The sequence below is a fragment of the Bradyrhizobium sp. AUGA SZCCT0222 genome, from assembly GCF_018130205.1.
In the GTDB taxonomy this organism is placed as follows: Bacteria; Pseudomonadota; Alphaproteobacteria; order Rhizobiales; family Xanthobacteraceae; genus Bradyrhizobium.
Genome location: NZ_JAFCLX010000016.1, coordinates 1 through 113,748 on the forward strand (window position 1 = coordinate 1; position 113,748 = coordinate 113,748).

At 63.1% G+C, this 113,748-nt stretch carries 108 protein-coding genes and 1 pseudogene (1 of these 109 only partly in view); 51 read left to right on the top strand and 58 right to left on the bottom strand.

All coding sequences use genetic code 11. The features are described from left to right. Positions 1–156: 156 nt before the first annotated feature. Positions 157–666, bottom strand: coding sequence for a cytidine/deoxycytidylate deaminase family protein (locus JQ629_RS16090; RefSeq protein WP_212413509.1), 510 nt, complete (start codon positions 664–666; stop codon positions 157–159). Positions 667–1,279: 613 nt separating this feature from the next. Beyond that, positions 1,280–2,638 (bottom strand): caspase family protein, encoded by a 1,359-nt coding sequence (locus tag JQ629_RS16095; RefSeq protein ID WP_212413510.1) that lies wholly within the window; start codon positions 2,636–2,638, stop codon positions 1,280–1,282. 210 nt (positions 2,639–2,848) lie between these two features. On the opposite strand from JQ629_RS16095, the gene JQ629_RS16100 reads away from it, so the two are divergent. Next, the gene (locus JQ629_RS16100) at positions 2,849–4,525 is read left to right on the top strand and encodes a tannase/feruloyl esterase family alpha/beta hydrolase (RefSeq protein ID WP_212413511.1); all 1,677 of its coding nucleotides are present in this window, start codon (positions 2,849–2,851) and stop codon (positions 4,523–4,525) included. A gap of 66 nt (positions 4,526–4,591) precedes the next feature. Here the strand turns inward: JQ629_RS16100 and JQ629_RS16105 are convergent, their stop codons facing one another. Next, positions 4,592–5,131, bottom strand: a complete 540-nt coding sequence (locus tag JQ629_RS16105; protein ID WP_212413610.1) for an RBBP9/YdeN family alpha/beta hydrolase — start codon at positions 5,129–5,131, stop codon at positions 4,592–4,594. Between the two features lie 112 nt (positions 5,132–5,243). On the opposite strand from JQ629_RS16105, the gene JQ629_RS16110 reads away from it, so the two are divergent. Then, entirely contained in the window at positions 5,244–5,726 is a 483-nt protein-coding gene (locus JQ629_RS16110) for an Lrp/AsnC family transcriptional regulator (RefSeq protein WP_212413611.1), read from the top strand. 53 nt (positions 5,727–5,779) lie between these two features. On the opposite strand, the pseudogene JQ629_RS16115 reads toward JQ629_RS16110, so the two are convergent. From JQ629_RS16115 to lptF, 9 genes and pseudogenes are all read right to left on the bottom strand, one after another. Next, positions 5,780–5,899, bottom strand: a pseudogene (locus JQ629_RS16115) (alcohol dehydrogenase); the annotation flags it as partial. An 89-nt stretch (positions 5,900–5,988) separates the two neighbouring features. Next, complete coding sequence (locus JQ629_RS16120; RefSeq protein ID WP_249135088.1) at positions 5,989–6,243, bottom strand: hypothetical protein; 255 nt, start codon at positions 6,241–6,243, stop codon at positions 5,989–5,991. Between the two features lie 427 nt (positions 6,244–6,670). After that, positions 6,671–7,729: an alcohol dehydrogenase gene (locus JQ629_RS16125; RefSeq protein ID WP_212413512.1), complete on the bottom strand. Its 1,059-nt coding sequence runs from the start codon at positions 7,727–7,729 to the stop codon at positions 6,671–6,673. A gap of 12 nt (positions 7,730–7,741) precedes the next feature. Further along, a complete protein-coding gene (gene rsmA, locus JQ629_RS16130) occupies positions 7,742–8,608 on the bottom strand; it encodes a 16S rRNA (adenine(1518)-N(6)/adenine(1519)-N(6))-dimethyltransferase RsmA (protein ID WP_212413513.1) in 867 nt (288 codons plus the stop codon). Next, the gene (gene pdxA, locus JQ629_RS16135; protein WP_212413514.1) at positions 8,605–9,609 is read right to left on the bottom strand and encodes a 4-hydroxythreonine-4-phosphate dehydrogenase PdxA; all 1,005 of its coding nucleotides are present in this window, start codon (positions 9,607–9,609) and stop codon (positions 8,605–8,607) included. The genes rsmA and pdxA overlap by 4 nt, the downstream gene beginning before the upstream one ends. A 3-nt stretch (positions 9,610–9,612) precedes the next feature. Further along, on the bottom strand, positions 9,613–10,554 hold the full coding sequence (locus JQ629_RS16140; RefSeq protein WP_212413612.1) for a SurA N-terminal domain-containing protein: 942 nt from the start codon (positions 10,552–10,554) through the stop codon (positions 9,613–9,615). A gap of 87 nt (positions 10,555–10,641) precedes the next feature. Beyond that, complete coding sequence (locus tag JQ629_RS16145; RefSeq protein WP_212413515.1) at positions 10,642–13,041, bottom strand: LPS-assembly protein LptD; 2,400 nt, start codon at positions 13,039–13,041, stop codon at positions 10,642–10,644. A 98-nt stretch (positions 13,042–13,139) separates the two neighbouring features. Then, positions 13,140–14,237: an LPS export ABC transporter permease LptG gene (gene lptG, locus JQ629_RS16150; RefSeq protein WP_212413516.1), complete on the bottom strand. Its 1,098-nt coding sequence runs from the start codon at positions 14,235–14,237 to the stop codon at positions 13,140–13,142. Then, positions 14,234–15,400 carry an LPS export ABC transporter permease LptF gene (gene lptF, locus JQ629_RS16155; protein ID WP_212413517.1) on the bottom strand — a complete coding sequence of 389 codons (1,167 nt, stop codon included), beginning with the start codon at positions 15,398–15,400 and terminating at the stop codon, positions 14,234–14,236. Before lptF ends, lptG begins: the two co-directional genes overlap by 4 nt. A gap of 362 nt (positions 15,401–15,762) precedes the next feature. Between lptF and JQ629_RS16160 the strand changes: the two genes are divergently transcribed. From JQ629_RS16160 to JQ629_RS16170, 3 genes are all read left to right on the top strand, one after another. After that, the gene (locus JQ629_RS16160; RefSeq protein ID WP_212413518.1) at positions 15,763–17,262 is read left to right on the top strand and encodes a leucyl aminopeptidase; all 1,500 of its coding nucleotides are present in this window, start codon (positions 15,763–15,765) and stop codon (positions 17,260–17,262) included. A gap of 33 nt (positions 17,263–17,295) precedes the next feature. Beyond that, entirely contained in the window at positions 17,296–17,748 is a 453-nt protein-coding gene (locus tag JQ629_RS16165) for a DNA polymerase III subunit chi (protein WP_211994614.1), read from the top strand. 161 nt (positions 17,749–17,909) lie between these two features. After that, the gene (locus JQ629_RS16170) at positions 17,910–18,407 is read left to right on the top strand and encodes a hypothetical protein (protein ID WP_212413613.1); all 498 of its coding nucleotides are present in this window, start codon (positions 17,910–17,912) and stop codon (positions 18,405–18,407) included. A 150-nt stretch (positions 18,408–18,557) separates the two neighbouring features. Here the strand turns inward: JQ629_RS16170 and JQ629_RS16175 are convergent, their stop codons facing one another. Further along, on the bottom strand, positions 18,558–20,432 hold the full coding sequence (locus tag JQ629_RS16175; protein WP_212413519.1) for an ABC-F family ATP-binding cassette domain-containing protein: 1,875 nt from the start codon (positions 20,430–20,432) through the stop codon (positions 18,558–18,560). Positions 20,433–20,511: 79 nt separating this feature from the next. Further along, the gene (locus JQ629_RS16180) at positions 20,512–20,739 is read right to left on the bottom strand and encodes a hypothetical protein (RefSeq protein ID WP_212413617.1); all 228 of its coding nucleotides are present in this window, start codon (positions 20,737–20,739) and stop codon (positions 20,512–20,514) included. A gap of 516 nt (positions 20,740–21,255) precedes the next feature. Between JQ629_RS16180 and ndk the strand changes: the two genes are divergently transcribed. Further along, positions 21,256–21,678: a nucleoside-diphosphate kinase gene (gene ndk / locus JQ629_RS16185; protein ID WP_192740707.1), complete on the top strand. Its 423-nt coding sequence runs from the start codon at positions 21,256–21,258 to the stop codon at positions 21,676–21,678. Between the two features lie 60 nt (positions 21,679–21,738). Continuing rightward, complete coding sequence (locus tag JQ629_RS16190) at positions 21,739–22,578, top strand: TerC family protein (protein WP_212413520.1); 840 nt, start codon at positions 21,739–21,741, stop codon at positions 22,576–22,578. 156 nt (positions 22,579–22,734) lie between these two features. On the opposite strand, the gene ppx is transcribed toward JQ629_RS16190, so the two are convergent. The 4 genes from ppx to JQ629_RS16210 all read right to left on the bottom strand — a co-directional run bounded on the left by ppx (position 22,735) and on the right by JQ629_RS16210 (position 27,933). Further along, the gene (gene ppx, locus JQ629_RS16195; protein WP_212413521.1) at positions 22,735–24,237 is read right to left on the bottom strand and encodes an exopolyphosphatase; all 1,503 of its coding nucleotides are present in this window, start codon (positions 24,235–24,237) and stop codon (positions 22,735–22,737) included. A 27-nt stretch (positions 24,238–24,264) separates the two neighbouring features. Continuing rightward, a complete protein-coding gene (locus tag JQ629_RS16200; protein WP_212413522.1) occupies positions 24,265–26,463 on the bottom strand; it encodes an RNA degradosome polyphosphate kinase in 2,199 nt (732 codons plus the stop codon). A 161-nt stretch (positions 26,464–26,624) separates the two neighbouring features. After that, a complete protein-coding gene (locus tag JQ629_RS16205; RefSeq protein WP_212388542.1) occupies positions 26,625–27,302 on the bottom strand; it encodes a P-loop NTPase family protein in 678 nt (225 codons plus the stop codon). An 88-nt stretch (positions 27,303–27,390) separates the two neighbouring features. After that, positions 27,391–27,933 (bottom strand): CDP-alcohol phosphatidyltransferase family protein, encoded by a 543-nt coding sequence (locus JQ629_RS16210; protein ID WP_192740702.1) that lies wholly within the window; start codon positions 27,931–27,933, stop codon positions 27,391–27,393. Between the two features lie 159 nt (positions 27,934–28,092). On the opposite strand from JQ629_RS16210, the gene purM reads away from it, so the two are divergent. Beyond that, positions 28,093–29,166, top strand: coding sequence for a phosphoribosylformylglycinamidine cyclo-ligase (gene purM, locus JQ629_RS16215; RefSeq protein ID WP_212413523.1), 1,074 nt, complete (start codon positions 28,093–28,095; stop codon positions 29,164–29,166). Between the two features lie 4 nt (positions 29,167–29,170). Next, positions 29,171–29,821 carry a phosphoribosylglycinamide formyltransferase gene (gene purN, locus JQ629_RS16220; RefSeq protein WP_212413524.1) on the top strand — a complete coding sequence of 217 codons (651 nt, stop codon included), beginning with the start codon at positions 29,171–29,173 and terminating at the stop codon, positions 29,819–29,821. Between the two features lie 70 nt (positions 29,822–29,891). Here purN and JQ629_RS16225 read toward each other — a convergent pair whose 3' ends face one another. Further along, on the bottom strand, positions 29,892–30,320 hold the full coding sequence (locus JQ629_RS16225; protein WP_212413525.1) for a hypothetical protein: 429 nt from the start codon (positions 30,318–30,320) through the stop codon (positions 29,892–29,894). Positions 30,321–30,354: 34 nt separating this feature from the next. Next, positions 30,355–31,491, bottom strand: coding sequence for a YadA family autotransporter adhesin (locus JQ629_RS16230; protein WP_212413526.1), 1,137 nt, complete (start codon positions 31,489–31,491; stop codon positions 30,355–30,357). A 332-nt stretch (positions 31,492–31,823) separates the two neighbouring features. Between JQ629_RS16230 and JQ629_RS16235 the strand changes: the two genes are divergently transcribed. The 3 genes from JQ629_RS16235 (at position 31,824) to JQ629_RS16245 (ending at position 34,458) form a co-directional block, all read left to right on the top strand. Next, positions 31,824–32,807 carry a helix-turn-helix transcriptional regulator gene (locus tag JQ629_RS16235; protein ID WP_212413527.1) on the top strand — a complete coding sequence of 328 codons (984 nt, stop codon included), beginning with the start codon at positions 31,824–31,826 and terminating at the stop codon, positions 32,805–32,807. A gap of 201 nt (positions 32,808–33,008) precedes the next feature. Beyond that, entirely contained in the window at positions 33,009–34,142 is a 1,134-nt protein-coding gene (locus tag JQ629_RS16240) for an autotransporter outer membrane beta-barrel domain-containing protein (RefSeq protein WP_212413528.1), read from the top strand. Between the two features lie 139 nt (positions 34,143–34,281). Continuing rightward, complete coding sequence (locus JQ629_RS16245; RefSeq protein ID WP_212264770.1) at positions 34,282–34,458, top strand: hypothetical protein; 177 nt, start codon at positions 34,282–34,284, stop codon at positions 34,456–34,458. 9 nt (positions 34,459–34,467) lie between these two features. Here JQ629_RS16245 and rnd read toward each other — a convergent pair whose 3' ends face one another. From rnd to JQ629_RS16255, 3 genes are all read right to left on the bottom strand, one after another. Beyond that, complete coding sequence (gene rnd / locus JQ629_RS16250) at positions 34,468–35,625, bottom strand: ribonuclease D (RefSeq protein ID WP_212264769.1); 1,158 nt, start codon at positions 35,623–35,625, stop codon at positions 34,468–34,470. 232 nt (positions 35,626–35,857) lie between these two features. Beyond that, positions 35,858–35,983 (bottom strand): hypothetical protein, encoded by a 126-nt coding sequence (locus JQ629_RS37520; protein WP_283815936.1) that lies wholly within the window; start codon positions 35,981–35,983, stop codon positions 35,858–35,860. A gap of 220 nt (positions 35,984–36,203) precedes the next feature. Next, positions 36,204–38,405: a PAS domain S-box protein gene (locus JQ629_RS16255; protein WP_212413529.1), complete on the bottom strand. Its 2,202-nt coding sequence runs from the start codon at positions 38,403–38,405 to the stop codon at positions 36,204–36,206. Between the two features lie 338 nt (positions 38,406–38,743). On the opposite strand from JQ629_RS16255, the gene JQ629_RS16260 reads away from it, so the two are divergent. Beyond that, entirely contained in the window at positions 38,744–40,033 is a 1,290-nt protein-coding gene (locus tag JQ629_RS16260) for an extracellular solute-binding protein (protein ID WP_249135089.1), read from the top strand. A 503-nt stretch (positions 40,034–40,536) separates the two neighbouring features. Beyond that, positions 40,537–40,695 (top strand): hypothetical protein, encoded by a 159-nt coding sequence (locus JQ629_RS16265; RefSeq protein WP_212264765.1) that lies wholly within the window; start codon positions 40,537–40,539, stop codon positions 40,693–40,695. A 185-nt stretch (positions 40,696–40,880) separates the two neighbouring features. Here JQ629_RS16265 and JQ629_RS16270 read toward each other — a convergent pair whose 3' ends face one another. Further along, positions 40,881–43,658, bottom strand: a complete 2,778-nt coding sequence (locus JQ629_RS16270) for a VCBS domain-containing protein (protein WP_212413531.1) — start codon at positions 43,656–43,658, stop codon at positions 40,881–40,883. A 480-nt stretch (positions 43,659–44,138) separates the two neighbouring features. Between JQ629_RS16270 and JQ629_RS16275 the strand changes: the two genes are divergently transcribed. The 6 genes from JQ629_RS16275 to JQ629_RS16300 all read left to right on the top strand — a co-directional run bounded on the left by JQ629_RS16275 (position 44,139) and on the right by JQ629_RS16300 (position 51,315). Continuing rightward, positions 44,139–44,792, top strand: coding sequence for a FecR family protein (locus JQ629_RS16275; RefSeq protein ID WP_212413532.1), 654 nt, complete (start codon positions 44,139–44,141; stop codon positions 44,790–44,792). 98 nt (positions 44,793–44,890) lie between these two features. Next, positions 44,891–45,697: a tetratricopeptide repeat protein gene (locus tag JQ629_RS16280; RefSeq protein ID WP_249135090.1), complete on the top strand. Its 807-nt coding sequence runs from the start codon at positions 44,891–44,893 to the stop codon at positions 45,695–45,697. A gap of 142 nt (positions 45,698–45,839) precedes the next feature. Beyond that, positions 45,840–46,811 carry an ABC transporter substrate-binding protein gene (locus tag JQ629_RS16285; protein ID WP_212413534.1) on the top strand — a complete coding sequence of 324 codons (972 nt, stop codon included), beginning with the start codon at positions 45,840–45,842 and terminating at the stop codon, positions 46,809–46,811. A gap of 34 nt (positions 46,812–46,845) precedes the next feature. Beyond that, a complete protein-coding gene (locus JQ629_RS16290; protein WP_249135091.1) occupies positions 46,846–48,681 on the top strand; it encodes a cache domain-containing protein in 1,836 nt (611 codons plus the stop codon). Between the two features lie 394 nt (positions 48,682–49,075). Continuing rightward, on the top strand, positions 49,076–50,962 hold the full coding sequence (locus tag JQ629_RS16295; RefSeq protein WP_212413535.1) for an adenylate/guanylate cyclase domain-containing protein: 1,887 nt from the start codon (positions 49,076–49,078) through the stop codon (positions 50,960–50,962). Between the two features lie 170 nt (positions 50,963–51,132). After that, positions 51,133–51,315: a hypothetical protein gene (locus tag JQ629_RS16300; RefSeq protein ID WP_212269666.1), complete on the top strand. Its 183-nt coding sequence runs from the start codon at positions 51,133–51,135 to the stop codon at positions 51,313–51,315. A 15-nt stretch (positions 51,316–51,330) separates the two neighbouring features. Here JQ629_RS16300 and JQ629_RS16305 read toward each other — a convergent pair whose 3' ends face one another. After that, positions 51,331–51,534, bottom strand: a complete 204-nt coding sequence (locus tag JQ629_RS16305) for a cold-shock protein (RefSeq protein WP_212269665.1) — start codon at positions 51,532–51,534, stop codon at positions 51,331–51,333. A gap of 485 nt (positions 51,535–52,019) precedes the next feature. Here JQ629_RS16305 and JQ629_RS16310 point away from each other — a divergent pair, with 485 nt between their 5' ends. Continuing rightward, entirely contained in the window at positions 52,020–52,262 is a 243-nt protein-coding gene (locus JQ629_RS16310) for a hypothetical protein (protein ID WP_212388503.1), read from the top strand. A gap of 833 nt (positions 52,263–53,095) precedes the next feature. Here the strand turns inward: JQ629_RS16310 and JQ629_RS16315 are convergent. Beyond that, a complete protein-coding gene (locus tag JQ629_RS16315; protein WP_212413536.1) occupies positions 53,096–53,338 on the bottom strand; it encodes a hypothetical protein in 243 nt (80 codons plus the stop codon). Positions 53,339–54,499: 1,161 nt separating this feature from the next. Between JQ629_RS16315 and JQ629_RS16320 the strand changes: the two genes are divergently transcribed. The 3 genes from JQ629_RS16320 to JQ629_RS16330 all read left to right on the top strand — a co-directional run bounded on the left by JQ629_RS16320 (position 54,500) and on the right by JQ629_RS16330 (position 56,681). Continuing rightward, a complete protein-coding gene (locus tag JQ629_RS16320; RefSeq protein WP_212267574.1) occupies positions 54,500–55,054 on the top strand; it encodes a fasciclin domain-containing protein in 555 nt (184 codons plus the stop codon). 179 nt (positions 55,055–55,233) lie between these two features. Next, positions 55,234–55,884 carry a cytochrome b/b6 domain-containing protein gene (locus JQ629_RS16325; protein ID WP_212413537.1) on the top strand — a complete coding sequence of 217 codons (651 nt, stop codon included), beginning with the start codon at positions 55,234–55,236 and terminating at the stop codon, positions 55,882–55,884. Positions 55,885–55,895: 11 nt separating this feature from the next. Beyond that, positions 55,896–56,681, top strand: a complete 786-nt coding sequence (locus tag JQ629_RS16330; protein ID WP_212413538.1) for a molybdopterin-dependent oxidoreductase — start codon at positions 55,896–55,898, stop codon at positions 56,679–56,681. Between the two features lie 109 nt (positions 56,682–56,790). Here the strand turns inward: JQ629_RS16330 and JQ629_RS16335 are convergent, their stop codons facing one another. Beyond that, a complete protein-coding gene (locus tag JQ629_RS16335; protein ID WP_212413539.1) occupies positions 56,791–57,978 on the bottom strand; it encodes a YbfB/YjiJ family MFS transporter in 1,188 nt (395 codons plus the stop codon). 89 nt (positions 57,979–58,067) lie between these two features. Continuing rightward, positions 58,068–58,931 (bottom strand): DMT family transporter, encoded by an 864-nt coding sequence (locus tag JQ629_RS16340; RefSeq protein ID WP_212413540.1) that lies wholly within the window; start codon positions 58,929–58,931, stop codon positions 58,068–58,070. A gap of 208 nt (positions 58,932–59,139) precedes the next feature. Between JQ629_RS16340 and leuB the strand changes: the two genes are divergently transcribed. Next, the gene (gene leuB / locus JQ629_RS16345) at positions 59,140–60,252 is read left to right on the top strand and encodes a 3-isopropylmalate dehydrogenase (RefSeq protein WP_212413541.1); all 1,113 of its coding nucleotides are present in this window, start codon (positions 59,140–59,142) and stop codon (positions 60,250–60,252) included. Between the two features lie 159 nt (positions 60,253–60,411). On the opposite strand, the gene JQ629_RS16350 is transcribed toward leuB, so the two are convergent. Together JQ629_RS16350 and JQ629_RS16355 are read right to left on the bottom strand one after the other, a co-directional pair. Next, a complete protein-coding gene (locus tag JQ629_RS16350) occupies positions 60,412–60,792 on the bottom strand; it encodes a hypothetical protein (protein WP_212413542.1) in 381 nt (126 codons plus the stop codon). A 172-nt stretch (positions 60,793–60,964) separates the two neighbouring features. Then, on the bottom strand, positions 60,965–61,813 hold the full coding sequence (locus JQ629_RS16355) for a hypothetical protein (RefSeq protein ID WP_212413543.1): 849 nt from the start codon (positions 61,811–61,813) through the stop codon (positions 60,965–60,967). A 129-nt stretch (positions 61,814–61,942) separates the two neighbouring features. On the opposite strand from JQ629_RS16355, the gene JQ629_RS16360 reads away from it, so the two are divergent. Next, positions 61,943–62,977: an aspartate-semialdehyde dehydrogenase gene (locus JQ629_RS16360; protein ID WP_192739342.1), complete on the top strand. Its 1,035-nt coding sequence runs from the start codon at positions 61,943–61,945 to the stop codon at positions 62,975–62,977. A 14-nt stretch (positions 62,978–62,991) separates the two neighbouring features. On the opposite strand, the gene JQ629_RS16365 is transcribed toward JQ629_RS16360, so the two are convergent. Beyond that, positions 62,992–63,645, bottom strand: coding sequence for a carbonic anhydrase (locus JQ629_RS16365; protein ID WP_212413544.1), 654 nt, complete (start codon positions 63,643–63,645; stop codon positions 62,992–62,994). Positions 63,646–63,747: 102 nt separating this feature from the next. Between JQ629_RS16365 and JQ629_RS16370 the strand changes: the two genes are divergently transcribed. Then, positions 63,748–64,626 carry an HpcH/HpaI aldolase/citrate lyase family protein gene (locus JQ629_RS16370; protein WP_212413545.1) on the top strand — a complete coding sequence of 293 codons (879 nt, stop codon included), beginning with the start codon at positions 63,748–63,750 and terminating at the stop codon, positions 64,624–64,626. A 169-nt stretch (positions 64,627–64,795) separates the two neighbouring features. On the opposite strand, the gene JQ629_RS16375 is transcribed toward JQ629_RS16370, so the two are convergent. The 3 genes from JQ629_RS16375 to JQ629_RS16385 form a co-directional block, all read right to left on the bottom strand. After that, positions 64,796–65,581, bottom strand: coding sequence for a glycosyltransferase family 32 protein (locus tag JQ629_RS16375; RefSeq protein WP_212413546.1), 786 nt, complete (start codon positions 65,579–65,581; stop codon positions 64,796–64,798). Between the two features lie 43 nt (positions 65,582–65,624). Next, positions 65,625–66,230 (bottom strand): 3-isopropylmalate dehydratase small subunit, encoded by a 606-nt coding sequence (gene leuD, locus JQ629_RS16380; RefSeq protein ID WP_212267600.1) that lies wholly within the window; start codon positions 66,228–66,230, stop codon positions 65,625–65,627. 86 nt (positions 66,231–66,316) lie between these two features. Then, entirely contained in the window at positions 66,317–66,715 is a 399-nt protein-coding gene (locus tag JQ629_RS16385) for a metallopeptidase family protein (protein ID WP_212413547.1), read from the bottom strand. A 121-nt stretch (positions 66,716–66,836) separates the two neighbouring features. Between JQ629_RS16385 and JQ629_RS16390 the strand changes: the two genes are divergently transcribed. The 3 genes from JQ629_RS16390 (at position 66,837) to JQ629_RS16395 (ending at position 68,194) form a co-directional block, all read left to right on the top strand. After that, positions 66,837–67,163 carry a hypothetical protein gene (locus JQ629_RS16390; protein WP_212413548.1) on the top strand — a complete coding sequence of 109 codons (327 nt, stop codon included), beginning with the start codon at positions 66,837–66,839 and terminating at the stop codon, positions 67,161–67,163. A 479-nt stretch (positions 67,164–67,642) separates the two neighbouring features. Continuing rightward, positions 67,643–67,774 carry a hypothetical protein gene (locus JQ629_RS37745; protein ID WP_349631274.1) on the top strand — a complete coding sequence of 44 codons (132 nt, stop codon included), beginning with the start codon at positions 67,643–67,645 and terminating at the stop codon, positions 67,772–67,774. A gap of 108 nt (positions 67,775–67,882) precedes the next feature. After that, positions 67,883–68,194, top strand: a complete 312-nt coding sequence (locus tag JQ629_RS16395) for a hypothetical protein (RefSeq protein WP_249135095.1) — start codon at positions 67,883–67,885, stop codon at positions 68,192–68,194. 149 nt (positions 68,195–68,343) lie between these two features. Here the strand turns inward: JQ629_RS16395 and JQ629_RS16400 are convergent, their stop codons facing one another. From JQ629_RS16400 to ffh, 9 genes are all read right to left on the bottom strand, one after another. Beyond that, entirely contained in the window at positions 68,344–70,041 is a 1,698-nt protein-coding gene (locus tag JQ629_RS16400; protein ID WP_212413549.1) for a methyl-accepting chemotaxis protein, read from the bottom strand. 314 nt (positions 70,042–70,355) lie between these two features. Next, a complete protein-coding gene (locus tag JQ629_RS16405) occupies positions 70,356–70,565 on the bottom strand; it encodes a hypothetical protein (protein WP_192739332.1) in 210 nt (69 codons plus the stop codon). Positions 70,566–70,664: 99 nt separating this feature from the next. After that, positions 70,665–72,071, bottom strand: a complete 1,407-nt coding sequence (gene leuC, locus JQ629_RS16410; RefSeq protein WP_212413550.1) for a 3-isopropylmalate dehydratase large subunit — start codon at positions 72,069–72,071, stop codon at positions 70,665–70,667. A 78-nt stretch (positions 72,072–72,149) separates the two neighbouring features. Further along, on the bottom strand, positions 72,150–72,284 hold the full coding sequence (locus JQ629_RS37525) for a hypothetical protein (protein ID WP_283815934.1): 135 nt from the start codon (positions 72,282–72,284) through the stop codon (positions 72,150–72,152). 152 nt (positions 72,285–72,436) lie between these two features. After that, the gene (gene rplS, locus JQ629_RS16415; protein ID WP_212389413.1) at positions 72,437–72,817 is read right to left on the bottom strand and encodes a 50S ribosomal protein L19; all 381 of its coding nucleotides are present in this window, start codon (positions 72,815–72,817) and stop codon (positions 72,437–72,439) included. Between the two features lie 114 nt (positions 72,818–72,931). Next, on the bottom strand, positions 72,932–73,678 hold the full coding sequence (trmD, locus tag JQ629_RS16420) for a tRNA (guanosine(37)-N1)-methyltransferase TrmD (RefSeq protein ID WP_212413551.1): 747 nt from the start codon (positions 73,676–73,678) through the stop codon (positions 72,932–72,934). 10 nt (positions 73,679–73,688) lie between these two features. Beyond that, entirely contained in the window at positions 73,689–74,213 is a 525-nt protein-coding gene (gene rimM, locus JQ629_RS16425) for a ribosome maturation factor RimM (protein WP_212413552.1), read from the bottom strand. A gap of 19 nt (positions 74,214–74,232) precedes the next feature. Further along, positions 74,233–74,565 carry a 30S ribosomal protein S16 gene (gene rpsP / locus JQ629_RS16430; protein ID WP_192739327.1) on the bottom strand — a complete coding sequence of 111 codons (333 nt, stop codon included), beginning with the start codon at positions 74,563–74,565 and terminating at the stop codon, positions 74,233–74,235. Between the two features lie 50 nt (positions 74,566–74,615). Then, entirely contained in the window at positions 74,616–76,163 is a 1,548-nt protein-coding gene (gene ffh / locus JQ629_RS16435; protein WP_212267623.1) for a signal recognition particle protein, read from the bottom strand. 347 nt (positions 76,164–76,510) lie between these two features. Here ffh and JQ629_RS16440 point away from each other — a divergent pair, with 347 nt between their 5' ends. Next, positions 76,511–77,575 carry an MBL fold metallo-hydrolase gene (locus JQ629_RS16440; RefSeq protein WP_212413553.1) on the top strand — a complete coding sequence of 355 codons (1,065 nt, stop codon included), beginning with the start codon at positions 76,511–76,513 and terminating at the stop codon, positions 77,573–77,575. Between the two features lie 154 nt (positions 77,576–77,729). Here the strand turns inward: JQ629_RS16440 and JQ629_RS16445 are convergent, their stop codons facing one another. Then, a complete protein-coding gene (locus tag JQ629_RS16445) occupies positions 77,730–78,431 on the bottom strand; it encodes an SIMPL domain-containing protein (RefSeq protein WP_212413554.1) in 702 nt (233 codons plus the stop codon). A gap of 5 nt (positions 78,432–78,436) precedes the next feature. Beyond that, on the bottom strand, positions 78,437–79,207 hold the full coding sequence (locus JQ629_RS16450) for a GyrI-like domain-containing protein (RefSeq protein ID WP_212413555.1): 771 nt from the start codon (positions 79,205–79,207) through the stop codon (positions 78,437–78,439). Between the two features lie 182 nt (positions 79,208–79,389). On the opposite strand from JQ629_RS16450, the gene dapF reads away from it, so the two are divergent. The 3 genes from dapF (at position 79,390) to JQ629_RS37905 (ending at position 82,238) form a co-directional block, all read left to right on the top strand. Next, positions 79,390–80,262 (top strand): diaminopimelate epimerase, encoded by an 873-nt coding sequence (gene dapF / locus JQ629_RS16455; RefSeq protein ID WP_212413556.1) that lies wholly within the window; start codon positions 79,390–79,392, stop codon positions 80,260–80,262. 92 nt (positions 80,263–80,354) lie between these two features. Continuing rightward, entirely contained in the window at positions 80,355–81,623 is a 1,269-nt protein-coding gene (gene mtaB / locus JQ629_RS16460) for a tRNA (N(6)-L-threonylcarbamoyladenosine(37)-C(2))-methylthiotransferase MtaB (protein WP_212413557.1), read from the top strand. Between the two features lie 6 nt (positions 81,624–81,629). After that, positions 81,630–82,238 carry a 2'-5' RNA ligase family protein gene (locus JQ629_RS37905; RefSeq protein ID WP_212413558.1) on the top strand — a complete coding sequence of 203 codons (609 nt, stop codon included), beginning with the start codon at positions 81,630–81,632 and terminating at the stop codon, positions 82,236–82,238. On the opposite strand, the gene JQ629_RS16470 is transcribed toward JQ629_RS37905, so the two are convergent. Beyond that, entirely contained in the window at positions 82,149–82,892 is a 744-nt protein-coding gene (locus tag JQ629_RS16470; RefSeq protein WP_212413559.1) for an RluA family pseudouridine synthase, read from the bottom strand. The genes JQ629_RS37905 and JQ629_RS16470 overlap by 90 nt on opposite strands. A gap of 28 nt (positions 82,893–82,920) precedes the next feature. Between JQ629_RS16470 and ftsY the strand changes: the two genes are divergently transcribed. Both ftsY and JQ629_RS16480 read left to right on the top strand, forming a co-directional pair. Beyond that, positions 82,921–83,868: a signal recognition particle-docking protein FtsY gene (ftsY, locus tag JQ629_RS16475; RefSeq protein WP_212413560.1), complete on the top strand. Its 948-nt coding sequence runs from the start codon at positions 82,921–82,923 to the stop codon at positions 83,866–83,868. Between the two features lies 1 nt (position 83,869). Next, positions 83,870–84,472 (top strand): septation protein A, encoded by a 603-nt coding sequence (locus tag JQ629_RS16480; RefSeq protein WP_212413561.1) that lies wholly within the window; start codon positions 83,870–83,872, stop codon positions 84,470–84,472. A 158-nt stretch (positions 84,473–84,630) separates the two neighbouring features. On the opposite strand, the gene JQ629_RS16485 is transcribed toward JQ629_RS16480, so the two are convergent. The 6 genes from JQ629_RS16485 to ccmA all read right to left on the bottom strand — a co-directional run bounded on the left by JQ629_RS16485 (position 84,631) and on the right by ccmA (position 88,090). Then, complete coding sequence (locus JQ629_RS16485) at positions 84,631–84,990, bottom strand: ComEA family DNA-binding protein (protein ID WP_212413562.1); 360 nt, start codon at positions 84,988–84,990, stop codon at positions 84,631–84,633. Positions 84,991–85,235: 245 nt separating this feature from the next. Next, positions 85,236–85,829: a DsbE family thiol:disulfide interchange protein gene (locus JQ629_RS16490; RefSeq protein ID WP_212413563.1), complete on the bottom strand. Its 594-nt coding sequence runs from the start codon at positions 85,827–85,829 to the stop codon at positions 85,236–85,238. Continuing rightward, the gene (gene ccmD, locus JQ629_RS16495; RefSeq protein WP_212413564.1) at positions 85,826–86,005 is read right to left on the bottom strand and encodes a heme exporter protein CcmD; all 180 of its coding nucleotides are present in this window, start codon (positions 86,003–86,005) and stop codon (positions 85,826–85,828) included. The genes JQ629_RS16490 and ccmD overlap by 4 nt, the downstream gene beginning before the upstream one ends. A 4-nt stretch (positions 86,006–86,009) precedes the next feature. Further along, a complete protein-coding gene (locus JQ629_RS16500; RefSeq protein WP_212413565.1) occupies positions 86,010–86,741 on the bottom strand; it encodes a heme ABC transporter permease in 732 nt (243 codons plus the stop codon). A gap of 81 nt (positions 86,742–86,822) precedes the next feature. Then, positions 86,823–87,491 carry a heme exporter protein CcmB gene (gene ccmB / locus JQ629_RS16505; protein ID WP_212413566.1) on the bottom strand — a complete coding sequence of 223 codons (669 nt, stop codon included), beginning with the start codon at positions 87,489–87,491 and terminating at the stop codon, positions 86,823–86,825. Continuing rightward, positions 87,488–88,090 carry a heme ABC exporter ATP-binding protein CcmA gene (gene ccmA, locus JQ629_RS16510; RefSeq protein ID WP_212413567.1) on the bottom strand — a complete coding sequence of 201 codons (603 nt, stop codon included), beginning with the start codon at positions 88,088–88,090 and terminating at the stop codon, positions 87,488–87,490. The genes ccmB and ccmA overlap by 4 nt, the downstream gene beginning before the upstream one ends. A 226-nt stretch (positions 88,091–88,316) precedes the next feature. Here ccmA and acnA point away from each other — a divergent pair, with 226 nt between their 5' ends. The 3 genes from acnA (at position 88,317) to JQ629_RS16525 (ending at position 92,987) form a co-directional block, all read left to right on the top strand. Continuing rightward, positions 88,317–91,037 carry an aconitate hydratase AcnA gene (gene acnA, locus JQ629_RS16515; RefSeq protein WP_212413568.1) on the top strand — a complete coding sequence of 907 codons (2,721 nt, stop codon included), beginning with the start codon at positions 88,317–88,319 and terminating at the stop codon, positions 91,035–91,037. Positions 91,038–91,324: 287 nt separating this feature from the next. Next, positions 91,325–92,086, top strand: a complete 762-nt coding sequence (locus JQ629_RS16520; RefSeq protein WP_192739310.1) for a DUF1223 domain-containing protein — start codon at positions 91,325–91,327, stop codon at positions 92,084–92,086. Between the two features lie 529 nt (positions 92,087–92,615). Continuing rightward, positions 92,616–92,987 (top strand): DUF2794 domain-containing protein, encoded by a 372-nt coding sequence (locus JQ629_RS16525; RefSeq protein ID WP_211999183.1) that lies wholly within the window; start codon positions 92,616–92,618, stop codon positions 92,985–92,987. Positions 92,988–93,108: 121 nt separating this feature from the next. Here JQ629_RS16525 and JQ629_RS16530 read toward each other — a convergent pair whose 3' ends face one another. From JQ629_RS16530 to JQ629_RS16545, 4 genes are all read right to left on the bottom strand, one after another. Continuing rightward, entirely contained in the window at positions 93,109–93,651 is a 543-nt protein-coding gene (locus JQ629_RS16530; RefSeq protein ID WP_212413569.1) for a GNAT family N-acetyltransferase, read from the bottom strand. An 83-nt stretch (positions 93,652–93,734) separates the two neighbouring features. Continuing rightward, on the bottom strand, positions 93,735–94,526 hold the full coding sequence (locus JQ629_RS16535; protein ID WP_212267666.1) for a Bax inhibitor-1/YccA family protein: 792 nt from the start codon (positions 94,524–94,526) through the stop codon (positions 93,735–93,737). A 245-nt stretch (positions 94,527–94,771) separates the two neighbouring features. Next, a complete protein-coding gene (locus JQ629_RS16540) occupies positions 94,772–97,342 on the bottom strand; it encodes an ABC transporter permease (protein ID WP_212413570.1) in 2,571 nt (856 codons plus the stop codon). Further along, complete coding sequence (locus JQ629_RS16545; RefSeq protein ID WP_212413571.1) at positions 97,339–98,058, bottom strand: ABC transporter ATP-binding protein; 720 nt, start codon at positions 98,056–98,058, stop codon at positions 97,339–97,341. The genes JQ629_RS16540 and JQ629_RS16545 overlap by 4 nt, the downstream gene beginning before the upstream one ends. A 55-nt stretch (positions 98,059–98,113) precedes the next feature. Between JQ629_RS16545 and JQ629_RS16550 the strand changes: the two genes are divergently transcribed. The 12 genes from JQ629_RS16550 to JQ629_RS16605 all read left to right on the top strand — a co-directional run bounded on the left by JQ629_RS16550 (position 98,114) and on the right by JQ629_RS16605 (position 112,093). Then, entirely contained in the window at positions 98,114–98,761 is a 648-nt protein-coding gene (locus tag JQ629_RS16550; RefSeq protein ID WP_502753070.1) for an arylesterase, read from the top strand. A gap of 146 nt (positions 98,762–98,907) precedes the next feature. Beyond that, positions 98,908–99,444, top strand: coding sequence for an RNA 2',3'-cyclic phosphodiesterase (gene thpR, locus JQ629_RS16555; protein ID WP_212413573.1), 537 nt, complete (start codon positions 98,908–98,910; stop codon positions 99,442–99,444). Between the two features lie 227 nt (positions 99,445–99,671). Then, positions 99,672–100,856 carry a cell division protein ZapE gene (gene zapE, locus JQ629_RS16560; protein ID WP_212413574.1) on the top strand — a complete coding sequence of 395 codons (1,185 nt, stop codon included), beginning with the start codon at positions 99,672–99,674 and terminating at the stop codon, positions 100,854–100,856. Between the two features lie 236 nt (positions 100,857–101,092). Beyond that, complete coding sequence (mdh, locus tag JQ629_RS16565) at positions 101,093–102,061, top strand: malate dehydrogenase (RefSeq protein ID WP_192739019.1); 969 nt, start codon at positions 101,093–101,095, stop codon at positions 102,059–102,061. Positions 102,062–102,193: 132 nt separating this feature from the next. Beyond that, a complete protein-coding gene (gene sucC / locus JQ629_RS16570; protein ID WP_212413575.1) occupies positions 102,194–103,390 on the top strand; it encodes an ADP-forming succinate--CoA ligase subunit beta in 1,197 nt (398 codons plus the stop codon). Positions 103,391–103,392: 2 nt separating this feature from the next. Then, positions 103,393–103,869: a DUF1579 family protein gene (locus JQ629_RS16575; RefSeq protein ID WP_212413576.1), complete on the top strand. Its 477-nt coding sequence runs from the start codon at positions 103,393–103,395 to the stop codon at positions 103,867–103,869. A gap of 36 nt (positions 103,870–103,905) precedes the next feature. Next, complete coding sequence (gene sucD / locus JQ629_RS16580; RefSeq protein ID WP_212413577.1) at positions 103,906–104,790, top strand: succinate--CoA ligase subunit alpha; 885 nt, start codon at positions 103,906–103,908, stop codon at positions 104,788–104,790. Between the two features lie 136 nt (positions 104,791–104,926). Then, positions 104,927–107,896, top strand: a complete 2,970-nt coding sequence (locus JQ629_RS16585; protein ID WP_212413578.1) for a 2-oxoglutarate dehydrogenase E1 component — start codon at positions 104,927–104,929, stop codon at positions 107,894–107,896. A 118-nt stretch (positions 107,897–108,014) separates the two neighbouring features. After that, positions 108,015–109,271, top strand: coding sequence for a 2-oxoglutarate dehydrogenase complex dihydrolipoyllysine-residue succinyltransferase (gene odhB, locus JQ629_RS16590; protein ID WP_212413579.1), 1,257 nt, complete (start codon positions 108,015–108,017; stop codon positions 109,269–109,271). Positions 109,272–109,337: 66 nt separating this feature from the next. Next, positions 109,338–110,087, top strand: coding sequence for an SDR family oxidoreductase (locus tag JQ629_RS16595; protein ID WP_212413580.1), 750 nt, complete (start codon positions 109,338–109,340; stop codon positions 110,085–110,087). Positions 110,088–110,123: 36 nt separating this feature from the next. Continuing rightward, complete coding sequence (gene lpdA, locus JQ629_RS16600) at positions 110,124–111,527, top strand: dihydrolipoyl dehydrogenase (RefSeq protein ID WP_212413581.1); 1,404 nt, start codon at positions 110,124–110,126, stop codon at positions 111,525–111,527. A 35-nt stretch (positions 111,528–111,562) separates the two neighbouring features. Further along, positions 111,563–112,093: a hypothetical protein gene (locus tag JQ629_RS16605; RefSeq protein WP_212413582.1), complete on the top strand. Its 531-nt coding sequence runs from the start codon at positions 111,563–111,565 to the stop codon at positions 112,091–112,093. 58 nt (positions 112,094–112,151) lie between these two features. On the opposite strand, the gene JQ629_RS16610 is transcribed toward JQ629_RS16605, so the two are convergent. Together JQ629_RS16610 and JQ629_RS16615 are read right to left on the bottom strand one after the other, a co-directional pair. Then, positions 112,152–112,742: a DUF4337 domain-containing protein gene (locus JQ629_RS16610; protein WP_212413583.1), complete on the bottom strand. Its 591-nt coding sequence runs from the start codon at positions 112,740–112,742 to the stop codon at positions 112,152–112,154. A gap of 116 nt (positions 112,743–112,858) precedes the next feature. Next, on the bottom strand, positions 112,859–113,748 hold the 3' portion of the coding sequence (locus JQ629_RS16615) for a tyrosine recombinase XerC (protein ID WP_212413584.1). The gene runs 82 nt beyond the window's last position; the window shows 890 of its 972 coding nt (coding positions 83–972); its start codon lies beyond the right edge, outside the window — the gene reads right to left on this strand; it ends in the stop codon at positions 112,859–112,861.

Sequence of the window (113,748 nt, forward strand, 5' to 3'; positions counted from 1 at the left end):
CTCAATCGAACGCTTCTGCGCTTACAACTCGCCTGCGAAGGTCTAAAATGCCCCGAACTTTTGGTTCAGGACACTAGCTTCTTGATTTGACGTGTTTTCTTAACGCGAACCGGTAGCCACTTCGCTGGAAAACGCTCTAGAAAACGGGCACGAAAGCTACTGTTTGCTGGCCGTCCAGGTTCCACCACAACCGGTCGATTGCCGGAACGTTCCGGAGCCGCTGCGGCCGGAGAGACGGCCGGAACTGGTGACCGTGATGCCGTTGAAATTGCCGACCGTGCGGGCGGAACCGTTGCCGCTGACGCTGCCACTGACGCCCTGGGCGATGATCCTGCCGCTGGTCACGACCACCGCGCCAGTCGTGGTGCTGCCGCAGCCGACCGATGTAACCATCCACGCGCCGTCGAAATTGCCGCCGCCACCACCGCCACCACTGCGCGAGGTGCGGCGTGGACTCTCGGCTTCGGGCTTGCTGCGCCGTGCGGGCTTTTCGGTCTCAATTGCGCGCGGCGTGGCGCGAGAGCCCGACAGTGATTTCTCGTCATTGCCGATACTGCCGCCGGCGCTGCCGGATTGCGCCAGGCTGGCGCTTACGCCGAATGCGGCTGACATCAACAGGGAGAACAGAGCAATCCTGACCGAGCGTTGACCAGCGGCGTTTTGCATGAACAGGTGCCTTCAATTTCTCGAATGTAATGCCGGCCTTAACTGAGACGAGCGGGAGCCAAGTGCGATGCTATTGTTTCGACGCCGTCCACGTTCCGGAACAGCCGTCCGATCGCCTGAACGTTCCGGAGCCGCTGCGGCCCGAGAAACGGCCGGAGCTATTCCAACTCAAACCCGAGACGGATCCGCCTGACGTCGTAGAGCCACTTGAACTGACCTGACCGGAACTCAATTCACCCGAGATCCTGCCGCCGCTGATCACGAACCGCTCCGTGCTGCTGCCGCAGCCCTGGGATTGGGCAACCCACGTGCCATCGAAATTGCCGCCACCGCCACCGCCACCGCTCTTCCGCGCAGCGCGACGCGGTTCGTCGGGCTCGGGCCTTGGCTTGCTGCGTCGTGCGGGCTTTTCGGTCTCAACCGCCCGCGGCGTCGTGCGCGACCCCGACAGCGATTTCTCGTCATTGCCGATGCTGCCGCCGGCGCTGCCGGATTGCGCGAAGCCGGTCGTTCCGAACCCAGCTGACATCAAAAGGCAGAGCAGACCAACCTTGATCGAACGTTGAACAGCGTTTTGCATAAACCGATGCTTTCAATGACTCGAATCTAAAATCTAGCGGCCGGATCCGTCGGCGCAGACCGCACCGATGACGCGGCAAGACTTGCCAGCCTTGTTGCACTCGTCAAGCGCGGCCTCCTTGGCGCGCTGGATCGTGTCGCGCTGCACCAACGAGTAAGAATTCCCCGAGATTGCAAACGCGCCGCAGCGCGATCCATAGAAGCTGAGCTCGAGCGGACATTTGCTCGATCCGCAATTCTTGAGCGCATCGTCGACCGCCGCGCGCCGCGACGCGTGATTCCAGGAGATGCCCCATTTGTTGCTGTCGGGGCCGTAGACGATCGATCCCCAGGGTTTGAGATCGTCCATCTTGCGCAGCCGCGTCAGCACGCCCTCGGTGGCCTCGCCGGTCGGCGTCATGCTGCTCTTGGCCTGGAACTGGCTGATCGCCAGCCGCATGCCGTTCTTGCTGTCGAGCGGCTCCGGATCGAAATTGTGCTCGTAGAGCCGGTCGCTCAATTCCCTGAGCAGTGCGACGTCCTTGATCGCGATCCGGTCGGGATCGGGGCGTAGCGTGCTGGAGAGCTGCGGCGCCGGTTGCGGTGCGACCGCGACCTGCGGCGAGGCGGGCGAGCTGGGCGCGACAAAGTAGAACGTGCCGTCGATCGGCGAAGACGACACCCAGGGCTGCTGCGTGCCGCCGGTCTCACGCTTCACCGCGAGGCCGACCTGGTTGAAGGTCTGGAAAATATCGAGGCCCGATTGCTTGATCGTCGCCGCCAGCGCCTTGGTGTAGGGGCTGTTGCCGCCGGTGCCGTCCTGCGCGACGTTGCCGGGCTGCGTCGCGTAGGAAATCAGCGTGCCTTCCGGCGCGCGCATCTGGGCGAGGCCGCCGTCGGAGGCGCGCAGGCTGCGCGCGCCGAACGGATTATTACGGCAGGCATCGAGGATCACCATGTTGAGCCGCGTGCCCGAGCCCTGCATCTGGCGCAGTACGAGGTTGACGTCCACCATCTGGAAATCGACATCGGCCTCGCGCGTCGGATTGGCGCCGACCGGAACCAGATAGTTCGAACCCGATACCTGAACGCCGTGGCCTGCGTAGTAGAACAGTGCGACATCGGCGCCCTGGACCTGGCGGCCGAAATTCTGCACGGCGGTGTCCATGGCCGATTTGTCGAGATCGAGCTGGGCGCGGCCGCCGACCAGGGTAAAACCGAGACCGGCGAGCGTGTTGGCCATCAGCGCCGCGTCGTTGCGGGGATTGTCGAGCCGGGGAACGTTCTGGTAGGCGGAGTTGCCCACCACCAGCGCGATACGTTTCTCGGCGGCGGCGGGCGCGGTCGACACCAGCGACAGCAGAAACGCCCACGCTGCAAACGTCCAGACCTTGCCGCTGAAAGCCCCGCGCATTTCCAATAATTCCCCGCAATATGGCGGCAGGATACCAGCCTGCGCAGCCCGCGAAAAGCGGGCCGGATGTCCGATCGGTGCGGCCAAATGCTTCGACAGGTCGCTGCGCGGTGCGGTGCGTCGCTGGAAGGCCGAGGCGTGACGCCGGTCGGGCTTTGTGGCAGTTTTCGCCTGACAGGACCCAAAAAGAGCGGTCCGCGGGAGGATCGCATGAGCACGAAGTTTGCCGTATCGCGGGCAATCACGACGACGGTATTTCTATGCGGCCTGTTCGCGCTGCCGGCCCTGGCCGTTGCGGCCGAGCGGCCTCTCGGTGCAGACCCGGTCGCGGCATGCGCCGCATTGTCCGGTGCAGGCAGCGGTGCGATCAAGGTCGATACGGCCGCGCTGACCGAGCCGAAGCCGCTAACCGTCGCGCCGGGCGGACCAACCCCAGCCGCCCGCATCAGTCCCGCGACCCCGCAATTCTGCCGGGTGCTGGGTCATATCGATCCGATCGATCCGAAGGCGCCGCCGATCCGCTTTCAGCTCAATCTGCCGCTGCAGTGGAATGGCCGCTCGGTGCAGTATGGCGGCGGCGGATTCAACGGCGTGTTGATCACAGGGCTCAGTCTGCCGCCGGCCGCACCCTTCGACAGCGCCTCGCCGCTGGCGCGGGGGTTTGCGACCTACGGCACCGACTCCGGTCACGAGACCAAGCCGGGCGAACCGCCTCAGCTGTTTGCCGCGAACGACGAGGCCTTCGTCAATTTTGCCCATGCCTCCTACAAGAAAGTGCGCGACGCTGCCGCCATGCTGATGGAGCGCGCTTACGGCGCGAAGCCCGAGCGGATGTATTTCGTCGGCAGTTCGGAAGGCGGGCGCGAGGGCCTGACCATGGCGCAGCGTTACCCTGCCGATTTCGATGGCATCTTCGCCCGCGTCCCCGTGATCAACTGGGTCGGTCTGCAGCACGCCGGCACCCGTGCGGGCCTCGCGACCTGGGGGGAGGGGTGGATTCGCCCGGCGCAGGTCAAGCTCGTGCACGATGCGGTGCTCGCCGCCTGCGATGCGCAGGACGGCGTCGCCGACGCCCTGGTGGAAGATGCAGTCGGCTGCAAGGCGCGCTTCGATCCGGCGAAACTGCTCTGCGCCAGCGGCACGAGCGGCGACGCGTGCCTCAGCGAAGCGCAGGTCAACGCCATTCGCACGCTGCTTTCACCCTATAAATTCCCATTCGCGCTCGCCAACGGCGTCACCGAATATCCGGGTTGGGGCGTTTCCGGCGAGGGGACGAAATCCTATGGCCCGACCGGCGGATGGAGTGCGTGGTGGCTGGGCTCCGCGCCTCCGGCGCTGCCGCCAGTGCCCGCCAACGGCATCGCCTGGGTCTACGGTGCGGGCGGCATCGCGCATATCTTCGCGCGCGATCCGAATTTCGATGTCCGCAAATACCGGGTGGAGGATTTTGCCGAGCGGGTGCGCGAGGTTTCCGCGCTGATGGATTCGACCAATCCTGACCTCAGCGCGTTCAAGGCCCGTGGCGGCAAGCTCATCATGCTTGAATACATGGCCGACTACGCGCAGAGCCCCTATGCGGGGATCGGCTATTTCGAACAGGTGCAGAAGCGGATGGGTGAGGCGGCGACCGCCGAATTTGCCCGTCTCTATGCCGCGCCCGGCGTCGACCACGTCGGCAGCGGCGCACCGTCGAGCGTCGACATGCTGTCGGTTCTCGTCGACTGGGTCGAAAAAGGCCGCGCACCTGACGATCTTACCGTCGTCGAGCAGCAGCCAATACTCCCCATCACGGTTGACCGCTCATTGCCGCTTTGCCGGTGGCCCGCCTGGCCGCAATACAAGGCGGGCGATTCCAAGAGCGCAGCCAGCTTCGTCTGCGCGCGGTGATGTGGGCGGGAAATCTCGATCCGATCTGAAGGCGAGGCGCTGGAGTTAGCCGGGACAGCCTCGCCGTCAGCTCGCTGTTCCCGCGGCGAAAGCCGCGAACAATGCCTTTCCCTGCGGCCAGTTCTCAAGCTTGCTGGTCTCGTTGATGTGTCCGAGTTCTCCAACCTCGACGATACCGCCTCCCCACTGGCTCGCTCTGCCTCGGGCATATTCGACCGTGCCATAGGGATCGTCCGCGCTCGCGACGATGAGCGAGGGAAACCTGAATTGCGTCCGGGGCGGATTGGCAAAACTGGCGGCCTCGACGGGGAAGGCCTGAGCTTCCGGGTTCGGAACCGCCACTAGGAATGCGCCAGCCACCGGCGTCGTTGAAACTTGCTGCCAATGCGCCACCAGAAGGCACCCCAGGCTGTGAGCGACGAGGAGCGGCGGGTGCCGGGCTGCACCCACCGCGTGATCAAGCGCCGCGATCCAGTCATCGAGTTCAGGCTGATTCCAGTCCGTCGGCCGAAGCCGCTGCCATTTCGGATTTGCATCTTCCCAGCGGGTTTGCCAGTGCAACTCGCCCGATCCTCCGTTCCCCGGCACAATGATTATCTCAGCCATGTTCGCTCCGTTATCTCTGGTAACGGGACAAAGTTGACGTCTTCCGTTGCGATCGGGAATGGGAAATGATCGGAAAAGAAGCGTGCGCACCGATGGATTTAAGGTTCACCTCATGTCATCCCGAGAAAACAACGTTGTAGCCCTGGATCCCACAGACATCGCGATCATCGAAGCCATGCAGGAGGATGGACGCATCGCGATGTCAGAGCTTGGCCGGAGGATCGGACTGTCTCAGCCCGCGACGTCGGAACGGGTCAAGCGACTGGAGGAGCGGGGCGTCATTACCGGCTATGGCGCTCGAATCAACCCTGCCGCGCTGGGCCTCCGAATGATGGCCGTGATCCGCGTGCGTACGACCCACGAACATATTCAATCCTGCCTGAAGCAGTTCTCCGAAATGCCTCACGTCCTGGAGGTGCTGCGACTGACCGGAGAGGATTGTTTCATCCTCAAGGTTTTCGTGCCGTCCCCGCAACAACTGGAAACGATCGTGGACGCTGTGGCCAGGCACGGCGCTGTGACGACGTCGCTGGTCTTGCGCAGCGAGCAGCCCAAACCGATCGGTCGCAAGTTGATTCAGCTCGCCGGTGCGTGACGACTTCTCTTTCAGTCGTCATCTCGCACCGTATTTTGTTGAGCAGACTCGCTTCAGTTCTTCAGCACGATACGCCCGACGACCTTGCCGGCGCGCAGTTCGTCGATCCATTTCTGGACGTCGGCCATCGGTTCTTCCTTCATCGGCGTCGGTTTGATCTTGCCGGCGCGCGCAGCACCGGGGAATTACGGTGACATGCACTCAATGGACGCATCGCAGCAATTCGCAAGATCATGCGCTCATTGTGCACGACCGGACGATTTCATCCGCGGCCGATAGTCTCGAGCGGAGTGCGGTAGAGCTCGTTGCTGTCCCCGTCAGTAACGCGCACGGCACATCCTGTCGAACACAGCTCGGGACGAACGATGCAAAGCTCGTTCGCGAGGCTATCAGCTTTATCGATCGCGTAATCTGTGTTCTCGAGGATCATGCCGCCCTGGTTTTTAAACTCAGCGCCGACGACGAGATCAAAATTGAAGTATGGCATTAGAGCCCCCTGCCAATATTCCAACTGCATGGAATCTAACCTGAGTCTGTTTGGTTCCTTCATTACAATTCCGCGCGCGACATCTGATTGCGGTCGTCTGTTGCGTTTCGGTATCGCGACCGCATCATCGCGTGCACATCGACTAGGCACCTGCGGGTCGCTCGACTGCAGCATGCTGCCTATGAAGATCGATCTCGATTCGAAAAACGCGCAGCACCTTCAAGCGATGGCAAGCGCAAGCGGCCTGGGATACCCTGCTTGACCCCAAGCCTGTTATTCAACGACCGGACAAGATTCGCTTTGGCTGGTTGAAGAGAGGAAGAAAGATCAGAGCAGCACCGCCAGCGATTCCGTGGAACTACGGTGACGGTGCATCTAACTTACCGGTAATGTCTCGGAAGACGCGACAGCGTCGCTGTTGCCGCAATTCATGGCAACGCTGCGCGCCTGCATCGCCTCAGTTCTTCAGCACGATGCGCCCGACAACCTTGCCGGCGCGCAGCTCGTCGATCCATTTCTGGACGTCGGCCATCGGCTCTTCCTTCATCGGCGTTGGCTTGATCTTGCCGGCGCGCGCCAGCGCCATCAGTTCCTTGGCCTCGGCCAGCGTGCCCACCATGAAGCCTTCGATGGTCATGCGCTTGTAGACCCATTGCACCATCGGCAGGCTGAAATTACCGCCCATCAGGCCGGAGACCACGATCTTGCCGCCGCGCGCCACCACCGAGACCGCGAAGGCCATCGATTTTTCGTTGCCGGCAAAGTCGACGATCTCGTCGAAGCCGCCCTCGGTCTCCTTGATCATGCGCTTGACCACGTCGGGCTCTGCCGGGTCGTAGGCCACAGCGGCGCCGTTCTGCAGGGCGCTCTCGCGCGCGGCCGGGCTTAGGTCCGCCACCGCGATCTTCTGCGTGAACATCGCCTGCGCGAATGACAATCCCATCATGCCGACGCCGCCGAGCCCGATCAGCAGCAGATTGCGCTGCCGCGGACGATCGACCAGGCGCTTGAGCGCACCATAGGCGGTGACGCCGGAACACATCAGCGTCGCGGCCTGGTTGACCGGCAGCGGATCGTAATCCAGCAGATATTTTGCGTCGGGCACCAGCACGTGGCTGGCAAAGCCGCCGTCGATGGAGACGCCGAGGAAGCGCTGCTTGACGCAGAGATTCTCATCGCCGTTCGCGCAGTCGCGGCACTGCCCGCAACCGATCCAGGGGAACACCGCCTGCTTTTTTCCGATCAGGTCCTTCGGCGCATCGGGGCCGACTTCCTCGACCACGCCGGCGATCTCATGACCGAGCGTGAACGGCAGCGTCATGCCGCGCGTGGTATCGAGTTTCTTGCCGCCGCCGAGATCGGCGTAGCCGTCCTGGATGTGCAGGTCGGAGTGGCACAGTCCGCAACGTTCGATGCGGACCAGGACTTCGTTGCCTTGAGGTTTGGGCGTGTCGACGATGGTTTCGCACAGGGGCGCATCGAATTTGACCAGCGATTGGCGTCGCATCAGCGCCATGGCATTTTCTCCTCAGGGAACGTTTGATTTTGTGGTTCGTATATTGGTCAATTCACGGGCCATGGCAACAAAGCCGGAAACCGGGATCGTCTCGGCGCGCCGGGTCGCATCGACGCCGGCGGCGGCGGACAGCCGGGCCGGATCGACCGACAGCGACTTGAGGCTCTGGCGCAGCATCTTCCGGCGCTGGCCGAAGGCTGCAGCCGCCACCTGCTCGAGCGCGCGGCGGTCGCACGGCTCGGGTGCTTGCCGCGGCACCAGCCGCACCACCGAAGAAGTGACCTTGGGCTGCGGCACGAAGGCGGCCGGCGATATGTCGAACAGGATCTTGGTCTCGGCGCGCCAGTTGGCGAGCACGGCGAGGCGGCCGTAGGCCTCGTCATCTTCCTGGGCGACGATCCGTTCGGCGACCTCGCGCTGAAACATCAGCACCATCATGTCGTACCAGGGCGGCCAGGGCTCGATCGAGAGCCAGTCCACCAATAATGGCGTGGCGATGTTGTAGGGCAGGTTGGCGACGATCTTGGCAGGCTCGCCGCCGAGCAGAGGGCGGGGATCGAAATGCTGCGCGTCGGCATGCACGATCTCCAGCCGTCCCGGATAGCGCTTGGCGATATAATCGAGCGGCGCCAGTGCGCGTTCGTCGCGCTCGACCGCGATGACGCGCCGCGCGCCCAGCGCCAGCAATGCGCGCGTCAGCCCGCCGGGGCCGGGGCCGATCTCGATGATGGTGGCGCCCTCGAGCGGACCTGCGGCGCGCGCGATCCGTGCCGTGAGGTTGAGGTCGAGCAGAAAATTCTGGCCGAGCGATTTGCGGGCCGACAGGGAATGTTCGCGGATGACGTCGCGCAGCGGCGGCAGATCGTCGATCGCGCTCATTCAGGAGTGGCCGCCGCCATGCGCGCGGCGAGCCGCAACGCCGCGACGAGGCTCGACGGGTTGGCGCGGCCGGTGCCGGCGATGTCGAACGCGGTGCCGTGATCGGGCGAGGTGCGGATGAACGGCAATCCCAGCGTGACGTTGACGGCGTCCTCGAACGCGATGGTCTTGATCGGGATCAGCGCCTGATCGTGATACATGCAGATCGCGCAGTCGTAGGTTTTTCGCGCGGCTTCGTGGAACATGGTGTCGGCGGGCAACGGCCCCCGGACCTCGATGCCGTCGCGCCGCAGGATGTCGACGGCCGGCGCCACCACCTCGATATCTTCCATGCCGAGCGAGCCGTCTTCGCCGGCATGTGGATTGAGGCCTGATACGGCCAGACGCGGGCTGGCGAGGCCAAAGCGGGCTTTCAGGTCGGCCACCGCGATGCGGGCCGTCGTCACGATCAGATCGGTCGAAAGCTGCGCGAGCGCATCGCGCACCGACAGATGGATCGTCACCGGCACCACCGCGAGCGCCGGCGACCACAGCATCATCACCGGCTGCGGTGCCGCCCCGCCATTGGCGGCAAGCTCGGCGAGAAATTCGGTATGACCGGGATGACGGAAGCCGGCGCGGTACAGCACGCTCTTGGCGATCGGGTTGGTGACCACAGCGCTGGCCCGTCCGGCTCGGACATGGTCGACGGCCTGACGGATGGAAGCGAGTGCGGCGCTTGCGCTGGTGGTGTCCGGCTGGCCCGGCGGCGCGGTCGCCGCTTCGCCCGTTGCCACGACAGGCAATGCGCTGGCAAAAACGGCGGCCGCATCCTCCGGACTGCTGTCCGCGAGTTCGATTTTCAATCCGAGAATCTTTGCCCGCCCGGCGAAGCAGTTGCGATCGCCGAGCAGATAGAACGGCGGGAGGCCCAGTTCGTTACGCCGGAGCCACGCCGCGATGGCGATGTCGGGACCGATGCCCGCAGGCTCGCCGGATGTCAGCGCGAGGGGCTTTGCCATGCATCAACGACATTCGATCATTGCGGCTTTGCGGATCTCGGCCAGATAGGCTTTCTGCTTCGCCTCGTACTTCTCGGTATACATCTTTTCGCGGATTTCCCGCTTCTTCGGCGAATCGACGGTGGTGGGCTTCCTGCTGCACAGGGCGACCATTTCCACGCCCTGCTTGGTGATCTCGGGCGGGGTCAGGTGGCCGATCGGAGTCTTGTCGAGCATCTCGCGCAACGGGGGAGCAAGCTCAGCCGATGTTTTCGTGACGGAGTCGCGGATCGTGCCGTTCTGCATCGACTTGAAGTAGGAGTTGGCCGCCTCGCAGCTCTGGACGCGCTCGCGCAGGACTTCGGCTTCCTTTTTCCGCGCTTCGATCGCGGCCGGCAGGGCACCCCGCGGCACGAGCAGAACGATCGGCTGCATCTTGTATTCGAAGGCTTCGACCTTCGTCGCCTCGCCACCTTCCTGGGCGGCGGCGTTGACTTCCTTTTCGCCGACCTGGAGGCTCTCCTTGTAGCGGCCGCGCACCAGGCTGGTCCAAACCATTTCGGCCTTGAGGCGGGCCTTCAGGGTCTCCGGCCGGATGCCCTGGCTTTCAAGTGATTTTGTCAGCTGCTCGGTCGAGAGCCGCATCCGCGAACCCATCTGGGCGAAGGATTGATCGACATCGCTGGCCGTGGGGTCGACGCCGAATTTTCTGGCTTCCCGGATCTTCACCTTTTCGTCGATCAGCTGGTCGATCACTTCCTGGCGGGGCATCTGCTTGCGGGTCGTCAGGAAGTTCAGCTTGGTGCGCTGCTCGATATCGAGATTGGTGATGGGTTCGCCGGTGACCATGCAGGCGATCGATTGCGCGTGCAGGTGAGTGCCGCTGCTGGTGAGCATGGCCAGCGCAACCGAACAGCCTGCGATCCGGGACCGAAGGCGATGATGTCGAGGCTTGATGGTCGTCATGCTCATGTCAGGCGCATCAACCAATTCGATCCGCAATACGCCGGGAACTGTTTGGTAAGGCTTCCCACGTTCAAGGCTTCGCCCACGCTACTGAATGCCGCCGGCGCCGGAGGCCGACGTGGACGAATTGGCAATGGTCCGCAGGCCGATCTGAAGCATGAACCCGTGACTGAGGACCGGCGGCGTGGTGCCGGCGGAATAGGTGTAGGACGTCACATAATTGGCAGCGAGCACGAAGCAGTCGTCCACATAGCCTGCGCCGATGATGTACTGATTGAGCTTGTTGGCTTCAAGATCCCACCGCGCGGAACCCGACACCACCCAGTTCGTCGCCAGCTTGACCGATGCGCTGCCGAGCAGGCCCTCGCGCCGGGTCAGGTATCCAAGGGCTGGCTGCGCCGCATAATTGCCGTACAGCAGGCTGACCGACCAGCGGTCGAATGCCGCGCGGCCCTCGGCCTCGAAACGGTTGAGGTTGAGCGTTGCTTCGTCCATGCGCGAGCGCACGCTGAACGTATAGGTCCGGTTGGGCGAATAGTTGACGCGGGCGACATAGTCGGAGCGCGTGTTCTGCAGGCCGGAATCGACACCGGTATTGGTCAGGTCGGCGACCGCGAACGAGTTCATGCCGAACAGCTGATAGGATTGTCCGAACAGCACATTGACGCTGCCGCCGCGGTCGAATTGCGTAGTCGCCTGCACGCCGACATTGGCGCGGCCGCCGCCTTCGATGCGGTCGTAGCCCGAGAATTTGTCGATCGCGAACAAATTGCTGGCGTCGAACACCATGCTCTGCGCGTCTTCGTTGGGCAGCCTGCCGGCATAGGTCTCGTTGGGGCGGATGATGACCTGCGCGATCGGCTCGATCGTGGTGGTGCCCCAGGGCTGAACGTTGATGAAGGGATAGCGATATTCGAGGCCGACGGTCGGCATCACGCGCAGCGCGGTGGTATCGCCGACGGGCAGGAAATTCGAGACGCCCGGCTGATTCGAAATCGAGGCATCGACGGCGTCGACGCGGGCGATCGCGAACGGCGTCCAGATCTGGCCGTAGGGGTCGGTGTACGACCGTCGCCATTGCGCTTCCGCGGTGAACCTTGTGTAGGTGCCGGGGATGCCGCGCAGCAGACACTGCGAGGGTATCCGCGCGAGCGGATCGGCGGACGCGGTGGTGCAGAGCCCGTTGGTGTTCGCCATCGTCGTGATCGGATCGAACGCCGCGGTCGAGCGCGACAGGCTGGTGAAGTTGGTCTTGTAGCTGACCTCGCCGCCGAAGATCGGACTGTTGAGCACGTTGGAATAGTCGACCACCGGATGGATGACCGGAACCTTCTCCTGGCTGCCGGAGAAGCTGAGGTAGTAGATCGTGCGCGCGTCGAAGAAGCTGCGATTGCCGACGCCGGTCAGATAGAGCTGCGAGATCGCCTCGGTCGGCAGGCTCAGGAACGACCCCAGCGTATCCCTGTACTGGGCCAGCCGGTAGTCGGACATGAAGAAGTAGTCGGACAGCAGCACGCCGTCCCAACCCCAGGTCCATTTGTCGTTGAGGGCAAACTGGCCCTTGGTTTCGACGCCGCCGCGGAAGTCGCGGTCGCCGGGCTGGCCGGCGAAGGCGCTGGGCTCAAGCTGGTTGATGCCATAGGCGCGGATCGCGTACGAACCGTTGATCAGCCGCTGGCGGAATTCGCCCTGAAACAGCACGCCTTGCCGGGTCGTGATGCGCGGATTGAAGGTCGCGTCGTAGTCCGGCGCAATCGCCCAATAGAACGGCGTTTCCACGCCGTAGCCGTAAGGCGTGTACGAGCTGAGGAACGGCATCAGGAAGCCGGTCTTGCGCTTCACGGTGGGATCGGGCGTCGAAAAATACGGCAGATACGCCATCGGCACGCCGAAGAATTCGAGCTGGGCGTTCTCGAAATACAGCATCTTCTCGGTCTGGTCGTGGATGATGCGCGCACCCTTGACCTGCCACAAAGGCGGCTTCTTCGGATCGTCCTTGCAGGGCGCGCAGGCGGTATACACGCCGTTTTCGAACACGGTGTAATTGCCGCTGGTCCGGTCGGCACGGGTTGCCGCCATCCGCGTCGCATCCTCGGTGTCGACGCGCAGCGAATCGACGAAACCGTCACGGTAGTCGTCGCTCAGATCCATGATGTTGGCGTAGGTGACTTTGCCTTCGGCATCCGTCAGGCGGATGTTGCCCTCGGCGTGAAGGCGCTTGGTCTTCTGGTCGTAGATGACCTTGTCGGCCTCGACGCTGGTGCCGTTGTAGAACATCTGCACGTTGCCGACCGCCGACACACGCTGGTTGTTGTAGTCGTAGTCGACCTCGACGGCCTGTACGAGCATTTGCCCGTTGTTGTTGACGGGCCGGGGCGGCGCTTTGGGCGGCCGCGGATTGTAGGTGAAGCCTTGCGCCGAGGCGGGTGCCGTCCAGGCAAGCCCGATCACGCCTGCGAGGGCAAAGCCGGCGAGCAGGGCGATCATGGGGACGCTAACGGTGGCCAAGCGGCTCCGATGGCGGCGCAGCGGGCTGCACCGCCTGAACGCAGGCGACCTCAACTGGCGGGCGGCGACAACGGCCACTACCCGTCCTCCTGGTACAGCAAGGCCAAAAAACCGGTGAGGCCGCCCACGCATACGGGCAACCACGCCGCAGCGATGGGATGCATCAACTCAGCCTTGCTCAAATCCTCAGTTACTTTCGACAGAACGTAGAGCAGAAAGCCCGCACCCACGCCACTCAAAACCATCTTTTGCACGCCGCCCATCCGGAAGAAGCGAAGGCTGACCGACGCCGCCAACATCACCATTGCAGCCAGCAAAAACGGCTGTGCGATGAGCTTGTGATACTGCAAACGGTAGCCGGCGGTCGCAAATCCCGAGCTCTCCGAAGATCGGATATAGCCGGGGAGTTGCCAAAAAGACACAGTTTCCGGGGTCGAGAAACTGTTGCGAATCTGGGCCGGCGTCAGGGTTGTTGTGATGTACAGGTTTTCCTGTTCGATCGGCGGCTTGTCGAGGGAGTATCGGCGCACCGATTTGAACGCCCAGCGGCCTTCTTCCAGCGACGCCTCGCGGGCCTCGATTCGTTCCTTGAACTGCAGGTTTGTATCAAACCGGAACACCGTGAGACCGGTCAGCCGCACGCCCTGGCGCTCGCTGCGGGCGGCGTTGATGATGGTCTGGCCCTCGCTGTTGATCTGGTTCAGCCAGAATCCGGCAGCGTCCTGGATGCCGCCGCCGGGTGCCGAGCCGAACAGCTCCGCTTCCATCCGTTTGGAGAGTTCGCGCAGGTTCGCCGACATTGGATTGTAGGCGACTGTCGCCGCGGTGCCGAGGATGATCGCGCTGGCGAGCGCGGGTGCGATGAACTGCCAGGCGGAGACGCCGGCGGCGCGCGCCACCACGAGTTCGAGCCGCCGCGACAGCGCGAGGTAGCAGGTCATCGCGCCGATCAGGACGCAGAACGGCATCAGCTTTTCGAGCAGCTGCGGAACGCGGTACAGCGACGTCTGCGCGACCGTGATCGCCGACGCCGACGCCAGCCCCGAGGTCTTGCGCACCATTTCGATGTAGTCGACCAGCACCAGCAGCACGAAGATGCTCGCAAACACGCCCACCGCCGCGACCAGGAAGCGGCCGGCGAAGTATCGCCCGAGCGTATTGGTCAACATGCTCATGCTGTGGCCGGCCGTCCAAAGAGCCGCGCGAGGCGCGCATTCGATTTGTTGATAGCCTCGATCAGTGCGGCCGGCGGTTCCACCACCACGCCGCCGACAATCATCCACAAGCCGACGCCGATCGATGCGAACAGCATCGCGTACTGGACCAGCGCGGCGGCGGGATTTTTCACCGCCATGACGGAGCAGGCGAATCCGGCCATGCGCAGGCCGAACACCGCGATAATCGAACCGCCGATCGAAAAGTTGCGGCTCTGCCGCGTGGTGCGAGGCGTGCCCAGAAACGCGAACGTCAGGACCGCGAACGCGAACGGATACACCGGCGCCATCAAGCGGTCGTGCAATTCGGCGTAAAATTGCCCGCCCAATTTCTTGAACACCGGATCGTTTTCATCGGGCGAAACCAGTTCCCAGATGTAGCGTTCGCGAATCCCCAGCACCGCGTCGCGCTGATTGGAGAATTTCGACATGTCGAATGCGTAGCGGCCGAACGCCACCAGCGCGGGGTCGCGTTTTCCCGCCTCGAAACGTTCGAGATTGCCGTCTTCCAGCACCAGGTACGAGCCGTTCTCGTTCTTCAGCACCGTGCCGTGGTCGGCGATGATGGTGACGCGTTCTTTCGGATCGCGGCGATCGTCGACGAAGATGCCGGCGAGCACGCCGCCCGGCAGGCGTTCGCGGATGCGAATCGTCAGGTTCTGGTCGAGCTGGGCGAAGCGACCGGGCTGCAGGATGTTGGTCAGCACGTCGGCGGTGATCTCGGCGTCCCATTGCTTGATCCGGCGCATGCCGTCGGGGGCGAGATAGGCGCCGATGAAGGCGACCATCAGTGCCACCACGCAGGTGGCGTAGAAGAAGGGACGGAACAGCCGGAACGGCGAGAAGCCGGCGGCGTTCATCACGATGATCTCGGAATCGGTGGCGAGCTTGTTGAGCGTGTGCGAGACCGCGATCATCAGCGCGATCGGCGCGATGATCAGAACCAGCGCGGGAATCACCAGGCTGGTGATGCCGAGGAAGGTGATGATGGTCTGACCCTGGCTCGTCATCAGGTCGATGCCGCGCAACGCCTGCGTAATCCAGATCACGCCCGTCAGGCTGACCAGGACCAGCGCAAACGACGCAAGCGTCGTGCGGAAGATATACTTGTCGATCGACCCCATCGTTTATCGCACGATCCCACCTAGCGTGCCAAAAGAGCGGCTTGCGACCAATCCCGAAACCGGGATCCCCAAGGTCGCGCCGCCAGCCTTTCAGCCGTCTACACTCTCACTACCATCCCTTTGATCCGTCAACAAAATGGCCGGGCCGTGGCACCCTTAGGATATGGTTAATTATTCGGCCCCTGTGGCCTTGCGGCCACGCAGGCGCTTGGCAGCGCCGCGGCTGACAGGCCATAGTGCGGCAAATCAAGGTCCCGGCCGATCGGGACCGCCACCGACGAGACCATTCTGAATACCACTCCCATATCCTTGGGACCGCTTCCGGTCCCGAAATCAGCCCCTGAATTCTGGAGGAATTGCCTATGTCCGACGCCGTCAAGGTCGGCTTTGTCCCGTTTTCCGCGGCGTCCCGCGGCATTCTGGTGGTGTTTTGCGACGATGCGCTGAAGTTCGGCGCGGCGACCCGCAAGGCGCTGGGATCAGCGGCCGACACTGTCAAGCGGGCAGCGGCGGCCAACCAGTTCAAGGGCAAAAGCGGCGCGGCGCTGGACATCCTGGCGCCGGGGGGAATCAAGGCGCCGCGGCTGATCGTCGTCGGTCTCGGCAAACCGTCGGCGCTGAAGGAGAAGGATTTTCTCAAATTCGGCGGCGTTACCGCCGGCAAGCTCAATGCCGCCAGCGACGCCGTCACCATCATCGCCGAACTGCCCGATGGCGCGATGCAGCCTGATCAGGCCGCAGCCGTCGCGGCGGGCGTCCGGCTGCGCGCCTATAAATTCGACCGCTACAAGACCAAGAAAAAGGACGAAAACGGCGCCTTGCGATCAGATGTTTCGATTGCGGTGGCTGACGTTGCCGCCGCTCGCAAAGCCTTCGCGCCGGAATCGCACGTCGTCGATGGCGTGATCATCGCGCGCGAGCTCGTCAACGAGCCGCCGAACGTGCTTTTCCCGATCGAGTTCGCTCGCCGCGCCAGTCAGCTCAAGAAGGTCGGCGTCAATGTCGAGGTGCTCGACGTCAAGGCGATGACCAAGCTCGGCATGGGTGCGCTGCTCGGCGTCGGCCAGGGCTCGACCCAGCCCAGCCGCACCGTGATCATGCGCTGGAACGGCGGCAAGAAGGGCGAGCAGCCGGTTGCCTTCATCGGCAAGGGCGTCTGCTTCGACACCGGCGGCATTTCCATCAAGGGCGCCGCCAGCATGGAAGACATGAAAGGCGACATGGGGGGAGCTGCCTGCGTCGTCGGCCTGATGCATGCGCTGGCGGCGCGCAAGGCCAAGGTCAACGTCGTCGGCGCCATCGGCCTCGTCGAGAACATGCCTGACGGCAATGCCCAGCGTCCCGGCGACATCGTGACCTCGATGTCGGGGCAGACCATCGAAATCATCAACACCGATGCCGAAGGCCGGCTCGTGCTGGCCGACGTGCTCTGGCACGTCAACAAGAAGTTCAAGCCGAAATTCATGGTCGATCTGGCCACGCTGACCGGCGCGATCATGGTCGCGCTCGGCACTGAACATGCGGGCTTGTTCTCCAACAATGACGAGTTGTCGGAACGGCTGAGCAAGGTCGGCCTTGAGACTGGCGAGAAAGTCTGGCGTCTGCCGCTCGGTCCGGAATACGACAAGCTGATGGATTCGCAATTTGCCGACATGAAGAATGCCGGTGCACGGTACGGCGGCTCGATCACGGCCGCCCAGTTCCTGCAGCGTTTCGTCGACGATACGCCGTGGGCGCATCTCGACATCGCGGGAACCGCGATGGGCGCGCCGAAAACCGAGATCAATCACAGCTGGGGTTCAGGCTACGGCGTCCGTCTGCTCGACCGGCTGATCTCGGAATATTACGAAGCCAAAAAATAGCAGCGCAATAGCAGCGGAAGAGCAGAAACCTGCATGACGGAAGTCCTGTTCTATCATCTGCAGAACATGTCGCTCGAAAGCGTCCTGCCGCCGCTCCTGGAGAAGTCGCTGGAGCGGGGCTGGCGCGTGGTCGTGCAATCCACCTCGCAGGAACGCACCGATGCGCTCGATGCGCATTTGTGGACCTACAGCGACGATTCGTTCCTGCCGCACGCCACCTGGCGCGCCGCAGACGCGCCGGATCAGCCCATCATCCTCTCGACCGAGGAGGGCAATCCGAATCGCGCCAATGTCAGGTTCCTGATCGACAATGCCGCGCTGCCCGCGGATTCCGACAGCTACGAGCGCCTGGTGCTGGTTTTCAACGGCGACGATTCCGACGCGCTGACCGCGGCGCGTGGCGTTTGGACCGATTGCAAGGCCCGCGGCTTCGAGGTGACCTATTGGCAGGCCGACGAGCGGGGCCGCTGGCAGCGCCGACAATAGCGACATAAGACAATTAATGATAATTTGAAGTTTCTTCCGGCGGGCTTGTGGGTAGCCATGGTCGTGCCGCAAAGTGATGTTGGGACAAGTAGTTACATTAGGGGTGGGAGCCTGGGTCCAGCGTGCGAGACGGAACGTTCAATCGAAAGCCATTGCTGGCGTTGCTTCTGCTCGGTCCCGTGATCGCGGGCTGCAGCGGCGCGCCCGACCTGCTTTCGAAGGATGCAGATTGGTTTTCGCGTCCCAGCCGCATCTTCATCAAAAACATTTCGATCGAGACGCCGCCGCTCACGCCAGACAAGCCGGTCACGGCGGAAGATCTCGTCTCCGCCGACGGCGCCTGTCCGGGAATGGCGCCGCCGCCCGGTGCGGCCGACGCCAATGCGCAGGCGGGTAGCAGTCCGCCGCCCTCGACGACCGGTACCGTCGCACTTGGCCATACCGAATGCGACGTGGTGCGCGGCATCGGCGCGCCCGACAACGTCAACTTCTCCAATAACGGCCGCGGCGATCGCGTTGCTATCGTTACCTATTCGCGCGGCCAGCGCGCCGGCATCTACACCTTCACCGCCGGACGTCTGTCGTCGATCGAGCGCGGGCCCGAGCCGGTGCAACAGCCGAGGGGCGCCAAGCCGAAGCGAAAGCCGGCAGCGACGTAAGCCGCTTTCCATTTTTGCAGAGTCGTAGGGTGGGCAAAGCGCAGCGTGCCCACCAAATTCTTGCGGTGACCGCAATGGTGGGCACGGCGCAAGCGCGCCTTTGCCCACCCTACGATTCTTCACGCGTATCGGCGCCTTTCGCTAGGAAGGCTAACCCGTCGCCTCGTCATATTGCGAACTAGCCTCCAGCCAGTCTTCCTCAGCGCGCTGTAGTGCGCTTGCGGCACCGGCGCGGGCCTTGCTGAGCTGGGCGGCCTGCTTCGGATCGCGCGTGAACAGGTCCGGCAGCGCGAGCGCGGTGTCGATCTTGGCGATGATGCCGTTGATGCGCGCGATCTCGGCCTCGGCCTCGGCGATTTTCTGCCGCAGCGGCGTGCGCTTTTCGCTTTTGCCGCGCTCGGGTTTTGCGTTTTCCTTTGCGCGCTCATTGCCACGGTCGCGCGAAGCGGGTCTGACGTCGCGGATCGACAGCACCATCCGCCGATAATCGTCGAGATCGCCGTCATAGGTCGTCACTGTCTGGTTGGCGACCACCCACAATTGATCGGCGCAGGCTTCGATCAGATAGCGGTCATGCGAGACCATGATGACGGCGCCGGGAAATTCATTGATGGCTTCGGCCAGGGCGGCGCGGCTGTCGATGTCCAGATGGTTGGTCGGCTCGTCCAGGATGATCATGTTGGGGCCGTAGAACGTCGCGAGGCCGAGCAGCAGCCGCGCCTTCTCGCCGCCCGACAGGCTCTTCACCAGGGTGTCGCCGGCCTTGCCGGAAAATCCGATGGCGCCGACCCGCGCGCGCACCTTGCTCTCGGGCGTCTCGGGCATCAGCTTGCGGACATGGTCGTAGGGCGAGCCATCGAGGTTGAGTTCGTCGACCTGATGCTGCGCGAAATAGCCGACCGACAGTTTTTCCGCGCGCGTGATCCGTCCCGAGAACGGCGGCAGCTTGTTCGCGAGCAGTTTTACAAGTGTCGATTTGCCGTTGCCGTTCGATCCCAAGAGTGCGATGCGATCCTCGGTGTCGATCCGCAGCGTGACGCGGTTGAGCACGGGCTTTTTGGGATCGTAGCCGACAGAGACGTCATCGACCGCGATGATCGGCGGCGACAGCATCTTTTCAGGCGTCGGGAATGAAATCTCGCGCACGTCCTGTGTCACCAGCGCCGTGACCGGTTTCATCCGCTCCAGCATTTTCACGCGCGACTGGGCCTGGCGCGCCTTGGACGCTTTCGCCTTGAAACGGTCGACGAAGGCCTGCAGCCGCTTGCGCTCGTCCATCTGCCGCTTGGCGTGCTTGGCGTCGAGCATCTCGCGCGTGGCGCGCTGCTCCTCGAACGACGAATAGGTGCCCTTGTAGAGGGTCAGCTTGCCGCGATCGAGATGCAGGATCTGGTCGACCGACGTGTCGAGCAGATCGCGATCATGGCTGATCACGATCACCGTGCGCGGATAATTCGCCAGATGGTCTTCCAGCCAGAGCGTGCCTTCAAGGTCGAGATAGTTGGTGGGCTCGTCGAGCAGCAGCAAATCGGGCGCTGCGAACAGCGTCGCGGCGAGTGCGACGCGCATGCGCCAGCCGCCGGAGAATTCCGAACAGGGGCGGGCCTGATCCGCGGTCGAGAAGCCGAGGCCCGAGAGGATCGCCGCGGCGCGGGCAGGCGCCGAATGCGCATCGATATCGACCAGCCTGGTCTGGATCTCGGCGATCCGGTGCGGATCGTCGGCGGTCTCGGCTTCCTGCAACAACGCGTCGCGTTCCAGGTCGGCCTTCAGCACGACGTTGATGAGGCTTTCCGGCCCGTCGGGCGCTTCCTGCGCAAGGCTGCCGATGCGCCAGCGCGGAGGTATCGAGATGCTGCCGGATTCGGTCGGCAAATCACCGCGAATCGCGTGAAACAGCGTCGATTTCCCGACGCCGTTGCGGCCGACAAAGCCGACGCGCGCGCCGGGCACGATCTGTACCGAGCTGTCCTCGATCAAAAGCCGTCCGGCAATCCGGATCGAGATATCTGTGATTGAAAGCATGCGGCCTTGTCACCGGACCCGCCGCCAAACGCAACCGATTTATCTGACGAATAGGCGCTCCCAAGGCTCCCGATACAGGTTAACGCCGCTCCTTCTCGCGCCGGCGGAGCTCATCGATCAATTGCTGCAAGTGGGGCGAGAGTTCGGTTTCCGGACGCATATACTGCTGCAAGCGTTCGCCGACGGCATCGCAAATCGATTGCGAAGTCCGGTGATCGATCTGCTTGAAAACGGGATTGATTCGGCTATCCATGGCGAGTTCCAGCATCGCTTTTGAGTAAATCTGAGTAAGTTTCTGCAGGATCAAGTCACGAGGCTGCGATTTGTTTCCGGTTGCAGAACTCCCATGCATGCATCTGAAGCGAGCCGGAAAAGCACAGTCCCACGGGGTTCCCTGAATGGCCGGGGGCAATAGTGCGCCCGCCGAAGCGGACGCGGCCCACTCCCAGCGAAGCCCCGGCAATGCAAGGCGATCGATCGCGAAACGCGATCGTCCTATCGCGAAGCGTGATCGTCTCCGCGAGGTCTCGGCGCCGATAGCGCGCCATCCGTGAGCTCGCTTCGGATCGGCCCGCAAGACGCCCGATTGCCTGAAACCCTAACGTGCTGAACGCCCTCGGGCCGGCGTGAAATGGCTGCAATCAAGGGCTCGAAGCGTTTTCGGCCGAAAGCCCGGCCTGGACGTGATCCGGGGGCGGGCAGGGGTCTGGCCAGCGAAAACGCGTCAAAACTGCGCGACAGCGCGGCATTGGGTCGCTTGCCGTCGCAGGACTGCGCCGATATAAGCCCCCAACTCCCAATCAGTGTTTGTAAGGACGTAACTATGGCGATGGAACGCACTTTCTCGATCATCAAACCCGACGCGACCGAGCGCAATCTGACTGGCGCCGTCAACGCGTTGATCGAGAAGGCGGGTCTTCGGATCGTGGCCCAGAAGCGCATTCGCATGACGCGCGACCAGGCTGAAACCTTTTACGCGGTCCACAAGGCGCGTCCGTTCTTCGGCGAACTGGTCGATTTCATGACGTCGGGCCCGGTCGTGGTGCAGGTGTTGCAGGGCGAGGGTGCGGTGCTGAAATATCGCGACGTGATGGGCGCCACCGATCCGTCGAAGGCGGCCGAGGGCACGATCCGCAAGGTTCACGCCAAGTCGATCGGCGAGAATTCGGTGCATGGTTCGGACGCGACGGAGACGGCCGCGATTGAAATCGCGCAGTTCTTCTCCGGCAACGAAATCGTCGGTTAATTCAAAACGAGCGGCGCGCAAGCGCCGCCCAGGACGGCCAAGCGCCGGGGGGAGCATGCTGTGAACTGGGTGCTGCAAATTTTCGATCCGGCGACGATCTCGAGCTTCTTCACGCAGTTCCAGGCCGAGATGCAGCAGCCCGCCTTCTGGGTCGCGCTCGGCAAGATCATGTGGATCAACATCCTGCTGTCGGGCGACAATGCGCTCGTCATCGCGATGGCGTGCCGCGGGCTGCCGCCGCGCCAGCGGTTCTGGGGCATGATCCTCGGCGCCGGCGTCGCCGTTGGGCTGCGCATCATCTTCACCGGCATCGTCGTGTCGCTGATGGCGCTACCGTTCCTCAAGCTGGTCGGCGGACTGGCGCTGCTCTACATCGCGGCCAAGCTGTTGGTGCCCGAAGATGAAGGTGAGGGCGACGTGCACGCGGCGGCGCATCTGTGGGCTGCCGTGCGCATCGTGGCGATCGCCGACATCGTGATGAGCCTCGACAACGTGATCGCGGTTGCGGCGGCCGCCAATGGCAGCATTCCCCTGCTGGTGATCGGCCTTGCGATCAGCGTTCCCCTGATCGTTGCCGGTGCGGCGCTGATCATGGCGCTGCTGACGCGCATGCCGGCTCTGGTGTGGGCCGGTGCAGGCCTGCTCGGCTGGGTCGCGGGCGAGGTGATGGCCACCGATCCTGCCGTCGTTCCGCATTTGCGTGCGCTTTCCGATGGGCCGATCGGCGTTTCGCTCGACAAGCTATTCGGCTGGACCGGCTTGCACTTCGCCAATGGCGGTCATGGTGCCGAAGTGGTGTGCGGCCTGATCGGCATCGCGATCGTGCTGGTGGTGGGATCGATGTGGCGCAAAAGCGCGCAGCAAAAACACGCCGCCGAGCACGCCGCCAAGGCGGCGTAGGTGTTCAGACGGCGGATTGCGTAGCGAACTGCTCGCATCGCGACACGGTAACGCCCGGGAATCTCCCGGGCGTTTTTATGTGAGCTTGGAGGTCTCGGCGATCCGTCGCATCCATGCTTGGGGCCGTTGCGCAATGAGACAGGGATTAGTTCTGTCTTACCGCCGCACGATCGAGCCGGAGCGTCCGACCAGCCGCGCCAGTTGCTTGAAGCGGCTGCCGACACGGTCGGCGACCAGATCGACCATCCGGTGCTCGAACACCAGCATCAGCTTGCGGCCCTGGCTGCGGAAATGCGTCGCGGGCAGCACGCCGGTCCGCGCCGCCGAGATCAGATGCGCAACGCGGAACGCCGCGCCCAGCATTCTGGCGCGTTCGTCCATCGCCGGAGGCACCAGCTCGCGGATCCGCGCCGGCGGTTCGTTTTCCTCGCTGAGACCGGCGTAGCGATAAAACACCGACAGCGCGACAAAGGCGCGGCCCTGGTGGCTGATCGAGCCGAAATTGCCGTTGGTGATCAGGCTCAGCGTCTCCTCGCCGCGATGGTCCGGATGCACCCGCCAGCCGATGTCGGACAGCAGGCATGCGGCGTGGCGCAGCCGCCGTTCCTCGACGGTTTCGCGCAGCTTGACGACCCTGACCAGACGATCGGTCCACGAGACCAGTTCTTCGGCATGGCGGGCGGACCGCGACAACAGCTGGTTCAGCGTTTGCGCGGCGCAGATAAATCCATCGAGGGCGCGCTCGGATGGCGGCAGCTTCTCGTAGAGCAGCCCCTCGCGCACGCCGAAGGTCGAGAACACGATGGTCTTGGGCCTGGCAACGCGAATGATGTGTTCGAGCACCAGCGCCGCGTAGGTCAGCAGCGGCCGCCGCGCGTCGGAGATCATCTCGATATTGGCCAGCATGTTGGCCGCGGCCAGCCGCCTCAGCCGCTGCGCGAAGTCGAGCGCTTCCGCCGCCGGGATCGAATAGCCGTGCATCACCCGCAGCGGGTAGTCGCTCTGGATGATGTGGATACGCGCCAGCGCGCGCCAGGTGCCGCCGACCGCATAGAAGGTGCGGCCGCGGCCGGCCTTGAGCTGGGCGACGTCGGACAGTTCGTCCCGGACTATTCGGTCGGCGCGTTTCAGCGATTTGTCCGACAGATCCTGCAGCGCCAGGCTGCCGAGCGGCAGCGTGACGCCGCTGCGGACGCGGTTGCGGTGCACGTCGATCAGTTCGAGCGAACCGCCGCCGAGATCGCCGACGATGCCGTCGGGATTGTGCACGCCGGACACGACTCCGAGCGCCGACAATTTGGCCTCGCGCGGTCCCGACAGGATTTGAATGGGGGCGCCGCAGATGCGCTCGGCCTTGGCGATGAAATCGGGGCCGTTGGAGGCGTCGCGGCAGGCCGCCGTGGCGATCGCATAGACGCGGCCGACCTTCTGGATCTTGCACAACGCGCGAAACCGCCGCAGCGCGGTCAATGCCTTGGCGACGGCGTCGGTCGCCAGCAGCCCGGTGGTCTGGACCTCGCGGCCGAGCCCGCACAGCGCCTTCTCGTTGAAGATCGTGACGAGGCTGCGCGCCATCGTTTCATAGACGACGAGACGAACCGAGTTCGAGCCGATATCGATGACGGCGACGCTGGTAGCGCGCTTGCGCGGCCGCTTCAACGCCAATCCCCCATGTGACGCAACCCGCTAGGACGAATGCTGACGCTCATTACGGCGCGTGAGGCGGCGCGGCGAAGATTCCTTGAGAGACTTTCCACGGCCTGACAGACTCGGATTCGTCATGAAGTAGTTGTGCAGATTGAACGGCTCTTCGCCTTTCGCGGCCTTCATACGCGTTGAAGACCCGTCCGGCAACAATTGCCAGCTTTGCTCGGTATCCTTCAGGTTCGCGACCATGATCTGTTCGAGAACCTGCTGATGCACCGTAGGATTTTGCAGCGGACAGAGCACCTCGACGCGGCGGTCCAGGTTGCGCGGCATCATGTCGGCGGACGAGATATACACAGCAGCTTTTGTGCTCGGCAGGCCTTGACCCATGCCAAAGCAGTAGATTCGGCCGTGTTCGAGGAAGCGGCCGATGATGGACTTGACGCGGATGTTTTCGGAAAGTCCGGGCAGCCCGGGCCGCAGGCAGCAGATGCCGCGTACCACGAGATCAATCGAAACGCCGGCCTGCGACGCCTCATACAGCGCATCAATGATGTCGGGATCGACCAGCGAGTTCATCTTCATCCAGATCGCGCCGGGCTTGCCATGGCGGATGTAACTGGTCTCGCCCTTGATGTGCTCGATGATGCGCTTGCGCAGCGTCAGCGGCGACACCGCCATGCGCTCGATGTCGCTGGGTTCGGCATAGCCGGTGATGTAGTTGAACACCCGCGCCGCATCGCGCCCGATGATCGGATCCGAGGTGAAGTAGGACAGGTCGGTATAGATGCGCGCGGTGACCGGATGGTAGTTGCCGGTGCCGGTGTGCACATAGGTGGTGAGGTTGCCGCCCTCGCGGCGCACCACCATCGACAATTTGGCGTGGGTCTTCAGTTCGATGAACCCGTACACCACCTGCACGCCGGCGCGTTCGAGGTCGCGCGCCCAGCGGATATTGGCTTCCTCGTCGAACCGGGCCTTCAGTTCGATCAATGCGGTCACCGACTTGCCGGCTTCGGCGGCTTCGGCCAGCGCGCGCACGATCGGCGAGTTGTTCGAGGTGCGGTACAGCGTCTGCTTGATGGCGACCACGTCGGGGTCGCGGGCGGCCTGTTGCAGGAATTGCACGACGACGTCGAAGGATTCGTAGGGGTGATGGACCACCAGATCCTTCTGCCGGATCGCAGCGAAGATATCGCCGCCATGGTCGCGCACGCGCTCGGGATGGCGCGGCACATAGGGCACGAATTCGAGGTCGGGCCGGTCGAGTCGCGTCAGCTGCGACAGCTCGTTCATCGCCAGCACGCCGTCGACCAGGAAAATCTCGTCGTCGGCGGTGGACAGCGCCTGCTGCACGAAGGCGCGAAGCTCCTCCGGCATCTTGGCTTCGATCTCGAGCCGGATCACCGATCCGCGCCGCCGCCGCTTCAGCGCGGTCTCGAACAGGCGGACCAGATCCTCGGCCTCTTCCTCGATTTCCAGTTCGGAGTCGCGGATGATGCGGAAGGCGCCCTGGCCCTTGACGGTGTAGCCGGGGAACAGCCGGCCGATGAACAGGCCGGTGGCCTGTTCCAGGGTGATCAGGCGTACCGCGCCGTCCTTGCCCGCGGGCATGCGGATAAAGCGGTCGATCTTGCCGGGCATGCGGATCAGCGCGTTCATCGGCTTGCCGTCGGCGACCCGCGCCAAATGCAGCGCGATCGTGAAGCCGAGGCTCGGGATGAACGGGAAGGGGTGCGCCGGATCGATGGCGAGCGGCGTCAGCAGCGGGAAGATGTTGTGGAGGAAGTGATCCTCGATCCAGCTCCGCTCGGCCTTGGTGACGTCATGGCCATCGACCAGAATGATCCCGGTCTTGGACAGAATGGTGCGCAGGTCGCTCCAGATGGCCTGCTGGTCGGAGGCGAGTTCCGAAACCGTCTTGTTGATGGCGACGAGTTGCTCGGACGGGGTCAGGCCGTCGGGGCTGCGTTCGGCGATGCCTTCACGGACCTGCGCCTTGATACCGGCGACACGGACCATGAAGAATTCATCAAGGTTATTGGCTGAAATCGACAGGAACCGGACCCGCTCCAGCGTGGGGTGGCCGGGATTGACCGCTTCCTCGAGCACGCGGCGATTGAAGTGCAGCCAGGACTGCTCACGATTGATGAACCGCTCCGGGCTGGCGGCGATGGCCAGTGGCGCTTCGGCAATTGCGTCTTTTTCTGTTATTTCAATAGCTTGTGCCGAGTCCATGAAGTTTCGGTCCATCTCAGTTGGAGCGCAGCGCCAGTTTAGGCGGATGCCGTGCGCACCATGTGATAGTTGGATGACGTTTCGATGACATTGATGTTCCGCCCGCCGCCGCCGTCAAGGCGGCAGGGGCGTGACATGTCGCGCAGCGGCAGCAGCGCCCGTCAGGCGTTGCGCAGCAATTCGGCTGCCAGCGCCCGGGTCACCGGCCGGCCGAGCCGCAGCGCCTCGCTATCCAGCAGGTCGATGGCCTGGCGCGCAGCCGCATAGGACCGCTCGATCCGGCTGGCGAGATAGCTCACGACAGTCTCGTCGATGCTGAGCTGCCGGTCGGCGCAGAATTTGACGATCAGGCTGCGGAACAACAGATCGTCGGGCGGCAATAGCGGAACCGTCGGCACCGCGCGCAGCCGCGAGCGCAGATCGCGCAGCTCGACCTCGAACGCCGATGGCGCCATCCGCGCCGTCATCAGAATGAAGGCTTCGTCTTCCCGCCCCAGATTCATCAGGTGGAACATCGCACGCTCGTCGAAATCCCCCGGTTTCAGGTCCTCGACCACCAGCGCCCCCGTCGCAAGCGCGCCGGGTACGGCGGTGGGCGTCAAAGCGTGTGCGGATATCGAGCGGGCGCCGGCTTGCTCGGCCCAGATCGCGGCGAGATGGCTCTTGCCGGAGCCTTCCGGGCCTACCAGCAGCATGATGCGGTTGGGCCAGTCGGGCCAGCTTTCGATCAGCGCCAGGCCCGCCTCATTGGCCGGCCCTTCCAGAAAATTGTCGCGGGTCAGGCTTTCTGCATGCGGCAGCGCAAAGGCAAGCTGACGGGGTTGAACGCGAACTGCCACGCAAGTCTCCGGAACCATGGCGTTTTCAAGCGAAGTGGGTACCGGTTCGCGTGAGGACGCGTCAAACAAAACGCTTCAGACAAAACGCCTATTTGGCCTCGATCGTACTCATGTGCCGCACCCACTCCACGAGATAGAGGGAGACGGAAACCAAAGTAAAGACCGTAACAAAGCCCATCAGGATCAGGTCGTATGGGGTCGGCTTGAAGTTGAAGCCGAGCGACGCTAGCACCAGGGCGGCGAACGCCACCTGCGCCACCGTGTTGAGCTTCGAGACCATCAAGGGTTTCATCGGGATAGGCTTGTCGAACAACCATGACACAATCACGGCGGTGACGATCATGATGTCGCGCGACACCACCAGGATCACGATCCACAGCGGCACCGCGCCCCAGATTCCGAGCGAGACGTAGATCGAGACCAAAAGCGCCTTGTCGGCGAGGGGATCGAGCAGGGCGCCGAGCTCGCTGGTCATATTGAAGCGCTTGGCGAGGAAACCGTCGACGGCGTCGCTGACGCCGGCAATAACGAAGATAGCGAACGCGATCTCCATCTGCCTCGAGGCGATCGCCCAGACGATAATGGGCACCAGGATGATGCGACCCAGTGTAATGATATTCGGAATATTCAACTCGGTCGCTTCCCGGCTACCGGCCTAATTGCGTAACAGATCCGGCCCTTTGCGGGGCGGGCCGGTTGTTATCTACATAGTATATCGACCCCGTGCTTGCGAGCCATTGCAGGATCGCCGAAATCCTCGTAACCAGCCGTCTTCTGACGGGAATTGAGCATGATCGACCGCAAAAACGGGCTCACTTACGCCGATTCGGGCGTCGATATCGATGCGGGCAATCGCCTCGTCGATCTCATCAAGCCGATGGTGCGTGCCACCGCCCGCGCCGGCGCCGACGCCGAGATCGGCGGCTTTGGCGGGCTGTTCGACCTCAAGGCAGCCGGCTTCACGGACCCGGTGCTGGTGGCCGCGACCGACGGCGTCGGCACCAAGGTCAAGATCGCGATCGAGACCGGCCTGCATGGCGGAATCGGCATCGACCTGGTGGCGATGTCGGTCAATGACCTCGTGGTGCAGGGCGCCGAACCGCTGTTCTTCCTCGACTATTTCGCCTGCGGCAAGCTCGATCCGGAAGCTGCGGCTGCCATCGTGGCCGGCATTGCCGAGGGCTGCCGGGAGTCCGGCTGCGCCCTGATCGGCGGCGAGACCGCGGAAATGCCTGGCCTCTACAAGGACGGCGATTACGACCTCGCGGGCTTTGCTGTGGGGGCTGCCGAGCGCGGCACGCTGCTGCCGAGTTCAGACATTGCGATCGGCGACGCCGTGATCGGTCTTGCCTCCTCGGGCGTGCATTCCAATGGCTTCTCGCTGGTTCGAAAAATCGTTGAAAACACCGGCCTCGGCTTTGACGCCCCGGCACCGTTCTCGCCCGTGATGACGCTCGGCGGCGCGCTGCTGGCGCCGACGCGGCTCTATGTGAAATCGTGCCTGCGCGCGATCCGCGAAACCGGCGCCATCAAAGGCCTCGCCCACATCACCGGCGGCGGCTTCACCGACAACATTCCGCGCGTGCTGCCGAAGCATCTCGGGGTCGGCATCGATCTGGCGCGGCTGCCGGTATTGCCTGTCTTCAAATGGCTGGCCGAGCAGGGCGGCATCGCCGAGCTCGAATTGTTGCGCACCTTCAACTGCGGCATCGGCATGATCGCGATCGTCAAGCCGGATGCGATCGACAGGGTCACCGAAATCCTCACCGAGGGCGGCGAGACCGTCGCCCTGCTCGGTGAAGTGATCGCGGCGGAAGGCGAGCATCGCGTGGTCTATAACGGTCATCTGGACCTGTCGCGGTGACGCCGTGAAGCGCCGCGTCGCCATTCTGATCTCCGGGCGTGGATCGAACATGGCCGCGCTGATCGACGCGGCCAAAGCACCGGATTTCCCGGCGGAAATCGTCACCGTGATTTCCAACCGCGCCGATGCCGGTGGCCTGGAAAAGGCTGCTGCGAGCGGCATTCCCACGACCGTGATCGAGAGCAAGCCGTTCGGCAAGGACCGCGCAGCCTTCGAGGCGGTGCTGCAGCGGGCGCTCGATGAAAAGAATGTCGAGCTGATTTGCCTTGGCGGATTCATGCGGCTGTTTACCGCCGAATTCGTCAAACGCTGGTACGGCAAAATGCTCAACATCCATCCATCGCTGCTGCCGTCCTTTCCGGGCCTCGATCCGCACGGCCAGGCGCTGACGACCGGCGTGAAGATTTCAGGCGCCACCGTGCATTTCGTGATCCCGGAAACCGACGCGGGGCCGATTGTGATGCAGGGCGCGGTCGCGGTGGCCGATGGCGACACCGCCGAGACGCTGGCTCAGCGCATCCTCGGCATCGAGCACCGCATCTATCCCGAAGCGCTGCGGCTGCTCGCCAGCGGCAAGGTCCGCCTCGAAGGCGACATCTGCAGGATTTCGGGACAGGCCGCGCCGGACGGAACCCTGATTTGGCCCGCGGTGTGATGCGGCGCTTGTGGCCCGCTGCGGGATACCGCATCGAGCCACGACGATTCAGCGCGGCGCGGGCGGCTGGCTAACGGGCAGGCGCTGCGGCGGGCGGCCAGCGCTGGTCAAGCGGCGCCGGGGGCTCTGGCGGGGGCGCGCTGGCGCGCTGTGCCGGCGCTGGTTTGGGCCGGGCGGCGGCTAGGGGCGGCGCAGGTGCGGGGCCTGCAAAACAACTGATCGAGCCGATCGTGGTCGAACCATATTGCACGTAGCCGCTGGTCTGCTGCGGCGAATGTGGCGCATTGATCGGCAGATAGACCATGCAGATCGTGCCGTCGACTGGATCGCGCAATCGCTGGATGACGGTATCTTTCAACGGCCCTCCGAATTGCCGCTCGATCTGCATGGTCGGCATCTTGCTCCAATCCACCGGCTGGGCGTGCGCAAGCGGCGGCGACAGCGCAAGGCTTGCCGCACACACGCGCCATGTGGACAGGGCGCGCCGCCGGCCCTGCATTCGTCGACTTCGCCGCATCGCTGAATATCGCTGCTCAGAATTCAGCGGCCATGCCGACACGGCCGATATGTTCGGTGCCGCCGCCGTTCGAATAGCTGCCGAACAGCACGGTCGGCGCCGGGGTGTTGAGGCGATACGCAAGCCCGAGGCCCGCGCCATAGGCGCCCCGATAGGCGCCGCCGGTCGCCGATACCGTGAGCTTGCCTGCGGCGGAGGGCATGATGACGGGGGCGAGTGCTGCGCTGGCTGCGATGCCGCGGCGCGCTTCGGTGCGGTTGGCATCGACCTGGCTTTGCACGCCGTTGAGCTGGGTTTGCAGCCCGGTGACCTGACTTTGCAGGCCGGTAACCTGGCTCTGCAGCCCGGTGGCCTGGGTCTGCAGCCCCGCGGCCTGCGACTGGAAATTCGCCGTCGCGCTGTTGAGCTGGCTGATATTCGCAGCGTCCGTCGCACTGACGCCGGCGGCGACATTGGTGACGCGCCGCTCATTGCCGGCGGAGCCGACAGAGACCGTATTGGCGGCGGTGGCGGTCGAATTGGCGCCTAATGCGACGGAGTTGGTGGCGGTGGCGGAGGCATTGACGCCGACCGCAACGGCGCCGGTCGCCGTCGCGTTGGCGCTGGTGCCAAATGCCGCGCTGTTGACCCCCGATGCAGCGCTGTTGGCGCCGGCGGCCACGCTGTTGCTCCCGGAAGCGGTGCTGTTGTACCCAAACGACGCGCTTTCCTGACCGCCGGCACTGGCGCCGCGGCCGACCGCCGTCGCGCTGGCGGCTCCTGCCGTCGCGTTGGTGCCGAAAGTCGAGGCACTGTTGAAGTTTGCGGTTGCCCCGCTGCCAAAGGCCGCCGCGCTGGTGGCGGTCGCACTGGCACCGTTACCGACCGCCACGCTATCGCCGGCAGCGGTATTGGCGTTCGCGCTCGACCCGATCGCGATCGAGCCGGTGGTGCTCGATGCGTTGACGCCGATGGCGATCGAACCGGCGCCGGTCGCGTGCGCTGCGAGGCTGCCGGTGCCGCTCGCTGCAATCGCGCCAACGCCGGTGGCGAACGCGTTGTTGACCTCCGCGCCGCTGTAGCTGACGCCGTCCTCGGCGGCCAGCGCGCTCGAGATCGGCAATGCCATAGCGCCAATCAATGCGAGGATCGCAGGCGTTGCAAACTTGATCATAAATACCTCTGAAATTTCCTGTCTCCGCAGGGCTTATTCGACTGAGAGCAAACCGTCGTATCCCCGGTGGCATTCGGTGTGAACGGCATGGCACAGGCCGGGCAATTTCGCCTGATGTTGCGGATGCGTCACAGGAAAGCGGCGGTGGCGACGGGAAAATATGGACTGCGTGGCACTAATGGTGACGTCAGGGGAGCGCCACGTTGCGCAGCGATCGCACGGTATCGATGTTCACACGATGTTTGTGTGTTGAACTTTATATTCTGGCCGCTGACCTATGATGAAGCCAGCCGCGCGGGACCCAAGCACATCATGAATGACGCAATAGAACTATGAAGAAGGTCATTTTCTCTAGCGATGATTTGTCCGCCGAACTCGACGACAACGAACGGTTCAAACGCTTTAGGGAGCTTCATAGCGACCTTTATTGCGCGTTCGACTATTCCAGAATGAACGGCGAAGTATTTTCGGCGCGCTATCAATTCTCCCAATTCAGAACCGCGAGGACCAGCCAATTCAGCGGCACGGTCAACGGGTTCTCGCGAACGTTGCGGCACATTACCAAGGATCCGTTCGAACTTTTTGGAATCTCGTTCCACCGTGGCAGCGAAGCGATACGATGCGAGCAGATAGGCCGTGAAAGCATCATCGCGCCGGGCGAGGCGTCATTCTTTTCCGTGGCAGAGGCCATCAGATTTGAAGGAGAGGCACGTTTTGATTTCACGGCCGTCTCGGTATCTCGCCAAAATCTCATCGAACTGGTTGCCCATCCGGACGATCTCATTCTCGATCCATTCGACCCGAACGATCCGACGCTTCGGCATCTCGCGCGTTATCTCGACATCATCCAGGAGTCCAACGACGGCAGCGACGATCCGTCGCTGGACGCGCATATCGAGACGACGTTGGTGGATCTTATTGCGCTCGCGCTCGGCGCGCGCCGCGACGCATCCGAAGTGGCCCACAAACGCGGATTGCGCGCCGCCCGGCTCCAGGAAATCCTCCTGGCGATCCGAAAGGCGTTCACGGACCCGGGATTTTCATCAGAGCAGGCGGCGCGGATCGCCGGCGTGTCGCGCCGCTATGTCAACGACCTGCTTTCCGAGACCGGCAGCAGCTTCGCCGAGCGCGTCCTGGAGCTGCGCCTGCAAAAGGCGCGCATGATGCTGGCCGACCACCGCAACGATCGGCTCAAGATCGACGAGGTCGCGTTCGCCTGCGGCTTCAACGAGGTGTCGTATTTCCACCGTTGTTTCCGCCGCCGCTTCGGCGCGTCGCCGGCGCAATATCGTGGCAGCGGGGGCGGGGACGCCTAGTTCCGTTTCGCCCGTCTTGGACCAGGCCAGTGCCACCCAGTGCAAGGTACTGTGGCCGCCGAACAACAGCGGCTTCTATTCGGTCTCTGGTGAGGCCCGTAAGCGATTGACGCTGTGCACGAACTGGGCGCAAATCCGGGCTTGCCGACCGGCATGTCGTGCACTGTTTTCGAGCGGGCGCTTTCTTCGGGAATGAAATTGATGCGCGGCGCATCGCGAGCGGAGAGGATCGGGGGCGGTCGCGCGTTGGCGCGACTGGCGGCGATCGCGTTCGTGCTCGCGTTCGGCGTGTCTTCGGCGCAGGCACAGCTGACGCCGACACCGACGCCAACACCGACGGCCTCGCCGACGCCGACGCCCACGCCGTCCCCGACGCCGCAGATGATCAACTCAGCGGTGTCGTCGACCGCGACCATCACCAACCTCGGCAGCAATTTCCTGGAACGGTTCAGCACCACCAGCGGATTCAGCCGCATGATGCGGACCAATCCCGGCGGCGGCGGCGCCTCCGAGGCTGCGGAAACACCGCGCTACCGGACCTGGTTCGAGGGCTATGGCATTTCGGCCAACAACGGACCGCTCGGGTTTTTCGTCGGCGACACCCGCAAGACCTGGGGCGGCGTCGCCGGCATCGGCGCGCGCATCGCAACGGGCGTCAATGTCGGCTTCTCCGTCGACCAGAGCCGCACCGACATCGACGTGCCGCTGGCGTTGCAGTCGGCCAGGATCGACCTGACCCAGTTCGGCTTCAATGCCTCCGTGGATGCCGGGCCGTGGACCTGGGCCAGCGTGATCGTGCACGGTTTTGGCAACGTCAATTCGCGCCGCGATACCGGTTTGGGTTTCGCGACCGCCGGCTACAACGCCATGCTCGACGGCGTGCTGAGCGAAATCAGCTACTACTGGTCCAAGGACCAGTACCGCATCGTGCCCAAGGGCGCGGTCGAATATGTCCACGCCCAGACCGGAGCGTTCCAGGAGTTCGGCGGCCTCGATCCGGTGACGGCAACGGGCGCGACGGTGCAGCGCTTCCGCGTGCTTGTTGGTGCCGAGGTCGGGCATTACTGGATCTTCGATCAGAAGATTTTGGACCTGTCGGCCTATGGCAAGTTCGTCAACAACGTCGTGCAGAATTTCTCCGACACGACGGTGAGCCTCGGCGCCCAGAGCGTGACCTTCCAGGGCATCGGCGAAAGCCAGTACGGCGCGGATGCCGGCGCCTCGGCCTCGCTCAGCCTGACCAACACCGCGCGCCTCTACATCAACTACGACGCCAAATTCCGCGCCGCGATGCAGTCGCACCAGGGCACGTTCGGCCTTGAGCTGAAGTGGTGATTTTTCCTTCTCCCTCGCAAGCGGGGTCGAGACGAGCGAAGCTCGCTCGTAGAGGTCAGGGAAGCCGTGGAGCGGCTGGCGTCATTGAAACAACGCGCCTTCGCGCGTACAATTTCTCGCTCACCGTGGAGAAATCGAAATGGCGAACAAAGACGGCCATGGGCAAGCCAGCGACCCGCGTGAATTGACGCTCGATGAGCTCGACAACATCTCGGCCGGGCACGGCGTTGTCATCCCGCCTCAGGGCTTCGACAAACTCGAAACCCAATCGCCACCGCCGAAGCCGGTGAACCCGGTAGGAACCAAGATTATTTAGGCCGCGCGCCTAAACCGCCTTATCCCGATCGACCCTGACCACGCGGCCTTTTTCGATCGCGAGCGCCAGCCTGCCGTGCTTCAGCGACAGCGCCGCTTCGCCGAACAATTCGCGGCGCCAGCCATGCAGTGCGGCGACGTCGGCCTGATCGTCAGCCGCGATCTGCTCGAGGTCGTCGACGGTCGCGATCACCTTGCTGGCCACCGCATGACGCTCCGACGTCATCCGCAGCAGCACCTTCAACAACTCGACGATCGCAGCGCCATTCGAATTGCCGCGCGGCTTTTCAAGCTTCGGCAAGGTCGCAGGATCGCGTGCGATGCCGCGCTGTACGGCGGCGACGATGTCGCTGCCCCATTTGGAGCGGTCGAAACCCTTCGGCAGCGAGCGCAAATTGGCGAGACGCTCCAGCGAGGTCGGCGCATGGGTGGCGATGTCGCCGACCGCGTCGTCCTTCATCACGCGGCTGCGCGGCACGTCGCGGCTTTGCGCTTCCTGTTCGCGCCAGGCTGCGACTTCCATCAGCACGGCCAATTCCTTGGGCTTGCGCACCCGTGTCTTCAGCCGCTCCCAGGCGCGCTCGGGGTGGAAATCATAGGTCTTCGGCGAGGTCAGGACTTCCATCTCCTCGCTGACCCATTCGCTGCGGCCGCGCTTCTTCAAATCGGCGTCCAGCGCCGCGAACACATCGCGCAAATGGGTGACGTCGGAGACCGCGTAATGCATCTGGTCTGCGGTCAGGGGCCGGCGCGACCAGTCGGTGAAGCGATGCGTCTTGTCCGGGCGGTGGCCGGTGATGCGCTCGACCAGCGCGTCATAGGCGATGCTATCGCCATAGCCGAGCACCATCGCCGCCACTTGCGTATCGAAGATCGGGTGCGGAATGGTGCCGGACTGGTGCCAGACGATCTCGATGTCCTGCCGCGCGGCATGGAACACCTTCAGGACCGCCTCATTGCCCATCAATTCGAAGAACGGCTTGAGGTCGATGCCCTCGGCCAGCGTGTCGATCACGACGGCTTCGTCCGCGCTCGCCATTTGAACGACGCAGAGCAGGGGATAATAGGTCGTCTCGCGGAGGAACTCCGTGTCGACGGTAATGACCGGGTGCTTGGAGAGGCGATCGCAGGCAGCCGCGAGGTCGGAAGTGGTGGTAATCAGATCCATGAACAGTCCATGACGCTTACGACAGGCGTTCGGCCGAAAGCGCTGGTATGTCAAGGGTCTTTGGGCAAAATTTGGCCCTGGATAGGAGGCAAAGCACCGCTTTCTGCGTGCGCTTTGCGGCAGGACGCGCTTGGGGCGTGCCCTGCAAACGGTGGTTCCGGCCAAGGATCCCAGTTCGAGGCCAAGTCGAAGCCAAGTCGAAGCCAGGTCGAAGCCAGGCTGGCCGGAAGAATTACTCGTAACGGGCGCGCTTCGACGGCCGGCGCCCCGAGGGCAGCGCGAGCACGACGAGGCAGAGCGCTACCATCATCAGCCCGATGAACTCGATGGCAAAGACGTTCAACGAAAAGCCGTCCACGGCAATCTCTCCCCAGTACGCTCGTTAGAATTGTCGGGAGTGGATTGAGGGGATGTTAATCGAAATGGTTAAGCGCCGGGTCCGTCCGGCAATGGTGGATGGGCGCTTAAGAATTGGGGTTAACGGGCCGGGCCATATGCAACCGTGGGGCGAAGCCGCAATTGGCGCGAGTATTGCGATATGCGAGTCCACAAAATGGATTGCTCCCCGAACCAGCATTTCACACCGCCGGCATCGGCCCCGCGTGCTCGGCAGGAGCGACCTCTTCTCGTTTCAAGGGCAGGGTGAAATGAAAGGCGGCGCCGCAAGGTTTATTCGCGTCGGCCCAAATCCGTCCCCCTTGCGCTTCGATGATCGAACGGCAGATGCTTAGTCCCATGCCGAGGCCACTGGATTTGGTGGTGAAGAATGCGTCGAAGAGGTGCTCAAGGCTCGCCGGATCCAGTCCCGGACCGGTATCCCTCAAGCTGACGTGCACGCCGTTCGAGGCATCTGCGGCAGTGCTGATCAGCAACTCCCGCGTCCCCTCGCTGGCGCCGTTCATCGCTTCGATGGCGTTGATGATCAAGTTGAGGATCACCTGTTGCAGCTGGACCCGATCCGCTTGAATGAGCGGCAAGCCATCTGCGAGTTGCGTCCGCACCCAGACGCCGTTCTGTACTGCTTCGCCGCGGGTCAGGGCTATGACCTCGAGGATCGCCTGGTTGATCTCCAGGCGCTCCTTCCGCGGCGGAGCTTTCTTGATGAGGGCCCGGATCCAGCCGATGACGTCGCCGGCACGCTTGCCGTCACCCGCGATCTGACCGAGGATCTGCCGAACCTCGCCGAGGTTCGGTGGCTGAGCGGCTAGCCAGCGCAAGGCCGCCTGGGCGTTGAGCACGGTCGCGGCGATCGGCTGGCTGACTTCATGGGCGACCGAGGCCGTCAGCTGCCCCAGCGTGGAGACGCGATTGGCGTGGGCGAGCTCCGCCTGCGCGGAGCGCAAGGCCTCTTCGGCCCGCTTGCGTTCGGTGATGTGCCGCCCGACGCCGCGGTAGCCGACGAAGCGCCCCGATTCGTCAAACATCGGCAGCCCCGAGACGGACACGTAACGCTTGCTGCCGTCGGGGACAGGGCGCGCGAGCTCGAAATCACGGAACGGAAGGTGCGCATCGAGCGTCTGCCGGTGCTTGCGCCAGGCCTCTGCGTCGGGTTCCAGGTAAGGCACCTCCCAGCGCGTTTTCCCGATCTCGGCGCCCCTCGTCCACGCCGGCGCGTCTGCAAGGTTCTCGGCGAACTCCTGGTGAGTAAAGCGATGCTGCGCGTCGGTCTCCCAGTACACGTCGAAGGAGAATTGCACGAGGGTGCGAAAGCGCTCCTCGCTTTGCCGCAGCGCCTCTTCCGCCCGCTTGCGCTCGGTCAGATCGAGGACAAAGCCAACACCTTGATTTGTACCTTCTTCGAACATCGCCCCGCCGATCAGCACGTGGACGCGGCTTCCGTCCTTCCGCAAGTACGCTTTCTCGAACGGTTGGGCCGTCCCGATCCGCTTCAGCTCTGCCACGGTACGCGCGTCGCGGTCGCGCCATTCCGGCGGTGTCAGGGATGTCCGGTGCAGGCGGCCCGCGGTGAGATCCTCCCGGTCGTATCCCACCATGCGGAGAAACTCGTCATTGGCTTCAAGAATGCGCCCGTCGACTTCCCAGATGATGATCCCGATGATGTTGGCGTCGACCAGGCGCCGGATCTTCCTGTCACGCTCTTCGATTTCGCTCTGGAGCTGGACGTTCTCCTCTGTCGCTTTTCGCCGGCGCCTCGCTTCGAACCGTGCGAGCGCCAGCGCTGCCCCTGCCAGGACCGCGACAACGACGACAGCCGTAGCGATCAGCCAGGCTTTGCGCTGTTCGAGTGCCTTGGCGCGCCTCTCTTGATCCACGCGCAGGAAGCGCTCGTGGTCCACCATCTGGTCGATTTGCGACCGGATCTCGTCCAGGCTGCGGATCATCGCCAGCGCTGCCGGCCCAGAGCTGGTTCGGGCAGTATTGACGATGTCATCGATCTCGCGCAGCTTTGCTGCAACGGTCAGCGCCAGATGTCCCGCACGATGGTTCTGCAATGGATCGCTCGCTACCAGAGCCTGGAGCGCGTGGGCGTCGCGGCGCACGCTTTCGTCGGAGACGCCGTAGGCCTTGAGATATGAGGGGTCCAGAGTCAGCAGATACCCGCGCCTTTGGGCCTCCACGTCGGCGATGACTGTCCGCAGCCGATCCAGCGTCTCGAGCACCTGGCGACCACGCTCGAACAATAGATCTGCCGCTTGTCGCTCCTGCCAATATCTGAAGCCGAGAAACCCGGTCGCGACAACCACAGTTAGAAGAACCGCGACCACCAGCGCCAGCGGACGAGCAAACCACCGAGAGGACTGGCTTAGAGTGACTGACATTGGCCTGCTTCGATGCTCGCGTGAGCGATTATTTTCTGATGCCGACGCAGAACATTGCTAGTATAATGAAAACATAACCGCGGTCCGCGGGATGCGACGGGAACCGGCAAGCTCCACCGTGCAGATTACACGCAAGGGGCCAAAACGTCACGGGTAAGGCCCCGACCGCTTGTTGTGAAGGCAGATCCCCCGGCAGGAGCAACCACATGGCTCCAAACCACACGGCTCCAAACCACTTGGCTCCAAACTACTTGGCTACAGGTGAAAAGTTTCCGAGCAGTCCAAGCTCGGCCAGCCGGCGGAGCTTCGTCAAAGGATTGGGCGCGGCGGGGGCGACATTGCCGGCCCTCGCCATGCTGCCGCGGTGGGGTTTTGCGGAGGATGCCGCCGCGAGCTATGCCAGGGCTGCGATTGATTGGAAGCAATTTGCGGGGCAGACGATCACGCTCGCGGGCGCAATCCATCCCTGGTCGAACGCGATCACTCCGCTTTTGTGGGACTTCACCAAGCTCACCGGTATCATCGTCGCTACCGACTTCCGGTTGGAGACCGCGTATCTGGGCGCACTGCCGATCCAGCTCAACCGTGGCAGCAGCACCCCCGACGTCTTCATGTGGACGACCTATGGCCAGGGCATCGCGGCAGGATGGCTCGAGCCGCTGAACGGCTATTATTCAGACAAGTCGCTGACTGATCTCGGCTGGTACGACGAGAGCGACCTTCTCAAGACCGCCCGTGCCTTTCCGCTGTGGTCGGACCGCGAACGTTACGCCGTCCCGATCACCTCCGAGGCGGTGACCTTGTTCCTCAACGGCGATGCGCGGGCAGCCAAGAACCTGCCGGTTCCCCAGACTTTCGAAGAACTGCTTGCCGGCGCCAAGACGCTCAAGACCAACGAGATGTCCGGGATTGCCATGCGGGCGCAGGCCGGCGGCAATTCGTCCGTGCCGGCCATGAGCTTCGTGTTCTCTTACGGTGGGCACATGGTCAAGGACAACAAGGCCGCGTTCGCGAGCCCGGAGGCGATCGCGGCCGTCGAGATGTTCGGACAGCTGCTCAGCCAGGCCGGGCCGGTCGGCGTCGGCAGTTATGAATGGTACCACGTATTGGACGACTTCCTGCAGGGAAGGACGGCAATGGCCATCGACAGCAGCAACTTTGCGACCGACATCTCCAACCCGGCCAAGAGTCGCGTGACGAAGCAGGCTGAGTTTGCAGCTTTTCCGCATGCTGCCGGGCACGCATCCGTGCCCTTCATGTCGCACTGGCAGGCGTGCATCAATTCCAAATCGCGAAACAAGCGGGCAGCTTTCCTGTTCCTGCAGTGGGCGACAAGCAAGGCGACCTCGCTGCAGACCGCAGCGGCGGGGCTCGCGACGACACGCCTGTCGGCATGGTCGAGCGAGGGGTTCAAGAAGGCGTTCGGCCCGCAGGCCGCCGCAGCGGCGCTGACCAACTTGCAAAATGCCGACGTCGACCGCGCGAAGGCTATACTTTTCCATCCGCAATCGAGACCCATCATGGACGCCTTCATGATCGGCGTGAATGAAGTCGTCTCGGGAGCGAAATCGGCGAAGATTGCCATGACCGCCGCCGCCGAGAAGGCCAATGCGGTGATGCGCGGATAGTCAGGTCGGCTTCTTGGGTTGCGGGCGCCCGGCCGGGAAAAAATATAGTGCCGCTCGGCGTCAATCCGTTCCGCCGTGAAAGCTGTCCATCCAATACCGCGTCTGTGCGTCGGTCCAACCGGGAACGGCATAGCCCTTGGTGGCCGCAACAGGTTGGGCCGAGCGCGAATGGCCCGCATGCGGTTTGGAGTGCTGCACCTTTGCGGCGTTGGCAGAAGCACAGAGGGCGACCAAAAGGCCCAAGGCCAAAACAGCGCGCATTACATTTGCTCCAGGCAAACCCGTATAGCGCGAGGTAATGCGCGGGCCGCACCGCCGCAATCCATAGCGGCTTCACGATTCTGTGGCGTTTGCGCCAAAGCAGGTTGCGCCCTTCGCTGGCGACCAATTCCACGCACCGACTTGAGTGTGATGTCCGACACAGCGGCCGGTCGCGCCGCGGGATTATCAATCTCTTACGAGTGGCGGGGACAGTCCTTCCACCGACAACGGGAGAGACTGATATGACCAAGCTGAACACTGAAGCGCGCGAACTGAATGCTGCCGAACTCGACTCCGTCTCGGGCGGATTCATCTGGATCCCGGTCGTCGTGGTTGCCTTCGCCACCGGCACCGCGATCCGCATGGGCATCGATGCGGTGGTCGACAAGGTCACCAAGTAAAAGCCACCAAGTAAAAGTCCTGCAGCGCCTTTCGGAGAAGCCTGGTTTCTTCGGAAGGCGCGCAGCAAGCAGCCTGCATCAGCGCAGCGATATACGGGATCCGCGTTTGCTGACTGTTTATCTCGCGCCTCGATGGGAATCGCCGGCATCTCCGGCACGACTTGACGCCACGGTTTCGGAAGCCATCACACCATCAGGTCGTGCGGCGCATGAAAAGCGGTGACGCTCGCCAACGGCTCCAGAGCGAAACCGAAATTGTCATCAGCGGGATTTCCTGACAGCGATTGCGCAGGCATTTGTGCTCCCGCCGACGTCGCCAGCGGTCCGTTGATTCCTGCGACATCTTCGCTTTGGCTGATTGCCGCCTGGGCAAAGGCCACATCAAGGGGATCGATGACGTTTGAACCGCCAAAGCCGGAAATCTCGTCGTTGAACTGGAACGAGTCGCCGGCGGCCGACGCCTTGAAGTCGAATCCGTCGCTGGTACCGTAAATAGTGATCTTCACCACCTGTGCTGTGCCGTCGATGGTTGTGACCGAGAAGCTGTCGCAAAGGGTGTCGCAGCTATTGAGCGCCTCGACCGTGCAGTTGGCGTTGTCGAGCGTGTAGGTCCACACGCCGGCCGCCGTCATGGTGAAGGTGCCGTAGCCGCCCGCGCTCGCCTCCGGCCAGCAAACCGGCGTGAAGGTATTGGGCGTATTGTCGACGTCGGTGCTCGTGAGCGTGCCGCACGCGACCGGGTCACCATGATCATCGCAACCAGCCTCGACCACACATCCGGCTGTGGTGCCGGAGATGACGGCCGGGTCGTTGGCGCCCTGGATGGTGACCTTCACCACCTGGGCGGTACCGTCGATGGTTGTGACCGTGAAGCTGTCGCAAAGGGTGTCGCAGCTATTGAGCGCCTGCACGGTGCAGTTCGAATTGTCGAGCGTGTAGGTCCACACGCCGGCCGCCGTCATGGTGAAGGTGCCGTAGCCGCCCGCGCTCGCTTCCGGCCAGCAAACCGGCGTAAAGGTACTGGGCGTATTGTCGACGTCGGTGTTGGTGAGCGTGCCGCACGCAGTCGGCTGGCCGTATTCGTGACAGGCAGCCTCGATCACGCTTCCGGCTGTGGTACCGGAAATGACGGCCGGGTCGTTGGCGCCCTGGATGGTGACCTTCACCACCTGGGGGGTGCCGTCGATGGTTGTGACCGTGAAGCTGTCGCAAAGCGTGTCGCAGCTATTGAGCGCCTGCACCGCGCCGTTGTTGTCGTCGACCGTGTAGGTCCACTTGCCATCCGCCGTCATGGTGAAGGTGCCATAGCCGCCCGCGCTCACCGTCGGCGCACTGACGGCCGTAAAGGTATTGGGCGTATTGTCGACGTCGGTGTCGGTGAGCGTGCCGCACGCGGTCGCCTTGCCGTATTCATGGTGACCAGCCTCGGTCACCGACCCGGTTGTGGTGCCGTAGATGATGGCCGCGTCGTTCGTTCCCTGGATGGCGACCGTCACCACCTGCGCTGTGCCGTCGATGGTGGTCACGGTGAAGGTGTCGATCAGCGTGTCCCCGATGTTGAGCGCCTGCACCGCGTGGTCGCAATCGTCGACTGCGTAGGTCCACACGCCGCCCGCCGTCAACGTGTAGCTGCCGTGGCCACCCTCGCTCGCGGTTTGCGAGTCAACCGGCGTAAAGCTGTTCGGCGTGTTGTCGACATCGGTGTCCGTAAGCGTGCCGGTCGCGCTCGCCGTGCCGCGCTCGGCGCTGCCCGCCTCGGTCACCGCGCCGGCCGTGGCGCCGGAAATGACCGCCGCGTCGTTGGCGCCCTGGATGGTGACCGTGACCAATTTGGCGGTGCCGTCGACGGTGGTCACGGTGAAGGTGTCGGTCAGTGTGCCGCCGACATTGAGCGCCTGCACCGCGCTGTTGGTCTCGTCGAGCGTGTAGGTCCACACGCCATTCGCCGTTATGGCGAAGTTGCCGTAACCGCCCGCGCTCGCAGTGGGCGTCTCGATCGCCGTGAAGGTATCGTGTGGATTGTCGACGTCGGTGTTCGTGAGCGTGCCGGTCACGGTCGGCATGCCCAGCGCGCGGTTGGCGACGCCACTGGCCTCGACCGTTGAACCGGTCGCGGCACCGGAAATGATGGCCGCGTCGTTGGCGCCGTTGATGGCTATCGTGAAGGTCTGGTTGGCTGCGAGCGTGCCGTCAGACACCGTGACGGTGAAGCTCGTGGTCGTGGGCTCGGTCAGCGCATTGATCGCGTGACTGTCCGGAACGAAAGTGTAATCGCCGGTCGTGCTGTTGACGTAAAGCGTGCCATAGGGGCCCGTCTGCGAGACATCGAATGTCTCCCCATCCAGTACCGTGCCGCCGGCGGTCCCGCCGCTGATGCCGTAAGTCAGTGTGTCGCCGTTGGTAGTGCTGGCGACGAAAGTGCCGCTCGTCGCAGTGAAGGTGTCAAACGCCGAGGTGTCGATTTCGGTCGGCCCTGCCACGGCGTTCAGCGTCGGCGGGACAGGCGGGATGGCTGCGGTAATAATTTCGGTGACCGGGAAGTTGGGCACCGGCAGCGGCAGGAGCGAATCCCCCGCTGGGGTGAGGACGTCAGTCTCGATAAAATTGATCGGTTGCACCGGCAGCCGATCGACCAAAGGAGGTGTGCTCGACCCCGTTGACTCCATGCCTTTCGCAAGGGTGGCGAGCGCTTCCTGCTGGGCTGCCTGCAACTCCGCCATTCGCGAGGAGGAATTTGTCACCCGGCTGATATTGATCGAGGATCCTTCGGCGCGCAGGACGATTGTTTCGCCGGGATCCTCAACGAAGAAGTGCCGCGGGATAGGCTCCTTGGTCACAAGCTCGAAGGTTCCGTGCTCCAGATCCTTGTAGGTTATGCTGCCGTCGTCCAGGAAAACGACATTCGGGTCCGCGGCTCCGGCTTCGTTCATCATGGAGAAGGTCAGCGCTGTGAGCCACAGCATGCCGAACCGGGCGTGAGTGCGGCCCGAAATGCCAGGAAATGGCCTGTCGGCTTGGGGGCAATCGCTCTTTGCCCGCTGGCCGGGGGGGCCGCTACCGGCTTCCGTCTGAACATAGCCGATGACGCGGGGAAGCCGCTCCGCTGCCGCGTTTCGATCGTCCCCGGTTTCGGCGTGGGACCCTGTGAACATGAGTTCCGTCCCGGCCTGCCGCTGTTGCGTAATCGGGTCAAAACATTTGGCGCGGTCAGCCAAAGACTAACCATCGAGATCTTCTGTGCCAAAATAGCCCAATCCGGTGGAAGAGATTAGGAAAGTCTGCAGGAGGCCCGCGGCGCAAAGGGGGTACTCCTTTTGGGGGAGGTGGCGCGGAGCGGCCGGCCCGGCATAATATATCCAACACTGCATCTATTGTTGCCCTGGCCGGCGGTTCAAGGAACCGGTGTGGCCACACGAACGGGTTTTGCTCGGGAAGGGCCGATCATGTGCAACCATGCGATTACCGTTTTGCTGACGGGCTTGGCTCTGGCGATAGCCGGATTTTTCCCGGGTCCGGCTCAGGCGCAACGCGATTCTGCAGTGCCCGCGGTTCAGGATCTCGCATCCAAACCGATTGGAAAAGTCGTTGTCGCGACAGGTTCGGTCACCATCGAACGTGCCGGTGCGACCGTCATTCAGGTTCGTGTCGACGCTCAAGGCGGGCAGGCGAAGGTCGGTGATGTCGTCTATGAGGGCGACGTGGTCGCGACCGGCGCCGACGGCCGGGTCGGCATTAGCTTTACGGATGGCACCGCGTTCAATCTGTCGAGCAACGCTCGCATGGCCTTGAGCGAGTTCGTCTATGACCCAAACGGGAAGTCCAACAAGACCTTGCTCAGTCTGACCAAGGGAACCTTCACGTTTGTTGCCGGCCAGGTCGCGAAGACCGGCGATATGAAGGTCGATACCCCCGTCGCGACAATGGGGATTCGCGGAACTACACCACACGTCGAAATGTCGGACGATGGGACATTCAAGTTTTCCACCCTCATTGAAGAGGGCAAGAGCAAGGTCGCGCGAAAGCCGGGGAGACCGGCGGCGGCGCCATCCGAACCAACGCCTCCCGGATCAAATCTGAAAATTTGTCGGGGGTGCTAGGGCGGTCGACCGCCGATCTCTCGTTCCAAAATCGGAAGCCTGACATGGAATCCAGCGCAAGCGGGCGCATTGTCCTCGGCCTGGCGCCGATCCTCGCCTTGCTGCTGTTCGGATCACCGGCGGCGGCACAGAACCCGAAGCCGGATGGCTATCTCGGGAATCTCGAATTGTGCAACGGCTCGCATCGCGCGTCGCTCGAGCGTCGGATCAATGCTTGCACGGCGCTTATCGGATCGGGTCAACTCACGACCGCAGCCTTGGCTGTTGCCTATAACAATCGTGGCAATGCCTATGCCTCAAGGAGCGACTACGACCGCGCCATCCCTAATTTCAATGAAGCGATCAAGCTTAATCCAGGCGATGCCAAGCCGTTCAACAACCGGGGTGTAATTTACCTGAAAAAGGGCGAATACGATCTCGCCATCCAATCTCTCGATCAGGCGATCAAGCTCAATCCCAACTACGGCAGAGCCTTCGCCAACCGTGCGGGAATCTACCTGAAGAAGCACGCGTACGACCGCGCGGCGCGGGACTATGACGAGGCGGTTCGCCTTCAGCCCGATCTGGCAGCCGGATGGAGCGGGCGGTGCTGGACACGGGCTGTCCTCGGGCCGTTGGAAACCGCGCTGGCGGACTGTAACCGGGCGCTTCAGTCGGGACCGGACAATGCCGAAACGTTCGACTCGCGTGGGCTGGTTCATCTGAAGATGGGCCAGCTCGATGCGGCGATCGATGACTATGATTCTGCGCTGCGAACAGAGCCGAAGCTGGCGAGCGCGCTCTATGGGCGCGGGCTTGCCAAGCTCAGGAAGGGCGACAAGGCTGGCAGCGATAGCGACATCTCGGCGGCCAGGACCATCCAGGCCGGCATCGGCGATCACTTCACGCGCTATGGGGTGGAGTAGGGACGACGCAGTTGGAACCTCGGGCCGAGGACGCCCCGGCACCCCCGAGCCGCCCAAAAAAAGGGAAAAATCAAGGTTATCTGCAGCTCATCTGAATGCCGGCTCGAAGCTTGGCAAGCCGGTCTGGGCCATGGTGGCCAGCATGAAACGAAGAGATTTCATAACGCTTGTCGGTGCTGCGATGGCTTGGCCGGTCGCCGCACTGGCTCATGATCCAACAAGGGTCTATCGCATTTTCTGGGTTTCCACCGGGTCCCAGCCCGACCCGTTCCTCGACGGGTTCCGCGAAGGATTGCGCGCGCGGGGCTATGTCGAGGGCAAGAACGTTGCCCTGGAATTGCACTATGCGCCCGGCAATCCGCAGGCGCTGCGCGAGGTGGTATCGAACGTTCGGCGCGGCAATGTCGACCTTGCCGTGTCGAGCGGCCCCGCGACCCGCGCGCTGACGGAGGTAACGGATGTTCCGGTCCTGTTTGCCCTGAGCGGCGACCCGGTGGCGCTCGGCCTCGTCAAGAGTCTCGGGGAACCGGGCGGCAATTTCACCGGCTCGACCTTCCTGTCGCTTGATGTGGCGGGGAAGCGGGTTGAACTGCTGAAGGAAATCTTTCCGAGCCTGCGCACCCTGGCGGTACTTTCGAACAGTCTTCATCCGGGAGAACAGTCGGAGTGGCGCGCGACCCAGGACGCCGCCAGGCAACTCGGCATCACGCTGCTTTATGTGCCCTTTGCCGGCGCGAACGAACTCGACCACGCGCTTGGACTGGTGGGCGACGCGCATCCGGATGGGTTGCTCGTCTTTCCGGATGTTCTCACGCTGGTGCACCGCGCCAAGATCGCCCAGCTCGCCATCAAGCATCGGCTGCCTTCGATGTTCGGATGGAGCGAGTATTGCGACGCGGGCGGGCTTATCAGCTATGGCGCGAACCAGCGCGCGACCTATTTCGCGCTTGCGACCTACGCCGACCGGATCTTGCGCGGCGAAAGCCCCGCCACGCTTCCCGTTGTGCAACCCACCAAATTCGAACTGGTCGTCAATCTCAGGACGGCTGAGCAACTCGGCATTGACCTGGACAAATCCTCCATCCTGTTTCGCGCCAACAAGGTGATCGAATGAGGCCGGCACATCTCATCGTGACTTGGAGCTCCAGTTGCCGGGCGCCATCAGCGTGACCCGGCCGCGCCGCTCCCTGTTCGTCAAATACTTCATCACACTGTTTGTCGCAGTGGTGGTGCCGCTCACGCTTGGCTCCATGATCGAAGCCTGGTTCGCCTTTCGCGACCATCGTATTCATCTCAATGAAGTGCTTCAGATCGAGGCGCGCGCTGCAGCCGACCGGATCCAGACCTTTACCGATGGCATACGCGATCAGCTCGGCTGGCTCGTGCAGTTTCCCTGGACCCAGGGCGAGGACGACCGGCGCAGGGTCGACGGGCTGCGGCTGCTGCAGCAGGTGCCGGCGATCGTTTCGGTGTCGCTGGTTGACCCGGCCGGCACCGAACGCGTGTTCGTATCCAGGATGAGTCTGAACCGGACCGGTCGAGGTGCGGATATGTCGGCCGATCCCGCGGTGGAGGGGGCGCGCGCGAACCGGGTCTGGTACGGTCCTGTGCGATATCAGCGCGATTCAGAACCCTACATGCGGATCGCCGTCGCGGGAAACCGCGCGGCCGCCGGAATCGTCGTTGCCGACATCAATTTGAAACTGATCTGGGATGTCATCGCGGCGATCAAGATCGGCGACACCGGCCACGCCCTTGTCGTCGACGACGCAGGGCGCCTGATTGCCCATCCCGACATCAGTCGCGTGCTGCGCAGTGGCGCCGGGTCGGGCGAATTCAGCAGGCTCAAATCGGTGGTGTCAGCTGCGAACGGATCGGCGGTCGTCACCACGGATGATGACGGGAGGGACGTCGTCGCGCTTTCAGTGCCGGCCGCGAATGTGGGTTGGACCGTGATTGCCCAGCAGCCGATCGTGGAAGCCTTTGAATCCATGCGCGCGACGCTGTGGCGTTCCCTGATGTTCATCGCCATCGGAACCGTTTTTGCGCTCGTGCTGGCCTATTGGCGGGCGTCGCGCATGTGGGTGCCGATCCGCAAGCTCGAGGAAGGCGCAGAACGGATCGGGATGGGACAGCTCGATCATCGCATTGCGATCGAAAGCCGTGACGAACTGGAGCAATTGGCGATCCGATTCAACCAGATGGCGGGAGAGCTCGGGGCATCACAGCAGAAATCCGAGCGCATCAATCGCCTGAAGCAATTCCTTGCCCCGCAGGTCGCCGAACTGGTGGAACACTCCGATCCGCGGCTGCTGGATGGACAGCGGCGTGACGTAGTTGCGATTTTCGGCGATCTGCGCGGCTTCACCGCGTTTACCGCCCGTGCCGAGCCTGAGGCCATTCTGGCCGTGCTGAGGGAATATTATGAAGCCATTGGCGCCGTCACCGCACGCCATGCCGCCACCCTGATCCGCTTCGCCGGTGACGGCGTGATGGTTCTGGTCAACGCGCCGGTCACCTGCGAGGACCCGGCGCATTGCGGCATCAGGCTTGCGATCGACATGCAGACTGCGGTGCAATCCCTTGCCAACAACTGGTCCGCCGGTGGCTGCACCGTAGGTTTCGGCGTGGGCATCGCGATGGGACCCGCGACCGTCGGCACCCTCGGCTATCACGGGCGTGTCGACTACACGGCGATTGGAAACGTCGTCAACCTGGCATCACGGCTTTGCAGTCTGGCTGACGACGCCGAGATACTGGTCGACCCTGTTGTCACCGAACAGGTGAGGGATCGCATCCCGCTGGCCTCGATCGGAAAGCAACTGATCAAGGGTTACGATCATGCTGTCGAGGTGTTCGCCGTCGTTCGTAGCGATCCATCCGTCCGGCATCTTGGCTGTCAGCGCCAGCCTGCCTGCGTTCCATCCGTCGGGACGGGATTTGGTAGAACCGTACCGGAGCTCTCTTCGACCGATGGGAGATGAATTCGATCTTGGCGCCGCATCATGAAAGACGATGGTCTGTTGTTGGTTTGACAAAGAATTCGTGGCGAGCTTGTGCTGTTCACGCGAGAAAAAATGACAGTGATACTGTCCTGCTGAGTAGTGACGCCTTTCATACTCTTCCAGCATTATTGATGCGCATATACATATGGACGCGGTTGGAAGGCAGCCCCGGTGCAGGGTTTTCCGATGTGTGATCTCCTTGCGATGGCAAGCTGAGGAATGTTTATTTTGTATGCCCATTTCAGCGCACGGCGTGGTGATATCCGCTGTGCATTTACAAAAGCGGTCAGGCTAACTGCTCTGCGAAGGTAGCTTTCGAATAACGGACTGGCTCTACCCGAGAGGCTTTCGCCGATCGAAGGAGACGGCACCGATGGGAATCGATCTGGTTGCGGCGCGGCAGAAGCGGCGATTGATGGCTGTGATGCTGGCCGATGTCGTCAGCTATAGCCGCATGATGAGCCGCAGTGAGGATGAAACGCATGCGCGTTTTTCCACTTATGTTAGCGAACTGATCGCTCCAACAGTCAAGAAGCACGGGGGCCGTCTCGTGCGCAGCATGGGCGACGGATTATTGGTCGAGTTTTGGAGCGCGGTCGACGCGGTACGCTGCGCCCTCGATATCCAGCGCGGACTTGCCGAGCGCCAATCTGGCGATGCGGAGAAAATGCAGCTGCGGATCGGAATCAACACGGGCGACGTTCTCGTCGATCATCGCGACATTTATGGAAACAGCGTCAATATCGCGGCACGGCTGGAGGCCCTGGCTTTGCCTGGGACAGTATGCGTTAGCCAGAGCATCTATGACCAGACACGCGCTCAGCCCGAGTTCTTTTTCGCGTACCGCGGGGCTCGCAACGTGAAGAACATTCCGTATCCAATTCACGCTTACCAGGTCGCCTACGAACGGATTCATGAGACGTTTGCTACGTTGCTTGTTGCGAACTGGGTTAAGTTGATTGCGGCCATCAGCATCGTGGCTTTGGCCGTCGCTTCCGTCGCCTCGTTTCTGGTGTTTCGGGAGCAAAATCAGGCGGCGGGCCGTACCAATACGATCGTTGTATTACCGTTCAAGAACGTCGACGGAAACACGGCCGATGAGTATTTGGCCGATGCGATCACTGACGACCTGACGACCGAGCTTTCGCGGTTGCGGCGTGCCTGGGTGATCGCCTCCGGTACCGCGTTCGCATACAAGGGCAAGTCAACGGACCCCCGCCAGATAGGTCGGGAGCTCAAGGTTCGCTACGCGCTTGAAGGTAGTGTCCGGCGCGAGGGGCCGATGGTCCAAGTGAATGCGCAACTGATCGACACCAGAAGCGGCACCAATCTTTGGGCCAATCGCTTCGAGCGCGAAACCGGTAGCCTGCTTGATCTGCAGGACAGCATGTTGTTGCGAATTGCCGCCTCGCTGAATGACGAGATGGTGCAACAGGGCGTTCGACACGAGGTCGGCACACTTGCAGCGGACGGCAACCCTCTGGATGAAAGGATGAAGGCAATGGCTGCAAATACCGGTTATCCAACACCGCAAAAATCGCTCGAAACGCGACAGCATGCGGAGGCAGGCCTCAAGGCTGACCCGGACAACGCGCGACTCTGGGGTCTGCTTGCCAACGTTTTGTCTTCGGACGTGCTCAATTCCTGGAATGGTGCGGGCAAGCCTGAGGTCGATCGTGCAGAGGAGGCCGCCAATAGGGCGATAAAGCTTGATCCGAATACCACGCTCGCGCATTACGCGCTCGGGTTCGTCAATCGGTTGCGCGGCAATCACAGGGCGTCGCTGGACTCGTTCAACGAGGCGATCAGGCTCAACCCAAATCTCGCCAAAGCCTATGCCCAAGCCGCCAATGAGATGGTCTTCGTCGGAAAGCCTGCTGAAGCCATTCCGCTTTCCGAACAAGCCGCTCAGCTCAGCCCGAAGGATCCTTCATTCGGGGTTTTCCGTTGGGTCAAGGGGCGCGCCTATTTTGTCGTTGGTGACTATGCCAGGGCGATCGAGGTGCTCGAAGAATCGGTGAACGTGCGGCCGAACCTTTGGTTCAGCCAAGCGTGGTTGATCGCGGCCTACGCTCTGACAAACAGAGATGCAGACGCCAAAAAGGCGCTCGAGACATTCAGGAAGACGTCGTTCAGCAAGCAGAAATACGACCTTAACAAGATCACTGAATACTATAAGGACGACCAATATCAAACCGAGACCCTGCTCAAAGCCACGGCGGCGTTGCTGGAAGGGCTGCGGAAGGCTGGCTTGAAGTAGCATTCCATGCGCCGTATTGGCGGAGGCCGCCTGCCGCCGCTGGGTTGGCTGAGCGACGGCCTTAACCCAAGCGTGACCACCAGAAGGTCACGAGGATCGTGATGGATCTTGGTTAACAAAACAGCAAGGCTGCTGTCCTAAGATGTAACTACTCGCTTATGGGGGCCGGAATGACCGAATACGTCATCACGGAAGTTGGCCATCATCAATGGCTCGTGTTTGCGGATAGGCAGAGCATTGCTTTTTGCGCCGACGAAAACGAGGCGGTGAAAGCAATGACCGAACATAGCGAACGCAGCCGTCAATCACGTGGGTCTGCGCAAAATTCGCCAGAACAAAGCCCGCCGTTGTGAACCAGCGGGCTTGATTCACCCGACTCTTAGATTTTCCGCGGACGTTTTGCCCCGGTTGCTCATTTCTTCATAACTCACCTTGGCACCCTCATTGAGGCTGCTCAGGCCGGCTTTCTCAACAGCTGAAATGTGGACGAAAACATCCTTGCCGCCGTCGTCGGGTTGGATAAACCCGTACCCTTTGGTTGCATTGAACCACTTCACTGTCCCTATCGCCACTTCAGTATCTCCCGCTAATGAAAACGTGGGATTCAAACACGCGCGATTCGTTGGCCAAGCTGGTGGCACGTTGGTGGCAAAAAGCGGGCGCTATGACGATTTTGCGACGGCCTTGCCCTAGGCGTTACGAAATCATTACCGTCTGAGCCTTCGCGCGTGTGAGGCCAGCCGCCGCCGGTTGCGCTTCCAGATCGATCGGCGCCGGCGCTTCATGACGGCTGCCTCTCGTCGTGCCGGCGCTTGTAGTAGAGGACCTTGAAGTCCCGCAGCATCTTGGCCTGCTGCGTGACGGCAAAGGTGGAGAGTTCCAGCGCGCGAAAGCCAGCCCGAGCTTACAGGGTGCTCAAACATCTGGCCGATCACGTCCTTTGTGATGCCATACAAATGGGCAGCTTGAGATTAACCAACGCTAATCTACCCTGGAAATTGGAGCACCCGGTGGCGCGTGTGCTGGCTTACGGCCAGCCTAAGGGTAGGCATGGAAAATGGCCTTAGACCCGGAAGAGCTTGTTGCCCTGGCCAATCACGGCATCATGAAACTTCGTTCCGCAGTGGCGCGAGGGATGATGTTGCCCCCCGAAGAGCGCGATGCGGCGGCGATAATCGTCCGAAAAGGCGCCCTGGCACAGTCGACCCTCGATTTCGAGCAGATCAAGCAGCTTGCGGCGCGGTGGAAGCAGGAGGAGCAGCCCGCACCTTCCAGCCAGACCACCCCGTGCCATCGATGAAGAAGGATCATGTCCGAAAGCTTTTGGCCGTCTTGCTGATCAGCGGATTGGACCAGTCATAGTCGGTGTCGCGGGTCGTGGAGATAAACGGGCCACTTTAGAGCGTGCTATGGAGCGTTACCTCCTAAGAAGGGGCGTTTTAGCCGGGACTTGGATGGTGTGGGACCGGCTGAAGCGCGGTCCCGCGACTAGGGATGATCGTGAGCTCATTCGGCTGTCGCGAGAAGAAGCTGATGCTGAGTTTGCGAGATTGATTGGGCGGGGTGACCGCGATGCCCCCGAGCCATCGGCTACACCTAAGCCATCGGCTAAGTGGGTAATAACGTATGGCGGGCTGACGATTGAATGCCGTGACGAGCACGATGCTAAGAAGGTGGCGGGCGATCTCTACAGGAAGGGGCATCGCGTTTCTGCCAGGAGATGCAAACCCGAGCGGTCTATCGAGCCAAATCAAATGCGCGGTTGGCTCAAGGAAAAGCTCCCGACAAAGGTTAAGCATAAGCTCCACTAGCCTAACCCCTGGACATTCTCCAAAATCCGCCGAAAATCGGGGCCCGGGGCACGGCACATGTGTCGCAGATTAGATGCCACCCACTCCGCTATTTGACATGGGTCAAGATCAATCTGGGAGTGATCATCGTCAGGCTCGACTTCGCCTAAGGTGTTGCGAGGTCCGGTATGGGTCATTCGCGTCGTTTGACCGGACCACGGCGACTTCCGGTCTACCCCGGTGAACGGACATTCTCAGGATAGGCGGGCACGTCTCAAAGGTGCCGCCACAACCGGACTCATGCGCCGCAGTAATGCCCGTTTCTCGACTAGCTCCAAAGGGATCAGCCGCAGACTCGCACCCGGCGGACCCGCCAGCCATAGCCGTCATAGAGACGCTGTTGCACCCATTCGCAGCTGCCAAAATAGTCGTATGGCCCGCGACCTGAGCCGTAAGGGCCGGACTCATAGTAGCGGCCCGGAGCCACGACGCCTGCGGCGCTGCCACGCTGTGCGCTTACGGGCGTGGCGGCGAGCAAGCCGGCGATCGTTGCGACCGCGATGAAGGCAACAAATGTCTTCTTCACTCTAGGAGCCTCCTGTGCGTGCATGGCGTGCGGCCACACGACCGCCGCACCCAAGAAACCAAGAAAATTCCCCCCGCTGCATGTCAACCCCCAGCGAGCCATCGTATCAGGTCAACTGAATGCGTTGATAGGGGCTGGCTTCGAGTTGCTTGTAGCAAAGTCCTAGATGTCCGTTGCAGGTCATTCGCGGCGGTTTGACCCTACGTCGACTACTTCCGGCTTCCATCCAACACCGGCCATACCGTGGCACTTAGGTCGTTTGCGCTGAGGCCGCACCACTTGCCCGCTGCTTCGCCAGCCGCGTGCGACAAATCAACCCGACGGCCGCGCCCGGCGCAGCCTTGGCGGAGCCGGGGCAAATCAGTTCCGATATTCGGAAGTCGTGTCAAGTCCAAAATTTCCGAAAATCAAAAATATTTCACTTCCCTTCCACCCCAAATCACCTGCACATCAATAGCCATCCCGTCCCACTCAGAGGGGCGTCGGCCGTCGTCATGACGAGGGGCGGGGATGCGGTGGACGCTGATGTTGCGATTGACGGTCGCAGCAAAAGCGTACGGCGAAAGCGTGTGGTCCTGGCGCCCGTAACGGCGTCAAGCTCTGAGGAAGCCAACGCTTCCGAGGGGTGACGGTGGCAATAGAGGCCGTCTCACCGGGGAGAGCGCGTCATAAGCCGTAAAGCCACTGCGCAGGGAATGTCGGATGTTCTCCGCTGCCCTGTATGCTCGTGTGCAGCTTTTTTGCACTATTCGCACACGGGACCGCGGGTGCAGCGCGCATCCGGCATTCCCTGCGCCCTCTGAATTGAGAGGGCGAAAGTTCTCTGCAAACCTCGGGCTCTTCATGCCGCGGGATCGCGAAACTGTATCTCCGTCATCCTGAGGTGCGAGCGCAGCGAGCCTCGAAGGATGAATCGGCCACAGCTGGGCCGTCGCCCTTCGAGGCGCGCAAGGGCGCGCACCTCAGGGTGACGGAGTTGAGAGAGACCCCACGAACCACCCTCCCGAAAGTTTCAAACATCACGATAAATTATCCGCCGAAACTGCCCGAAAAACCTCCCGTAGCTCGGCCAACGACGACGAACACGGTCAATCGACCAGCGTCGTTGTTCTCAGCACCGGCGGCCCCCCGCCGGAGACCTCAATCATCGGGAGAAGATCCATGTCGAACCGTATCGCTTATCTGACCGCCGCCGCCTTCAGCGTGCTCGCGCTCACCGCCTCCATGTCAGCGCCGGCCAGCGCGGAAGAAAAGACCGTGATGGTCGGCGGCGCCGCGATGTTCCCCTCGAAGAACATCGTCCAGAACGCCGTCAACTCCAAGGACCACACCACGCTGGTCGCCGCCGTGAAGGCCGCCGGTCTGGTCGAAACCCTGGAAAGCAAAGGCCCGTTCACGGTGTTCGCGCCGACCAACGCCGCCTTCGGCAAGCTGCCCGCCGGCACCGTCGACACGCTGGTGAAGCCTGAGAACAAGGCGACCCTGACCAAGATCCTGACCTACCATGTCGTGCCGGGCAGGCTCGCCGCAGCCGACCTCAAGGACGGCATGAAACTCAAGACCGCCGAAGGCGAACAGCTGACGGTGAAGCTCGACGGCAGCAAGGTCTGGATCGTCGACGCCAAGGGCGGAACCTCGATGGTCACGATCTCGAACGTCAATCAGTCCAACGGCGTGATCCATGTGGTCGACACCGTGCTGATGCCGGCTTCGTGATCTCCGCGCACGCCTGATTAGTCCCAACAGGATGCGTGGATGGGCGAGCCGGGGCGACCCGGCTCGCTTTTTCGTGAACTCGATAAGCCCCATGCGTCGATCTGGTCGCATCAGGGCAGTAACGAAAACCCGGTTCCCGGCGTATAAACCGGTAACCCATTGCAACGACGGAACAGGCCATGTCGAGCATTGCAGCCAGCGAAGAGCAAGCCAGCGCCAAGGAGACTGCCAAGGCGGCGACCTCGGCCAAGGTCATTCAGCCGGCCTGGGTGCGGGCCCTGCACTGGACCAACGCCTTTGCGATGGTCCTGATGATCATGTCGGGATGGAAGATCTACAACGCCTCCCCGCTGTTCGACTTCACCTTTTCGGACAGTATCACGCTGGGCGGCTGGCTCGGCGGCGCGCTGCTCTGGCACTTTGCCGCGATGTGGCTGTTGATGGTCAACGGCCTGATCTACCTCGCTTTGGGGCTCGCCACCGGCCGCTTCCGCAAGAAGCTGCTGCCGATCACGCCGGAGGGCGTGCTTGCCGATACCAAGGCGGCGCTCACCGGCAAGCTGTCTCACGAGGATCTGACCAAGTACAATTACGTGCAGAAGCTGCTCTATGCCGGCATCATCGTGGTCGGCATCCTGATCGTGCTGTCGGGGCTGGCGATCTGGAAGCCGGTGCAGCTGCAATATCTGACGGCAATGTTCGGCGGCTACGAGGCCGCCCGTTACGTCCACTTCTTCTGCATGGCCGCGATCGTCGCCTTCATGGTGGTGCATGTCGTGCTTGCACTGCTGGTGCCGAAGAGTCTTCGCGCGATGATCATCGGCCGTTGAGGAGAATGACTATGGGCCGCTTGCGCAACCTTCTGATCCCGGGCGTCGACAAGAGCCTGCTGCTCAAGGACGCCGTCAAGACGATGCCGGACCTGACGCGCCGGCGCTTCATCTCCGGCGGCGCCAGCCTCGGCGCGCTGACGCTGCTCACCGGCTGCGACGTGACGGACCAATTCTCGGCCGAGGAAATGCTGAAGCAGGTCTCGAAGTTCAATGACGGCGTGCAGGCCTGGATGTTCAATCCCGATGCGATGGCGCCGACCTTCCCGGAAAGCGCGATCACCAAGCCGTTCCCGTTCAACGCCTATTACAGCCTCGACGAGGCCCCCGAGATCGAGGCCAAGGACTGGAAGCTCGAGGTGCGGGGCCTGGTCGAGAACAAGAAGTCGTGGACGCTCGAGGAATTGTACAAGCTGCCGCAGGTCAAGCAGGTCACGCGCCACATCTGCGTCGAGGGCTGGAGCGCGATCGGCAGCTGGACCGGCACGCCGCTGCGCGATTTCCTGAAAATCGTCGGCGCCGACACGCGCGCCAAATTTGTCTGGTTCCAGTGCGCCGACAAGGACGGCTACAATTCGCCGCTCGACATGCGCAGCGCGCTGCATGCACAGACCCAGATGACGTTCAAATTCGGCGACGAGATCCTGCCGCGCGCCTATGGCTTTCCGATGAAGATTCGCGTGCCCACAAAGCTCGGCTTCAAGAATCCGAAATACGTGCTCTCGATGGAAGTCACCAACGACTACAAGGGCGGCTTCTGGGAAGACCAGGGATATAATTCGTTCAGCGGGAGTTGATTGTCATTCCGGGATGCGCGAAGCGCAGGCCCGGAATCCATTTGGCAGCAGGGGCAGCCTCGCGATGGATTCCGGGCTCTCGCTTCGCGAGCGCCGGAATGACGGCGCATTATTTTGGCTGCAACTTCCTCTGAAACGCGCACAAGACCGCACCGGTCGCCAGCATCGCCGCGGAAACGTTGAGCGCGAACGAAAGACTGCCCACCGCGTCGGTGATCGCGCCGACCACGATCGGCCCGAGCGTCTGGCCGATGCCGAACGAAATGGTCATCGCCGCAATCCCCATCGGCCAGGCGGACGGCGGATAGTTGAAGCGCACGAAGGCGGTGGTCGATCCCACCACCGCGAAGAACGCGACGCCGAATACCAGCGCCGAGATCGCCAGCAACAGCGGCGAGTGCCCGAAGATCGGCAGCGCCGCGCCGATCGCGTTGACGCCCAAGATAATTGCGGTGGTGAGGCCGCCGCGATCCAGCGCCAGCACCCGCCGCCATACCCAGGGCGTTGCGAACGCACTCATCCCGATCAGGCTCCAGAACAGGCTCTGCGCCGCCGCGCCGCCGCCGCCATCGCGGACATAGGCGATCATGAAGGTCATGTAGGCGATGTAGCCGGCGCCGAACAGGAAGTAGCCGACCAGATAGGCCAGCACCGGTCCGACCGAGAATCTGGCCGGTGCCGCGCTGTCGATATCAGCGCCACCGCCCAGCGGCGCCAGCAGCAGCGGCATGATCAGAAGGGCGGAGAGCAGTGTCATCGCCCACCACACGATCCACCACGATCCCGGCCCGAAACCTTGCAGCACGAACGGCGCGATCAGTCCTGACGAGAGGATGCCGAGCCCGGGCCCGGCGTAAAACAGGCTGAGCAGAAAATTGGCGCGCTCGGGGCGCGTCTGCGCGATCGTGGCGGCCAGCGCCGCGCCGCCGACGAATCCGCCCGCGGCTCCGATGCCCGCCAGCAGCCGGGCAAAGCTCAGCACGAAAAAATTGCCGGAGACGGCGCAGAGCGCCAGCGAGATGACGGCAGCGAGTGTTCCCCAGCGCACCGTTCGCGTCAGCCCAAACCGCCGGATCATGCGCGAGGCGAGCAGCGCGCCCGCGAGATATCCGACGGCGTTGATCGTGTTCATGAAGCCGGCCGCGGAATAGGACCAGCCCAGCGCGTCGCGCATGTCCGGAAGCACCAGGGCATAGGCGAAGCGGCCGATTCCAAGACCGATCGTCGGCGCAAGCGACACGATGAGGATCAACCACGCGGGATGCGCGTAGGACGGGGGAGGGTTAGGGGCTCTCACAAAAATCTCCGGCAACGGTCATTCTGGCAGGCCAGGCGACCGTTGCACAGCCGCGCAGGGAGCAATGGTGTCGTGCCGTTTGCGCAACGTCAGCCGATCAGCACCAGCGCCACGCCGGCAACCGTCAGCACCGCGCCGGCGACGATGCGCGGTGTGATCCGTACATGGTGCAGCACCATTGCGCTGAGCAGCAATGTGACGAGCGGATAGATCGCGACGACAGGTGCGACCAGCGTGATCGGGCCGTTGCGCAAGGCGGTGAACAGCGACAGCAGGCTGAGGCCGTTGCAGATGCCGGTCATGGCGAACCAGAACCGGCCCGGCCATGGCGCTGTCACGACGAAGCTCCCCTTGCGGACGCGCTGTACGGTCAGCACCACGAAGGACGACACGACATAGCCGATCAGGCAGGCCCAGAGCGGGCTTGGCCAGATTTCGAGCCCAAGCTTGACGATCGGCGGCACCACGCCGCGCAGCAACGCGCTCGCGAGCGGCAGCAGCAGGGCCCAGCTTCGCCAGTCGCCGAGATCGCGGGGGCGGGTGACGGTGATGATCACGGCGCCGGCGACCGCGATCACGAGGCCGGCGAATTGCAGCTGGTGGAGCGGCTCATGCAGGAGGACGACGGCGAGCGCGACCGCGAACAACGGCGCCAGATTGCCGAGGGTCGAGGTGACGACCGGTCCCAGCGCGCTGTTGGAGGCAAAGGTCAGCAGGGTCAGCATCGCCGGAAATACCAGCCCGATCGCGGCGAAGATCGGCAGGGCCCGCCAGACCACGGGCTCGCCGGCCAGCAGCAGGGGCGAGACCAGCAGGAACAACAGCGTGAACGAGGGTACGCTGATCGCGGCCCCGGACAGCGGTTCGACCGTTCGCAGCCCGAATTGCGCCGTCACGACGCCCGCGCCCAGAAAGGCGGCCGAGGCAAAGGCGAACAGGATGGCAGGGGTCATGAGGTCCGTCTTGAGGCGGGCTTGCTCGAGCCGCCTTTGTGGCCTGTCCAAGCCGCCTTGCCAATCCGCCCCGGGCGTTTTAGCACTCCCGCGGAATTCCTCCGCTGTCATGCCCGGGCTCGACCCGGGCATCCATCGCCTTCAAAGAAGCTGGATTGCCGGGTCAAGCCCGGCAATGACAACCAAACAAGCTCCGAGGTAACTGATCATGGCGACCCATAAACTGCTGCTTCTCCCTGGCGACGGCATCGGCCCCGAAGTGATGGGCGAGGTGCAACGCCTGATCGACTGGCTCAACGCGCAAGGCATTGCCCGTTTCGAGACCGAGCAGGGGCTGGTCGGCGGTTCCGCCTATGACGCTCACAAGGTCTCGATCAGCGAGGGCGACATGGCCAAGGCCACAGCGGCCGATGCCGTGATCTTCGGCGCGGTCGGCGGTCCGAAATGGGACGCCGTGCCCTATGACGTGCGGCCCGAAGCCGGCCTGTTGCGCCTGCGCAAGGATCTCGGCCTGTTCGCCAATCTGCGCCCGGCGGTGTGTTATCCGGCGCTGGCGGACGCCTCCAGCCTGAAGCGCGAGATCGTCGAAGGCCTCGACATCATGATCGTGCGCGAACTGACCGGCGGGGTCTATTTCGGCGAGCCGAAGACCATCACCGATCTCGGCAACGGCCAGAAGCGTGCCGTCGACACCCAGGTCTATGACACCTACGAGATCGAGCGCATCGCCCGGGTCGCCTTCGATCTCGCGCGGAAACGCCGCAACAAGCTGACCTCGATGGAAAAGCGCAACGTCATGAAGTCAGGCGTGCTCTGGAACGAGGTGGTGACGCAGGTGCACGCCCGCGAATACAAGGACGTGACGCTGGAGCATCAGCTCGCCGATTCCGGCGGCATGAACCTCGTCAAGGCGCCGAAGGCGTTCGACGTCATCGTGACAGACAATCTGTTCGGCGACATGCTGTCGGATATCGCGGCGATGCTGACGGGCTCGCTCGGCATGCTGCCCTCGGCCTCGCTTGGCGAGATCGACGCCAAGACCAAGAAGCGCCGTTCGCTGTTCGAGCCGGTGCACGGCTCGGCGCCCGATATCGCAGGCAAAGGTCTCGCCAATCCGATCGCGATGATTTCCTCGTTCGGCATGGCGCTGCGCTATTCGTTCGACATGGGCGCGCTCGCCGACAAGGTCGATGCGGCGATCGCTGCCGTGCTCGCCAGCGGTCTGCGCACCGCGGATATCAAGTCCGAGGGAACGACGGCGGCCAGCACCACGCAGATGGGCGATGCGATTTTGAAGGAATTGCAGAAGCTGCACGCGTAAGCCGAAGGACTCTCCGCATCGTCGTCCCGGCCTTGAGCCGGGACCCATAACCACAGTCGGTTATGATGGCGAAGAGAGTCGTCGAGCAGCTTTAGTAGATCGACGGGCCGCGGCGTATGGGTCCCGGCTCAGGGCCGGGACGACACTGTTGGCTTTGGTTCAATACAGCGGGAAGCGCTGCGGATAGCCACCCATGTCCGACGGCGGGTTGAGCGGCTGACGGTCGATCGGGCGATTGAGGTTCTCGCGCGCGAATGACGGGTAGCCGAGATCCGGCGGAAACGCGTAATCCTGGAATTTGCGGTCGCCCGGCAAGACTTCGGTGCCGGCGTCGAGCCAGGAGCGCGTCGTGACGTAAACGCGGGTATTCGGGCCCTGCTGGTAGACCCGGTTGGGGCCATTGCGTCCGTAGTGGGGGCGGCCATCCTTGTCGTAGCGCTGGTTGGACTGGGCGCTGGCTTCGGTCGCGGCGACCGCAACGAGGGCGGCTGCAGCAAGCATCACCACGAGCTTGCTCGCAGCAGGGAATTTGGGGGTCATCGCATCCTCGTCATTGTCAGCCCCTTGGGGCCGATCACCAAATCGGGTTGGCGCTCATTGTAGCCGCGGCAGGGTGGGCGTCACTAGGTCAATTGCGCCACACCGGACCATAATAATGCCGGCACTGGCGAAAAAGTTTCATGAAAACCAGTATCTTGGCGCGGTATGGCAATTAGAAGGCGCCGCGCAATTGCGGGTTGTCTCCGCCGGTCAGCCAATCCGCCGACAGGGCCGGCGCGGCTGATGTCGCGCAGTCCGCGCGCCTGAGTTCGGCGCGCGCGAACAATTCCGCCAGTTTCGGGTCGTTTCCGGTGCTCAGCAGGGTCAGCCGGTTCAGCATGCAGGAGATCGCGGTGCGGCGGGCCGGCAAATTGTCGCCCTGGCACGACCAGCCGGAGATACGTAAATTGGAGTCGCTGACGCGCTTCATGAATCCGAGGCAGCCGCGGGACGCCTCAGCGCCGCCGATCAGGCGCAGCAGGGTCACCGTGCCGAACTTGCTGTCGATCAGGCCCGCGGCTTCCAGCTCGCGCAGGCCGCCCGGGTCCATTCGGGCGGCGATCTCCGCGATCGCGGGGCCGGCATGGCTGAGTTCGCCGCCCGGGCGATAGATCTCGAGTTCGGCGACCGGCTTTTTGTCGGCGCCGCGCCACCGGAAGACATCCCGGCGGCCGCCCTGCGGATGCCGAAAAATCTCGTAAGCCTCTGTTTTATCGTGCGGATCAAACTGGCTGACGGCAAGAGCGCGCGACGAGCGGTCGACCAGGCTCCAGGCATCCTTCAATGCGGCATCCTTCAATGAGGCTTCCCTGGCTGAGGGGGCCATCGCCGCGGCATCGGGCAATTGTTCCCACAACGCCATGCCGCCCATGGCGAGCAGAGCCAGGGTCATTACATACGCAACCAGGCGAGCCAGCGTACCGCAGAACTCGTCCGCAAAGCTGGCCAGCGCCGGATGGATTCTCGTCGTATAATGGGACTTGTAATGGGACTTGGCCGGTTCGGCCGAAAAGGACTGCATCAAACGCCCAAACGCAACGGTCAAACGTTCTTGCAAACGTTGTCTTGAGGGTGTTTCTCGCATAGAAGCGCTGCCTCTTCCCTTTCCGCCGCGGGCGGGGGGACGGCATTTTTCGTCGGAGAGTGAACGATGGGTTACAAAGTCGCGCTGGTCGGAGCGACCGGCAATGTCGGGCGGGAAATGCTCAACATTCTCGACGAACGCAAATTCCCCGCGGACGAGGTGGTGGCGCTGGCGTCACGCCGCAGCGTTGGCGTGGAAGTTTCGTATGGCGACCGTACCCTGAAGTGCAAAGCGCTCGAGCACTACGATTTCTCCGATATCGACATCTGCCTGATGTCGGCGGGCGGTGCGGTGTCGAAGGAATGGTCGCCCAAGATCGGCGCCGCCGGCGCTGTCGTGATCGACAATTCGTCGGCCTGGCGGATGGATCCGGACGTGCCGCTGATCGTGCCCGAAGTGAACGCCGACGCCGTGACCGGCTTCACCAAGAAGAACATCATCGCCAATCCGAACTGCTCGACCGCGCAGCTCGTGGTGGCGCTGAAGCCGCTGCACGACAAGGCCACCATCAAGCGCGTCGTGGTCGCGACCTATCAGTCGGTGTCGGGCGCCGGCAAGGATGCGATGGATGAGCTGTTTTCGCAGACCAAGGCCGTCTACACCAACAGCGAACTGATCAACAAGAAATTCCCCAAGCGTATCGCCTTCAACGTCATCCCCGAGATCGACGTGTTCATGGAGGACGGCTACACCAAGGAAGAGTGGAAGATGATGATGGAGACCAAGAAGATTCTTGATCCCAAAATCAGGCTGACCGCCACTTGCGTGCGCGTGCCGGTGTTCGTCGGCCATTCGGAAGCCGTCAACATCGAGTTCGAGAATCCGATCACTGCCGATGAAGCGCGCAACATCCTGCGCAATGCGCCGGGGTGCCTCGTGATCGACAAGCACGAGCCTGGCGGTTACGTCACGCCTTATGAAGCCGCCGGCGAAGACGCGACCTATATCAGCCGCATCCGCGAGGACGCGACCGTCGAGAACGGGCTGTCGCTGTGGTGCGTTTCCGATAATCTGCGCAAGGGTGCGGCGCTGAACGCGGTGCAGATCGCCGAGTGCCTGATCAACCGCAAGCTGATCAGCGCCAAGAAGAAAGCAGCATAAAGGCCGCGTAGCCTTTAGATGCTGCCCTGCATCTCGCTGACGGCGTGGAATTCCTTCGCCGCCGGATCGAGCACGAACAGGGAGCCTTCAGCGACGCCGAAATAGGCGCCGTGCAAACTCATCTCGCCGCGTTCGACCAAGGTGCGGACGAACGGAAACGTCATTAGATTCTCGAGGCTGCGAAACACCGCCGCCTTCTCGATCCGCACCGTAAATTCCTGCATCGACTCGCGGTCACGCTGCTCGACGACTTCGCCCGGCTTGATGAACATCTGCATCCATCGCCCGATGAAATCGCCGGGCGACAGGGGTTCGATTTTGTCGATGAAGGCGCGGATGCCGCCACATTGCGCATGGCCGAGCACCACGACGTGCTTGATGCGCAAAACATTTACCGCGTATTCCAGCGCCGCGGATACGCCGTGGGCGCCGCCGTCGGGCTGATAGACCGGCACCAGATTGGCCACGTTGCGGACCACGAACAGTTCGCCCGGGCCGGCATCGAAAATGACCTCCGGCGAAACGCGGGAATCGCAGCAGCCGATCACCATGACAGCGGGCGACTGGCCACGCTCGGACAGTTCCCGGTAGCGTGACTGTTCTGTAGGCAGTCGCTGCGAGGTGAAGGTCCGGTAGCCGTCGATCAGATGTTGCGGAAATGCGGTCATGGCCCTTGCCTAACCATAGACCGATGACAGGAACAAGGCTTTCGGCGGCTCGTTTGAAATGATATCGCGTGGGGTACAAAAAGCCCCATAGGAAACCTGCCCATGATCCGTCCGCGCCGCAGCCTGTTGTTCATGCCGGGATCGAACGCGCGGGCGCTGGAAAAGGCGCGCAACCTTGCCGCCGACGGTATCATCCTCGACCTTGAGGATTCGGTGGCGCCGGACGCCAAGGCGCTGGCCCGTGACCAGATCGCCAAGGCGATCGCGGCTGGCGGGTTCGGCAAGCGCGAGGTGCTGATCCGGGTCAACAGCCTGGATACGCCGTGGTGGATCGACGACGTCACCATGGCCGGCAAGGCGCGGCCCGACGGTATCCTGGTTCCCAAGATTTCCAGCGTCGCGGATCTCAACGCCATCGCCAATCGCCTCAGCGACATCGGCGCGGATACCTCGATCCGGGTCTGGGCCATGATCGAGACTTCGCGCGCGGTGCTGGACGCGGACAAGCTCGCCGCGGCGTCGAAGGATTCGGAAACGCGTCTCGCGGGCTTCGTTTTCGGGCCGAACGACATTTCGCGGGAGACGCGGATCCGCATGCAGCCGGGCCGCGCCGCGATGATCCCGATGATTACGCATTGCATCCTGGCGACGCGCGCGCATGGTCTCGAGATCCTCGATGGGCCCTACGGCGATATTGCTAACGTCGATGGCTTTGCCGTCGAATGCGCGCAGGGCCGCGATCTCGGGTTCGACGGCAAGACGCTGATCCATCCGAGCCATATCGAGGCCTGCAACGCGATCTTCACGCCGCCGGCGGAGGAAGTCGCGGAAGCCCGCAAGATCATCGCGGCGTTCCAGCAGCCCGAGAACGCTTCGCGCGGCGCGATCCAGCTCGACGGCCGCATGGTGGAACGGCTGCACGCCGACATGGCCAAGCGGACGATTGCGATTGCGGATGCGATCGCGGCGATGGGGCATTAGAGACCTTCACATCACAGTCCACGTCGTCCCGGCCTTGAGCTCAGATGCGCAATTGCGCATCGGGGGACCCATACCGCGTGATCTATCGGTAGAAAAAAGCCGACATACACTGCCTGCAATTACTACGGCCGCGGCGTAGGGGTCCCGGCTCAATACCGGGACGACGGGATCAACCAAACCTATCCGTCGCCCAGGCGTAGAGACTGCCGGGAATCGGCTTCTGGCTGCCGCGGCCTTTCGGAGAAATATGCAGGCCGATAATCGCGGGATCGGCGAGCAGCGCCGAAAAATCGGTCTGTTCGAAAAACAGTTTCGGTTCGGCATGGACCGCATAGAATGATTGCTTCGGCAATGCGTGCTGCAATTCGCCTCCGCGGCGCGCGAGCGCGGTGAGCGCGGCCGGACCGAAGATCGCCACGCGAATATCCGAGAGGCGGTTCGATCCGCCGCGCAGTTGCCGCAGCATGAAGGTCAGGCGATGGCGCAGTGCCAGCCAGTCCGGCGTCAGTTCGTCCTGGGCCATCAGATTCTCGAACGCCGTGACGATGGGATCGCTAGGGGGCAGATACAAAACCGAATTGCCGAGCTGGCGCGGCCGTTCCCAGGCGAAATAGGGTTTTGCGGGATCGATCTCGACCGGCTTCAGCAGCAGGACATCCGCGTCGAGCCAAAGCCCGGCCTTCTCCGCCATCAACCGCATGCGGAAGAAATCGCTGAATTGCAGGATGGTCCAGTCGCGCCAGCTGCCGTCGGGCTGCGGTGGACGAAGCCGCTCGGAAAAGGAATGCGGCAGGATCGCTTCGGCCTCGGCATTGCCGACGCCGTCAGGCAGGCCGGCAAGCGGGTCGAAACTGTAAACGGTGACCTTGTGGCCCGCTGCGACCTGCGATCGCAGGCAGGTCAGCCGGAGCGCATCGAGCGGGCCATGCCAGAAGGTGACGACGTCAGGCCGCATCGGCGTCGCCTCACTATTGTCGAGCGAGGGCAGCGACCCGCGATCAGGCCCAGGCGCGCTCTTTTGTGGCCTTGGCCTCGTAGGTATCGATGGAAGCCTTTTTCTCCATCGTCAGGCCAATGTCGTCCAGACCGTTGAGCAGGCAATGCTTGCGGAACGGGTCGATCTCGAACTTCACGGTGCCACCGTCGGGGCCGCGGATTTCCTGGGCCGCGAGATCGATTGTCAGCGTCGCGTTGGCGCCGCGTTCGGCGTCGTCGAACAGTTTGTCGAGGTCGTCCTGGGTGACGCGGATCGGCAGGATGCCGTTCTTGAAGCAGTTGTTGTAGAAGATGTCGCCGAACGAGGTCGAGATCACGCAGCGGATCCCGAAATCCAACAGCGCCCACGGCGCGTGCTCGCGGCTCGAGCCGCAGCCGAAATTGTCGCCGGCGACCAGCACCTTGGAATTGCGGTAGGCGGGCTTGTTGAGGATGAAGTCCGGATTCTCGCTGCCGTCATCCTTGTAGCGCTGTTCGGAGAACAGGCCCTTGCCAAGGCCGGTACGCTTGATGGTCTTCAGATACTGCTTCGGAATGATCATGTCGGTGTCGACATTGATGATCTTCAGGGGCGCGGCAACGCCTTCCAGTGTGGTGAACTTGTCCATCGAACGTACTTCCCGGCTGAAAATGAAGGGATAGGGCGGTAATTTATCGCGAAATCGCCCCCGGCAAAAGGCCAATTTGCGCAATCCTACCCTGTCTGGGCTTCAATAGCCTCCATATCGGCATCCGACAGACCGAAATGGTGGCCGATTTCGTGAATCAGCACGTGCCGGACGATATGGCCGAGGGATTCCTCATGCTCGGCCCAGTAGTCCAGGATCGGCCGCCGGTAGAGCCAGATCATGTTGGGCAGGCGGCCGACGTCGTTATTGCTTTGCTGCGGCAGGCCGACGCCCTGGAACAGCCCGAGCAGGTCGAACTCGGTTTGCGCCTGCATTTCGTCGAGGACCTCGTCGGTCGGGAAATCGTCGACGCGGATGATCACGCCCTCGCACAGGGTTCGAAAGCCCTTTGGCAGGCGCTCGAAGACCTCATGCGCCATGGCTTCCATTTCGGCGAGCGACGGTGCTTTTGCTTCCTTCCACATCGCGTCTGTTTAGCGCGTGTTCCACCGGCGCGCCTACTCATTTTGAATACCACCGCAAAGGTTGACCTTGGCGCGGCAATCGGAGACCGTGCGGCCCGATAACAGGCTTTGGGTGGGCGGAATGAAACGGATTGCGGCGGCGGCGGTAGTGGCGATTTTGACCGGATTCTTGTTGCCGGATGTCGGCGCACAGGCTCAGACGGCACCGTCTGGGATACGCACCGCACAGGCGCCGAAGCCGGCTGTCACCGACGCGTCCGCACAACGCCGGCGGCCGCTCCGCCGCGTGCCGATCTACCGGCAGGAGCAGTGGGAACCCGATGTCTATCCGCGCTACAATCCGGGGCCGAATGCGGTGCGCAGCTGCACGGCAACCTATGTGCAGGAATACCGGCCGAGCGGCGCCGTCATCACGCCGCGCATGAACTGCTACTGGCGGCCCGGCTAAAGCGTTTTCCAGCGAAGTGGACACCGGTTCGCGTCAAGAAAACGTGTCCCCGTTCCGATTCAATCGGAACGGAAAAAGACTCTAGCGCCGGCGTACCGCGCCGATCAAGTTCACGCAGACCACAATCGCCGACAAGCGATAGACGAGGACGGCCATCGCCGTTTGCGTGAACACGCCGCATCTTCATCGCGGAGTCATTTTCGTGGCGGAGTCATTCAGTTCGCATTCACGTCATCAGCTTAAATCTGTGAACTGCGTCGTGGCGATGCGGCATGCTTGTCGAAAACCGTCCGCCACGGACGTGACATCCCCGCGTGAGCGTAAGCTCATCGCTGGAGGACCAAGGAGACTACACATGCAAATGACGAAAGTTCTGGGGCTTGCCGCCGTTGGCGCCATGCTCGTTATAGCCGCTCCGACCGAGCGCGCTAACGCGTTGTCGCTCAGCAATCCCGGCGCTGCCGCGGCCGTCCAGGAGGATGTCAGGCCTGAGACGACAGAGGCGGGATGGCGGCATCGCCATCATCGTTGGCATCGTCATCATCACCACCGTCGGCATCATCATCATCATCATCGCCGCTGGTGATCGCGGCTTTGCGTATGTGAAGTGAACAGGCCCGTTCATCGCGGGTCTGTTTTCACTTCAAGTTTACTGCCACGAAACGGGCGCGATTGCTGCCTGTTATTTGATGATCCTGAATCAGAAGAGGTAGATCGTCATGAAGACCTTGATCGGAGCGGCTGCAGTCGCGGGCGCTCTGGTGTTTGCCGGCCCGGCGGCGGTCAACTCGGCGGCCGCGGCATCGCCGCAAATGAAGCAACAAACCGCCGGCACATCAGGTGCGACCGACTTCAGCGCGCAGCGCTATCGGCGCCATTATGGTTACGGCTATTATCGGCCGTATGCTCGCCCATACTACCGGCCGTATTACGGACCCCGCTACTACGCGCGGCCCAATTACTACCGGCCATATCCCTATTACGCACCGGCGCCGTTCACGTTCGGCTTCGGCTTCGGGCCGTATTGGTAACGGGCGAGGCCATCGCGCTCCGTAGGATGGGCAAAGCCACCCGGTCGCGCGAATGCGCGCCCGATGATGAACTCCGCGTGCCCACCACTAAGAATAGATGGTGGGCACGGCGCTTGCGCGCCTTTGCTAACCCTACGGTGTGATAGCGATCAGGCGGCGCGAATGAGATCGAGGAAAGTGTTGACGTCGGCGCGCAGCTTCTCCGACTGATGGCTGAGGTCGTCAGCCGCCGTCAGCACTTCCGACGCCGCGGCGCCGGTCTCGTTGGCGGCGTCGTTGACGCTGCCGACGTTCGAAGATACCTCGGTCGTTCCCTTCGAAACTTCCTGGATGTTCTGCGCAATGTCGCGGGTGGCAGCGCTCTGCTGCTCGACCGCGGCAGCGATCGCCGTGGCGATTTCGTTCATCTGGGCGATCGTCGTCCCGATCGTCTTGATGGCCGTCACGGCGTTGCCGGTCTCCTGCTGGATCGCGGCGATCTGGGCTGAAATATCCTCGGTTGCCTTGGCGGTCTGGGTGGCAAGCGCCTTCACCTCGGTGGCGACGACGGCAAAGCCCTTGCCGGACTCGCCGGCGCGCGCCGCTTCGATCGTGGCATTGAGCGCCAGCAGGTTGGTCTGCGACGCGATGTTCTGGATCAGCGAAATGACTTCGCCGATTTTCTGTGCCGCTTCGGCCAACCCCTCGACGGTCTTGTTGGTGCGGTCGGTCTCGGCGACCGCAAGGTTGGCGGTCTGGGACGCCTGCGCCACCTGGCGCGAGATTTCGCTGATCGAGGCATGCAGTTCCTCGGTCGCCACGGCAACCGTCTGCACGTTCGCGGAGGCGACGTCGGAGGCGTTGGCGACAGCGGTGGCCTGCCGGCTGGTTTCCTCCGCCGTTGCCGTCATGCTGCCGGCGGTGGCGTGCATCTCGGCCGACGCCGCGGTCAGCGTTTGCAAAGCTTCGGAGACCTGGACGTCGAAGGTCGCGATGTAACCTTCGATGGCGCGCTGCCGGGCTTCCTTGCGGATCTGCTCCTCGCGCTGTTCGGCTTCGAGGCGTCGCGCCGTCATCGCATTTTCCTTGAAGACGGTGAGCGACTTGGCGAGACCGCCAACCTCGTCGGTGCGGCCGGCACCGACGATCGAAATATCGAGATCGCCCCCGGCAAGCTTGGTCATTTCAAGCGTCATGCGCCGCAATGGCTGGGCGATCTGGCCGAACGCGATCCAGCCGAGGATAGTAAAGGCCAGCAGCAGGCCGACAATCGCCCCGACCACGAGCAAGAAACGGGTGTATTCGGCGCTGGCGACGCTCGCGTCGCGCGCGGCGCGCATGGCGTCCGTATTAATGGTGATGAGTTGTCCCACCGCCGCGATCGCGGTCTGGCGATGCTTGGCCGCGACGTTGACCGAATAGGCGAATGCTTCCTCCATCTTGCCGGCGGCCGCCAGTTCGAACACCTTGGCGCTGGCGACCCGGCGGTCCTTGACTGCGGTTCGCATGGTGTCGATCAACTGGCGCTGTTCGGGAGCGGTGGTGACGGTCGCCAGACGATCGATCGCCTCCAGCGTGGCATCGGTGGCCTTGCCGTAGGACTCGACGTTCCGGCTGATCGCCTTGCTGTCCGTGCCGGAGAGAATGACGTTCTTCTCGCTCACCGCGGCGCTGTTGAAATGGCTTTCGGCCTGCAGACTGTATTGCACCCGCATCGCGTTGCCGTCGACGAGGCTCGCCGCCGTCGCGGACAGGTTGCTCAGGGCCATCGAGGCCTGCACGACGATCCCGACCGCCACAAGGGCGACGATCGCGGCAGGCACTGCGATCTTGGCAATAATGGGCAGGTTTTGAAATCTGGCGATCATGTCTGGATCTCTCTGGAGTGAAATTTGCTTGCTGCCGAACCACTGCGACCGGCCTGAGAACCGCGCCCGTGCCGGCACGGCGCCACGCCGGATCAAGCCCTCCACACGAGGGGATCCGAGGCCAGCTATCGATTTTCTGATTGGTTAAGGGTCAGTTTACCAGCCGGCCGTTAGCAAAGTGTTGACGCTGCCGGATCGAGTTCCCGACAAGGCGCGGCTGAGCTTCATCAAACGTTTTGGCCAGGGTGAGTTGAAACAAAGCAGGCGCCCGCTGGGGCGCCTGTTTTTTTGAATAGCGTGATGAGCGCGTAGGCTCAGTCCCAGTCCTTGCCCTTCCAGGGCTTGATCTTCCACGGCGTCAGCGCTTCCAGCCGCCATTCCCGCCAATGCTCGGGCGGCCAGTTGCTGAGGCGCCTTGTGTCCTTGGGTGTGGCGGGGACGAGATCGACGATGCGCGAGACGTTGCGCCGGCTCTGGCGCGTCGCCTCGCTGATCATATCGACATATTCTGGTTTATCGGCCACTTCAGGCTCCTCGCGATGACCATTCCCGCAAGCAGCCAGTCTGCGCCCCGCGCCTTAACGAGGCCTTGCCAGAACGCCTCGATGTTGAGGCAACGCGCGTTAACGCCACTCCCTGATATCAACAAAATGCCCGGCGATCGCCGCCGCGGCCGCCATCGCCGGCGACACCAGATGGGTGCGGCCCTTGAAGCCCTGCCGGCCCTCGAAATTGCGGTTCGAGGTCGAGGCGCAGCGCTCTTCCGGCGACAGCTTGTCGGGGTTCATGGCCAGACACATCGAGCAGCCCGGCTCGCGCCATTCGAAGCCGGCCTTGATGAAGATCTTGTCGAGGCCTTCGGCTTCCGCCTGTTCCTTCACGATGCCAGAGCCCGGCACGATCATCGCGCTGACATGACCGTTGACGGTTTTGCCTTCGGCGACTTTCGCCGCCGCGCGCAAATCCTCGATACGGCCGTTGGTGCAGGAGCCGATGAACACGCGGTCGAGCTTGATGTCGGTGATCCTGGTTCCCGCGGTCAGGCCCATGTATTTCAACGCGCGATGTTTTGAGAGCCGCTTGGCTTCATCGGCGATCTGGTCGGGGTCCGGCACCATGCCCGTGATCGACACCACGTCCTCGGGCGAGGTGCCCCAGGTCACGATCGGCGGCAGCTTGGCCGCATCCAGCCGGATCTCGTGGTCGAAATGCGCGCCTTCGTCCGAGCGCAGCGTGTCCCAGTAGCGCATCGCGGCGTCCCACGCCTCGCCCTTCGGCGACATCGGACGGCCCTTGAGGAATTCGAACGCCTTTTCATCCGGCGCGATCAGGCCGGCGCGGGCGCCGCCTTCGATCGACATGTTGCAGACCGTCATGCGGCCTTCCATCGTCAGCGCGCGGATCGCGTCGCCGGCATATTCCAGCACGTAGCCGGTGCCGCCGGCGGTACCGATCTCGCCGATGATGGCCAGGATGATGTCCTTGCCGGTGACGCCGTCGGGCAATTTGCCGTCGACCACCGCGCGCATGTTTTTTGCTTTTTTCTGGATCAGCGTCTGGGTTGCCAGCACGTGCTCGACCTCTGATGTGCCGATGCCGTGGGCCAGCGCGCCGAACGCGCCATGCGTTGACGTGTGGCTGTCGCCGCAGACGATGGTGGTGCCGGGCAGCGTAAAGCCCTGCTCGGGACCGATCACGTGCACGATGCCCTGGCGCTTGTCGTGCTCGTTGAAATACGTGATGCCGAATTCCTTGGCATTGTCGGCCATCACCCGCATCTGTTCGATGCTTTCAGGGTCGGGATTCGGCTTCGAGCGATCGGTGGTCGGGATGTTGTGGTCGACCACGGCCAGCGTCTTCTCCGGCGCGCGAACCTTGCGGCCGGTCATGCGCAGGCCTTCGAACGCCTGCGGCGAGGTCACCTCGTGCACCAGATGGCGGTCGATATAGAGCAGGCAGGTGCCGTCATCGGCTTCGTGCACCAGATGGTCGTTCCAGATTTTGTCGTACAGCGTGGTGGGGTTGGACATGAGCGTAAGCTCCAAAAATGATTCTGTGTGAGCGGTCAGCGCGGTTAGGCGCGCAAGCAACGGGCAGTCAGCGCGGCATCAAAGGCCGCGGCTAAGCTCTGACGTCGCCGAGGTCGCAAAGCGTCCGAAGAAACGGCCGGGCAGGCGCGAGCGGTCGTCGATCACGAAGGGTGCGACGCGCCGGCCTGCAAAGCTGGTTTGATCTGGAACCATTCTAGCCTCATAGCACATGAGGTATCTAAGCGCGATATGCGTTTATATCCACCGTCATTGCGACCCGTTGGCTCGCAATGACGAAGAGCCCCAACAAAAAAGCGCGGGGCAAAACCCCGCGCTTTTGGTCACATCCCCCTGCAGGAGACGAATTACTCGCCGACGGCGGCCGCGCGCTCGGTCTTCTCGACGATGCGGGCCGACTTGCCGCGCAGTTGGCGCAGGTAATACAGCTTGGCGCGACGCACCTTGCCGCGGCGCACCACCTTGATCGAGTCGATCATCGGCGACATCACCGGGAAGACGCGTTCCACGCCTTCGCCGTAGGAAATCTTGCGAACGGTGAAGCTCTCATTGAGCCCGCCGCCGGAACGGCCGATGCAGACGCCTTCATAGGCCTGCACGCGGGTGCGCTCGCCTTCGACCACCTTGACGTTGACGATCACGGTGTCGCCGGGGCCGAACTCGGGGATCGACTTGGTCGCGGCCAATTTGTCGAATTGCTCTTTTTCGAGCTGTTGAATGATGTTCATTGAAATCTCCATCGGCGGCGCGCCCAGCCAGTCCAGCGCGGGCTGCGCGAACGTCCATCTATCCTGCTGTATGCTGCGGATTTGGCGCCCGTATAAGGCATCAAAGCGCGCTTGTCACCCGTCTGTCGTGCTTTTTGGGCGTTTTTGGCGGGTCTTAATCGCCCACAAATCCGGCCGCCGCGCCCTGGTCAGGGCTTCAGCCTCGGCCTGACGCCAGGCGGCGACCTTGGCATGGTCGCCGGAAGTGAGGATTTCCGGGATCGTCCGGCCCTCGAACTCCTGCGGGCGGGTATATTGAGGGTATTCCAGTAGTCCTTCGGAAAAGCTCTCCTCGGTCCCTGAGGCCTGTTTTCCCATCACCCCCGGCAAAAGCCGCACACAGGCGTCGACCAGCACCATGGCGGCGACTTCACCGCCGGACAGCACGTAATCGCCGATCGAGACTTCCTCGAGCCCGCGTGCCGCAATGACCCGCTCGTCGATGCCCTCGAACCGGCCGCAGACGATCAGCGGCCCTGGGCCAGCGGCGAGCTCGATGACCCGGGACTGGGTCAATGGCCGACCTCGGGGGCTCATCAGGAGCCTTGGTCGATCGTTTGGACCGGACTGGCCGGTATCGGCGGCGTCGATGGCGGCCGCCAGCACGTCGGCGCGCAGCACCATGCCGGGCCCGCCGCCAGCCGGCGTGTCGTCAACGCTGCGGTGGCGGTCGGTGGCCGATGCCCTGATGTCGCGCGCTTCCAGCGCCCACAGGCCGGAGGCCAGCGCCTTGCCCGCCAGGCTGACGCCGAGTGGGCCCGGAAACATGTCCGGGAATAGCGTGAGGATGGTGGCGTGCCAGGGACTTTCAGAACAGGTCATTCAAAACCCATCACGTAAGCGTCGGAACGTCGTCGCCTTCAATTTCCTTGGGCAGTTCTATCACGACGCGGCCGGCCGCAAGGTCGACCGTCGGCACCACGGCATTGGTGAACGGCAGCAGCATCGTCGGGCCCTGCGGCGGCGCGATCTCGATGATGTCGCCGGCGCCGAAATTATGGATCGCGGTGACGCGGCCGAGCGGTTCGTTCGCGGCATTGACCGCGGCGAGCCCGATCAGATCGGCGTGGTAATATTCGTCGTCGTCGGTCTCAGGCAGTTTGTCGCGCGCGATATAGAGCTCGATGCCGTTGAGGCGTTCGGCGTCCTCGCGGGTGGCGACGCCTTTGAACGTGGCGACCAGATGATCTTTCGCCTCGCGGGCATGCGTCACCTCGAACTGGCGCGCGCCGTCCTTGGTCGTCAGCGGGCCGTAATCCCTCACGGCCAGCGGGTCTTCGGTAAACGTCCACAGTTTCACCGCGCCGCGCACGCCATGCGCGGCGCCGATCCGGGCGACACAAATCGGTGCTGCCACCGCCCCGCGCCGCTAGCGCTTATGACTTCGCGGCGGCTTCGGCAGCGGCCTTGCGCTCCTTGCGCGGCACGGCCTTTTCCGGATTGTTGCGCGCGGCGCGCTTCACGACACCGGCGGCATCGAGGAAACGGGTGACGCGGTCGGACGGCTGCGCGCCCTTGGCGAGCCAGGACTTGACCTTGTCCATGTCGAGCTTCAGGCGGGCTTCGTTGTCCTTCGGCAGCAGCGGATTGAAATGGCCGAGACGCTCGATGAAGCGGCCGTCGCGGGGAAAGCGCGAGTCGGCGACGACGACGTGATAGACCGGGCGCTTCTTGGTGCCTGCGCGAGCGAGGCGGATAACGACTGACATTGTATTCTCCGTAAGTTTGGTTTGATGTGATGAGAGTGAATTGATCGCGATTATTTCTTCTTGCCGGGGAAGCCGCCGAGGCCCGGCAATGTCGGCTTGCCGCTGAGGCCCGTAAGCCCGGGCAAATTCGGCAGGCCCTGACGCAAGCCCACCGGAATATCCTTCGGCAGCGCGGGCATGCCGCCGGGGCCGGCGCCACCGGGCATTTTCTCCGCCAGCGCCTTCATCTGTTCGGCCGACGGCATGCCGCCGCCGCCAAATCCCATCGCCTGCGCGATGCCGGCCATCGGGCCGCGCTTGCCCGAACCCATCGCCTTCATCATGTCGGCCATGTTCCGGTGCATCTTGAGCAGCTTGTTGACTTCCTCGACCTTGACGCCGGCGCCGGCCGCGATGCGCTTCTTGCGGCTGGCTTTGAGCACGTCGGGGCTCTTGCGTTCCTGCCGCGTCATCGAATCGATCACCGCGACCTGGCGCTTGATGATCTTGTCGTCGATCCCGGCGTTGGCGATCTGGTTTTTCATCTTGGCGATGCCGGGCATCATGCCCATCAGCCCGCTGATGCCGCCCATGTTCGCCATCTGCAGCAATTGCTCGCGCATATCGGCCAGGTCGAACTGGCCCTTGCGCATCTTCTCGGCGACGCGCGCCGCCTTTTCGGCGTCGATATTGGCCGCCGCCTTTTCGACCAGCGACACCACGTCGCCCATGCCGAGGATGCGGCCGGCGATACGGCTGGGGTGGAAATCTTCCAGCGCGTCGGTTTTTTCGCCGGTACCGATCAGCTTGATCGGCTTTCCCGTGACCGCGCGCATCGACAGCGCGGCGCCGCCGCGGCCGTCGCCGTCCACCCGTGTCAGCACGATGCCGGTCAGGCCGACGCGTTGGTCGAAGGCGCGCGCGAGGTTGACCGCGTCCTGGCCGGTCAGGGAATCCGCGACCAGCAGCACTTCATGCGGGCTGGCGACGGTTTTGATTTCCGCCGCTTCCGACATCATCTCTTCATCGAGCGTGGTGCGGCCGGCGGTGTCGAGCAGCACCACGTCGTAGCCGCCGAGCTTGGCGGCTTCCAGCGCGCGTTTTGCAATTTGCGCCGGCTTCTGGCCGGCGACAATGGGCAGCGTCGGAATGTCGAGATCGCGCCCGAGCACGGCGAGCTGTTCCATCGCCGCGGGGCGATAGATGTCGAGCGAGGCCATCAGCACCTTGCGCTTGTCGCGCTGGGTCATGCGGCGCGCGAGCTTTGCTGTCGTGGTGGTTTTGCCGGAGCCTTGCAGGCCGACCATCATGATCGCGACCGGCGGCACCGCATTGAGGTCGATGGTCTGGCCGTCGGCGCCAAGCGTGGCGACCAGTTCGTCATGGACGATCTTGACCACCATCTGGCCGGGTGTAACCGACTTGACGACGGTGGCGCCGATGGCCTGCTCGCGTACGCGGTCGATAAAGCTTCTGACGACGTCGAGCGAGACGTCGGCCTCGAGCAGCGCGCGACGCACCTCGCGCATCGCGGCATCGACGTCCTTTTCGGACAGCGCACCGCGGCCCGTCAGCCGATCGAGTATCCCACCAAGCTTTTCCGACAGATTGTCGAACAATGCCGTTATCCTCTGTCCTGCCTCAGGACGAATTTCCAAACACGATTACGCCCGAGGGCGCATCGCGCTGTCGGGCGTTGGCCTCCGGTCTCTAGGGCCGGGCGGCGGGTCGAAAAGAACGTCTTTCCGAGAAGTGCCGGGGTTAAACGCCCGGAAGCCATCAAAGTCAAGGGGAAACTAGGACGAAATGCCCTGGCCCATCGGACTTAAAGCATTGAAGTAGCTATATTTTATGTCGAAATGACGAGCCGGTGAGCGTTCTCTCCGTCGCGGGTTCCAACTTCGTCCGCGAACGCCATATAACGCCCCGTACCCGTTGTCCCTTGCCGCCCTATGTGATCGCGCCCGTGTCCATCACCCGCCGCCGTGTCTTTGCAGTGCTCGCCGGTCTCGGTCTGGCCGTCGGCGCGCCGTCTGTCTGGATGTCCCGCATGAAAACCTATGACGGCCCCGTTTCCGATCATTTCGACGGCCTGACCTTCTTCGATCCGGATGGCTCGCCGCCGAAATCATTGGCCGAGGTGCTGCGTTGGCAGTTCGGCGGCGGCCGGCAGCGCGCGAGCTGGCCGGATTGGGTGCCAAGTGCGCACGCCGATACACCGCCGCCGCGCGTTGATGGCAACAAGGTGCGGTTGTCGTTCGTCGGCCATGCGAGCTGGCTGATCCAGACTGGAGGCCTCAACATCCTGATCGATCCGGTGTGGTCGATGCGGGCCTCGCCGTTCAGCTGGGCCGGGCCGAAGCGCCACAACGATCCCGGTATTGCGTTCGACGCGCTGCCGAAGATCGATGTCGTGCTGGTGTCGCACGGCCATTACGACCATCTCGATCTGGCGACGCTGTCGAGGCTTGCGAAAACGTTTTCGCCGCGCGTGATCACGCCGCTCGGCAATGACGTCACCATGCGCGACGCGGATTCGGCGATCAAAGTCGAAGCGTTCGACTGGAAGGATCGCGTCGAACTCGGCAACGGCATCGCCGTGACGCTGGTGTCGACGCGTCATTGGTCGGCGCGCGGGCTGTTCGACCGCAACAAGGCGCTGTGGGCGAGTTTTGTGCTGGAGACGCCCGTCGGCAAACTCTACATCGTCTGCGATTCCGGCTACGGCGACGGCAAGCATTTTCGCCGGGTTGCCGAAGCACATGGCCCGCTGCGGCTGGCGATCCTGCCCATCGGCGCCTATGAGCCACGCTGGTTCATGCGCGACCAGCACATGAACCCGTCGGACGCTGTGAAGGCGCTGGCCGATTGCGGGGCGCAAACGGCACTGGCGCATCATCACGGCACGTTCCAGCTCACCGACGAGGCGATCGACGCGCCAGCGATCGCGCTGGGCGAAGCGCTGGACGAAGCGAAGATTCCGCGCGAGCGGTTTGCGACGTTGAAGCCCGGGCAGGTTTTCGAGGTCTAACGTCTTGTCGTCCCTGCGAACGCAGGGACCCATAACCACAACATGACGTGATTATGTCGAGCTGTGGCTCCAGCCTTTTTCAATAATTGGCAGCGGTGGCTATGGGTCCCTGCGCCCGTGCGCAATTGCGCACTAGGCAGGGACGACATCCCATTTACTGCGCGGCCTTGATCGCCCAGGACACGCTCACCGAAACCGACAGCGTCTCTTCGCCTTGCGCCACCGGCGCGCCGGCGGCCATCGGCGCTGCCATCTTGCCGCGAAACACCGGCGCGGATGCGCCTTCCTCGGAAATGCTGATCGGTTCGCCGAGCGTGACGCCGGCAGCCTTCGCATAGATATCGGCCTTGCGGCGCGCGTCCGCGATCGCCTTCTCGCGGGCCTCGTCCAGATGCTTGGACGGCTGCGTCACGATGAAATTGATGCCGCCGATCTCGTTGGCGCCGGCGCCGACCAGCACGTCGATCACGCCTGCGACCTTGGTGACGTCGCGGACCTTGATCGTGACGCGGTTGCTGGCGCGGAACCCAACGACGCCCGGCCGCTCCGCGGTTTTGGACGAGGTCGCATATTGCGGCTGCAGCGACAGCCGCGAGGTCTGGTAATCCTTTTCGTCGATCCCTGTGCCCTTCAGCGCCAGCAGCACCTTGCCCATGGCCGCGTTGTTGGCGTCGGAGGCCTCGCGCGCGGTCTTGGCGTCAGTGGCAACGCCGCCATCGATCTGCGCCTGATCCGGCGGCACCGACACGTTGGCCTCGCCCGTCACGGAGATGGCGGGCGGCGGCGCTGTCTGCGCCAGCGCGGGCGTGGCCACCAGCACGGCCGCGGTGATAACAAATGCGAGCGGATGCTTCATGTCTCTCACTTCAGCGGCACGTAAACATTGATCACCAGCTTGTCCTCTGCGGTCTTCAGCGGGTCGGTAATGTATTCCTCGACGAAGGTGTCTTTTGCTTCAAGTTTCTTGTCGTCGAGGTGATTGGTGATCGCCTCATAGGTGTTGTCCATGTTGTCGTAGGAGCCGCGATGGACAAACTTCAGGGCTTTGCCCTCGGGCGATTTGCCGATGCTCATGTCCTTGGTCAGGTTCTTCGGCTCCTGGTCGACTGGAATTTCGGCCAGGAACGTAAAGCCGCTATCGTCGGTCGAGGTGTAGACGATCATCGAATTGCCCGCTGCCTTGATGCCCTGCTTGTCGAGCAGCGCGTTCAGCGCCTTGAACGAATCGATCAGGGTGTCGAACGCCGAGTCCCAATTGGCGGTGCCCTTCATGACCACCACCTTCCTGGGCTCCAGCGTGAACTGCTCACCGAAGGGATCGGCGGTCTGAACGGCCGCAGGGGGCGTCGCCGGCGCTTGGGCGGCCGCGGGTGGCGGCGAGGGGGCAACGGACGGGCTTGCCACCGGTGCGGGGGCGGTTCCCGGTGCCGGGATCGCGGATGCCGCGGGTGAAGGCGTCTCCGCCGGGGCAGGGGAAGCAGAAACGGCGGGCGCCGGTGCCGCCGCGGAGGGGCTGGCAGCTGGCGAGGCGGCTGGTGCCGGCGCTTGCGCCAGCGCAGGGCCGCCCACCGCGATGGCTACCATCGGGATCAGCGCGGCCATGGCCGAGCGGAAACGGCTGATACGGTTCATTTTAAGCATTCTCCATCCATCCCAAGCGGTCGCGGTGTGTCCCGGCTCACGCCCGCAAAGACGCCGCCATCCCTAACATGCAAGGTCCGCCTTCGTCCCATGACAGATGCGTCATGGACCCCTGCGTACTAGGCAATCGGCCATTATTGGCCATATAAGACAGGCAGAAATTGGGAAATTCCATGAGCGCGCTGGCCAATCACGCATTCGCCAAGATGAACGGTATCGGCAACGAAATCGTCGTGGTCGATCTGCGCGACCAGCCGGCCAAGGTGACGGCGGAGGACGCGCGCGCCGTCGCCTCGCCCGCCGGCGTGCCCTATGACCAGTTGATGGTATTGCAGCCGCCGCGGCTGGACGGCACCGAGGCCTTCATCCGCATCTACAACAATGACGGCTCCGAGGCCGGCGCCTGCGGCAACGGCATGCGCTGCGTGGTGCGACGGCTGTTCGAGAAGACCGGCCAGACGGCGGTGACCTTTGAGACCCGCTCGGGTCTGCTCAATTGCTGGCAGGGGCCGCAGCCCGATCTCTACACGGTCGACATGGGCGCGCCAAAATTCGGCTGGCAGGAAATTCCACTCGCCGAGGAGTTTCGCGACACGCGTTACATCGAACTGCAGGTCGGGCCGATCGACGCGCCAATCTTGCATTCGCCGTCGGTCGTCAGCATGGGCAATCCGCACGCGATCTTCTGGGTCGACGACGTCAACGCCTATGATCTCGAGCGCTTCGGGCCGCTGTTGGAAAATCACCCGATTTTCCCCGATCGCGCCAACATCACGCTCGCCCATATCGTCGATCGCGACCACATCACGATGCGCACCTGGGAGCGCGGCGCCGGCCTGACCAGGGCCTGCGGTTCGGCCGCCTGCGCCACCGCGGTTGCGGCGGCACGGCTGAAGCGCACCAATCGCATCGTCGAATTGTCGCTGCCCGGCGGCAAGCTCTCGATCGAATGGCGCGAGCGCGACGATCATGTGCTGATGACCGGCACTGCCGATTTCGAATATGAAGGCCGCTTCGATCCGGCGCTGTTCGCCAGCGTCGCCTAGAGCATGATCCGGAAAAGTGTGAAGCGGTTTTCCCTCGCGACAAACGCGGAACGCGTTTGCGCGGAGATCATGCTCAAACGAAGAATAGCTTGATGGGCGTCGACGTCCTCACCTTTGGCTGCCGGCTCAACGCGTTCGAATCCGAAGTGATCCGGCACGAGGCGGAGAGCGCGGGCCTTTCCGATACCATCGTCATCAACAGCTGCGCGGTCACCAACGAGGCGGTGGCGCAGGCGCGGCAATCGATCCGGCGGTTGAAGCGCGAGCGGCCCGAGGCGCGCATCGTCGTCACCGGCTGCGCGGCGCAGACCCAGCCTGAAATGTTCGCCGGCATGGCCGAAGTCGATCGCGTCATTGGCAATGATGAGAAAATGCGTAGCGAGGCCTGGCGCAGCGCGCGCGCGGCGTTCGATTCCGGATTCGGGATCGCCGCCAGCGAGAAGGTCGCGGTCGCCGATATCATGGCGGTCACCGAGATGGCGCCGCATCTGCTGGAAGGTTTTCAGAGCGGCCTGCCGCGGGTGTTCGTGCAGGTGCAGAACGGCTGCGACCACCGCTGCACCTTCTGCATCATTCCCTACGGCCGCGGCAATTCGCGTTCGGTGCCAATGGGAGCTGTTGTCGAGCAGGTCCGCGCGCTGGTCGAACGCGGTCATGCCGAGATCGTGCTGACCGGCGTCGATCTCACGAGCTACGGGGCTGATCTGCCGGGTACGCCAAAGCTTGGCCAACTGACAAAACAGATCTTGCGGCATGTGCCGGAACTGAAACGCTTGCGGATTTCATCGATCGATTCCATCGAAGCCGATCGCGACCTGCTCGACGTCATCGGCGACGATGAACGCCTGATGCCGCATCTGCATCTGTCGCTGCAGTCCGGCGACGATCTGATTTTGAAGCGGATGAAGCGGCGGCATTCACGCGCAGATGCCGTCGAATTCTGCGCGCAGGTGCGCCGGCTGCGGCCGGACATCGCGCTCGGCGCCGATATCATCACGGGCTTTCCGACCGAGACCGAAGAGATGTTCACGCGTTCGCAGGATCTGGTCGAGGAATGCGATCTCACCTTCCTGCACGTGTTTCCCTATTCCAAACGCCCGGGCACGCCGGCCTCGCGGATGCCGCAGGTCGCGGGCGAAGCGATCAAGGAACGTGCGAAGCGCTTGCGCGCGACGGGTGAGGCGGCGTTGCGGAAGCGGCTGGCGGCCGAAATCGGCGCCACGCGACAGGTGCTGATCGAGAGCGGCAAGCAAGGGCGGACGGAGCACTTTTTGCCGGTGGCGATCAGTGGCGAAACGCCGGGCGCGGTGCGGGCGCTGACGATGATCGGACATGACGGCGCTCGGATGACGGGACGCTAGGCAAACATGGCTTTTGCTGTGAGCCTGCATTTCAATTCTGAAATAGCGGACGCTATTTCGGCGCGCTGGGCGCGGCTTGCAAATGCGGGCGTATCAAGTTCTATGCCTGATCTCAGGTTTCCGCCGCATGTGACATTGGCTGTTTATGACGATCTGGTGGTGGAGGCGGCGGTCGCTTCGCTTGATCGGATATTCGGCAAAGCCGATCAGATCACCGTCACCTTGACTGATTTTTCGACGTTTGGTGCCGGCAGCGGCGTTTGTTACGCGGCCCTGGCTTCTTCACCTGATCTGATGCGGTTGCATGCGACATCATTGGTGCGCCCGGCGAAACCTGCAGGCCACATTATCAAGCGGGATGCTGGACACCTCATTGTACCCTGGCAACGGGCATGTCGGATGCCGGATTGGATCAGGCGAAAGATCTACTTCAAGCGGATTGGCGGCCGCTTACGGGCGCATTCGAGACGGCGACGCTGGTTGAGTTTGTGCCGGTTGTTGAACTCAAGCGCTGGACCTTGGTCGCTACTCCCCGTTCCAGCCGCACGCCCTGAGCCGCTCGCGCATGTGCTCCGGCGCCGGAGCGACCACGCGCACCGGTTCCTTGTTCCTTGAAATCGGAATCACGATCTCGCGGGAATGCAGATGCAGGCGCGGCTCGCCGAAGCGGGGGCCGTTGCCGTAGATGTTGTCGCCGACGATCGGCCAGCCCGTGGCCGATGAGTGCACGCGCAATTGATGGGTGCGGCCGGTGACCGGTTCCAGCTCGAGCCAGGCGAGGCCATTGCCGCGGCCGCGCACTTTCCAGTTTGTGACGGCTTTTTGACCATCCGGATCCGGCTTTTGCCACCAGCCGCGCTCGACGTTGAGCCGGCCGAGCGCCATGTCGATGGTGCCTTCATCTTCGGCAGGTCCGCCTTCGACGACGGCCCAATAGGTCTTGCCGATCTTGCCGTGCTTGAACAGCAGGCCGAGCGAGGCCGTGGCCTTGCGATGGCGTCCCAGCACGAGACAGCCGGACGTGTCCTTGTCGAGGCGGTGCGCCAGCACCGGCGGCCGCGGCAGGCCGAATCGCAACCCGTCGAACGAGGTTTCCAGATTGGCGCCACCCTTGGGGCCGCGATGCACCGGCAGGCCGCAGGGCTTGTCGATGACCAGCATCAGCCCGTCGCGGTGAAGCACGCGGGCCTGAATTTCTTCCGCGGTCAATTCGGGAGCATCAAGGGATGTCCCGGGAATATCAATGGGTTTGTTGTGGCTTTCGTTCATGGCGCGAAACCGCTAACACACGTCCGACATGAGCGATACCACTCCCGGAACTCCAAAACTGAGCTGGTGGCGGCGGCTTTCGAGCGGCCTGAAGCGAACCTCGAGTTCGATCGGGTCAGCCGTTGCCGACCTCGTCACCAAGCGAAAGCTCGACCGCGCCATGCTCGATGATATCGAGGATGTGCTGCTGCGCGCCGATCTCGGCACCGAAGTGGCGGTGCGGATCGCGGACGCCGTCGGCGCCGGCCGCTACGACAAGGCGATCTCGGCGGATGAGGTCAAGGCGGTGGTCGCGACCGAGGTCGAGAAGGTGCTGGCGCCGGTGGCCAGGCCGCTGGTGATCGACGCCAATCAAAAGCCGTTCGTCATCCTGGTGATCGGCGTCAACGGTTCCGGCAAGACCACCACCATCGGCAAGCTGGCGGCGAAGCTCAGCGCCGAGGGCCGCAAGGTGATGCTGGCGGCCGGCGACACGTTCCGCGCCGCGGCGATCGAACAGTTGAAGGTCTGGGGCGAGCGCACCAAATCGCCTGTGATCGCGGGCGCGCAGGGATCGGATTCGGCCAGCCTCGCCTTCAATGCGCTGACGGCGGCGCAGGAGCAGAAGACCGACGTGCTGCTGGTCGACACCGCCGGGCGATTGCAGAACAAGGCCGAGCTGATGAAGGAGCTCGAAAAAGTCGTGCGCGTCATCAAGAAGGTCGATGCGTCGGCCCCGCATGCGGTGCTGCTGGTGCTCGACGCCACGGTGGGACAAAATGCACTGTCGCAGGTCGAGGCTTTTCATCGTACCGCAGGCGTCACCGGCCTTGTGATGACCAAGCTCGACGGCACCGCGCGGGGCGGCATCCTGGTGGCGCTGTCGGAGAAATTCAAACTGCCGGTGCACTTCATCGGGGTCGGCGAAGGCGTCGACGATCTGGCGCCGTTCACCGCGCGGGATTTTGCGCAGGCGATTGCAGGGATCGAAAGTTAAGATGGACAAGACCCAACCGCATCCGCTGTTCAAGCTCGCGACCGAACTTGGTCCGCTGCTCGTGTTCTTTGGCGCCAACGCCAAGTTCGGTCTGTTCGTCGCCACCGGTGCGTTCATGGTGGCGATCATCGCTGCGATGGTCGCGTCCTATGTGGTGACGAAGCATGTACCCATGATGGCGATCGTCACCGGCGTCATCGTCATCGTGTTCGGCACGCTGACCCTGGTGCTGCACGATGAGACCTTCATCAAGGTGAAGCCGACCATCATCTACGGCCTGTTCGCCGCGATCCTCGGCGGCGGCCTCCTGTTCGGCCGCTCCTTCATCGCCATCATGTTCGATCAGATGTTCAATCTGACGCCGCAGGGCTGGCGCATCCTCACCCTGCGCTGGGCGCTGTTCTTCCTCGGGATGGCGCTTTTGAACGAATTCATCTGGCGCACCCAGTCGACGGATTTCTGGGTGGGCTTCAAGGCGTTCGGCGTGATTCCGCTGACGATGATCTTTGCGATCGCCCAGATGCCGCTGACCAAACGCTACCATCTGGAGCCGGCCTCGCTGGAAGCCAGTGAAGCGGACGCGGGCGACGTGCGGAAGGGGTAGCTGGCACCGCTCTGACTCCCTCGCCCCGCGCTTGCGGGGAGAGGGTTGGGGTGAGGGGCCTCTCTCCGAGCAAAGATTGCCGAGGGACCTGTACCCCCCTCACCCGCCGCGCAAGAGCGCGTCGACCTCTCCCCGCAAGCGGGGAGAGGTCAGAAAAATCAGCTCTTCTGCTTGGCGATCACGTGGTCCTTGATCTTGTCGTAGGTCGCCTGCGGGACGATGTTCTTGTGCACCAGATCGTCCTTGCCCTTGTAGGGGCGGCCCGCGATGATCTTGGCGGAATAGGCCTTGCCGATCCCCGCCAACGCCTCGAGTTGGTCGGCGGTCGCCGAATTGATGTCGAGCAGATCGGCCTTCGGAGCCGGCGCCATCTTCGACTCCTGGGCCTTCGGCGCGGGAGCCATCTTGCTGTCGGATTTGGTCGCGGGCTGCGCGGTCTGGGCCATCGACGGGGTTGCCGTCATCAGGCCAACCGTGAGCGCAGTTGCGAGAAGAGAAGCGAGCGTGAAATGACGCATAGAAGTGTCCCTCCAAGGACGGTTTAAGTAACGCCATCAAGCTAGCTTCGAATTCGTGGCGGCGCCATGGCCGGCAAATGAACGGCAGATAAAAGCTGGAAATTATTTGAACTCGTCATTCCCCGATGCGCAATTGCGCATCTGAGGGCGTGCGAAGCACGAGCCCGGAATCCATCGTGAGGCTGATCGTGCTGCTAGATGGATTCCGGGCTCTCGCTTCGCGAGCCCCGGAATGACGGCGAGAGTTATGATCCCCGCAACGCCTTCTCGATCTCTGCCTTCAGCACGGTATCGACATTGGCCGGCGTGATCGGCCCGACCAGTTTGTAGAGAATCGTGCCTTCGCGGCCGACCACGAAGGTCTCGGGCACGCCATAGACGCCCCATTCGATCGAGGCGCGGCCGTTGCCGTCGGCGCCGACCATGCTGAACGGGTTGCCGTAGCGGCCGAGGAAGCGGCGGGCGTTGTCGGGGGAATCCTTGTAGTTGATGCCGACGATCTGCAGCCGCTTGTCCTTGGCCAGAGCGGTTAGTAGCGGCATCTCGTCATGGCATGGCACGCACCAGGACGCCCAGACGTTGACGACGCTGACCTTGCCCTTGAAGGCCGCCGGGTCGAACCCGGGAATGGCGATGCCGTTGTCGACCAGGCCTGCCAGCGCCGGCAGCGCGGTTTGCGGCGCCGGGCGGCCGATCAGGGCGGATGGAATTTTGGAGGGATCGCCGCCGTGCAGCCGCAGCAGGAACAGCCCGGCCACCGCCATGAAAACGATCAGCGGCAGCGTCACCAGCCAGCGCCGGCTTTGCCGCGGTGCGTCAGATGCCGCCGGCCCGCTCATCGGATATCCGCCGCACTGCGGCCGGAGCGCCTGGTGATGCCGCTGGCCTCGAGCTCGCGCAGGCGCTGCTTCTGGCGGCGAAAATCGATGGCGATCCAGGCAATCAGGATAGCGACCACCGCGGCGACCAGCGCGTAGGACGTCACGATGAAGGAGGCATAGGGACCGAGCGCCATCGCGTCACGCGGCCTGTTGGCTGGCTTGCATGATCTGCAAGCTGCGCACGCGGCGGCGCAGGATCTCGTTGCGCATCGCCGCCAGATGCAGCGTGATGAACAGCAGCGAAAATCCAACCGCCATCACCAGCAACGGAATCAGGAAGGCGCGGTCGAGCGTGGAGCCTCCCATCCGCAGCACCGAGGCCGGCTGATGCAGCGTGTTCCACCAGTCGACCGAGAATTTGATGATCGGCAAATTGAGCGCGCCGACCAGTGTGAGGATCGCCGCCGCCCGCGCCGCGCGCGAGGGATCGTCCACCGCGCGCCACAGTGCGATCAGACCGAGATACATCAGGAACAGGATCAGCACCGAGGTGAGCCGCGCATCCCATTGCCAATAGGTGCCCCACATCGGCCGGCCCCACAGCGAGCCCGTGACCAGCGCGAGAAATGTGAAGGCGGCGCCGATCGGGGCGGCCGCTTTCGCAGCGACGTCGGCGAGTGGATGCCGCCACACCAGCGTGCCCAGCGCCGCAAGGCTCATGACGCCCCACACGAACATCGATAGCCACGCGTTGGGGACGTGGATAAACATGATCTTGACGGTGGCGCCCTGCTGATAATCGTCGGGCGCCATTGCTGCCTGGTACAAGCCGATGAGCAGCAGGATCGCGGTCACGCTCGCCAGCCACGGCAATATGCGCGCCGTCAGCGTCAGGAATTTGGTGGGGTTGGCGAGGTCGATCAGCGTCATGGGCATCCTGATAGTCGGCGGCGGCGGAGCAGGCAATGCGGCTTGTTCTGTTCCATCAAGTGTTGATCGGCATCAAATTATCTAGTCCAGCCCGTGCCGCAGGCTGGCGGCTGCGGCAAACGGTCCGATCACGAAACTCACCAGCGAGATCGCGCACAGGATCGAAAACGGTGTTCCAAACGGCAGCGGTCCCGATATGGCGGCCTGCGACGCCGCGACGCCAAAAATCAGCACCGGGATCGACAGCGGCAGCACCAGCACCGCGAGCAGCAACCCGCCGCGATGCAGCGTCACTGCCAGCGCGGCGCCGATCATGCCGATAAAAGTCAGCGCCGGCGTTCCCACCAGCAGCGTCAGCGCCACGGCCGAGGTCGCGGTGGCGTCGAGATTGAGCATCAGCCCAAGCACGGGGGTCGCGATGATCAGCGGCAGGCCGGCGGCGAGCCAGTGTGCCAGCGCCTTGGCGGCACAGGCCAGTTCCAGCGGCGTCCGGCTCATCACGATCAGATCGAGCGAGCCGTCCTCGTGGTCTGATGTGAACAGGCGGTCGAGCGTGAGCAGACTGGCCAGCAGCGCGCCGAGCCAGAGAATGGACGGCCCGAGCCGCGTCAGCAGCGCCAGGTCAGGCCCGAGCGCAAACGGCATCAGCACGGTGACGGTGAGGAAGAACAGCACGCCGATCAGCGCGCCGCCGCCGACGCGCAGCGCGATCCTGATGTCGCGTCGAATCAGCGCGGCAAGGGCGGTCATGCCGGCCCTCCCATCCGCAATTCGCCCGCCTCGATCCCGAGCGGCGCATGGGTGGCAGCGACGATGATGCCGCCGCGCGCGAGGTGGTCGCGCATCAGGCCGGCGAACAGATCCTGTCCCGCGGCATCGAGTGCCGAGGTCGGCTCGTCCAGCAGCCAGACCGGCCGCCGCACCACGTGCAGCCGGGCGATCGACAACCGCCGCCGTTGGCCGGCCGACAGATACGCCGCCGGCAAATGCGTGGCGTGCGCGAGCCCTACCTTGGCGAGGCTTTCATTGGGATCGCTGGCGTCCCCGCCCAGGAAATCCCGCCAGAACGACAGGTTTTCAAGCACGCTGAGCGCGGGTTTGAGGGCGTCGCGATGGCCGAGATAGTGGGCCTGTTCGGGCAGCGTCAGTTCGCCCGCACCGCCTTCCAGCGCGACCGATCCGCCTGCCGGCACCAGCAAGCCCGCGATCAGCCGCAGCAGCGACGTCTTGCCGGACCCGTTGGGGCCGATAACGGCGAGCGCGTGGCTGGATGCGGCCTCGAAATCGAGCCCGGAAAACACCGCGCGCCCACCCCGCACACAATCGATCTGGCGTCCTGTGAGCCGCATCTTGCCTCGTTACGGCCCTTCAGAAAAGCTTGGGGTACCGCATCAGAATTTTTGGGTCGCGCAATGCTGCAGCACGATCGTGGTTGTGGCGGCGCATCTAGAAAGATTCTATAAGCCCGGAACTTGATGCAGCACACAACCGGCGGCCGCAAGCCGGTAAGCCGACCGCGCTGACGGTGTTTAAATACCCTTTGCCGGGTATAACTGAGAATTGGGATTTCCTGACATGACCTCGCTCGACAGCTTCAAATGCCGCAAGACCCTCAAGGTCGGTGGCAAGACCTACGTGTATTACAGCCTGCCCGCCGCCGAGAAGAACGGTCTGAAGGGAATTTCCAAGCTCCCCTATTCGATGAAGGTGCTGCTGGAAAACCTGCTGCGCTTTGAAGACGATCGCACGGTCAAGAAGGCCGACATCGTCGCGGTGTCGAAATGGCTGAAGACCCGCAAGCTCGAGCATGAAATCTCGTTTCGCCCCGCACGCGTGCTGATGCAGGATTTCACCGGCGTGCCGGCGGTGGTCGACCTCGCCGCGATGCGTAACGCGATGCAGGCGCTCGGCGGAGATGCCGAAAAGATCAATCCGCTGGTGCCGGTCGACCTCGTCATCGACCACAGCGTGATCGTGAACTTCTTCGGTGACAACAAGGCGTTCGGCAAGAACGTGGTCGAGGAATACAAGCAGAACCAGGAGCGCTACGAGTTCCTGAAGTGGGGCCAGAAGGCGTTCACGAATTTCTCGGTGGTGCCGCCCGGCACCGGCATCTGTCACCAGGTCAATCTCGAATACCTCGCCCAGACGGTGTGGACCCGCAAGGAGAAGATGACGGTCGGCAAGAAGACCGGCACTTTCGAAGTCGCCTATCCCGACACGCTGGTCGGCACCGATTCGCACACCACGATGGTCAACGGTCTCGCCGTGCTGGGCTGGGGCGTTGGCGGCATCGAGGCGGAAGCTGCGATGCTCGGCCAGCCGCAGTCGATGCTGCTGCCCGAAGTGATCGGCTTCAAGCTCAAGGGTCAAATGAAGGAAGGCGTCACCGCCACCGATTTGGTGCTGACCGTGACGCAGATGCTGCGCAAGCAGGGCGTGGTCGGAAAGTTCGTCGAATTCTACGGCCCCGGCCTTGATTATCTGTCGGTCGCGGACAAGGCGACGATCGGCAACATGGCGCCGGAATATGGCGCGACCTGCGGCTTCTTCCCGGTCGATGCCGCGACCATCGATTATCTGAAAACCTCGGGCCGCAAGGCCGATCGCGTGAAATTGGTCGCGGCCTACGCCAAGGCGCAGGGCCTGTTCCGCACCGCCAAATCGGCCGATCCGGTGTTCACGGAAACGCTGACGCTCGATCTTGCCGACGTGGTGCCCTCGATGGCCGGACCGAAGCGCCCCGAAGGCCGCGTCGCACTTCCGGCGGTCGCCGCGGGCTTCTCCGCGGCGATGACCAGCGAATACAAGAAGGCGGCGGATGCCTCGCATCGCTACGCCGTCGAGAACCGCAATTTCGATCTCGGCCATGGCGACGTCGTGATCGCGGCGATCACCTCCTGCACCAACACGTCAAACCCGAGCGTGCTGATCGGCGCAGGCCTGCTGGCCCGCAACGCCGCCGCCAAGGGCCTGAAGGCCAAGCCATGGGTCAAGACCTCGCTGGCGCCCGGCAGCCAGGTGGTCGCGGAATATTTGTCCAACTCCGGACTGCAGCTCGATCTCGACAAGGTCGGCTTCAACCTGGTCGGTTTCGGCTGCACCACCTGCATCGGCAATTCCGGCCCGCTGCCGGAGGATATTTCGAAGTCGATCAACGACAATGGCATCGTCGCCGCCGCCGTGTTGTCGGGTAACCGAAATTTCGAAGGCCGCGTGTCGCCGGACGTGCAGGCGAATTATCTCGCCTCGCCGCCGCTGGTCGTCGCCTATGCGCTGGCCGGCACCGTGACCAAGGACCTTTCGGTCGAGCCGATCGGCGAAGGCAAGGACGGCAAGCCGGTGTTCCTGAAGGACATCTGGCCGACCACCAAGGAAATCAACGCCTATATGAAGAAGTTCGTCACCGCGACGATCTTCAAGAAGCGCTACGCCGACGTGTTCAAGGGCGACACCAACTGGCGCAAGATCAAGACGGTCGAGAGCGAGACCTATCGCTGGAACATGAGCTCGACCTATGTGCAGAACCCGCCCTACTTCGAAGGCATGAAGAAAGAACCGGAACCGATCGTCGACGTGGTCGATGCGCGGATTCTGGCGATGTTCGGCGACAAGATCACCACCGACCACATCTCACCGGCCGGTTCGATCAAGCTGACCTCTCCGGCCGGAAAATATCTGTCGGAGCATCAGGTGCGTCCGGCCGACTTCAACCAGTACGGCACGCGGCGCGGCAACCATGAGATCATGATGCGCGGCACTTTTGCGAATATCCGCATCAAGAACTTCATGCTCAAAGGCGCTGATGGAAACATTCCGGAAGGCGGATTGACAAAACATTGGCCCGACGGCGAGCAGATGTCGATTTACGACGCGGCGATGAAGTACCAGGCCGAGCAGGTGCCGCTGGTGGTGTTCGCCGGCGCCGAATACGGCAACGGCTCGTCACGCGACTGGGCGGCGAAGGGCACCAGGCTGCTCGGCGTCCGCGCGGTGATCTGCCAGAGCTTCGAGCGCATCCATCGCTCCAACCTGGTCGGCATGGGCGTGCTGCCGCTGACCTTCGAGGACGGCCAATCCTGGACGTCGATCGGGCTGAAGGGCGACGAGAAGGTGACGATCCGCGGCCTGCAGGGCGATTTGAAGCCGCGCCAGAAGCTGACCGCGGAAATCGTGTCCGGCGACGGTTCGCTGCAGCGCGTTTCGCTGCTCTGCCGCATCGATACTCTCGACGAGCTCGACTACTACCGCAACGGCGGCATTCTGCACTATGTGCTGCGCAAGCTTGCAGCTTGAGTTCTGTTTTGACGCGTTTTCTACCGCAGATAAGTCTACGCAATCTGCGTAAACTTGATTGCTATGCGAACCGGTATCCACCCCCGGATCAAGTCCGGGGGCATGCTTCGCTTGAAAACGCTTTGAAACGCGGATTTGTGATCGGTGCCTCACTGCTACGTGAGTAGCGACCGGGAAGAAGGCGGCCTATGAAAAGGCCGCTTTCTTGCGTCTGGGGTGCGCGCTTAGGGATAGAAAATCATGCCCCGTACAAATACGGATAGAAATCGCCAGGACCGGTTCGCAGTATGACAGCGATGATGGCCAATAGTTCGATTTCGCGATGGTCGAGTGCGCTTGGCGTCTGTGCCATTGTCGCGATTATCCGTCCCGCTCATGCCGATCCGCGCGCGGTCGTCGAGCTGTTCACCTCGCAAGGCTGCTCGTCGTGCCCGCCGGCCGACGAGATCATTGGCGAGCTTGCCAAGGATCCCAACGTGATCGCGCTGAGCATGCCGATCGAGTATTGGGATTATTTGGGCTGGAAGGATACGCTGGCGGACTCGCGCTTCAGCGCGCGTCAGAAAGCCTATTCGCAAATGCGTGGCGATCGCGACGTCTACACGCCGCAGGTCATCGTCAACGGTTCGGCGAAGGTGGTCGGCAGCGATCGTGCAGGCATCGACAGCGCAATCCAGCACACCCAGAAGGCCGCCGGCGTGATGTCGGTGCCGGTGACGATGACGTTGTCCGGCAAGCACATCAACGTCTCGGTGGCGGCGAGCAACGCGCCGACTTCATCGCAGGGCGAAGTCTGGATTTGCTCGGTCTCGAAGGCGGTGCCGATCTCGATCGGGCGCGGCGAAAACCGCGGCCGCCAGGTCACCTACTACAATGTGGTGCGCAACATCCTGAAGGTCGGGGACTGGAACGGCAATTCCGGAAGCTGGACCGTTCCGCTCGAAAACATCTCCCGCGATGGCGTCGATGCCGCGGTCGTCTATGTCCAGGACGGCAATCGCGAAAAGCCCGGCCCGATGCTGGGCGCGGCCTACACGCCGCTGCGCTGATTTCTCCCGTCGTCATTCCGGGATGCGCCACTTGGCGCAGGCCCGGAATCCATACGCATTATCGTGGTTATGGATTCCGGGCCTGCGCCAAGTGGCGCATCCCGGAATGACAACAGTGATGAAGCGCACCCCCCAAAAGAAAAAGGACCAACTCTCGTTGGCCCAGTGCGGGAGAAAGCTCCCCTGCGAACAGACCCGATCCCGACGGCCCCGGGGGGCTGGGGGCTGAGGAATCCGGAACCGAAAGGACCGGGTCAACGCAGGATTCACTTGTCGCAAGCCAGCGGGGCGGGCGATGGGCGGAAGTGGGGCAGCAATATGATTCCTCTAACGTTCCCGTGACTCGGTATTTCCGGCGTTGCCGGACGGTCTGTCGCGGTTTCCGTCGCAATTTCAAAGGGCCTTGCGGTGCCCGGCGGTTAGCGCGATCATGTCATTGTCATGATCCCGAGCCGAAGGGCCGCGTCAGCGCAAACCAGGGACAGGTTTTTCGGAACAAGGCCATGCCGGAGACGACAGGAGGCGCTCGATGAGTTCGATGTCGGAGGACACTGATCCAAGCGGGAGTCGCGCAGTGGCGCGCACCGCCACTGCAAGTCCGCTGCCGAATAGCGTTACGTTCAATCGCCTGGAGCTCAATCGCATCCTCAATCTGTACGGCCGCATGGTCGCCGATGGCGAGTGGCGTGATTATGCCATCGACTTCCTGAAGGACCGCGCGGTGTTCTCGGTGTTCCGCCGCGCCTCCGAAGTCCCGATCTATCGCATCGAGAAGGATCCGCGGCTGGCGCGCAAGCAGGGCATGTACAGCGTGATCTCGGCGACCGGGCTTATCCTGCGCCGCGGCCATGAGCTGGAGCGCGTGCTGCTGGTGATCGATCGCAAGCTGGCGGTTGTCTAGCGCGGTCCTGTAGCCCGGATGAAGCCAACGGGTCGCGCGAATGCGCGCCCGATGACAGGCTCCGCGAAATCCGGGGCCGCTGTAGCTTATTATTCCCGGATTGCGCTGCGCTCCATCCGGGCTACGAAGCTTTCGAATCCGCGGGCACCGTCGCGGCGCCTTCGCCGAGCGCGCGCTGCATCATCACCGTGTCCAGCCAGCGTCCGAATTTGAGACCGACGCAGGGGTGGGTCCCGATCATCTGGAAGCCGGTTTTGGTGTGGACGCCGATCGAGCCGGCGTTGGCGGAATCGCCGATGACGGCGATCATTTGCCGGTAGCCCCGCGCTTCGCATTCGGCGATCAGCCGCTGCAGCAGCAGCAGGCCGATGCCGCGGCGGTGGGTCGCCGGCTGCAGATAGACCGAGTTCTCCACCGTGAAGCGATACGCCGGCCGAGGGCGGTAGGGGCCTGCATAGGCATATCCGATCACCCGGCCTTCCACCGCGGCGACGAAATACGGGAAACCCCCTTCCATCAGCGCGCGGAACCGCCGGGTCATCTCGGCGAGATCGGGCGGGATCAGCTCGAATGTCGCGGTGCCGTAGCGCACCGCGTGCTCGTAGATGTCGGTGACAAAGGGGAGGTCGGCCTCGGTGGCGGGCCTGATATCGGGCGTAGACATGGTGACAGATTATTTTTGCTGGCCGCAAAAGAAAAGCCCCGGCCGCGAGGCCGGGGCTTCAATTCTTTGGCTGGGCTGGGGCGCTAGTCGCGCTGGCCAAGCAGCTGCAGCAGCAGCGTGAACAGGTTGATGAAGTTCAGGTAGAGCGAAAGTGCGCCGGTAATCGCCGCCTTTTCCGCAATGTCACCGCCCTGCGAGGCATAGCCGTAGATGTAGTCGTTCTTCAGCCGCTGGGTGTCATAGGCGGTGAGGCCCGCGAACACCAGCACGCCCACCACCGAGATGATGAACTGCAGCATCGAGCTGCCGAGGAAGATGTTGACCACGCTCGCGATGATGATGCCGATCAGGCCCATGAACAGGAACGACGCCATGCCGCTCATGTCACGTTTGGTGGTGTAGCCGTAGAGGCTCAGCGCGCCGAAGGTCGCCGCCGTGATGAAGAACACCCGCACGATCGAGGTGTGGGTGTACACCAGGAAGATCGACGACAGCGATACGCCCATCAGCGCCGCGAACGCCCAGAACAGCAATTGCGCCGTCGCGGGCCTCAGCCGGTTGATGCCAAACGAGATCGCGAACACCATGACCAGCGGCGCGAGGATAAACAGCCACTTCAGCGGGCTGACATACATCGCGTAGCCGAACGGCGTCAGGAACTCCCTGCCGAACTTGGCGACGCCGGCCGACTGATCCGGGGTCACCGCCATCATGTAGACGCCGAGCGCCGCCAGACCGGTGATGGCCAGCCCGATCGACATGTAATTGTAGATGCGCAGCATGTACGCGCGCAGACCGGCATCGACGGCCGCGGCATCGACGCGTCCGGCGGCCCGGCCGAAAGGAGAAGCGTAGTTACGGTCTAGGTCCGACATGGTCGAATTCCCGTTGGTTGCCCGGCGGATCGCAAGGGGTTTGCGTCGCCGGTTAGAATATCTAGCCCAAAGGCCGCGATTTGCTGACATTAATTCGGTGTCATCAAACCGGCCTCTGTCCCAGACTGGTATGTGGGAAACTAACACATTCGCTGCAAGCTTCCACGCGCGGCTGAATGTCGCTCTAGATAGCTATTTTCCAGCAAAAGCAGCGTTAACGCGGCCTTGCCGCCCGCTACAAATTGTCACAAATTTCGCAGCACGCTGGCCGGCTTCTGGTTCAGGGCCAGCAACGTGCCGGCGAGTCCGAGGCCTACCGTGACGATCAGGGCCGCGGCGACGACGCCGGCGGCGCTGCCGGCCTGCCATATGAAGCTCAGCGTCATCAACCGGGTTACGATCAGCCAGGCCGCAACCGAGCCTGCAATCACGCCGAACACCGCCGTGGCCAGGCCGATCATCAGATATTCCAGCGCGTAGGCGCCGAGCAGCCGCACCCGCGTCGCGCCAAGGGTCTTCAGGATGACCGCGTCGTAGACCCGGTGGCGATGGCCGGCGGCGAGCGCGCCGCCCAGCACCAGGATGGCCGAGATCAGCGTCACGGCGCTGGCGCCGCGAATCGCGAGCGTCAGATTGGTGACGACGGTGCCGATCGTGTCCAGCGCCTCGCGGACCCGCACACTGGTCACCATCGGGAACGCGTCGGCCACCTGCTTGATGATCCGGGCGTCGCCGGCCGGATCCGGGTGAGCCTCGGACAGGGTCGCGACATGGGTGTGCGGCGCGCCCTTGAAGGCGTTGGGCGAGAACACCAGCACGAAATTGATGCCGAGGCCCTGCCAGTCGACGTTACGCAGATTGGCGATCTTCGCCGGGATGTCGCGGCCCAGCACATTGACGACGATCTCGTCGCCGATCTTGAGCTTCATTCCGTCAGCGATCTTCTTCTCCATCGAGACCAGCGGCGGCCCGCGATAGTCTGCGCTCCACCAATCGCCCTCGACGACTTTCGAGCCCTTGGGGATGTCGGCCGTATAGGTCAGGCCGCGGTCGCTCTGCAGCACCCATTCGGTATCCCGCGTCGGCTTGAGCTCGTCGGCCTTGACGCCGCGCGCCGCGACGATGCGTCCGCGCAGCATCGGCACATCCTCCACGGTCGATTGCGGCGCAGTTTGCTTGAGAAACGCGCCGAAGCGATCGGCTTCCGAGGTCGGGATGTCGATGAAGTAGAACGAGGGTGCGCGGTCCGGCAACGCCGCCAGGAACTGGCGGCGCAGATTGCCGTCGATCTGGGTGATGGTGACGAGGACGGCGAGGCCAAGGCCCAGCGACATCACGACCGACGGCGTCAGCGCGCCGGGACGGTAGATGTTGGCAATCGCCAGCCGCAGCATGGTGATATCAGATCGCGGCAGCCGGCGCGCCAACGCCATCAGGCCGGCGGCGACGCCGCGCAGCAGCGCGAACACCGCAACCGACGAGGCGACGAACACGGCCGCGATGCGCTTGTCGTAGGCAAGGCCGATGGCGACCGCGATCAGCAGCGCGATCACGACGGCCATCAAGACGAGGTATCGCCAGCGCGGACGGTGCCATTCGCGGGCGACTTCCTCGCGGAACAACGCCGCTACCGGCACGTCGTGCACCCGTCCGAGCGGCCACAGCCCGAACGCGAGCGCGGTCAGCAGGCCGTAGATGAAGGACAGCGCGAGCTCGTCGAGATGCAGCGCGGGGATCACCGGCAGCGGCAGCAGCTTGCCGAACAGGCCGACGATGACGAACGGCAGCGCTGCCCCGGCGGCGAGTCCGATGATGGAGCCGATCCCGGCGAGCACGATCACCTGGGTCAGATAGATCGTGAAAACGTCGCGGCCGGTGGCGCCGAGCGCCTTGAACGAGGCGATGACGTCGCGGCGGCGGTCGATATGGCTCTTGACGGCGTTGGCGACGCCGACGCCGCCGACCAGGAGGGCGGCGAGGCCGACCAGCGTGAGGAACTGGGTGAAACGGCTGATGGTGCGCTCGAGCTGCGGCGAGGCGTTGGCGCGGCTGCGGATCCACCAGCCGGCTTCCGGCAACGCGGTTCGCACGCTGTCGATCAGTTGGGTCGCTGCTCGCTCGTCGGCCGCGTTATCAGGCAATTTTAGCCGGTAGATCCAGCGCACCAGGCTGCCGGGCTGCAGCAATCCGGTCGCGCGCAGGCTGGTTTCGCTGACCAGGACGCGCGGGCCGAGCCCGACATTGCCGGCGAGCTTGTCCGGTTCGGCGCTGACCACGCTGCGGATCTGGTAGTTGGCGTTGCCGATGCTGATGCGGTCGCCGATCTTGAGATCGAGCCGTGCCAGCAGGACGGAATCCACCGCCGCGCCGAATACGCCGTCGCGCTCGGCCAACACGTCCGCAACCGGCATCTTGGGATCAAGCGTCAACTCCCCGAGCATCGGGTATTTGCCGTCCACCGCCTTGAGTTCGACCAGCGCCAGCCTGCCGTCGCCGCTGCGGGCCATGACCCGCAAGGCGGCTGCGACCGAAACCTCGCCGCGGGCGCGCAGGAAGGCGACTTCCTCTGGCGTGGCTTCGCGCTGGATCAGCGAGAATGCGACGTCGCCGCCCAACAAGGTGCGGCCTTCGCGGCTCAGGCCGTCGCTGAGGCTGGCCGCAACCGAGCCGACGCCGGCAATCGCCATCACGCCAAGCGCGATGCAGGCGATGAACACGTAAAAGCCGCGCAGTCCGCTGCGCAATTCGCGAAGCGCGTAGCGCAGCGCCAGCGATGACGCGCGGCTGCCGCCAGCGGCTTCCGGCGCCATGGTCATGAAGTGGACTGTCCGTCGATGCGGCCCGATCGCAGCCGCACCACGCGGTCGCAGCGTTGCGCCAGCGAGGTGTCGTGCGTCACCAGCACCAAGGTCATGCCGCGCTCGGAATGCTTGGTGAAGAGCAGGTCGACGATCTGCTTGCCGGTCGCCTCGTCGAGATTGCCGGTCGGTTCGTCCGCGACGAGGATCGCAGGATCCGGCGCCAGCGCGCGGGCCAGCGCGACGCGTTGCTGCTCGCCGCCGGAGAGTTGCGTCGGATAATGATGCAGCCGATCGCCGAGGCCGACCGAGGTCAGCTCTTGCTCGGCGCGTTTGGCCGCATCGGGATTGCCGGCGAGCTCCAGCGGCACCGCGACGTTTTCCAGCGCCGTCATGGTCGGGATCAGATGGAAGGACTGAAACACGATGCCGACCTGGCGGCCGCGGAAGCGCGCGAGGGCGTCCTCGTCGAGGGCATTGAACGGCGTGCCTGACACCACCACCTCTCCGCTGTCAGGCCGCTCCAACCCCGCCATCACCATCAGCAAGGTCGACTTTCCCGAGCCTGACGGTCCGATCAGGCCGATCGCTTCGCCCGGTGCCACACGAAGGCTGATATCTTTCAGGATATGAACGCGTGCCGCGCCCGTGCCGAGCGAGAGATTGACGTTGGAAATGGAAATGGTGTCCGGCTCCAGGCCGGTTAGTGACGAGGGTTCGATGAGACTGTCCATGGATCGGTCATATGGCAATTCCGCCGCCGGGGTCGAGGGCCGGATAGGTATGTTCGTGCACATACTCGTGTTGATTATGGCCTTGATGACGACACAGACGGTTTTTGCGCAGACCCCGGCCACACCCCCGGTCAAGCCGATCAAGATGGTCGTGCTCGGCGATTCCCTGAGTGCCGGCTATGGCCTGGCGGCGACCGGAGCGTTCCCCGTCCGCCTGCAAAAGGCGTTGGAAGCCAAGGGGATAAAGGTCGATATGATCAATGCCGGGGTGTCCGGCGACACCACGTCAGGCGGCCGCGACCGGCTCGACTGGTCGGTGCCGGAAGGAACCGAGGCTGTGATCCTCGAACTCGGCGCCAACGATGCCTTGCGCGGTACTGACCCCGCCGTCACCCGCGCCGCGCTCACCGATATCCTGACCCGGCTGAAAGCCCGCAAGATCGCCGTCCTCCTGTGCGGGATGCTGGCGCCGCCGAATTATGGCAGCGAGTATGCGGCCCGCTTCAACGCGATCTACCCGGAGCTTTCGAAATCCTTCGGCGTGCCGCTCTATCCGTTTTTCCTGGAAGGCGTCGCCGCCGAGGCCAAGCTCAACCAGCCGGACGGATTGCATCCGACCGCTGAGGGCGTCGACATCATCGTGAAAAATATTCTGCCCAGTGTCGAGGCATTTCTTGGCGCGTTATCTGCGCAACGCAGCTGAAAATACAGCAGGGAATAACCCTACTGGATAATTTTCCCCGTAGCTTTCCGGTCCAGTGGCGCCGGCTGCTTCGCAGAGTCATATAACTCAGGTAGAAATTGGTGATCGGTGATTCGTCACCGGGTTTCAGCATCGGGAGTCGAGCGATGCCGCGATTATTTGCTGGACTGGAAATTCCGGCCGAGATTGGCCAGACCCTTTCCAATTTGCGTGGCGGCCTTCCGGGCGCCCGCTGGATCGATCCCGAAAATTATCACGTCACCTTGCGCTTCATCGGCGACATCGATGGCATGTCGGCGAATGAAATCGCCTCGATGCTGTTTCGGGTCAACCGGAGGCCGTTCGAGGTCAAGGTGCAGGGCCTGCAGAGTTTTGGCGGGCGCAAGCCGCGGGCGGTGGTGGCGTCCGTCGAACCGAGCCGGCCGCTGATCGAATTGCAGGCCGAGCTCGAGCGGATGATGCAACGCATGGGGCTCGATCCCGAGGGCCGCAAATTCACCCCTCATGTGACGCTGGCGCGGCTGCACGACGCCTCGAGCCAGGATGTCGCCGACTATCTGTCGGTGCGCGGCTATTTTCCGAGCCGCACCTTCATGGCCTCGCGCTTCGTGCTGTTCTCGTCGCGCGCCTCCACCGGCGGCGGCCCCTACGTGGTCGAGGATTCCTACGCGTTGAGTGCGTGAGGAGGCCCTTTCGCCAGGTCCATAGCTGTCATCGTCCGCGAAGGCGGACGATCCAGTATTCCAGAGACCGCAGTGCTTAAGTAGAGAAGCTGCGGCGTACTGGATCCCCGCCTGCGCGGGGATGACGACCAATCTTTGTGGCGGGCGTCCGGGGTACGGGCCGCGCATACCCCCACCACCAATTCACGGCTTGCAATTTTCGCACGCTTGGGGCCGTAAGGTGGGCCATGCTGTCGACCACCCCACCCACCTCGTTCGGCGCCCATTATCAGGGCCTGGTCACCTCCGGAGCGATCGAGGCCGACCCGGCGCAGGCCCGCGCCGCGGACGCCTTTGCGGCGCTGGAAGACCGGCTGTCCAGCTACAAGCCGCTGCGCAAGCAGAGCCTGCTTGGCCGGCTGTTCGCCGACAAGGACGAGCCGCCGCGCGGGCTTTACGTCCATGGCGAGGTCGGCCGCGGCAAGACCATGCTGATGGATCTGTTTTTTCAGCAGAGCGCCATCGAGCACAAGCGCCGCGCGCATTTCCACGAATTCATGGCCGAGGTGCATGAGCGGATCTACGGCTACCGGCAGGACATCGCGCGCGGCGAGATCGCCGACGGCGATGTGATTGCGCTGACCGCGAATGCGATCTTCGATCAGGCGTGGCTGCTGTGCTTCGACGAATTCCACGTCACCGATATTGCCGACGCCATGATCCTGGGCCGGCTGTTCACAAAGCTGTTCGAACTCGGCACCGTCGTGGTGGCGACCTCGAACGTGGCGCCCGACGACCTCTACAAGGGTGGCCTGAACCGCGCGCTGTTTTTGCCTTTCATCGCGCAGATCGCGGACCACATGGACGTGCTGCGGCTCGATGCGCGCACGGATTTTCGGCTGGAAAAACTCGCCGGCGTGAAGATGTGGCTGGTGCCGGCGGATGACGCCGCCGGTGACGCGCTCGACAAGGCCTGGCGCAAGATGACCGGCAACGCGCCCTGCAAGGCACGCGATATCGCAATCAAGGGCCGCATCCTGCGGGTGCCCTGTTCGTCGCACGGCGTCGCCCGCTTTACCTTCGCCGAACTCTGCGAGCAGCCGCTGGCTGCGTCGGATTATCTTCGGCTGGCGCACGACTATCACACGATCCTCGTCGACCGCATTCCTGTCATGGACTACGCCGAGCGCAACGCCGCCAAGCGTTTCATCTCGCTGATCGATACGCTCTATGACAATGCCGTGAAGCTGATGGCCTCGGCGGAAGCCGATCCGGTGTCGCTGTATCTGGCAACCGATGGCAACGAGGCCAACGAGTTCAAGCGGACCTCGTCGCGGCTGATCGAAATGAGTTCCGAATCCTACCTGGCGCTCCCGCACGGCCGGAAGGATTCAGCCGCGAGCGGCTCCAGCACCGGGCTGGTGGAGACGTAGGTCTCTCCGCCGTCATTGCGAGCGAAGCGAAGCAATCCACCCCTCTGCGCGGGGATAGATGGATTGCTTCGCTTCGCTCGCAATGACGGTTGGGAACGCCCGTGGCATACCTGATCGAAATGAAGGCAAGGCCTACAATTGGGCACGCCGCGACTTGAACGTATCATTCGAAAGGGATAACCAGCCTCCCAGTTCACTCTCCATCCTCCTCTACGTCTCAGAAGGACAAATTTCCCATGGCGCGCGACAAGATTGCTTTGATTGGCTCCGGTCAGATCGGCGGAACGCTGGCTCACCTCATTGGCCTGAAGGAGCTCGGCGACGTCGTCATGTTCGACATCGCCGAGGGCGTGCCGCAGGGCAAGGCGCTCGACATTGCGCAGTCGTCGCCGGTCGACGGTTTTGACGCGCATCTGACCGGCGCCAATTCCTATGAGGCGCTCGACAATGCCAAGGTCTGCATCGTCACCGCCGGCGTGCCGCGCAAGCCCGGCATGAGCCGCGACGATCTCCTCAGCATCAACCTCAAGGTCATGGAGCAGGTCGGCGCCGGCATCAAGAAATACGCTCCCGACGCCTTCGTCATCTGCATCACCAACCCGCTGGACGCGATGGTGTGGGCGCTGCAGAAGGCCTCCGGCATGCCGCACAAGAAGGTCGTCGGCATGGCCGGCGTACTGGACTCCTCGCGGTTCCGCTATTTCCTCGCCGATGAATTCAACGTCTCGGTGGAAGACGTCACCGCCTTCGTGCTCGGCGGCCACGGCGACACCATGGTGCCGCTGACGCGCTACTCCACCGTCGCCGGCATTCCGCTGCCCGACCTCGTCAAGATGGGCTGGACCTCGCAGGCGCGGATCGACGAGATCGTCGATCGCACCCGCAATGGCGGCGCCGAGATCGTCAACCTGCTGAAGACCGGTTCGGCCTTCTACGCCCCGGCGGCTTCCGCCATCGCGATGGCCGAGAGCTATCTGAAGGACAAGAAGCGCGTGCTGCCCTGCGCCGCCTATCTCAACGGCGAATATGGCGTGAAGGACATGTATGTCGGCGTGCCCGTTGTGATCGGCTCCAAGGGTGTCGAGCGCATTGTCGAGATCGAGCTGGCCGGCAAGGACCGGGAAGCCTTCGACAAGTCGGTCGGCGCCGTGCAGGGCCTGGTCGATGCCTGCAAGAAAATCGCGCCCGATCTGCTCGGCCGTTGATTTTGTTGAGCTTTCGCCCTGGAAACGGGGCGAAAGAATTTTCGGGGTTGCAGTTCCTTTGGTATATGGTATGCCAACTACCAATATCGGTGGGCTGTAGAACTTGCCGTATAAGGTTTGGGGAGCGTCCAGATGAATATCCATGAATACCAGGCCAAGGCGTTGCTCAGTGAATTCGGGGTGCCGATTTCACGCGGCGTGCCAGTCTTGAAGGCCTCGGATTCGGAAGCGGCGGCCAAGGCGCTTCCCGGCCCGATCTGGGTGGTGAAAAGCCAGATCCACGCCGGCGGCCGCGGCAAGGGCAAGTTCAAGGAAGCTTCCGCGGGCGACAAGGGCGGCGTGCGCATCGCCAAGTCGGTCGCCGAGGTCAACGAGTTCGCCAAGCAGATGCTGGGCGCGACCCTCGTCACGATCCAGACCGGCGCCCACGGCAAGCAGGTCAACCGCCTCTACATCGAAGAAGGCTCCGACATCGACAAGGAGTTCTATCTCTCGATCCTGGTCGATCGCGAAACTTCAGAAGTCTCGTTCGTGGTATCGACCGAAGGCGGCGTCAATATCGAGGACGTCGCGCACAACACCCCTGAGAAGATCATCACCTTCTCGGTCGATCCGGCCACCGGCATCATGGCCCATCACGGCCGCACGGTGGCGAAGGCGCTGAAGCTTTCCGGCGATCTTGCCAAGCAGGCCGAGAAGCTGGTCGCGCAGCTCTACAAAGCCTTCACCGCCAAGGACATGGCGATGCTGGAAATCAATCCGCTCGTCGTCACCAAGCAGGGCGATTTGCGCGTGCTCGACGCCAAGGTGGCGTTCGACGACAACGCGATGTACCGGCATCCGGAAGTCGCGGCCCTGCGCGACGAGACCGAAGAAGACGCCAAGGAAATCGAGGCGTCGAAATACGATCTCAACTACGTCACGCTCGACGGCACCATCGGCTGCATGGTCAACGGCGCCGGCCTTGCGATGGCGACCATGGATATCATCAAGCTCTATGGCATGGAGCCCGCCAACTTCCTCGACGTCGGCGGCGGCGCGAGCAAGGAAAAGGTCGCGGCCGCTTTCAAGATCATCACCGCCGATCCGAACGTGAAGGGCATCCTCGTCAACATCTTCGGCGGCATCATGAAATGCGACATCATCGCCGAGGGCGTGGTCGCGGCTGTCAAGGAAGTCGGTTTGAAAGTACCGCTGGTGGTTCGTCTCGAAGGCACCAATGTCGACGCCGGCAAGAAGATCATCCGCGAATCCGGCCTTAACGTGCTGCCCGCCGATAATCTCGACGATGCCGCACAGAAAATCGTGAATGCCGTCAAGGGAGGCTAGCGATGGCTGACCGTCTCGCCGCACCGACTGCCCTGGAGGAACACCGCAAGCTCGCCGTGTTTGCCGGCGAGTGGAGCGGCGAAGAGATGGTCTATCCCTCGCGCTGGAACGCGGGCGGCCCGGCGACCGCGCATGTCAAGGCGCGCATGGATCTCAACGGTTTTTATCTGATCCAGGACGCCGTCCAGATGCGCGACGGCAAGCAAAGCTTCGCCACCCATGGCGTGTTCACTTACGACCGCGAGGACCGCCACTACAAACTGTTCTGGCACGATTCGCTTGGCTACTACTCCCCGGCGCCGGCCTCCGGCGGCTGGACCGGCAAGACGCTGATCCTGGTGCGCGGCTCGCTGCGCGGCAACGCGCGCCACGTCTATGAAGTCGTCGACGACAACAACTACACCATGAAAATCCAGTTCTCGCCTGATGCCGAAGGCTGGGCCGACGTGCTCACCGGCACGTATCGGCGAATCCACTGATCCCGTTTCCGATCATCCAGGGAAGTAACATCCATCATGTCCGTTCTGATCGACAAGAATACCAAAGTCATCTGCCAGGGTTTTACCGGTAAGAACGGCACGTTCCATTCCGAAGCCGCGATCGCATACGGCACCAAGATGGTCGGCGGCACCTCGCCGGGCAAAGGCGGTGCGACGCATCTGGGTCTGCCGGTGTTCGACACGGTCGCCGAAGCGCGCGAGAAGACCGGCGCCGATGCGTCCGTCATCTACGTACCGCCGCCGGGGGCTGCGGACGCGATCTGCGAGGCGATCGATGCGGAGATCCCGCTGATCGTCTGCATCACCGAAGGCATTCCGGTGCTCGACATGGTCCGCGTCAAGCGTTCGCTATCGGGGTCGAAGTCCCGCCTGATCGGACCGAACTGCCCGGGTGTCATGACCGCGGGCGAATGCAAGATCGGCATCATGCCGGCCAACATCTTCAAGCCCGGCAACGTCGGCATCGTGTCGCGCTCGGGCACGCTGACCTATGAGGCGGTATTCCAGACCACCCAGGAAGGCCTCGGCCAGACCACCGCGGTCGGCATCGGCGGTGACCCGGTCAAGGGCACCGAATTCATCGACGTGCTGGAAATGTTCCTCGCCGACCCCAAGACCACCTCGATCATCATGATCGGTGAAATCGGCGGTTCCGCCGAGGAGGACGCCGCCCAGTTCATCAAGGACGAGGCCAAGCGGGGCCGAAGTAAGCCGATGGTCGGCTTCATCGCCGGCGTCACCGCCCCTCCCGGCCGCCGCATGGGCCATGCCGGCGCGATCATCTCCGGCGGCAAGGGCGACGCCGGTTCCAAGACCGCAGCGATGGAATCCGCCGGAATCACCGTCTCTCCGTCGCCGGCGCGGCTCGGACACACCCTTGCCGAAAAATTGAAGTCCTAATTCAATTCTTGGTTCTTTTGGGCGGGAAATTTCGCGCTAAATAGGTTAGAGGTGCTTTAACTCGCTGGTCCGGGCCTCCGGACCGGCCAAAGCGCCGTTTTCCACGCGCGAAGCCAAAAATTACCAGGACGCCATCATGTCTCGCCAGGACGCGAATGCCGCATTTGCCCTTTCCTCCTTTTTGCAGGGCACCAACGCCACCTACATCGACGATCTCTACGCCCGCTACGAGCAGGACCCCGCTTCGGTCGATCCCGATTGGCAGGAGTTCTTCAAGAGCCTGAAAGACACCCCGGCCGACGTCCAGAAGAACGCCGAGGGCGCCTCCTGGGGCCGCGACAACTGGCCATTGACGCCGCGCGACGAGCTGACCTCGGCGCTGGACGGCAACTGGGCGCAGGTCGAAAAGGCGGTTGGCACCAAGCTGGCGGCCAAGGCCGAGAACAAGGCCTTTGCCAAGGGCGCCGAAGTGGCGTCGGCCGACATCAACCAGGCGACGCGCGATTCGGTTCGCGCCCTGATGCTGATCCGCGCCTATCGCATGCGCGGTCATTTCCACGCCAAGCTCGATCCGCTCGGCATCGAGGCCCAGCGCGATCGCGAGGAGCTTGATCCGCGCAGCTACGGTTTTGCCGAGGCCGATTTCGACCGCAAGATTTTCCTCGATCACGTGCTCGGTCTTGAATACGGCACGCTTCGCGAAATCGTCGCGATCTGCGAGCGCACCTACTGCCAGACGCTCGGCGTCGAGTTCATGCACATCAGCAACGCGGCGCAGAAGGCCTGGATCCAGGAACGCATCGAAGGGCCGGACAAGGAAATCAGCTTCACGCCGGAAGGCCGGCGCGCGATCCTCAACAAGCTGATCGAAGCCGAAGGCTTTGAGAAGTTCTGCGACATCAAATTCACCGGCACCAAGCGCTTCGGCCTCGACGGAGCTGAATCGCTGATTCCGGCGCTGGAGCAGATCATCAAGCGCGGCGGCAATCTCGGCGTGAAGGAAATCGTGCTCGGCATGCCGCATCGCGGCCGCCTCAACGTGCTGACGCAGGTGATGGGCAAGCCGCACCGCGCGCTGTTCCATGAATTCAAGGGCGGCTCCGCCAATCCCGACGCGGTCGAAGGCTCCGGCGACGTCAAATATCACCTCGGCGCCTCGTCGGACCGCGAGTTCGACAACAACAAGATTCATCTGTCGCTGACCGCCAACCCGTCGCATCTGGAAATCGTCGACCCCGTCGTGCTCGGCAAGGTGCGCGCCAAGCAGGACCAGCACGGCGATCCGCCGGACATGCGTATTTCGGTACTGCCGGTGCTGATGCATGGCGACGCCGCTTTCGCCGGCCAGGGCGTGGTCGCCGAATGCTTCGGCCTGTCCGACCTGAAGGGCTACCGCACCGGCGGTTCGCTGCACTTCATCGTCAACAACCAGATCGGCTTCACCACCTATCCGCGCTACTCGCGCTCCTCGCCCTATCCGTCCGACGTGGCGAAGATGATCGACGCGCCGATCTTCCATGTGAACGGCGACGATCCGGAAGCCGTGGTGTTCGCGGCCAAGGTCGCGATCGAATTCCGGCAGAAATTCCACAAGCCCGTCGTGATCGACATGTTCTGCTATCGCAGGCATGGCCACAACGAAGGCGACGAGCCGATGTTCACCCAGCCGGTGATGTACAAGAAGATCGCGACGCATCCCGGCACGGTCGAGCTTTATTCCAAGCGGCTGATCGCTGACGGCGTGCTGACCGAGGGCGAGGTCGAAAAGGCCAAGGCCGACTGGCGGGCGCGGCTCGATGCCGAACTCGAGGCCGGCTCGGGCTACAAGCCCAACAAGGCCGACTGGCTCGACGGCAAATGGGCCGGCTTCAAGTCCGCCGATCAGGAAGAGGATGCGCGCCGCGGCGTTACCGGCGTCGATACGGCTATCCTGAAGGATATCGGCCGCAAGATCACCAAGGTGCCCGACGGCTTCCGCGTTCACCGCACCATCCAGCGCTTCCTGGAAAATCGCGCCAAGGCGATCGACAATGGCGTCGGCATCGACTGGGCCACCGGCGAGGCGCTGGCGTTCTGCACGCTGATGCAGGAAGGCCGGCACGTCCGCCTGTCGGGGCAGGACTCCGAGCGCGGCACCTTCTCGCAGCGCCATTCGGTGCTGATCGACCAGGAGGACGAGAGCCGTTACACGCCGTTCAATCACCTTGGCCCCGATCAGGGCCACTACGAGGTGATCAACTCGCTGCTTTCGGAAGAGGCGGTGCTTGGCTTCGAGTACGGCTATTCACTGGCCGAGCCGAATGCGCTGGCGATGTGGGAAGCCCAGTTCGGCGACTTCGCCAACGGGGCGCAGGTGCTGTTCGACCAGTTCATCTCCTCGGGCGAACGTAAATGGCTACGCATGTCGGGTCTCGTCTGCCTGCTGCCGCACGGCTATGAAGGGCAGGGACCGGAGCACTCCTCGGCCCGTCTCGAGCGCTTCCTGCAGATGTGCGCCGAAGACAACATGCAGGTGGTCTATCCCACCACGCCGGCGAATTACTTCCACGTGCTGCGGCGTCAGCTGCATCGCGAAATCCGTAAACCGCTGATCCTGATGACGCCGAAATCGCTGCTGCGCCACAAGCGGGCGGTGTCACGGCTCGACGAACTCGGCAAGGACGCCACGTTCCACCGCATCCTCTACGATGACGCCCAGATGCTGCCGGACGAGAAGATCAAGCTGGTGGACGACGACAAGATCCGCCGCATCGTGCTGTGCTCGGGCAAGGTCTATTACGATCTCTACGAGGAGCGCGAGAAGCGCGGCATCGACGACATCTACCTGATGCGCGTCGAGCAGCTCTATCCGGTGCCGCTGAAGGCACTGGTGCACGAGCTCGCCCGCTTCAAGAATGCGGAAGTCGTCTGGTGCCAGGAAGAACCGCGCAACATGGGTGCCTGGCACTTCATCGAGCCCTATCTCGAATGGGTGCTGAACCAGATCCACGCACCGAACAAGCGTCCGCGTTACGCCGGCCGCGCGGCGGCGGCGGCGACGGCCACCGGTTTGATGTCGAAGCATCTGGCGCAGCTCAAGGCGCTGCTGGATGACGCGCTAGGCTAGACCACCATTCAACCGTCATGCCCCGCGACCTGTCCGCCGTAGCTCAACGAGCGAAGGCGGAAGGCGGGGATGGCGGTTACGATTTATGACCGCTTAAGGGTATTGAGGAAAACAGACCATGACTGACATTCGCGTTCCGACGCTCGGCGAGTCCGTGACGGAGGCCACCATTGGCCGCTGGTTCAAGAAGGCCGGCGACGCCGTGGCGGTGGACGAGCCTTTGGTGGAGCTCGAGACCGACAAGGTCACCATCGAAGTCCCGGCGCCTTCAGCGGGCGTGCTGGGCGAGATCGCCGCCAAGGACGGCGAAACCGTCGCCGTCGGCGCGCTGCTCGGACAGATCAATGACGGCGCGGCAGGCGCCAAGCCGGCGGCCGCGCCGCCCAAGAATTCTGCAGCTGCAGCTGCTCCCGCCGCGCCGCCGCCCGCCGCTGCCGCCGCACCTGCTGCGGCGCCAAAGGCCGCACCCGCGGACGCGCCGCTGGCGCCCTCGGTGCGCAAACTCTCCACCGAAAGCGGCATCGATGCCGCCACCGTGCCCGGCTCCGGCAAGGATGGCCGCGTCACCAAGGGCGACATGCTGGCTGCGATCGAGAAGGCCGCTTCCGCGCCGACTCCGGTCAATCAGCCCGCCGCCGCCGTGCAGGTGCGAGCACCGTCGCCCGCCGACGATGCCGCGCGCGAAGAGCGCGTGAAGATGACGCGGCTGCGCCAGACCATCGCGCGCCGCCTGAAGGACGTGCAGAACACCGCGGCGATGCTCACGACCTTCAACGAGGTCGATATGAGCCACATCATGGCGATGCGGACGCAGTACAAGGACGTGTTCGAGAAGAAGCACGGCACCAAGCTCGGCTTCATGGGCTTCTTCACCAAGGCCTGCGTGCAGGCGCTCAAGGACATTCCGGCCGTCAATGCCGAGATCGACGGCACTGATCTGATTTTCAAGAATTACTACCATGTCGGCGTCGCCGTCGGCACCGACAAGGGCCTCGTCGTGCCTGTGGTACGCGACTGCGACCACAAGTCGATCTCCGACATCGAAAAGAGCATCGCCGATTTCGGCCGCCGCGCCCGTGACGGCCAGCTCAAGATCGACGAGATGCAGGGCGGCACCTTCACCATCACCAATGGCGGCATCTACGGTTCGCTGATGTCGACGCCGATCCTGAACGCGCCGCAGTCCGCCATTCTCGGCATGCACAAGATCCAGGAGCGGCCGATGGCGATCGGCGGCAAGATCGAGATCCGCCCGATGATGTATCTGGCGCTGTCCTACGATCACCGCGTCATCGACGGCAAGGAAGCGGTCACCTTCCTGGTCCGCGTCAAGGAGAGCCTGGAAGATCCGGCGCGACTGGTGCTGGATCTCTGATGGTCGCGTCCGAGTGCCCGCTGCTCGGCGGGTATTGGCGCGGCGTATTGATGGATGGGGGCGAATGTGACCGATAAAGTCGTTGTCATCACCGGCGGTAGCCGCGGCATCGGTCGCGCCACCGCGATTGCCGCGGCGGCCCGTGGCTTTCGGGTTGTCGTCGGTTACGCCAGCAACGAGGCGGCGGCGAACGAAGTCGTCACCGAGATCGAGCGCAAGAACGGCAAGGCTGTCGCTGTGAAATGCGACGTTGCCGAGGAAAGCGACATCCTCGCGCTGTTCAAGGCGGCCGATCAGTTCGGTACGTTAGGGGCGCTCGTCAATAACGGTGGTATTGTCGGTCAGAGCGGCGTGCGCGTCGACCAGATGTCGGCCGAGCGCATCCAGCGCGTGATGGCGGTCAACGTTACCGGGTCCATCCTGTGCGCACGCGAGGCCGTGAAGCGCATGTCGACCAAACATGGCGGCAAAGGCGGCGTCATCGTCAATCTTTCCTCGGTCGCGGCGAAGCTCGGCGCGCCCAATACCTATGTCGATTATGCGGCGTCGAAGGGCGCCGTGGATTCGTTCACGGTCGGCCTCGGCCATGAAGTCGCCGGCGAGGGCATTCGCGTCGCCGCGATCCGGCCGGGACTGATCGACACCGAGATTCACGCGAGCGGCGGCGAACCCGATCGCGCCCATCGCCTAGCGCATATGGTGCCGATGCAGCGCGTGGGTACCGCGGAAGAAATCGCCAATGCCATCGTCTGGCTGATGTCGGACGACGCTTCGTACGTCACCAGTGCCATCCTCGATGTATCGGGCGGCCGGTAATACCCTGTCATAGAATTCAGTTACGGGACTTCAATCATGGCTTCTTACGATCTCGTCGTCATCGGCACCGGTCCGGGCGGATATGTCTGCGCGGTACGCGCCGCGCAACTCGGCATGAAAGTGGCCGTGGTCGAGAAGAATGCGACGCTCGGCGGGACCTGCCTCAACGTCGGCTGCATGCCGTCGAAGGCGCTGCTGCACGCGTCCGAGATGTTCGAGGAAGCCGGGCATTCCTTTGCGAAAATGGGCATCAGCGTTTCCGCGCCGAAACTCGATTTGCCGTCGATGATGAACTTCAAGCAGCAGGGCATCGACGGCAACGTCAAAGGCGTCGAGTTCCTGATGAAGAAAAACAAGATCGACGTCATCAGCGGCACGGGCAAAGTTCTTGGTGCCGGCAAGGTCGAAGTGTCCGGCAGTGACGGCAAGGCGCAGACGGTCGAGAGCAGGAACATCGTGATCGCCACCGGCTCCGATATCGCGCGGCTGAAGGGCATCGAGATCGACGAGAAGCGGATCGTGTCGTCGACCGGCGCACTGTCACTCGACAAGGTGCCGTCGAGCCTGCTGATTGTCGGCGCCGGCGTGATCGGTCTCGAACTCGGTTCGGTGTGGCATCGTCTTGGCGCGAAAGTCACCGTGGTGGAGTTCCTCGACCGAATCCTGCCCGGCACGGATGGCGAAGTGGCAAAACAATTCCAGCGCATTCTCGAAAAGCAGGGCTTTGCGTTCAAGCTCGGCGCCAAGGTCACCGGCGTCGACACGTCAGGCAAGACGCTGTCAGTCAAGGTCGAGCCGGCGGCCGGCGGTGCGTCCGAGGCCATCGAAGCCGATGTCGTGCTGGTCTGCATCGGCCGCGTGCCCTACACGGACGGCCTTGGCCTGAAGGAGGCGGGTATCGCGCTCGACAATCGCGGCCGCGTCGAGATCGACGCGCATTTCTCGACCAGCGTGAAGGGCGTCTATGCGATCGGCGACGTGGTGGCGGGTCCGATGCTCGCGCACAAGGCCGAGGACGAAGGCGTGGCGTGTGCCGAGATCATCGCAGGGCAGGCCGGGCATGTGAATTACGACGTCATCCCGGGCGTCGTGTATACCACGCCGGAAGTGTCGTCGGTCGGCAAGACCGAGGAAGAGCTGAAGCAGGCGGGCGTGGCTTACACGTCGGGCAAATTCCCCTTCACTGCCAACGGCCGCTCCAAGGTCAACCAGACCACGGACGGCTTTGTGAAGATTCTCGCAGATGCGAAGACCGATCGCGTGCTCGGCGTGCACATCATCGGCCGTGAGGCCGGCGAAATGATCCATGAAGCCGCCGTTCTGATGGAATTTGGCGGTTCCGCCGAGGATCTGGCCCGGACCTGCCACGCGCATCCAACCCGCTCCGAGGCCATCAAGGAAGCCGCGCTTGCGGTCGGCAAACGGGCCATCCATATGTGATCGATGCCCGGCACACGCCGGGTCGAGATTTTCAGATGATGCGCCGCCTATTGAAACCGTTATGGGTTCTGCTTGCGGTCATCTTCCTGATCGAAGCATGGCTATGGGATCATCTCGAGCCGATCGTCGAGCGCGTCGTCGCGTGGATTCCGTTCCGTGCGTTCAAGCGATGGCTGTCCGAGCGTGTTGCTACGCTGTCGCCGGCGATGACGTTGATCGTGTTTGCGGTGCCGGTGATTCCGCTGTTTCCGCTCAAGCTGGTCGGGCTGTGGCTGCTGGCGAATGAATATTGGATCAGCGCGATCGTCGTCATCGTTCTCGGCAAGTTCGTCGGCGTCGGCGTCACCGCCTTCATCTTCGATGTGACGCGGCCGAAGCTGCTGAAGATGCAGTGGTTCAAAAAGGTTTATGAGTTCATCATGATGCTGCGCGCCAAGGCAGCTGCATTGGTCGAGCCGGTCAAGCGCCGGATCGCCGAGATGCTGCGCGGCGACGGCGAGGGCTGGTCAGGTCGGATGCTGAGGCTGATCCAGCGCTTTCGCAAACGCGTGCACGAAGCGCGGTAATCGAATTCACCCTAGCAGAGATCGGCTTCACCTCTCCCGATGGGAGAGGTGAAGCGAGCTACATCAAATGCACGAGATGCGGCGCGAACAGGCCGATCAAGGTGAAGCCAATTCCGATCACGGCGAGCAGGGCGGAACCCCACGCCAGCACGATCATGCCGGTGATGATGGTCGCCGATGCCAGCACGATGCCGATCTGGAACGCGGCCGAGGCGACTTCGTAGTGATGGTATTTGGCCATCGCCTCGTCGCGCAAATGTTCGGCATGCTTGGCGCGCTTCATGAGTTCTTCCGAGCCCTCGCCGGTTTCCGGCTCCGAGCGATAGCGCGCCGCAGTCTTGGTCCAGTCGTCGATCTGCTTTTGCAGCGCCGCCTTTGCGGCCGGATCGGTGGTGACCCCGAGGCTCAGCTTGGCGTGCTCGGCGGTGGCCTGAACCGTGGTGCGGCGGATGCTCTTGGCCTGGAAGAACGCCCAGAGGTTCGACGCCTCGACATTCTTGCTGATCGATTCGGTCTGCGCGCCCTTGCCGAGGGTCTCCGACAGCGCAAGAAACAGCGCAATGACGGCGATCAGCAATGCGATTCTCTTGTTGGAGCTGGAAGCGTGCTCGGCGTGCTCCGCATGCTCCATACTTTCATGTGCGCCCATGATTCCCTCCTGCCAGGTGACCTGCTTACGATTGCCGGAACCATTCGGCCAGCGCAAGGGGCGGGCAGGGGAAGTCCGCGATGTGACGATAGTATGTCGGCGCGCGGCGCGGGGCACTAGGCGCGCGGATGCGCGGTCTTGTACACTTCCAGCAGCCGCTCGCTGTCGATGCCGGTGTAGATCTGCGTGGTCGAGAGCGAGGCGTGGCCGAGCAATTCCTGGATAGCGCGCAGATCGCCGCCGCGCGACAGCAGGTGGGTAGCAAATGAATGCCGCAGCGCATGCGGCGTCGCGCTGTCGGGCAGGCCGAGCGCGCCGCGCAGCCGCTCCATGGTGAGCTGGATGATTCGCGGGCTGAGCGGCCCACCGCGTGCGCCGACGAAAATCGGTCCCTCCGGGTTAAGCTGATGCGGACAGACCGCGGTGTAAGCGGCGATCAGCGCCAGCACGTTCTGCAGCACCGGCACCATGCGGGTCTTGTTGCCCTTGCCGGTCACGATGATGACGTCGCCCTCGCCGGGCAGCGGAACGTCGCGCTTTTTCAGCCCGAGCGCCTCGGAGATGCGCAGGCCCGAACCGTACAGCAGCGCCATCACGGCGGCGTCGCGCGCCCAGATCCAGGGATCGCGATCCTCGCCGGCGCGTTCGTCGGCATCGGCAAAACGTTTGGCGGCCGCCATCTGGATCGGCTTCGGCAGGCTCTTGCCGATTTTCGGCGCACGGATCGCCGAGAGCGCGCCGACCTTGCCCTTGCCTTCGCGCTCCAGGAAACGTCCGAACGAGCGCAGCCCCGCCAGCGCCCGCATCAGCGAGCGGCCCCCGATGTCGTCGGCGCGGCGCATCGCCATGAAGGCCCTGATGTCGCTGGCTTCCAGCGCCGCAAATCCCTTGAGCGTAACTTTTCGGCCCCAGTGCTGGCTAAGAAAAATCAGGCATTGCCGGAGGTCGCGGGCGTAGGCCTCCAGCGTCTTGGGCGACAGCCGCCGTTCGGCGCGCAGATGCGACA

Coding starts and splice junctions, on each gene's coding strand:
- JQ629_RS16090 (WP_212413509.1), bottom strand. CDS start 666: ATGCAAAACGCCGCTGGTCAACGCTCGGTCAGGATTGCTCTGTTCTCC.
- JQ629_RS16095 (WP_212413510.1), bottom strand. CDS start 2,638: ATGCGCGGGGCTTTCAGCGGCAAGGTCTGGACGTTTGCAGCGTGGGCG.
- JQ629_RS16100 (WP_212413511.1), top strand. CDS start 2,849: ATGAGCACGAAGTTTGCCGTATCGCGGGCAATCACGACGACGGTATTT.
- JQ629_RS16105 (WP_212413610.1), bottom strand. CDS start 5,131: ATGGCTGAGATAATCATTGTGCCGGGGAACGGAGGATCGGGCGAGTTG.
- JQ629_RS16110 (WP_212413611.1), top strand. CDS start 5,244: ATGTCATCCCGAGAAAACAACGTTGTAGCCCTGGATCCCACAGACATC.
- JQ629_RS16120 (WP_249135088.1), bottom strand. CDS start 6,243: ATGCAGTTGGAATATTGGCAGGGGGCTCTAATGCCATACTTCAATTTT.
- JQ629_RS16125 (WP_212413512.1), bottom strand. CDS start 7,729: ATGGCGCTGATGCGACGCCAATCGCTGGTCAAATTCGATGCGCCCCTG.
- rsmA (WP_212413513.1), bottom strand. CDS start 8,608: ATGAGCGCGATCGACGATCTGCCGCCGCTGCGCGACGTCATCCGCGAA.
- pdxA (WP_212413514.1), bottom strand. CDS start 9,609: ATGGCAAAGCCCCTCGCGCTGACATCCGGCGAGCCTGCGGGCATCGGT.
- JQ629_RS16140 (WP_212413612.1), bottom strand. CDS start 10,554: ATGACGACCATCAAGCCTCGACATCATCGCCTTCGGTCCCGGATCGCA.
- JQ629_RS16145 (WP_212413515.1), bottom strand. CDS start 13,041: ATGATCGCCCTGCTCGCCGGCTTTGCCCTCGCAGGCGTGATCGGGCTT.
- lptG (WP_212413516.1), bottom strand. CDS start 14,237: ATGAGCATGTTGACCAATACGCTCGGGCGATACTTCGCCGGCCGCTTC.
- lptF (WP_212413517.1), bottom strand. CDS start 15,400: ATGGGGTCGATCGACAAGTATATCTTCCGCACGACGCTTGCGTCGTTT.
- JQ629_RS16160 (WP_212413518.1), top strand. CDS start 15,763: ATGTCCGACGCCGTCAAGGTCGGCTTTGTCCCGTTTTCCGCGGCGTCC.
- JQ629_RS16165 (WP_211994614.1), top strand. CDS start 17,296: ATGACGGAAGTCCTGTTCTATCATCTGCAGAACATGTCGCTCGAAAGC.
- JQ629_RS16175 (WP_212413519.1), bottom strand. CDS start 20,432: ATGCTTTCAATCACAGATATCTCGATCCGGATTGCCGGACGGCTTTTG.
- ndk (WP_192740707.1), top strand. CDS start 21,256: ATGGCGATGGAACGCACTTTCTCGATCATCAAACCCGACGCGACCGAG.
- JQ629_RS16200 (WP_212413522.1), bottom strand. CDS start 26,463: ATGGACTCGGCACAAGCTATTGAAATAACAGAAAAAGACGCAATTGCC.
- purM (WP_212413523.1), top strand. CDS start 28,093: ATGATCGACCGCAAAAACGGGCTCACTTACGCCGATTCGGGCGTCGAT.
- JQ629_RS16225 (WP_212413525.1), bottom strand. CDS start 30,320: ATGCAGGGCCGGCGGCGCGCCCTGTCCACATGGCGCGTGTGTGCGGCA.
- JQ629_RS16230 (WP_212413526.1), bottom strand. CDS start 31,491: ATGATCAAGTTTGCAACGCCTGCGATCCTCGCATTGATTGGCGCTATG.
- JQ629_RS16235 (WP_212413527.1), top strand. CDS start 31,824: ATGAAGAAGGTCATTTTCTCTAGCGATGATTTGTCCGCCGAACTCGAC.
- JQ629_RS16240 (WP_212413528.1), top strand. CDS start 33,009: ATGCGCGGCGCATCGCGAGCGGAGAGGATCGGGGGCGGTCGCGCGTTG.
- JQ629_RS16245 (WP_212264770.1), top strand. CDS start 34,282: ATGGCGAACAAAGACGGCCATGGGCAAGCCAGCGACCCGCGTGAATTG.
- rnd (WP_212264769.1), bottom strand. CDS start 35,625: ATGGATCTGATTACCACCACTTCCGACCTCGCGGCTGCCTGCGATCGC.
- JQ629_RS16255 (WP_212413529.1), bottom strand. CDS start 38,405: ATGTCAGTCACTCTAAGCCAGTCCTCTCGGTGGTTTGCTCGTCCGCTG.
- JQ629_RS16265 (WP_212264765.1), top strand. CDS start 40,537: ATGACCAAGCTGAACACTGAAGCGCGCGAACTGAATGCTGCCGAACTC.
- JQ629_RS16270 (WP_212413531.1), bottom strand. CDS start 43,658: ATGCTGTGGCTCACAGCGCTGACCTTCTCCATGATGAACGAAGCCGGA.
- JQ629_RS16275 (WP_212413532.1), top strand. CDS start 44,139: ATGTGCAACCATGCGATTACCGTTTTGCTGACGGGCTTGGCTCTGGCG.
- JQ629_RS16285 (WP_212413534.1), top strand. CDS start 45,840: ATGAAACGAAGAGATTTCATAACGCTTGTCGGTGCTGCGATGGCTTGG.
- JQ629_RS16295 (WP_212413535.1), top strand. CDS start 49,076: ATGGGAATCGATCTGGTTGCGGCGCGGCAGAAGCGGCGATTGATGGCT.
- JQ629_RS16300 (WP_212269666.1), top strand. CDS start 51,133: ATGACCGAATACGTCATCACGGAAGTTGGCCATCATCAATGGCTCGTG.
- JQ629_RS16310 (WP_212388503.1), top strand. CDS start 52,020: ATGGCCTTAGACCCGGAAGAGCTTGTTGCCCTGGCCAATCACGGCATC.
- JQ629_RS16320 (WP_212267574.1), top strand. CDS start 54,500: ATGTCGAACCGTATCGCTTATCTGACCGCCGCCGCCTTCAGCGTGCTC.
- JQ629_RS16325 (WP_212413537.1), top strand. CDS start 55,234: ATGTCGAGCATTGCAGCCAGCGAAGAGCAAGCCAGCGCCAAGGAGACT.
- JQ629_RS16330 (WP_212413538.1), top strand. CDS start 55,896: ATGGGCCGCTTGCGCAACCTTCTGATCCCGGGCGTCGACAAGAGCCTG.
- JQ629_RS16340 (WP_212413540.1), bottom strand. CDS start 58,931: ATGACCCCTGCCATCCTGTTCGCCTTTGCCTCGGCCGCCTTTCTGGGC.
- leuB (WP_212413541.1), top strand. CDS start 59,140: ATGGCGACCCATAAACTGCTGCTTCTCCCTGGCGACGGCATCGGCCCC.
- JQ629_RS16350 (WP_212413542.1), bottom strand. CDS start 60,792: ATGACCCCCAAATTCCCTGCTGCGAGCAAGCTCGTGGTGATGCTTGCT.
- JQ629_RS16355 (WP_212413543.1), bottom strand. CDS start 61,813: ATGCAGTCCTTTTCGGCCGAACCGGCCAAGTCCCATTACAAGTCCCAT.
- JQ629_RS16360 (WP_192739342.1), top strand. CDS start 61,943: ATGGGTTACAAAGTCGCGCTGGTCGGAGCGACCGGCAATGTCGGGCGG.
- JQ629_RS16365 (WP_212413544.1), bottom strand. CDS start 63,645: ATGACCGCATTTCCGCAACATCTGATCGACGGCTACCGGACCTTCACC.
- JQ629_RS16370 (WP_212413545.1), top strand. CDS start 63,748: ATGATCCGTCCGCGCCGCAGCCTGTTGTTCATGCCGGGATCGAACGCG.
- JQ629_RS16375 (WP_212413546.1), bottom strand. CDS start 65,581: ATGCGGCCTGACGTCGTCACCTTCTGGCATGGCCCGCTCGATGCGCTC.
- leuD (WP_212267600.1), bottom strand. CDS start 66,230: ATGGACAAGTTCACCACACTGGAAGGCGTTGCCGCGCCCCTGAAGATC.
- JQ629_RS16385 (WP_212413547.1), bottom strand. CDS start 66,715: ATGTGGAAGGAAGCAAAAGCACCGTCGCTCGCCGAAATGGAAGCCATG.
- JQ629_RS16390 (WP_212413548.1), top strand. CDS start 66,837: ATGAAACGGATTGCGGCGGCGGCGGTAGTGGCGATTTTGACCGGATTC.
- JQ629_RS37745 (WP_349631274.1), top strand. CDS start 67,643: ATGTCAGGCCTGAGACGACAGAGGCGGGATGGCGGCATCGCCATCATC.
- JQ629_RS16395 (WP_249135095.1), top strand. CDS start 67,883: ATGAAGACCTTGATCGGAGCGGCTGCAGTCGCGGGCGCTCTGGTGTTT.
- JQ629_RS16400 (WP_212413549.1), bottom strand. CDS start 70,041: ATGATCGCCAGATTTCAAAACCTGCCCATTATTGCCAAGATCGCAGTG.
- leuC (WP_212413550.1), bottom strand. CDS start 72,071: ATGTCCAACCCCACCACGCTGTACGACAAAATCTGGAACGACCATCTG.
- JQ629_RS37525 (WP_283815934.1), bottom strand. CDS start 72,284: ATGGTTCCAGATCAAACCAGCTTTGCAGGCCGGCGCGTCGCACCCTTC.
- rplS (WP_212389413.1), bottom strand. CDS start 72,817: ATGAACATCATTCAACAGCTCGAAAAAGAGCAATTCGACAAATTGGCC.
- trmD (WP_212413551.1), bottom strand. CDS start 73,678: ATGACCTGTTCTGAAAGTCCCTGGCACGCCACCATCCTCACGCTATTC.
- rpsP (WP_192739327.1), bottom strand. CDS start 74,565: ATGTCAGTCGTTATCCGCCTCGCTCGCGCAGGCACCAAGAAGCGCCCG.
- JQ629_RS16445 (WP_212413554.1), bottom strand. CDS start 78,431: ATGAAGCATCCGCTCGCATTTGTTATCACCGCGGCCGTGCTGGTGGCC.
- JQ629_RS16450 (WP_212413555.1), bottom strand. CDS start 79,207: ATGAACCGTATCAGCCGTTTCCGCTCGGCCATGGCCGCGCTGATCCCG.
- dapF (WP_212413556.1), top strand. CDS start 79,390: ATGAGCGCGCTGGCCAATCACGCATTCGCCAAGATGAACGGTATCGGC.
- mtaB (WP_212413557.1), top strand. CDS start 80,355: ATGGGCGTCGACGTCCTCACCTTTGGCTGCCGGCTCAACGCGTTCGAA.
- JQ629_RS37905 (WP_212413558.1), top strand. CDS start 81,630: ATGGCTTTTGCTGTGAGCCTGCATTTCAATTCTGAAATAGCGGACGCT.
- JQ629_RS16470 (WP_212413559.1), bottom strand. CDS start 82,892: ATGAACGAAAGCCACAACAAACCCATTGATATTCCCGGGACATCCCTT.
- ftsY (WP_212413560.1), top strand. CDS start 82,921: ATGAGCGATACCACTCCCGGAACTCCAAAACTGAGCTGGTGGCGGCGG.
- JQ629_RS16480 (WP_212413561.1), top strand. CDS start 83,870: ATGGACAAGACCCAACCGCATCCGCTGTTCAAGCTCGCGACCGAACTT.
- JQ629_RS16485 (WP_212413562.1), bottom strand. CDS start 84,990: ATGCGTCATTTCACGCTCGCTTCTCTTCTCGCAACTGCGCTCACGGTT.
- JQ629_RS16490 (WP_212413563.1), bottom strand. CDS start 85,829: ATGAGCGGGCCGGCGGCATCTGACGCACCGCGGCAAAGCCGGCGCTGG.
- ccmD (WP_212413564.1), bottom strand. CDS start 86,005: ATGGCGCTCGGTCCCTATGCCTCCTTCATCGTGACGTCCTACGCGCTG.
- JQ629_RS16500 (WP_212413565.1), bottom strand. CDS start 86,741: ATGACGCTGATCGACCTCGCCAACCCCACCAAATTCCTGACGCTGACG.
- ccmB (WP_212413566.1), bottom strand. CDS start 87,491: ATGACCGCCCTTGCCGCGCTGATTCGACGCGACATCAGGATCGCGCTG.
- ccmA (WP_212413567.1), bottom strand. CDS start 88,090: ATGCGGCTCACAGGACGCCAGATCGATTGTGTGCGGGGTGGGCGCGCG.
- acnA (WP_212413568.1), top strand. CDS start 88,317: ATGACCTCGCTCGACAGCTTCAAATGCCGCAAGACCCTCAAGGTCGGT.
- JQ629_RS16520 (WP_192739310.1), top strand. CDS start 91,325: ATGACAGCGATGATGGCCAATAGTTCGATTTCGCGATGGTCGAGTGCG.
- JQ629_RS16525 (WP_211999183.1), top strand. CDS start 92,616: ATGAGTTCGATGTCGGAGGACACTGATCCAAGCGGGAGTCGCGCAGTG.
- JQ629_RS16530 (WP_212413569.1), bottom strand. CDS start 93,651: ATGTCTACGCCCGATATCAGGCCCGCCACCGAGGCCGACCTCCCCTTT.
- JQ629_RS16535 (WP_212267666.1), bottom strand. CDS start 94,526: ATGTCGGACCTAGACCGTAACTACGCTTCTCCTTTCGGCCGGGCCGCC.
- JQ629_RS16540 (WP_212413570.1), bottom strand. CDS start 97,342: ATGACCATGGCGCCGGAAGCCGCTGGCGGCAGCCGCGCGTCATCGCTG.
- JQ629_RS16545 (WP_212413571.1), bottom strand. CDS start 98,058: ATGGACAGTCTCATCGAACCCTCGTCACTAACCGGCCTGGAGCCGGAC.
- thpR (WP_212413573.1), top strand. CDS start 98,908: ATGCCGCGATTATTTGCTGGACTGGAAATTCCGGCCGAGATTGGCCAG.
- zapE (WP_212413574.1), top strand. CDS start 99,672: ATGCTGTCGACCACCCCACCCACCTCGTTCGGCGCCCATTATCAGGGC.
- mdh (WP_192739019.1), top strand. CDS start 101,093: ATGGCGCGCGACAAGATTGCTTTGATTGGCTCCGGTCAGATCGGCGGA.
- sucC (WP_212413575.1), top strand. CDS start 102,194: ATGAATATCCATGAATACCAGGCCAAGGCGTTGCTCAGTGAATTCGGG.
- JQ629_RS16575 (WP_212413576.1), top strand. CDS start 103,393: ATGGCTGACCGTCTCGCCGCACCGACTGCCCTGGAGGAACACCGCAAG.
- sucD (WP_212413577.1), top strand. CDS start 103,906: ATGTCCGTTCTGATCGACAAGAATACCAAAGTCATCTGCCAGGGTTTT.
- JQ629_RS16585 (WP_212413578.1), top strand. CDS start 104,927: ATGTCTCGCCAGGACGCGAATGCCGCATTTGCCCTTTCCTCCTTTTTG.
- odhB (WP_212413579.1), top strand. CDS start 108,015: ATGACTGACATTCGCGTTCCGACGCTCGGCGAGTCCGTGACGGAGGCC.
- lpdA (WP_212413581.1), top strand. CDS start 110,124: ATGGCTTCTTACGATCTCGTCGTCATCGGCACCGGTCCGGGCGGATAT.
- JQ629_RS16605 (WP_212413582.1), top strand. CDS start 111,563: ATGATGCGCCGCCTATTGAAACCGTTATGGGTTCTGCTTGCGGTCATC.
- JQ629_RS16610 (WP_212413583.1), bottom strand. CDS start 112,742: ATGGGCGCACATGAAAGTATGGAGCATGCGGAGCACGCCGAGCACGCT.